Consider the following 115,343-nt stretch of genomic DNA (forward strand, 5'->3'; position numbering starts at 1 on the left):
CATAATTGCTCTGGTTGCCCGAGAACGACAGGTTGTACGCGTACATGTTCGGCGTGTAGTACGTCGTGATCGCGTTGCCCGGCACCATGTTCTGCAGGATCGAGGGCTCGTTGAACAACTGGAACGAGCCGATGATCGAGAAGATCACCGTGATCGCCAGGCTGCCCTTCAACTCCGGCAGCTTGATGCTCTTCACGATCTGCCACTCCGACGCGCCATCGATGCTGGCCGCCTCATACAGGGAATGCGGGATCGTCGACAACGACGAATAGAAGATCAGCATGTTGTAGCCCGTGAACTCCCACGTGTTGATGTTCCCGATCGACGCCAACAGCACGTTCGGGGCGAACATATCCAAATGAGTGCCCAACGCGCCGTTCAACGAGCCCACCAGACCATACTTCGCGCCATACACGAAACCCCAGATCAACGTGGACACCACCGCCGGCACCGCATACGGCAGGAACGTCGAGATACGGAAGAACTTCGTGCCATGCAGCTTCATCGAATCCAACGCCAACGCCATCGCCGCCGCCAGGAACAACATGATCGGCACCTGCACCACCGTGAACAACGCCACACGACCCACCGACGACCAGAACTGCTGATCACCCAACAACCTGGCGTAGTTCTCCACACCAACGAACCGCGTACCACCGATCATCTGCTTCTTGAAAAACGAGATATAGACCGCGTACACGATCGGGATGATGAACACGAACACGAACACCACCGCGAACGGCCACATGAACTTCCAACCACGCCAATCCGCCTTATGCCTATTCTCACGGGCAACGGCGGTGTGCCGGTCCGCTTGTGCGGGCAGGACGCCCATGGGGGCCGTTCCTGCGGTCGCTGTCTGTGCTGACATGATGGTTCTCACTTTCTGGAGGCCGGTCCCGTCATGTCGTTCACGGAGCCGGGGTAGTTGATGATGGCGGCGGGAACCGTCGCCGGGCATGACGAGGCGGGGACACCCCTTTGGGGAGCATCCCCGCCTTCGGGTTGTGGAACGTGCCGGCGTTGTCGGCGGTACGGGAAGGAGGACGACCGGAGGGAGAGGAAGGAAGGTGTGTTGGCCCTCCGGTCGCATACCGTGCCGATTGAAGCGGGCGCCGGCCCGTCACGCGGTTACTTCACGGTGACGGTGTAGCCCTGCTGTTCGCCCTGCTCGGCAAGCTTCTTGCCGTAGTTGGTCAGGGCCTGCTCGAGGGTGATCTCCTTGGTGTAGGCCTTGGAGACCTCATCACCGTAGGCGGACTGCGCGAACGGGTTGTACGGCAGGTACTGGAACTTCTCAGTCGGACGCTGGGCCGCTTCGGAGAGGACCTTGTTGACGTTCTGGCCGCCGAAGTAGTCGTTGGTCTTCTTGTTGCCCTCGGTGGTCGGGTCGGTGAAGGAATCGGACTGGAGGATCTTCTTCAGGGACGGGAAGGTACCGGTGTCGGCCATCTCCTGGGCGCCATCGCCGTGGGTCATGTACTCGACGAACTTGTAGGCGGCGGCCTGGTTCTTGGAGAGCTTGACGACGGAGAGCGCGGAACCGCCATCCTCGGCGGAGACCTCCTGGCCCTCCTCCCACTGCGGCAGCTGCGCCACGCGCCAGTTGCCGGCCTGGTCGGGGGCACCGGTCATGAGGTTGATCGGCATCCAGGCGCCGATGGTCAGGGAGGCGAGCGTGCCGTCGTTGAGCTCACGGTTCCAGTCGTCGGACCAGTTCGGGGTCTTGGTGTCGACGAGGTCCTCGTCGATGAGCTTCTGGACGAACTTGATGTAGCGCTGCATGCCCGCGTCCTTGGTCATGTTGATGGTGATCTTCTCGCCATCGACCTTCCACGGCTTGGCACCGGCCTGCCAGATCTGCGCGGTGAACGGCTGATAGTCGCCGGAGGTGCCGGCGAGGTTGGTGATGTAGGAGCCGGTGGCGCGGATCTTCTTGGCGGCCTCGTAGTAGTCGTCCCAGGTCTTGATGGACTCGCCGTCCACGCCGGCCTTGTCGAACACGGCCTTGTTGTAGAAGAACATCTCCGGGCCGGAATCGATCGGCAGCGCGTACGGCTTGCTGTTGTACTGGAGCTTGTTCCACGGACCGGCGGCGAAATCGTCCGCGAGCTTGTCGGCGCCGAACTCGGAGAGGTCGACGAGTCCGTCGGTGACGGCGAACTGGGTGACGGTCGGGTCCTCGAGCATGACGACGTCCGGGGCGCCGTTGCCGGCGGCGATCGCGTTGGAGAGAGCCGTGGAGGTCTTCTCGGCAGTGCCGGTGTTGTTGAACTTGACGGTGATGCCGGGGTTGGCCTTTTCGAATCCGGAGATGATCTTCTTCATCGAGTTGCCGGAGTCCCATCCCCAGAACACGAGTTCGGCCTTGTCGGCGTCGCCCTTGTTCGCGTCGGCGCCGTTGCTGGAGCCGCAGGCGGCGAGGCCGACGAGGGTGGCTACGGCCGCGGTGGCCGCCACGATCTTCTTGATGTTGCGCATGATGTGTTCTCCTCCGTGAACCTCGGGCCTCCGCCCCGCCGCCGTCCGTCGCGCTTCCGTGCGCTCCGGTGCCGGTGCGGCCGATGTCCTTGGCTGACTTCTTTGTGTTTGTCCGGGTGTCTGCTGTGGTACACCCGTGTACCAACAACTCCTATGATACAACCGTGTACCAATTTGTCAAAACAACGCGACACGCCCGGATTTCCAAGGATTTCGCAGCTTTTCCCACATTCGTCACCACATAGGAATCGACATGCATCATCGAAAAACGACAACCATGAACCTCGTCCCCACCATGCGGAACGCCCATACCCAGGCCCCTCCCCCGATACGACGATGTCCGGCGCACCAGCCTGAGCCGGTTCGCCGGACATCGTTCACCGCATCGCCCCGATCACCGCCGGAGCACGTCATCCAACGGCGCCTGATACACGGGCACCAGGTCGACCCGCTGCAGAGCACCCGTCAACCGCTCGACACGTTCCATGCGCGCGGCCATCGCCGATTCCACATCGACGGTGACGCCCTCCTTCACCGGGGTGATGGTCAGCACCATGCGCCCGCCATGCCGCGCCAGGATCCGCGCATGCTCGCGCAACCCGACCTCCCAGACGTCGCCGTTGGAGAAGTCGTCATCCACCAGCGTTCCGCCGCACCACAGCCATCCGACGTCGCCGGCATAACGGATGCGCAGACGCGCATCGACGACGTCCCCTGCACCTTCCGCATCATCGGAACCCATCAGCGCATCCACCACCCCTTCGGGCAGCGTGACCGCATACCGGGTGTCGGACAGACGCTCCACGGTCGGAGCGGCGTCCGCCGCAAGCCCGCCCCGCGAGAACCGGAGGACGGAGGAACGCGTCACGCCGTCGGCCGAACACACGCACGCCCCCACCTCCGGTTTCACGGATTCGACCACAAGACGTCCGTCGGACGCGAATACCGCCGCGGCATCGTTGGCGATGGTGCCGTCCCGCATGTCGCGGAACGCGTCGGCGTCGACGAACACCAGCCTGCCATCGCCGTCCACGCTCATCGCCTCGGCGTACGCACGCGACAGGCAGACGACGTCGACCGCCCCATCCCCCTCACGGACCGTGAAGCGGTCGATGTCGCGATCCGGCGGCACGACATGCGTCAGCCCGTCCGCGAAACGGAACCAACAGCGGTCCATGCCCTCGGGACGCAGGAACACGGCGGTCCGACGGCCCGCGACGGCCTCGTCGACGACGGTGACCGGCTGCGCGGTGGCGGCGATCAACGTGACGCCACCCAAGTCGAGGTTGAACGGCAGGATGCAGTTCTCCCCCGAAGCGAGGCCGACGCCGTCGAAACGGATCATGCGTCCCGAAGCGAGCGTCACCTCGATGGTCTCGCCGTGCTTGGCCGGCGCATCGGCGTGATCCTGGAAGTTGCAGATGAACACGAAGCCGCGTTCGCCGTCCGAGCGGACGCACCAGCGCAGCGGTTCCACGTCCTTCGGGACGATGCCGCGCTGGTCGTCCGGCACCACCGTCTGCAGCGGGCAGAGTCGCTCGCCGAACGCGGCGGCGAACCGGTGCAGCGGTTTGAGCCGTCGATACGATTCGCGCGTCTGTCCATACGACCCCAGCGCGGCCTGGAAGTCGTAGGAGATCTTCGTCGTCTGGCTTTCGTTGAGGTACACGCCGTCGCCGATCGGGTTCGTACCGCCGTGGAACAGGTAGTAGCCGAGGAAGTTGCAGCCGGAAGCCATCTTGATGTTGGCCATCGCGTCCACGGACCGCATCGGCAGCACGAACCGGTACCGGTAGGAGCTGAACATGCCGCCGCCCATCTCGCAGCAGGCGTAGGGCTTCTCGCCCGGCTCGTAGGCGGGATCGAACTCCTCGTTGCGCGGGCAATCCGCCGCGTTGAAATCACGGTACAGGTATTCGTCGGTCACCGGATGCTCACCGGGGCCGGCGTAGAACAGCCACGGCCGGTACGGGTATCCTCCCCACAACGGCAGCACGTCGTCCGGCACCGCCGCGCCGCCCCACGCGGTGGCGGTGAAGAACGGCACCGCCACGCCCTCGTCGAGGGCGATGCGGCGCAGCGCGTCGATGTAGGCGACGCCGTCATGCCCTCCGGGAACCCACTCGTCGGAGGTACCGGTGGTCATCTCCCACGGCGCGGACGAATGCATGTACTCGTTGTCGAGCTGCGCGGCGATGACCGGGCCGCCGTCCTTGAAATACAGCCCCTCGAGCTGACCTGCGATGTGCCGGTACCAGTCCCGCACCCGTTCCAGGAATCCCGGATCCAGGGAACGCACCTCATACGGCTCGCCGTACAGCCAGTCGGGCAGACCGCCGTTGCGCGCCTCGCCGTGCACGAACGGACCGATGCGGACGATCACCTTCAGCCCGTGGCTCGCGCAGAGTTCGACGAACCGGCGCAGGTCGCGGCGTCCGGTGAAGTCCCATACGCCCTCGTGCTCCTCATGGTGGTTCCAGAACGCGTAGGTGGATACGACGTTGACGCCGCCGGCCGCCATCTTGGCGAGTTCGGCGTCCCATCCGGCGGGGTCCAGACGAGAATACTGGCATTCGCCGCTCACCACATACCACGGCCTGCCGTTGAGGGTCATGTACCGGTTGGTGAATCCGATGACGTCACCGTCGGGAGCGGTGGCATACCTCGGATCCACGATGGGGAATGCGGAGATCCGTGTGCCGGTGGCGCCGCGGAGATCGCAGGTATGGATGGATTCGGACATGATGATCACACTTTCCTTGTCGTCGTGCTCGTTGCTGCCTGTCATCGCACGGACCGCTCGCCGGCCTGTGCATGCCGTGCCATACAACCCAGGGCGGGCGCCCTCGTCGGATGACGAAGACGCCCGCCCTGGGGATTCGGTCGGACACCGGCCGGCGTCCGGCCGACCGGTGCCCGACCGGAGTTCTGTCGCCCGGCGCGGAACCGATCAGCGCGTCGACCGGCGCCTGCGCCAGACCATCAGGACGAAACCTGCCATGGCCGACAGCCCGCATGCGGCGGCCACGAGCGCGACCGTGGCACCGGTGCGCGACAGTTCCTTCGTCCCGTCGGTCTTGTGCTTCGGGCCGGCGGTGACAGCGCCGCCGGAACCCTCACCCGCGGAGCCGTTACCGGAACCATCCTCGGAACCGGGCTTCTGCGTGTCCGTGCCCGGACCGGGCGTCGGGTCCGGCGTCGGCTCGGGATCGGGGTCCGGATCGGGCGTCGGCGTGGTGGAGGCCAGCGCGTCGAGCGCCTCGTTCACCAGCGTGGTGGCCTTGGCGATCGATTCGGAGGTGGCGGCGGATCCGGCCGCGACGACCTTGGCGATCTCGACCGCCTCGTCGAGCTTGGTGAGCGATTCGGCGGTGTATCCGTCACGGTCGATGCCTTCGGCCTTGGTGATGGCGGCGTTCAGGCCGTCCATGCCTTCCGGCTTCGAGGCTTGGGTGAGGGTGAAGTCGTCGATGGTGCCGTACAGGCCGCCGGCGAGCGCGGCGTCGAGGGTGACGGTCACGGTGCCGGATTCGCCCACGACGATGTTCGTCACGGTGGCGGTGGAGTCGAGTTCGGTGTTGATGGCGGTCATCGGATTGCTGTAGTCCTTGCCGTCGGCGCTGGCCTTGAGGGTCATGGCGTCCGTGTCCGACATGTCGGTGCCGCGCACGGTGGCGGTGAGCTGGTAGGTGCCGGGCTTGAGTCCGGTCACGGTCTGCGTGGCGCTGAACTTGGCGCCCGCGCCGCCGTCCTTGCCGGACCAGTAGTACAGGCCGTAGCTGCCGTCGGAGGAGTTGCCGCTCTTCTTGCGGAGGAATTGGGCGTCCGCCTCGGAGGACGGGTCGAGCGTGACGGCCCACTTGGTCATGTCGTCGTCCTCGAAGCTCGGGTTGGCGAGATGGTTGGTGGGGGTCACGGTCACGACGGCCTTCGCGGTATGGCCGGATGCGGTGACACCGGTCACGGTGAACGTTCCGGAGCCTTGCGCCCAGTCCAGCGACTTGCGCCAGGTCACGTTCTCCTGCTCGTCCTTGCCGTCCTTGTAGGTGAGGGTGACCTGCTGGGGCAGGGTGACGGGTTCGCCTTCGGCGACGGTGATGTTCGTGTCCTCGACGCCGAGGAACGTGTGCGGCGCCGCGGCGCCGGTGCGGATGTAGTTGAATGCCTGGAGGGATCCGAGCGCGTTGCCTTTGGCGTCGAACAGGGCCATGTTGTCCCATCCGGAGCCGTCGGTGGTGCCGGCCCAGCCGCCGGACTTGTAGTAGCCCTTGGCGTATTCGCTGATCCAGCCGGAGCCGTACTTGCGCCACTTCTCGCGGTTGGCTTCGATCTGTTCCGGGGTGTCGGCCGGGCCGACGGCGATCCATGCGGGCTCCCAGTAGAAGAAGCCGAGGCCGTCGTCGTGTCCGTCGCCGTCGTTGTCGCCGATGCCGTTGACGGCGGCGGCGACGTCGTGGATGTTGTCGGCCTGGCCTTGGGCGCTCACCGGGTAGGCCTTGAGCTTGTCGGCGTTGTGGGGGCCGTAGTTGTTCTTGTAGCCGTCGGTGTCCGCGATCTGGTAGGGCCAGGCGGTTTCGGCGATCATGACGTCCTTGTGGTGGGTCTTGGCCACGGTCTTGAGCACGTTCGCCACCTGCGCGATGGTGGTGGAGCCCCAGGCGTAGAAGGACATGGCGAAGACGTCGTAGTCGATGCCCTGCTGTTCGAAGTTGTCCGCCCAGGAGGCCTTGGCCTTCTGGTTGAAGTGCAGCGCGACCTTAGTGGTGTGCTCGCCGTTGGCGTCGGTTTCGGGGTAGACCTCGCGGACGGCCTGGCTGCCGGCCTTGTAGATCTTGGCCATGTTGTCCGCGCCGGAGATGCCGGTGATCTTGTTGTTGGATTCGTTGCCGACCTGCACCATGCCGACGTCCACGCCGGCGGCCTTGAACTTCTCCAGGGACTCCTTGGTGAAGTCGTGCACGGCCTGGGCCATCTTGTCCGGTTCGGAGACGTACTGCTTCCACGCCTTCGGCGCGGGCTGGCCGTCGGGCCAGAAGTCGGAGTAGTGGAAGTCCACGAGGACCTTCATGCCGGCGGCGGTGGCGCGCTTGCCGATCTGGATGGCGCGGTTGACGTCCACGTTGCCGGCGCCGTAGCCGTTGCCGTCCGCGTCGAACGGGTCGTTCCACACGCGCACGCGGGCGTAGTTGACGCCGGCATTGCGCAGTATCGTCACCGCATCCTGCGTCTGTCCCTGCGGGTTGCGGTAGGTGACCCCGCTTTCCTCCTCGCTGAGCAGCGAGGAGAAGTCCGCGCCCGCGATGAAGTCGGATCCGAGTCCTTCGACCTTCTCGACGTTCACTTCGCCTTCCGGCACCGCGTCGGCCGCGAAGGCCGGGAGCGCCGTGCCGGTGAACGCCATCGCCGCCGCGACGGCGGCGCCCAGGGCGCGTCCCCATCCCGTGCGCCGTTGCCGGTTCGCTGTCCGTTGTGTCATTGTTCCTCCGTTCCATTCCTTCCGCCTAGATGCACCGGTGTATCTATCGCGGTACAATCAATCACACACGCATCGACGCCACCACACACGCACCATCACACCGCAAAAGAGACAACAATGACCAAGAAAGCGACAAACGCCGCATCGGCGCATACGGCGCCGACGATCATCCATCCAGTGGAGCAGGGCGTCATCCCGGAGGAATCGACGCTGCTCATCACATCGCCCGGCACCGACGCCAGCCGCACGCTGCTCTACCCGCTGCGCATCGGACGGTTCGCCTACCGTCCGGGGTTCCGCCTCGAACGCCAACGCTTCGACAGCTTCCTGCTCGGCGTGGTCACGGAGGGCACGCTGCACGCGACCATCTGGGCGGACGACGTCCCCCACCACTACGACGTCGCCCCGGGCCACGTCTTCCTCTTCGACACCTACCTCCACCACGAGGGACGGGCGGACACGCTCACCCGCACCAGCATGATCCACTTCGACGGGGCGCCGGCCCGCACCTACTACGAACGCATCACCGCATCCTCCGGCAACGTGTTCCCCATCGACAACCCCGCCGCGTTGGAGAACGCCATCGACGGACTGCTCGACGCGTACTCGAGCGGCTCCGGGAGCATCGACCTCATCGGCGCACGCGTCCTCACCGACCTGCTCACCGACCTGGCCATACGCCGGACACCCGGCGAGAGCGACGCCCTGTCCGCCGTGCGCGAGACGCTCACGTTCCTCGCCGAGCATTACGCCGAGGACGTCACCGTCGACGCGCTCGCCCGCCGCGCCATGATGAGCTCGAGACAGTATCTGCGTAAATTCAAGGCGCTGACCGGCACCACCCCGTACGCCAAGCTCACCGGCATCCGCATGGACCATGCGCGGGAGCTCCTCACCCGCACGACGCAGCCCGTACGGCAGATCGCGAAAAGCGTCGGATACCCCAATCCGAACGCCTTCACCACCGCGTTCAAGAAGAGCGTCGGCATGACGCCGGCACGATACCGAAGCACCGAAGGCATCCTGGATGGCAGTGCGCAGCCGCTTCCATGACCCGGCGGCGTCGGACCGCCGCCACCCGGCACCCACCCGGCATCCACCCGGTCGTCGCCCACACCGCACGGGCCGTATCGAATTCGGCAGCCGTGCGTGAAATACGCAATGACGAAACAACCTCTCCCCGCTAGTATGGGCGGTAATCCCCCATCGCTGTGTTTTTGAGAGGAAGAGCATATGGCGGGTCTGTTTCATGCTGTCTCGAAACAGCAGAACCCCCTGGGAACCGCGATCCAGATGAACGGCTCCGGCCGTTACACCTTCGGTCTGGCGCTCAGCGCCGGCCTCGCCGGCCTGCTGTACGGCTACGACACCGTATCCATCTCCGGCGCCATCGACTTCCTCCGCATGCGATACTCGCTGAGCACCACCATGGAGGGCCTCGTCATCTCCTCCATCATCATCGGCGCCGTGGCGGGCGCGGCGAGCGCCGGCTTCCTCTCCGACAGGTACGGCAGGAAGCGCATCCTCATGCTGGGCGGCATGTTCTTCCTCGTGGCCGCGCTGTGGAGCGCGTTCACGTACGGACCGTACGACCTCATCACCGCACGCGTCGTCGGCGGCTACGGCATCGGCCTGACCGCGGCGCTGGCCGTCACCTACATCACCGAATCGGCCCCCACCGGCATCCGCGGCACGCTGGCCTTCTCCTACCAGCTGCTGGCCGTGTGCGGCATCTTCATGACGAACGTCATCAACTACATCATCGCCTCCTACGGATCGTTCTTCTGGGACATCGGCTTCGGCTGGCGCTGGATGCTCGGGCTCGGCGCCGTGCCCGCGGCCATCTTCCTCGCCGCCATGTGGCATGCGCCGGAAAGCCCCCGCTTCCTCATCCAGAACGGCCATCCCGAGCAGGGCTTCGCCATCCTCGAGCAGATCATGGGCACGGAGAAGGCGCGCGTGCGCACCGACGACATCCAGGCGTCCGTGCAGCTCGAGAAGGAGATGTCCAACGAGTTCACCGACCTGTTCCGCCCGGGCCTACGGAAGGCGCTCGTCATCGGCGTCTTCCTCGCCGTGTTCAACCAGGCCATCGGCATGAACGCGATTTCCTACTACGGCCCGGTCATGTTCTCCCGCATGGGGTTCGGCGGCGACACCGAGTTCCTGGCCTCCGCGTGCGTGGGCGGCGTGGAGCTGGTCTTCACCGTGGTGGGCCTCTATCTCATCGACTCCGTGGGCCGCAAGAAGCTCCTGGAGTACGGCTCGATGCTCATGTTCCTGTTCGCCATGGGCATCGCCGGCTCGTACTTCTCCGGTCGTTCACTGCTCACGCTCGTGTTCGTCATGCTGTTCACCTCCGCGTTCGCCATCTCCATGGGCCCGATCCCGTGGATCGTCATCCCGGAGCTGTTCCCCACGTTCCTGCGCGGCCGCGCCACCGGCCTGTGCGTGATGTGCCTGCTGGTCACCAACGGTCTCATCGCCCAGTTCACGCCGCTGATGATCGACCGGCTCGGCGGGGGCGTCACGTTCCTCATCTTCGGCGTCATCGACCTCCTGTGCCTCATCGGCGTGCTCATCCTCGTACCGGAGACGATGGGACGCACGCTCGAGGAGATCGACCACCTGTGGCAGCCGCGCACCCCGCTGGCCGCCGCCAAGTACACGCTGAGCTCCGCGGACGCGAACATCCGCCATGCGGAGGCGACGCTGGCCCGCGTGGAGAACGAACGCCTGCAGGCCATGGGCATCATGGAGGCCGCGGAACGGTCGCGCATCAGCGCGCAGAAGACCATCTTCGCCATCGAGGCGGAGGAACGCGAGCAGGCGGAGCGTCTGTCCGCCGCGCGCCGCGCCGAGGACGCGCGCCGGGCCGCGCACACGGTGGTGGACGACACCACCTCGCAGCCGGCGCCGTACCCGGAGTCCACGGCCCTGCACCGTGCGACGCGCGCCGTGCACGACAGCGCCGGCGTGGACCTGTCCAGGTACGGCGACGACCAGGACACGCTGCTGTCCGGCCCCATCCTGTTCGGCCGGCGGGATGACGCGCAGACCGTCACGCCGGCGTCGGCCACGCCATCCGCCGCACCGGCCGTTCCGGCGCCCGCATCCGTCCAGTCCGCGGCGATGCCGCCCGTCCCCATGCCAGATGCCGGCACCCGCTCCGCGGACGGCGACGCCGCCCCGGTTCCCGCGCCGCCCGCGGAGGATTGGCCCGACGACGGCCGCGTGCCGGACCTGTCGGGTCTGCCCGACATGCCGGTGCCGTCCTCGCGCAGGACGCGCACAATCCCCGATTCGGCGATGCCGACGATTCCGTTGCCCGTATCCGTACGCCGTCCGGCGATGTCGGCCGCGGCGAGCGCCGCGGAGGATGCGCGCGAGGCCAAGGCCATCGACGACGCGTTGGACACGCTCGACGCGCTCATCAAGGACTGACAGGCACCGATTCGCCCATCCCGGCGGCCCTGCGCTTGTACCTGCCGGCCGCCGTACGGCCGCCATATATGTGAAACGCCCCGACGCATCAGCGTCGGGGCGTTTCACGTCCGTGACCGGAAACGTCCGTCACATGTGGACGACGGCATCGGCGATGCGCATCGCGGATTCGCGGTGCGAGACGAGGACGACGGCCTTGGGCGTGGATCCGGCGGCGTCCGCCGTCCCCTCGTCATTCCCTCCCATCGCCAGGTCGCGGATCGACCGGAGGATGACGGCCTCGTTCAACGCGTCGAGACGGCTCGTCGGCTCGTCGAAGAGGACGAGGTCGGCGTCGCGCAGGAACACGCGCGCCAAGCCGATGCGCTGGCGTTCGCCTTCGGACAGGCGGTCGCCGAGCTCGCCGACGGCCGTGTCGAGGCCGTCCGGCAGCGATTCGACGAAGTCGAGGACGGACGCCTTGCGGCAGGCCTCACTCAACGTCGCGTCGAGCGTTTCGGCCGACGTGGACGCGATGCGCTCCTCCGGCAGGGCGATGAGCAGGTTCTCGCGGATGGTGCCGTCGAACAGGTGCGTCTCCTGGCCCATGAGCGCCTGCACGCGGCGGCGGTGATGCGCGTCCACTGCGGGCAGCGGCGTGCCGGACAGGAGCACGGTGCCGGAACGCGGATCCCAGTAACGCATGAGCAGTTTGAGCATGGTGGACTTGCCGCGGCCGGACGGCCCCTGCACGCCGAGGATGCCGGCGCGCGGCACGTCGAGCGTGACGTCCTCGAGCACCGGGCGCGACGCGGGCGGGACGGCGACGGCATCGGACGCGTCGCCGGCCTTTCCATCGGACGCGTCGGCTGCCGTCTCCCCGTCGGACGCTCCCCCGTCGTACGCGAACGTGACGTGGTCCAGTCGCATGCCCTCGTAGGCGGGCGTGGCGGTGCCGGTCTCGGTGACGGCCGGCGTCTCGTCCATGAGCGCGAACAGGCGGCGAGCAGAGGCGAACGTCTGCGTGAGGTTCGCGGGCAGTGCGCTCAGCGCGAGCGTCGGACCGAACGAGCTGGCAAACAGCACGAACCCGGTCACCAGTGCGGGCGAGGACGCCGGGGTGGCCGCGGCGAGCGCGAGCGTCACGCCGGCGGCGGCCGCGGTCAGGGCGAACACGAGCAGGCCGCCGATGCCGGCGAACCGGCCGTTCACGCGGCTCAGCCGCGCGTGTTCGCGCCACAGTCGCTTCGTACGGTCCACGATGGCACCCACGCGGTCCTCACCGCGGCCGAAGCGGATGATCTCGTCGAGGCCGCGCATATCGTCGAGCATCACGTCGTCCAGTTCGGACGCCTGACGGCGGATGGACGGACCCAGATTGTGCACGCCGGTGGCGAAGAAGCGCGGCACGACCACGCCGATCACGAGGTGCGCCACGACGAGCGCCAGCGCCATCCACGGGCTGACGGCGAGCAGGACGAGCGCGTACGCCACGGAGGTGACGAGGGCGATGACCACCGGGCTGATGGTGTGCGCGAAGAAGATCTCGAGCAGTTCCACGTCGGTGGTGAGCATGGCGATGAGGTCGCCCTTGCCGTGTCCGGCGAGCTTCGCGGGGGCGAGCCGGCGCAGCGCGGCGAACGCCTTCGAACGGAACAGGGCCAGCAGGTGGAACGCCACGTTGTGGTTGAGGTACTGCTCCACGTAGCGCATGAGACCGCGCAGCACGGCGCAGACGACCATCGCGGCGACAGCCGCGGGCGCGCCGATGCCCCACACCGGGTTGCCGGCGAGCGCGAACGCGGCGGCCATGCCAAACACCGGCAGGAACGTGGCGGACAGGTGGCCGAGGGTGCCGGCCACGCAGGCGGCGGTCATGAGGTGCGCGAGTGGTTTCGCCTCGCCGAGGAGACGCGCGATGAGCTGCGGCGTGGACATGCGGTGTGCGGCGATTGTTTCAGCAGTTCCAGCGGATGCGGCGGTCTCCCCCGCCGTGTCCGATGCCGCGGTACCGGCCGATTCTGCCGTTGCGACGGTTCCGGTGACTGCGACGGGTTCCGTCGCGGCGGTTCCGTCGAGCGCCTCGATGCCGGCCTGGGTGCGGAAGAGTTCGGCGTAGCGTCCGTCCGCCTGCATGAGCGTGTCGTGCGTGCCGGTCTCGACGGTCTCGCCGTGGTCGAACACGACGATACGGTCCGCTCCCCGCGCGTTGGCCATGCGGTGGGTGATCATGACGACGGTCTTGCCGCCCACGGCCGCGAGGTCGCGGATGGCGGCGAGGATGAGCTCCTCGCTTTCGACGTCGACGCTGCTCGTCGCCTCGTCGAACACGATGACGGGCGCGTCGTGCAGCAGCGCGCGGGCGATGGCGATGCGCTGGCGCTGGCCGCCGGACAGGTTGGCGGCGTCCTGTTCGATGGGCATGTCGAGGCCGGCGGGTTGCGTGCGCACGAAGTCGGCGATGCGCGCCTGTTCGAGGGCGTGCCAGAGGCGGGGGTCGACGACGTCGGGCGTGGAATCGGACGCGACGTCGGACGAATCGTGGACAGGCAGCGCCATCATGAGATTGTCGCGCAGGGTGCCGGCGAACAGGTGACTGCGGGCGCCGATCACGGTGACCGCGCGGGCGAGGGCCTCGCCGGAAAGCGCGGAGACGTCCACGCCGTCGATGGTGACGGAGCCGGCGTATCCGGCGATTGAGCCGGAGAGCAGCGCGGCGGCCGTGGACTTGCCGGAGCCGGAGACGCCCACGACCGCGGTGACCTGACCCGGCAGGGCCTCGAACGTGACGTCGCGCAGCGCGGGGGCGTGCGTCGCGGCGTCGGACACCCTGGACGAATCGGACACATCGGACGAGGATGCATCGGACGCATCGTCGTACGCGAACCGGACGTGCTCGAACCGGACGGGCGGCGCGGCGTCGCCGGCCGGCAGCGTCGCTGTGCCGCGCGCCGGCACGGGCGTGTCGAGCAGCGCGAAGATGCGCTTCGTGGAGGTCATGCCGTTCATCGCCACGTGGAAGAACGAGCCGAGCTGGCGCAGCGGGATGAAGAAATCGGCCGACAGCAGCACGATGAGCATGAGGCCGCTCAACGTGAGCGGATACCCGAACCCGTACGGGAACACGTACTGGAGCAGGTAGGCGACGTAGGCGAGCGGACCGTGCGCGCCGGCCGCGAGGTCGGCGAACGACCATGCCGAGCCGGAGGCGAACGCGCCGTCGGAGCCGGCGTAGCGCCACAGGGCCACGCCGATACCGGCCGCGGTGCCGCCGTACGCCACCAGGTCCATGGCGGACAGGGACCGCAGCTGGATCTGCAGCACGCGCATCGTCATCACGCGGAAGTTCTCGGCCTTCTCGTCCATGTCGCGCGCGGCGCGGCCGTCCGCGTCGAACGCCTTGAGCGTCTCCAGACCCTGCATGTCGTCGAGGAACGCGGCGCCCATGTCCGTGTAGCGGCCCCAATAGCGTTTGAACACGCGGGCGGCGCTCATCGCCACCATGCCCACCACGAGCACGATGAGCGGCGCGCAGACGAGCATCGTGACGGCCGTGGGCAGGTCGAGCGGCGCGAGCACGGCGAACAGGGTGAGCGGCGCGAGCACCGCATAGAACAGCTGCGGCAGGAACAGTTCGAAGAAGCTCTGGATCTGCTCGATGCCCTCACCGGCGGACTGCACCACGTCGGCGGTGCGCACATGCTGCGCGTAGGAGGGGCCGAAGTCCAGCATCTTGCGGTAGAGGCGTTCGCGCAGGGCGAGCTTGACGCGTTCGGAGGCCTCGGTGCCGAGGCGCGCGGCGAGCGTGGTCATGCCGTAGCGCAGCAGCGCGCAGCAGAGCATCATGAGCGCGTAGAACATGAGGTCGCCGGGCATGGGCGTGAGCTGCACGTCGAAATCGAACAGGTTCGTGGGACAGTCGGCCGGGGAGGCGGCGTCGCAGGCGAACATGTGGGGGTCGGCGGCCGTGAGCAGGTTGGCGAACAGGGCCACCAGCGCGATCATGAAGCCGATGTTCGCAAGCAACCCCACCCACAGGCAGGCCACCTTGCCCGCCACGAGCCGGCCGATGCCGGGCGCCATCCGGAACAGTCGTTTGTCGAACATGTCTCCCCTTCCCTAGCGTGCGGAACCCGTCCAACCGTAGCGGAAAGACGGGGTACGCGCCAGAGGTCTTCGCCGCGGGAAGAGGCGGGGACGTGCGGCCGGTCAGAGGGCGACGGCGCGGGCGGCGTCGAGGAGCTCACCCGAATAGCCGGCGAGCGGCGCGTGGAAGAACAGGTCGGCCGGCCCGTTGGCGACGATCTCGCCGTGACGCATCACGGCCACCTCGTCGCACAGCGCATTGACGACGCCGAGGTCGTGGGTGATGAGCATGAGGCTGAGCCGCCGCCTGCGGCGCAGGCCGTCGAGCAGGTCGAGGATGTCGCGTTGGACGGACACGTCGAGCGCGCTGGTCGGTTCGTCCGCGACGAGCACGTCCGGTTCGACGGCGAGCGCCCGGGCGATGGCGATGCGCTGGCGTTGCCCGCCGGAGAACGCGTGGGGGCGGCGGGCGAGGATCCCGTCGAGGTCGGCGCGCTCCCCCATTCCCACCATGCGCAGCAGCTCACGGCATCGTGCGTCGACGGCCTCGCGCGTGGGATGGGTGCCGAGCGTGCCGTGCAGGAGCATGCCTTCGGCGAGGATGCGCCGGATGGTGTGGCTCGGGTTGAGCGAGGAATCCGGGTTCTGGAACACCATCTGGATGCGTCGGCGTTGTGCGCGGGTGCGGCGGATGGGCGCGAGCGGCACGCCGTCGAGCAGGGTCTCGCCGGCGTGCGGCGTGATGAGTCCGGCGGCGACGCGAGCGAGCGTGGATTTGCCGGCGCCCGATTCGCCGACGACGCCGAGCGCGCCGCCTTTCGGCAGCGTCAGCGACACGTCGTCGACAGCGGTGAAGCCGCCGTATGTCACGGTCACGTGACGCAGGTCGAGGATCGGGGTGGGGTCGTCGGTCATCGCGTCTCCTCCTTCCCGTCGTCATCGGCGTTTTCGCCGTCCGTCCGGCCGGCGTCCGCCGCACCGGGGATGGGGAGGATCGCGTCGATGAGGCGCTTCGTGTAGTCGTCGTGCGGTTCGGCGAGGATGCGGGCGGTCGGCCCGGTTTCGACGACGCGTCCGCGGCGCATGACGACGAGCCGGTCGCACAGGTGCGCGGCGACGCCGAGGTTGTGGGTGACGAACAGCATGGTGAGGCCGAGCCGTTCACGCAGTGAGGCGAGCAGGTCGAGGATCTGGCGTTGCACGGTCACGTCGAGCGCGGTGGTGGGTTCGTCGCACAGGAGGACGTCCGGCCGGCAGGCGAGCGCGATGGCGATGCCGACGCGTTGGCATTGGCCGCCGGACAGCTGCCCCGGGTATCGGTCGCGGTCGCGCAGCGATGCGGGCAGGCCGAGGGCGACGAGCAGGTCGGCGGCGGCACGGTAGGCCTCGCGGCGCGCGCGGAGGCCGGCGAACGGGAACGGTCGTCGGCCGGACGTCGGATCGGAGACGGATGCGGCGGCATCGGACGTTCCGTCTCCGAGGAGGGCGGACATGTCCGTCGTACCGTGGGCGCGCATGACCTCGGCGACCTGCCGCACGACGCCGCACAGCGGGTCGAGCGAGGCGACCGGATCCTGGAAGATCATCGCGAGGCGGGGTGCGGACGCGTCGGACGTCGCGGGAAACGCGACGGCCGCGGGGTCCGCGACGCGCACGCCTTCGGGCGGCAGCCCCATGACCGCGCGCAGCGTCAGGCTTTTGCCGGAACCGGATTCGCCGACGATGCCGACGGTCCCGCCGCGGGCGACGTCGAACGAGACGCCGTCGACAAGCGGAACGCCGGTCGCATCGGACAGGACGCGCAGATTCCGCACACGCACGAACGGCACGGGCGTCGGGCCGGACGGAACGGACGCGGCGGGTGACGAGAACACGGACGGCATGGTCGGATCGGACATCACGTCTCCCTTCTCACGTCGTTCAACCCGTCGCCGATGAGGGCGAGCGCGACGCCGACGAGAACGACGGCGCAGCCGGGCAGCGTCGACACCCACCAGCGGGTGGCGAGGAACGACTGGCCGTCGGCGATCATCGTGCCCCAGTCGGGCGTGGGCGGGGCGATGCCGAGACCCAGGTAGCCGAGCGTGACGATGGCGACGAGCAGCGCCACCATGTCGCTCATGAGCACGGTCACCGCCTGCGAGAGCACGTTCGGCAGCATCTGACGGGTGAGGATGGACAGGTCGGAGAAGCCCATGACGCGCGCGGACTCCACCCATTCGGCCCGGGCGAGCGAAGCGGTCGCGCCCTTGACGGTGCGCGCGAAGATGATCCAGCCCATGATGAGGAACGTGAGGAAGATGCCCTTCATGCCGGTGCCGGTCACGAACGCGACGACCGCGACGAGCAGGTAGAACGGGAACGCGATGAGCGCGTCGGACAGCAGCGTGATCGCGCGGTCCGGCCATCCGCCGTAGAAGCCGGCGACGAGGCCGGCGGCGGTGCCGATGACGAACGGCAGCGCCTCGACGCCCATCATGAGCATGAGGTCGATGCGCCCGGCGGCGGCGACGCGCGTGAGGATGTCGCGGCCGAGCTGGTCGGTGCCGAACGGATGGGCCAGGGAAGGTGCCTGAAGCATCGAGGCGATGTCCTCTGCGACGGGATCGTAGGGAGAAAGCACCAGGATGACGGCGACGGCGAGCACGATGAGCGCGAGCAGGACGAGGCCCGCGGCGAGCGTACGGGAGCGGCGCGGACGGGACGGACGGACGCCGGTGGCGGGACGGACGCCGGCGGAATCGGGGCTGGTGGGTTGGCCGTCGGAGGCGGGTTGGACGGGACGGATGCCGGCGGAATCGGGGTTCCTCATCGCGCGCCTCCTTCCCGCACGCGGTAGTCGATGAGCCCGCCGGCGAGCCGCACCAACGTGGAGACGAGGACGACGCCGAGCGCGCAGTACATCGCCACCGCCTGGATGAGCGGGAAATCGCGTGCGGTGATCGCGGCGAACAGCAATGAACCCACGCCTCTGAGGCCGAAGACCTGCTCCACGACGAGCGTGCCGCCAATGAGGAACGAAACCTTCATGCCATACAGCTGCAACGCGGGCAGAAGGGCGTTGCGCAGCACGTGACGGCGGATCGCACGGCGGGACAGGCCGGCCGCGCGCAGCGTCGTGACGAAGTCGGCGCCGAGCACCTCGAGGATGCGCGTGCGCAGCGACCGCACGATGAACGGGGTCTGGGCGAGCGCGATCGTAAGGCTCGGCAGGGCCATCGAATACAGCATGCCGTCGATGCCGGGCTGCGTGCCGCCGACCGGGAAGATCCGCAAGGTCACGGCGAAGACGAGCACGAACACGAGTCCCACCCAGAATTCCGGCATGCCGAGCGTGACGGTCGGCACGACGCGCACCAGCTGGTCGATCCAGGAACCCTTGTGCAGGGCGGCCGTCATGGCGAGCGGCAGGGAAATCGCGACGACGAGCACGGCCGAACAGCCGACGAGCCACAGCGAGACGGGAAGCCTGTCGAGGACGAGCGCACGCGACGAGACATGGTAGGCGATCGACTCGCCGGTGTCGCCGGTGGTGACGAGGGTCGTGACGAACGAGACGAACTGGCGTCCGATGGACTGGTCGAGGCCGAGACGATGACGCAGGTCCGCAATCTGCGCGGGGCTCGCCTTGAGACCGAGCACCATCTGCGCCGGGTCGCCGGGCACGAGACGGACGATGAGGAACACGCCGACGGTGACGAGCGCGAGCACGAGCACCGCGTGTACGACGACGCCGCCCAGCCATGTGGCGAGGGCGGCGCGGCGGTTGTGGGTCATGAGGGCCATTGTAGCGGCGGACCTGTCTGGCCGGTCCGGACTGTCCGGGCCGGCGGGGTGGGCCGGGCCGGCGGGCTGTCCGGGCTAGTGATCGGCCGGACCGGCGGGACTACTCGAACTTGACGTCCTGGAAGCGGACGGAATCGTTCGGCAGGACCTCGAGGCCGGTCACGTTCTTGCGCACGGCCTTGACGATGTCGGGCGAGTACAGCGGGATGTACGGGACCTCATCGGCGAGGGTCTGCTGGATGCTCTTGTAGAGCTCGGCACGCTTGTCGCCGTCGGGCGTGACCTGCGCCTGCTTGAGCTCCTTGGTGACCTCGTCGTTCGAATAGCTGGTCCAGTAGGACTTGCTGAAGCCGTCCGGATCGGCCTGGAAGTCGATGATCGAATCGGCGTCCGGATAGTCGGCCTGTGCGGAGTTGATCATGATCTGGTAGTCGAACGCCTTGAAGCGGGAACGGAACGTGGCCATGTCCACCGAATCGATGTCGAGCGTGACGTCGATCTTCGCGGCGGCGGACTGGAGCAGCTGCGCGGCCTGCTGGTAGGCGTTGTTGCCGGACGGCACGAGGATCTTCGCCTCGAAGCCCTTCGGGAACTTGGACTGCGCGAGCTCGTCCTTGGCCTTGGCCTGGTCGTTGTCCACCGGGGTGATGGAATCCTGCGTGCTGTACTTGATGGCCTTCGGCAGGACGGTCTTCGCGGTGGTCGCGTGGTCGAAGGCGACGGCCTTGGTCACGTCGTCGCGGTTGAGCGCGTAGGCGAGAGCACGGCGCACGTGGACGTCGGAGAAGTGCTCGTCGGCGGTGTTGAAGAAGAACGTGTGAGTCACCCAGCTGCCGGCGGTCTCCACCTTGGTGTCGGAGCCGTTCTCCAGCTCGTCGATGTTCTCCAGCGCGGGGCTTTCGATGCCGTCCACCTCACCGGTCTTCAGCTGGTTGACGGCCTGCGTGCCGTCCTCGACGACCTTGTAGACGAGCTTGGAGATGCCCGGCTTGCCCTTCTGCCAGTAGTTGTCGTTCTTCTTGAACGTGAGGTCGCCGGACTTGTCCCACTTGTCCACGACGAACGGGCCGGTGCCCACCGGGTTCTCGAAGAACGCCTTCTCGCTCTTGCCGCCGAAGTCCTTCGGCACGATGCCGTTGGAGAAGTTGGCGAGTTCGGCGAGCAGCGGCGTGTAGGCGCTGTTGAGCTTGATCTCGACGGTCTTCTTGTCCGGCGCCTCGACGGAGGCGATGTCGGCGGTGAGCGGCAGGGCCGCGTCCTTCTCCGCCTGATGCTGCTTGATGGAGAAGACGGCGTCGTCGGCGGTCACGTCGGTGCCGTCGGAGAACTTGAGGCCGTCGCGCAGCGTGAACGTGTAGGTCAGGCCGTCCTCGGAGACCTTGTGCGACTTGGCGAGCCAGTCGATGATCTTGCCGTCCTTGTCGAAGCTGACGAGCGGTTCGAAGACTTTGTCGATGGCGAACGCGTTGTTCGAGGTGATCTCGGTCCACAGGTTGAGCGAGGTCACGGCCGCGGAGCGCGCGTACGTGAACGTGGTCTGGCCGGAGACACCGTTCGCGGTGGACGTGGTGGAGCCGCCGGTCTGCGAGCATGCGGCGAGCGAGAACGCGAGCACGCCGGCCAATGCGGCCGAAAGCGCGCCCTTGAGTCCCTTCCTCAGGTTCTTCGTCTTCATTTCTGCTGTTCTTCCTCTTGCTTTTCGTGCGATGCGGCGCGCGCCGCGACGGGCGGCGGACGCCATGAATAAGCGCATCAATAGTAAACGCCCATGATGTTACGGTGCAATCGCGGCATCATAGGCGTTGGTTCTAGCGGGTTATCGGTCCCGGCGCCGAAGCGGGCGGACCGGGCGAACCGGGCGAACCGGTCAACGAACCAGGCGAGTCCCCGTCGTCCCGTCCGATTCTTACGTATCGGACGGAAACGGGGCGCGGATCACGGACGGAACGTCCGTTCCTGCAGAATCGGACGGAACAGGACGCACAAGCACTCTCAAACACCCGTTCCTACAGAATCGGACGCAACCGCACCCACCAACACGGTCCAAACGTCCGTTTCTATAGAATCGAGCGCAACAGGGCACACACGGCACTCCCAAACATCCGAACCTACAGAATCGGACGAAACCAGGCCTCTCGGAAGCCCACCAAACATCCGTTTCTACAGAATCGGACGAAACGGGGCACACGTACAGGCCCACTCCCGTCCGATTCTTAAGAATCGGACGAAACCGCACCCACCAACATAGTCCAAACGTCCGTTTCTATAGGAACGAGCGAAACCAGCCTCTCGGAAGCCCACCAAACATCCGAACCTATAGGAACGGACGAAACCGGACGCTCAGGAGCCCACCAAACGTCCGTTTCTATAGAAACGAGCGCAAGGAGGGGCGGAGGACGGGAAGGGCGGACCGGGACAGTCCCGGCGGACCGGTCAGCGGGACTTCTGCGCGGCGACGAGCGCCTCGGCGGCGGCCTTGGTGGCGATGGCGCGCTCCTTGGCGCGGCGGGCGCGGGCCAGCTCGGCCTCGGCGGCCTTGATGTCGGCCTCGGCCTGCTTGAGGTCGGCGGTGGCGCGCACGACCTCCATCTGCGCGTTGGACCGATCCTGCTTCGGCTTCCACAGCTCGGCGATCTCCTCGAGGGTCTTGTCCTTGGTCTCGGGCACGAAGGTGATGACGCCGAGGAAGCACAGGAGGTTGGTGCCGGCGAACACGAGGAACGTGCCCATGCCGCCGATGGAGCTGATGAGCATCGGGGTGAACTGGCCGATCGCCCAGTTGGTGCCCCACAGGAACACGGTGCAGATGCCGGTGGCGCGGCCGCGCAGGTAGGTCGGGAACAGCTCCGGGATCATGATCCACGGAATCGGACCCATCGAGAACGCGAACGCGGAGGTGAAGCACATCACGAAGATGAGCATGAGCAGCTGGTAGTTGTTCGCATACGCGAAGCTGATGCCGAGCGCGAACAGGACCATGAGGCCGGAGCCGACGGCCATGAGCTTCTTGCGGCCGGCGGTGTCGATGAGGTACATGCCCACCACGGTGAACACGAGCTCGATGCCGCCGACGAGCGAGGAGGCGAGGAACTCGGTGTTGCCGCCGAAGCCCATGTGGCTGAACATGACCGGTCCGTAGTAGGAGATGGCGTTCATGCCGATCGCCTGGTTGAAGATGGCCAGGAAGATGCCGATGAGCAGGGCCTTCCTCAGGCCGGGCTTGAACAGGTCGGAGAAGCTGGCGTTGGCCTTACGCTCCTCGGCGATCTGCAGCTGGATCTCCTCGACGTCGCGACGGGCCTTGTCGGAGCCGTTGATGCGCTCGAGGACCTTGTATCCCTCCTCGACGCGACCGGCCTGCACGAGGAATCGCGGCGACTCCGGGGACAGCCACAGCGCGGCCACGAAGATGGCGGCCGGGATGGCGCCGATGCCGAGCATCCAGCGCCAGCCGTTGGCGACGCCCCACGCGTGGGAGCCGGAGGAGGCGATGAAGTAGTTGATGACGTTCGTCAGGAAGATGCCCGAGATGGTGAGCAGCTGGTAGGCGGAGGTGAGCGCGCCGCGGATGTTGGTCGGCGCGGATTCGGTGATGTAGGTGACGGCGAGCGCCGCGGCCAGGCCGATGCCGACGCCTCCGATGACGCGGGCAAGGATCAGCGTGAACGGGCTGAACGTGAACGCGCTCCACAGGGCGGCGACGAAGAAGAACGCGCCGCCGAACATGAGGATCCTGCGGCGACCGTACTTGTCGGACAGGAAGCCGGAGAAGCCGGCGCCGATGACGCCGCCGATCATGATGGAGCTGATGACGAGGCCCTGCAGGGCGGGGCTCAGCGCGTACTTCTCCTGCAGGAAGTCGATGGCGCCGGAGATGGAGACGGTGTCGTAGCCGTAGAGCAGGCCGGCAAGGCCCGCGCTCAGCGCGAGGCCGACGATGTAGCGGCCGGAGCCGCGGCGCTGGTGCTCATCGGCCTCCACGACCGGCTCCACCGGCTCGGCCGGTTCGGCCGACTTGACGCCGGCCGCGCCGGCGGATGTCCTCAATGTTTCTACTGCTTGGTTCATGGCAGCGTCCTTACGTGTGCTCTTCCTCTGCTGTTCTTGGCGAAAGCGCTTTTTTCAGTGTTTGTTAACGCTAACGTTCATCCGCCGGAGCAGTATCGTAGCCATCGGGCGGGACCTGTCGGCGACACGCGCCGGATTCCGCCGCCGCACGCCTCCGACGCGTACGCCGCCGACACATCGCCGGCACGCCACAGGCGTGCCGCGGGCGTGTTGTGGGCATATACAAAAGTCGTCGTCGCGCTTATGGCATTGCGCACAAAACAAAAGAACCTACGGACACGTAACCTCGTCGACAGACTGGCCGAAATCGTCACCTCCCCATCGCGGGCGATCGTCACGGCCACCGAAACACGTAAGGAACACGGCATCATGCTCGACCACTACACCACACCAGGATCGTCCGTCGAACTCAAGGACGACCAGACCATCTACTCCCTCCTCACCGACCGTCTCGCACGCACCGGAGAGGACACTGTCATCGCCGAGAAGAAGCTCGGCCCCGGCCGCTGGCAGAACGTCACCACCGGCGAATTCCACCGCATGGTCGTCTCCGCCGCGCGCGGCCTCATCGCGCTCGGCGTCGCCAAAGGCGACGCGATCACCATCTTCTCCTCCACCCGACTCGAATGGGGCGTGCTCGACTTCGCCATCGCCGCCATCGGCGCCGTCAGCGTGCCGATCTACGACACCGACTCCGCCGCCCAGGCGCAGCGCATCCTCAACGACGCCGACGTCAAGCTTGCGTTCGCCGACGACCGCACGCGCTTCGACCGTCTCGACTCCGTCAAGGACCACTGCCCGTCCCTCAAGCAGATCCTCATGATCGAAGGCAACGCGCTCGGCGCGCTCGAAGGCCTCGGCGTCACCGTCTCCGACGAGGAACTCGACGAGCGCATCGCATCGGTCCACATCGACGACCTCGCCACCATCGTGTACACGTCCGGCTCCACCGGCGCACCCAAGGGCGCCGAACTCACGCACCGCAACTTCGTGTCGATCACCATCGCCGCAAGCGAGGCGCTGCACGAGATGATCCTCGACGACCATCCGCGCCTGCTCCTGTTCCTGCCGCTCGCCCACTGCTTCGCACGTTTCATCCAGTACGCGTCCATCGCCTCCGACGACGGCGTCGTCGGATACCTGCCGGACACGAAGTCCCTCCTGCCCGACCTGCGCTCCTTCCAGCCCACCTACCTGCTGGGCGTGCCGCGCGTGTTCGAGAAGGTGTACAACGCCGCCTCCCGCAAGGCCGGCGCCGGTTGGAAGGGCCGCCTGTTCCTCAAGGCCGCCGAGGCGGCGATCACATGGAGCAAGGCCGAACAGGCCGGCGAGAAGCACACGCTCGCCGAAATCGCCGAGCACGCCAAGTACGAGACACTCGTCTACCGCACCGTGCGCGGCGCGCTCGGCCCGAAGATCAAGTACGTGGCATGTGGCGGCGCGCCCCTGTCCCTCGACCTCGCGCACTTCTACAACGGCATCGGCCTGCCGATGATCCAGGGCTACGGCATGACCGAAACGGCCGCGCCGTTCGCCGCGACCCGCGTCGACGACAACGTGATCGGCACGGTCGGCCAGCCCGCGCCCGGCTCGTCGGTGCGCATCGCCTCCGACGGCGAGCTGCAGGTCAAGGGCCCGAACGTGTTCCGCGGCTACCACAACCTGCCGGAGAAGACCGCCGAGGCGTTCACCTCGGACGGGTGGCTCAAGACCGGCGACCTCGCGTCCATCGACGACGAGGGCCGCATCACGATCACCGGCCGCAAGAAGGACATCATCATCACCGCCGGCGGCAAGAACGTCTCCCCCATTCCGCTGGAGGAGGAGATCGCCAAGTGCCCGATCGTGGAGCATGCCGTGGTGGTGGGCGATCAGCGTCCGTTCATCGGCGCGCTGGTGACCCTTGACCCCGAGGCGCTGGAGACATGGCTGCCGCAGCACGGTCTGTCCCTCGAGACGCCCATCGACCGCCTCATCACCAACGCGGCCGTCCACGAGGAGATCCAGCAGTACGTCGACCGCGCGAACGCGACCGTTTCGCGCGCCGAATCCGTGCGCAAGTTCGTGGTACTCGACACGCAGCTCACGCAGGCGAACAAGTGCCTGACCCCGTCGCTCAAGGTCGTGCGCCCGGCCGTCAACCGCGTGTTCGCCGACGTCATCGAGCACGAGCTGTACGCCGGCAAGCGCTGAGGGTGCGGGAGGTTGGTTGCCGGGTCGCCGGGTCGCCGAACCCATGGCACGCAACCGACGGTCGGACCTGCCGGCCCGCTGACAGAGCTTCCTACTGTCGTATCCGTGCCAAACCTGGCATGGATACGACGCTCACATAGCCGTTAGCGGTGTTTCCGCACCAACCTTGGCATGGATTCGACGCTGACAGGGCCTTGGCATCGTCTGCACGCCACATTTGGCGCGAAGCCGACGCTCACACAGGTCTCAGCGTCGGTTCGATGCCAACCTTGGCGCAGAGACGACGCTGACGGGGCCACTGACGTCGGATTCGTGCCATCGATGGCGAGGAAGCGACGCCCGAACCATGGACGACAAGAGGCCGGCATCTCCGGAACGGAGATGCCGGCCTCAATGCGTTCCGACCAGCCAAATCAGCGGGCCGGAATCGGGTCAGCGGCCGAACCGACGCGACGAGCGCGCGGCCCGACCGGAGAACCTGCCGTCAGTCGCGGTTGCGACGGACGGCCAGCGCCATGCCGGCGGCCGCCAGCAGCAGCATGACGGCGATGCCCATCACGGCGACGGACGAACCCGTCTTCGACAGACGCGCGGTCTTGGCGGTCTTGGCGGAGGACTGCTTCGCGTTGTCCTTCTTGGCAGCGTTCTTCTTGGCGTCGTTGGAGGGCTTCGACTGGTTCGGCTTGGACGGCGTGGTCGGCGTGGAGCCGCCGTTCTCACCCGGCTTCTCGCCAGGCTGCTCGGCGTTCTTCGTCCACTGGGCGTAGAGGGTGAGGTCACCGGACACGGGCGTGGCGAAATCGTACGCGGTCTTGCCGTCCTTGTCCGTGGTCCAACCCGCGAACGTATAGCCTTCACGCGTCGGATCCGCAGGCTTCGTCACGGTCTTGCCGTACTCCACGGTCTGCGCGTCCACGGACGAACCGCCGTTCGCATCGAACGACACCGTGTACTCGTTCACCGTCCACTGCGCGTACAGCGTCAGGTCGCCGGAGACCGGCGTGGCGAAATCGTACGCGGTCTTGCCGGCCTCATCCGTCGTCCAACCCGCGAACGTATAGCCCTCACGGGTCGGATCCGCAGGCTTCGTCACGGTCTTGCCGTACTCCACGGTCTGCGCGTCCACGGCCGAACCGCCGTTCGCATCGAACGACACCGTGTACTCGTTCACCTTCCACTGGGCATAGAGAGTGAACGCCTTGTTCACTTTCCTCGTCGCGACGAACTCCTGGTCGCCGGCGGCGTCATACGTCCAGCCAGTGAACGTGTAGCCCTCGCGCGTGGGCGTGGGCAGGTTCGTAAGTGCATGGCTCGTGGCGGCTTGGACCGGGGCGACCGCGTCGCCGCCCTGTGCATCGAACGTGACGGTGCACAGGTACTGCGGGTAGATGGAGAAGTCGCTCTCCTCGTCGAGCGGCTGCGACGGGTCGAACGTGCCGTAGTCGTATTCGCCGAGCGACCAGTGGCCGAACGTGCAGCCGTCCTTCGCGGGCGCCACGAGCTTCGGATCGTTGGCGGGAACATCACCATAGTTCACCGTGACGTACTTGCCGCTGGTCTTGCTGCCGATGTAGATGCGGACCGCGATGGCCTCCCACTGCGCGTACACGGTCATGTCCGAGGTGATGCCGTCGGGCTGCTTCCAGACGGTGCGGAGGTTGTGCGTGCATTCCACGTCGTCCTTCTGCGTGGACCAGCACTGGAACCGGTAGCCGGTCCGATCCGGAATGTTGACGTGGTTCACCCATTCGGTGTCGTTGTGCGTCGTCGTGTCATTGGCCCACCATTCCGCGGTATGACCGATGTCGGAGCCGCCCTGCGAATCGAAGGTGATGGTGTACTTGGCATTCTCTTTCCACTGGGCGTAGAGCGTGAACGCGTTGCGGACCTGACGGGTGTCGAAGAACCGCTGGTCACCGGCGGCGTCGTACGTCCATTGGACGAACGTGTAGCCGCTACGCGTGGGGGTCGGCAGGTTCGTCAACGGCTGGCCCGTAGGCGCCTGAATCGAGGCGATCGGATCGCCGCCCTGCGTGTCGAACGTGATGGTGCACAGGTACTGCGGGTAGGCGGACATGCTGGCCTTCGCCGAGGCGAGCGGCTTCGTCGGATCGAACACGACCGTGCCGTCCTCATCGGTGGACCAGTGGTCGAACGTGCAGCCGTCCTTCGCCGGGGCGACGAACTTCGGGTTATCGGCCGGAATGTCACCGTTGGTCATGTCGACGAAGTTGCCGCTGGTCTCGCTGCCGATGTACACGCGGACGGCGATGCCCGCCCACTGCGCGTACACGGTCATGTCCGAGGTGATTCCGTCGTTCGAGAACCAGAGGTTCCAGAGGTCATGGTCGCAGGCCTTGTCCGACTTCTGGGTGGACCAGCACACGAAGCGGAAGCCTTCGCGGGTGGGCTTGGTGACCTTGTCGGACCACTCCTCGCTGTTGCTGCCGGTCGCGTCGTTCTTCATCCACGTGGCGGTGTGGTCGACCGGGGTGCCGCCCTGCGAATCGAAGGTGATGGTGTAGCCGTAGACCGGTTCGTCCGCGGCCTTGGGTTGCGCCTGCTGGGTGGTCGACTGGGTCGGCTGAGACTGGGTCGCCGTAGCCGCCTTCGAGGTCTGGGCCGATTGGACAGTCTGGGGCGACTGGACAGCCGAAGACGTGGCCTTGGACTGGGACTCGCCGCCTTGCGGCTGCGCCGACGCGGCGGTCTTGCCGGATGCCGCGGCCTTGGACGCGGCCGCACCCGATGCGGCGGCTGACGACGTTCCGGCCGCGGCGGTCTTGCCTGCGGACGCGGTTACCGATGCCGACTGCGTCTGGTTCTTGGATTGTGCCGCATCTGCGGCCGATGCGGCCGACTGCGTCTGCTGCGACGTAGTCGTCGACTCGGATTGCGCCGATGCTCCTTCGGCGGCGTTGGCCGCAGGGACGCCCACTATGAGCGTCGCCACGGCGGCCGGTATCGCGAGGAGTTTCATCCACCTGCCGGATGGACGCGGATCATGGTTCATTGTCATCGCTAGCTTCCTTCCCCCCTAGGACTCCTGAACCTCTATGTCACGTGGCCCGCGCAAGCACCGTCTTCGCTGCATGTTTACGTTGCCAACGCTTCCAGTGTATTGCCGCGGAACATCATGCGCAAGGGAGATGCAGCCCCCGATGAATGCCCGGGCATCGCATCTCCCAGTCATCATTCATCCAGCGAAACAAGCCGGCAGCATCGCACCGATCCGCATCACCGAGAGCCCACCCAGCGACATAACTCGGATGACCACCGACCAATCGCTTCACGGATACCCTCCTCGGCGAAACACCCAGTCACCACAACACCAGCATGCTTCACGGACAGACCTTCCAGCGAAACAATCCGACACCGTCGCGCCACGCCCAATACGGCGAATACCGGGGATACGGCGAGCATGCTACGGATTCCCTTGACCTGACGACCATCGGCTCGGGTTCACATCGGTCCGATAGAGTGACGGCACCGTGCGAATCACATAATCGCCCGTTCGCGGGATGACGGAAATAAGGGGTGCGTGATGACCGATCGGCCGATGATCGCAGTGACGCCACTGATGGATTACGGGCGGGACAGCCTGTGGATGCTGCCCGGATACATGGATGCCGTGCTGCGCGCGGGTGGCACGCCGGTGATGCCGCCGCTGACCGACGATGCGGACGTGGTGGAGCAGTGCGCCGAACGGTTCGACGCGTTCCTGTTCACGGGCGGACCGGATGTAGGGTCGTCAGTCGGTCTCTTGGCCAATCCCGGGAACAGGACCGGCATCGGCGCTGCAGGCACCGACGAACCGATGGACGGCAAGAGAGATGGTGCAGCCGGGCGGCGAGACGATTCCACGGCCGCTGACGCGGATGACGCGACCGGCCGCAGCGAAGCGCTCTCCCCCGAGCGCGACCGCATGGAATCACTGCTGCTGCCGGCTGTGATACGACTGGACAAGCCGATTCTCAGCATCTGCCGCGGCATCCAGTTCATCAACCGGTTCCTGGGCGGCACGCTATGGCAGGATCTGCCCACCGAGCATCCCAGCGGAGTCGAACATCATATGAATCCGCCGTACGACGCGTTCGGGCACACCGTGACGTTGACGCCCGGCACGCCGCTGGCCGAACTGTTCGTAGGCCAACGGGAAATCGCCGTGAACAGCTATCACCATCAGGCCGTGCGCGAACCGGCACCGGGGCTGCGCGTCATGGGCGTGGCTCCGGACGGGGTGATTGAGGCGTTGTGGCGGCCGGCGAGCCGGTTCCTGTGGGCCATGCAATGGCATCCCGAGTTCCTGTACAAGGTGGACCCGCGTTCACAGGCCATCTTCGACACGTTCGTGCGCGCGGCGCGGAGCGAGTAGCCGCACGCTCCACTCCCACCATGCCGCGATGACCCACCCCAACCGGCGGCACCCCAATCGGCGACGCATCTCGACAAACCCGGCTGAAACCCCCGTTCTCTGGTATTTACAGCACCACATGGATGAAACCACCCTTCTCAAACGGGCATTTGACGCTGTAGACCGGGAATAATGGGGATTTCGGCCGTAACATGGAATGGAATCGGCATATCGAACGGGTTGGGCGGAAAAGGAGGGCATCCGTCATGGGGATTTTGTCCAGGCTGATACGAACCTTCGCTGCGTTCCGGACGATGCGCACCTCCGAAACAGCACGGCAGGTACGGGCTCCGAAGACGTCACGTTCGATGAGGGCACACGGTCCGGCGCGAACGACGCGGCCAAACGATTATGATGACGGCAACCCCGCCGGCCAGAATGACATCCCGCCCGGTCTCATTGATGCCGGTACGGCCGGACGAAATCATGAATCCCCCGTACTGACCGTATTGCGCGCCCACAGCGGCGAAAACACGGAAGACGGGACGTACGAGGACTTTCTCAATCGCCCATCGGTCCGCAAGGCGATACGCGACGATGCGAGGCTTCGCGGTTATCCTCCCATGGACCGAGACGCCACACTTGAATTGGCGAACCGGCTCCGAACCATATACGGCAAGCGATTGCGGGAAATATGCGGAGGCCGCGACGACATGGATCCGTTTGCCGCCAACCAGATGATGTTCGAAACGCCTTGGTCGCGCTATGACGGCACCTATCTGTGGGTGGGCACCGATGGGGACATCCATCGCACGTATCAGGAGCGCGGCCGAATCAATCCCGTGGAATCCATCGACGATGAGGATGACTTGGCCTACGACCTGGTCACGACCATCGTGCAAACCCGCGCATACCGCATCATGACGGCCGGACCGCACGAGCCGTGGACGGACAGGGAATGGCCCATGCGGCTCAGTGCGCTGCAGGAGGCCCTGATGTCATGCTTCGGCGACAAGTGGCGCAATCGTCTCGCCGAGGAGAACGAACGGCTGTTGCGCCATCGCTGACACCGACGACGGATCCCGCTACGGAACGCGGCGAACACCCAGGCTTTCCAGATCGCGGAGGATTCGTGCCGGGCTGTCCAGTTCGTTGGCATACATGCGTATGACGGAGACCCTCTGCCGTTCCAGACACTGCTGTCTACGGCGTTCACCATCGACCACCTCACGAATCGACCTGCCTGACGTCATATTCGGATCCACGTATTTGCGCACACCGTCGAATTCCATCACCACGCAGGTTCCATCCTGCTTCTTCCAGAGAAAATCCACGCGATGTCTCCTGCCCGGATGATCCAGACACGGGAATTCCGTCTGGATGTCGTCGGGAGGATACCCCATCTCATGCAGCATGCCACGTGCCGACGATTCACCGCCGTTCTCGCTGCGCGCGTCGGACAGGGTGAACGCCCGCATGACGGTACGACGGCGACGGGAATATTTCACCGATGATGGGTATGCCAGCAGAACATCTTTGTCGACGGAATTGGCCCGCAATGACGAATCGATGGGAGCCAGCGAATATCGCAGGCTCAAGGCGGCGGCACAGTCGAACAAGGTGCGCAGCAGCCCCGTCACCTTCACGCCTTCCACCTCAGCGATCTCGGGATTGGAGATGACGTGTCTCGTCAGCTGCCCGGAGTTGCGATAATGCGTGCCTGGTGCGACGGCGATCCAAAGCGGACACGACAACCGATAGGAACAATCCAGCCGATGCATGATGGCTGCCGTCGGCCCGCAGAACACCCAGTCGGGATGGCATCGGGACAACGCCCGAACGACATGACGGACCTGCTCATAACGGTCAAGGGCATTCCAATAATCGGTCTGCGCATAGAGCCCACGAAACGGCTTCACGATGCCGCCGGAGCATACACGCCGCTGAATCGCCTTGAATTCGGTGTCCGTGGGAGCCACGACGCAACGCTTCTCCCGACGCGCTTCGGCGAACAGCGCATCAACCGCATGATGCCTTACCATGTCCCCATTGTAGAGGGGCCATCCGTAACGAATCCCGGGGGTCGAAATCCCCGATATCCAGAATCTACAGCACCAAACACCCGTTTACATGGGGACGTTTCGGGGGTTTGACGCTGTAAACCGGAAATAACGGGGGTTTGAGCAGGAGGAACCGGAACACGCGGAAACGAACAGGGCCCGTCACGAACCGACCAGCCCGCTTCGCGAAGAGGCCCACCAGCGAAGCAACCAAGCACCGTCGCACCAACCCGCTTCGCAAACGGCCTCCCCAGCGAAACGATCCGGCAGCATCGCACCAACCCGCTTCGCAAACAGCCTCCCCAGCCTCTCTCCAAGCCCAGCACAAACGAAGGACCCGACTCCCCATTGGGGAATCGGGCCCTCTCATGGCCATTGACGCTCACCGTCCGCTAAGCCCGGCGATGCGTCAAGGCACGCCAGCCGTCAATCAGTGACGGTTGTCGAGACGGTGAACCATCTCGGACAGTTCCAGCTCCTTCTCGAACTGACGGGCGGTGGTGTTCTCGTCGATGACGGCGAGCTCGACGCCGGCGATGCGGGCGAAGTCCTCCCAGGCCTCACGACCGACGGAGGTGGTCATGCAGGTGTGGTGCGAGCCGCCGGCGGTGATCCAGCACTGGACGGCGGTCTTGAGGGACGGCTGCGGCTTCCAGACGGCGCGGGCGCACGGCAGCTCCTTGAGGGAGCCCTGCGGCTCGACGACGTCGACGACGTCCATGAGCAGGCGGAAGCGCTCGCGCACGTCGGACATGGAGACGACGACCGCGTCCTTCTTCGGCTTGCCGGAGAAGACCAGGCGGACCGGGTCGGCCTTGCCGCCGATGCCGAGCGGGTGGATCTCCAGCTTCGGCTTGGCGATGGTGCCGATGGACGGGGAGACCTCCAGCATGTGGGAGCCCATGTCGAGTTCGTCGCCTTCGGTGAAGTTGTAGGAGTAGTCCTCCATGAGGGAGGCGCCGCCGGGCAGACCGTAGCCCATCACCGCGCCGATGCGCACGAGGACGGCGGTCTTCCAGTCGCCTTCGGCGGAGAAGCCCCAGCCGTACTCGGACGGGAAGCGCTGCGGGCCGACGCCCGGCAGCTGCGGCAGGGCGCCGAGGTCCTCGAAGTTGTCGACGCCGGCGGTGCAGCCGTTCTCGCGCATCATGTTGACCATCGCGGCCTCTTCCTTGGCGGCGATGAACAGGGAGTCGTACTTGGCGTCGAGCAGGGCCGGGTCGACGTCGTACTTGGCCTTGTAGTCCTCGATGATCTCCTTGACCTGATCGTCCTTGACCTTGTCGTACGCGGCGACGAGCTCGTTGACGGCCCAGGTGTTGATGGAGGCGCCGAACACGCGCTCGGCCTCGGTCTTGTCGCCCTCGGTGACGGCGACGTTGCGCATGTTGTCGCCCCAGCGCATGACCTTCATGTTGTTGGAGGCGTCCCAGCCGGCGCAGGCGCGGGCCCAGGTGCCGACCTTCTCGGCGACCTCCGGGTCGGTGTAGTGGCCGACGACGATCTTGCGCTTGATGCCGAGGCGGGAGACGATGTAGCCGAACTCACGGTCGCCGTGGGCGGCCTGGTTCAGGTTCATGAAGTCCATGTCGATGGTCTCCCACGGGATCTCCTTGTGGTGCTGGGTGGCCAACTGCAGCAGCGGCTTGGTCAGCACTTCGAGGCCGCGGATCCACATCTTGGCCGGGGAGAAGGTGTGGCACCAGGTGATGACGCCGATGACGTTCGGGTTGGCGGAGGCTTCGACCATGAACTCCTTGACGCCGTCGGAGGACTTCAGGGTGGGCTTGAGGACGATCTTCGCCGGGATCTTGCCGGTCTTGTTGAGGTAGTCGACCATTTCGGCGGAGTGGATGGCGACCTGGCGCAGGGCCTCCTCGCCGTACAGGTCCTGCGAGCCGACGCCGAACCAGATTTCCTTGCCCTCGAACGGGTTCTCCATTGCCATGATTGTTTCCTTTACTTCGTTGTGTTGGTTGTTATTGGTTGGTTAAGTTACGTTCCAGCGTCACAGTGTCGGCGACCCCGGTCTGATGCGTGTGGCTCCAAGGCGCGGGAGACGAAGGCGTACGAAGGTACGTCGAGTCTCCCGCAACGTAGGAGACACACCATCAGATCAGTGCTGGCCGTAGACGTTCTGGTAGCGGTCGTTAAGCTTGTCGATGTCGGCCTGCGGGATCTCGATGATGTCGCCGAGCTGGCGGGCGGCCCACATGGTGTGCGCGACCTCTTCGGTCATGGCGGCGGCCTTGACGGCGGCTTCCGCGTCCTTGCCGATGGTGAACGGGCCGTGGTTCTGCATAAGGACGGCCGGGGACTTCGGGTACTTGGCGAGGGTTTCGACGACGCCCTTGCCGATGGCTTCGGAGCCGATGAGGCGGAACGGGCCGACCGGCACGGGGCCGCCGAATTCGTCGCCCATCATGGTCAGGCCGCACGGGATGTTCTGGCCGGTGGCCGCCCACGCGGTGGCGTAGGTGGAGTGGGTGTGCACGACGCCGTAGACGCCCGGCATGTTGCGATAGATGTAGGCATGGGAGGCGGTGTCGGAGGACGGGGCTTCGGAGCCGTCGACCACGTTGCCTTCGAGGTCGGTGACGACCATGGAGTTCGGGGTGAGGTTCTCGTAGCGCACGCCGGACGGCTTGATGACCATGAGGTCGGCGGTGTGGAGGCGCTGGGAGACGTTGCCGGCGGTCCAGACGACGAGGTTCCACTTGATGAGCTGCTGGTGGAGGTTGGAGACGACCTCGCGCACCTGCTTGACTTCGGCGCGGACTTCGGGGCCGTAATCTGCCAGAGTTGCCATTGTTGTGTTCCTTTCGGTTTGGGGGACGTGTTGGGTTGTGTGGTGTACGTTTCGTTTGGGGTCCGATTCGGTTCCGGTCCGGCCGGTTCCGTCCGGACCGTGTGGATCCGGTTCGGTGTGGTCCGGCTGGCGATGCCGTGCGTACGGCGTCGCCCGCCGTCCGGTCACTTGTCTTCGAGGTCGATGCTTTCGATGGCGGTGTGCTCGATGGGCAGGCCCTTCGAGAAGCGGGCGAAGAAGTCTTCGAAGCCGACGACGTCGCCGGCTTCCGGCTCTTCGGTGGTGGACTGCGCGTCCTTGAACACGCGGCCGTCGAGGTAGTCGGCGAGGTTGGTGTGGTCCTCGTTGGTGTTCCACAGGTAGTCGGCGAGCACGGCCATGCCCCAGGCGCCGCCTTCGGCCGCGGTGGACATCACCTTGATGGGGGTGTTGAACGCGGCGGCGAGGATCTTCTGGGCGACCTTCGGCGTGGTGAAGATGCCGCCGTGGCCCACGAGGGAGTCGATCTGCACGTGCTCCTGCTTGGTCATGACGTCCATGCCGATCTTGACCGGGGAGAACGCGGAGAAGAGCTGGGCGCGCATGAAGTTGCCGAGGGTCATGTTGGCTTCGGGGCTGCGGGCGAACAGCGGGCGGCCTTCGGGCAGGCCGGCGAGGAATTCGCCGGAGCGGAACGGGTAGTTGAGGAGGCCGCCGCAGTTGGCGTCGACGTCGTCGGCGATGGCGGCGCGGAACAGCGTGCCGTAGAGCGTGCCGGCGTCGACGGGGTGGCCGAGGGCTTTGGCGAACTGGCCGAACAGGCCGACCCACGCGTTGAGGTCGGAAGTGAAGTTGTTGGCGTGGCTCATGCCGGCGAGGTCGCCGGCCGGGGTGGTGACGAGGTCGACTTCCGGGTGCAGGGCCTTGAGCTTGTGCTCGAGCACGACCATCGCGAAGATGGAGGTGCCGGCGGAGACGTTGCCGGTGCGCACGCGCACGGAGTTGGTGGCGACCATGCCGGTGCCGGCGTCGCCTTCCGGCGGGGCGAGCACGATGCCGGGCTTGAGGGTGCCGGTCGGGTCGAGGAGCTTGGCGCCTTCCTCGGTGAGTTCGCCGGCCGGGGTGCCGGCGACGAGCGGACGAGGCAAGAGGTCTTCGAGCTTCCACGGCTGGGCGGCCACTTCGGGCAGCGCGTCGAACTGTTCGATGAACGCGGTCTCGTAGGTGTGGGTGGTCGGGTCGATGGGGAACATGCCGGAGGCGTCGCCGACGCCGAGGACCTTCTCGCCGGTGAGCTTCCAGTGGACGTAGCCGGCGAGGGTGGTGAAGTACGCGACCTTGGAGACGTGCTCCTCCTTGTTGAGGACCGCCTGGTAGAGGTGGGCGATGGACCAGCGCTCGGGGATGTTGTACTGGAACAGCTCGGAGAGCTTCTGGTGGGCTTCGGAGGTGTTGGTGTTCTGCCAGGTGCGGAACGGCACGAGCAGTTCGCCGTCCTTGTCGAAGGCGAGGTAGCCGTGCATCATGGCGGAGAAGCCGATGTGCCCGATGTGGGTGAGCTTCTCGCCGTAGGCGGTTTCGACGTCGTTGGCCATGGCCGCGTACGCGGACTGCAGGCCCTTCCAGATCTCCTCCTGGGAGTAGCTCCACAGGCCGTCCTCCAGGTGGGAGGCCCAGCCGTAGTCGCCGGAGGCGATGGTCTTGTAGGTGTCGTCGATGAGGACGGCCTTGATACGGGTGGAACCGAACTCGATGCCCAGCGAGGTCTTGCCCGCGCGGATCTTCTCGGCGATCGCGGCGACCTGCTCGGAGGCGTTCGTTGCTGCCATGTTGGACTCCTCACTGACCGGCCGGAGGCACCGTCCGATCAACCATTTTAGGTAAGCGTTTTCGCGCCCGTCTTTGGGGAACTGTTAACGCTCACAATTTCCGAGACTATTGTACAAAGCACCCCGACGGAACACAACCCCGACGTGTCTCGCTCTCAAACGTTGTCATAACCGGCCATAAACCGCCCTTTTGACGGCCCGCATGTGCGACACGCCCATCACGTCATCAGGCCCGACACGCAAAAAGGGCGTGCGCCCATCGGACGCACGCCCTCCACACGTCGGCCGAACCTCGGTCGGACCACCTCGGTCGGACCACCTCAGTCGGACCACGTCGCACGAGGCGCCGCAGCGCACCCGGCGTCACGCACCCCGTGCCGACGCGGCGCCTACACGCGCGGCACGGGCCCGAGCGATGTGCGCGCGCACACCGTCGCCGGCACCAATCCCACGCCATGCTGGACGTTCGGCAGCTGCGGCGAGGCGCCCTCGCCGAGCAGACGCAGCACCTCGCGCATCGCCGCCGCGCCGAGCCCTTCGAAATCGGGGCGCACGGTGGCCATCGGCGGATACATGTTGTCCATGGCGGGCATGTCGTCGAAGCCGACGATGCTCACGTCCTGCGGCACGCGCAGGCTGTGCTCGTGCAGCGCGCGCGCCACGCCCACGGCCTGGCTGTCGTTCGCGGTCACCACCACGGTGGGCAGCGGCGCGCCGGTCACGCCGGCCGTATCGATGAGCCGGTTCATCTTGGCGTACGCCTCGCCGGACTCCCACGTGGAGCAGCGCATGACCTGCGTGCGCACGGATTCGTTCGCGGACAGCGTCTCCCACGCGGTGAGTCTTGTGGCGGCGTCGCGCCATTCCGGCGGGCCGGCGAGATACAGCACGTGACGGTGTCCGGCGGCCGTGACCAGGCGCATGACGTCCGCCATCGCGCCCCACTGGTCGAGCCCCACGAACGAGGTGCGCGAAAGGCCGTCCTCCGGGACCAGCGAACGCGCCTCGCGCATGCTCATGCCGCCGTGCGTGGAGGTGACGATGACGCGCGGCTGGTCGAGCTTCGCGCGGCATGCCAGGTCGAGCATCACGTCGGTGGGGGTCAGAAGGATGAACGCGTCCACGTTCTGCTCGTTGAACGTGTCGATGAGCTCGTCGAACTCCTTCTGCGTGCACAGCGCCTCGTGCACCATCATCACGCTCATGAACAGGCCGTGCTCGCGCGCCAGCGATTCGATGGACGTGATGGCGGAGATCGGTCCGTAGAAGCGCAGACCGCCGGCGATGAGGCCGATGGTGCGTGATCTGCTGGAGGCGAGCGCGCGCGCCGAGTTGGAGGGCCGGTAGCCGAGTTCGCGGATGGCGGCCTTCACCTTCTTGCGCGTGGCGTCGGAGACGTCGGGCGAGTTGTTGATGACGCGCGAGACGGTCTGATGGCTCACCCCCGCGAGTTTGGCCACTGCGAACATCGAGGGTCGTTTGCTGGCGTTGCGTCCGGAACCCATACTGCTTCTCCCTTCCGCAGGTCGCGTCGGCGCGGTGTGCGCCATCATGCGTTTCATGTCGCGTTCTGTCGTGTTCTGCGATTCGGCACGTCGTCGTGCGCGATGCGCCCGTGACGTCGCGCGCGGCGTCGCTTCTGTCAGCTTATCGCGATTGCCGACGCGACACGTGAGCGCTCACAGTCACATATTCCGTGTCGTTTTCGTCTCGCGTCCGCTTCCGATGACGTTTGCGGCGTGGAGACGTCGCCGTCCGACGTCCCTCAGACGAGCTTCCAGCTGAGGCGATGCAGGTCGCTCGGGCCGTGTTCCTCGATGGCGGCGCGGTGCGCCTCGGTGCCGTACCCCTTGTTGTGCTCCCACTCGTACGGCGCGTACTTGGGGTCGGAGACGGCGATGCGGGTCATCAGCCGGTCGCGGGTCACCTTGGCGATGACGGCCGCCGTGGCCACGGCGGCGCAGGAGCGGTCGCCCTTGACCTTGGTGGTCACGTGCGCCGGAACCGGTACGTCGGGCGCGTCGAACGTGTTCATCGCCTTGGTGATGTAGTCGTTCGGCCCGTCGAGGATCGCGCCGACGCGCACGGCGCTTGCGTCGACGCCGTCTCGCACCCCGTCCAGCCCAAGTCTGCGTTCGGTTTCGGCGAGCGCGCGCAGCGCCGCCACGCCGAGCGCGTAGGAGATGCCCCATTCGTCGATCTCCACGTTGCTCGCCTCCCCCACGGCCCATGCGGCCGCCCAGTCGGTGAGCTCGTCGTAGATGGCCTCGCGGCGATGTTCGGTGAGCAGCTTCGAATCGGCCACGCCGGCGGGCACGTCGAGCGGGACGGACGCACCGGACGGCACGACGCCATCGGACGCATCCGCATCGGACGCCAGCAGGTCACGCGACCACACGGCGGCGCACCCCACCATCACCGGGCCGGCGAGCGCGCCGCGCCCCACCTCGTCGAACCCGCAGACGAGGTCGTACCCCTCGCGGGCGAGCGAACGCTCCAGGTCGAGCGTGGGCGTGATCATCGCAGGCTCCTTTCGGGAATGCGCATGGAACGCGCGTGAACGAAGACGACATGCGCCGCCGAAAACGGACCCGACGGCGGCGGGACGTCACTTGGTGACGGACGAGACGCCGGGCACGTCGGCGAACACCTCGTTGTGCGCATCCAACGCACCGAGACGGTTCAACGGCCAGTAGCGGGCGAGGCCCACGCCCACCACGTCGCTGACGGGCACGAGCCCATGGTCGCCGTCGTCCTGATGGTAGCGGGAGTCGGCGGAGTTGCCGCGGTTGTCGCCCATGACGAACACGTGTCCCTCGGTGACGGTCACGCTGAACGGGAAGGCGCTCGGCTGCACGCCGGCCTTGAGGTAGGCGCTTTCGTCGATGGCCACGCCGTTGACGGTGATGGGCTGGCCCGCGCCCTTGCACGCCACCACGTCGCCCGGCAGACCGATGAGGCGCTTGATGAGATAGTCGCCGCCCAGCGGATTGCTGGTCTGCTCGCCGGCGAGCCAGTTGGCGGGATCATGGAAGACCACCACGTCGCCGCGCTGCAGGCCCACCACGCGCGGCGCGATCTTGAGCGTGACGACGCGGTCGCCGGGTTCGATGGTGCTTTCCATGGACCGGGTGGGAATCTCGTAGAAGCCGATGAGGAACACGCGGATGAGCACCACGACGAGGATGGGGATGCCGCACCAGATGAGCGTGTCCTTCCAGGAGAAGGAGCCTCCACCGTTGCGGTCCGTCGTGTTCGCGGCGTCCGTCACGCCCGCGATGCCGGTGCCGTCGCCGCGCGAGGGCGCACGGTGGGCGCCCCGGCCGCGCGTGTGGGAGGAGCCGGAACCGGGCGCCCCGGACGCGTCCGCACCGCCGATGATCTCGTCGAAGCCGGCGACGGACGGCATGTCGTCGGGGGCGATGCCATGACCGGCCACCCGGAGCGTATGTCGGTCGCGTTCGTCGCTGTCAAACTGTGCCATCGGCCCTCCTCACGAAAACTCCGCCCATTGTAGCCATGCGCATGAACGTGCGGGAGTGTGCGGATAGTGACGAGCGGGACGCGACCTGCGGAACACGACGGGCGGAAGCGGCAGACGGAAGTCCCGCATCCGCCCCGAAGACGGCGATGGCCCGGAGACCGTGAAGGTCTCCGGGCCATCGGTTGACGCGCTGTGGCGCATCCGCCGTCACGAAGCGATCGGAATGATCACTTGGTCTTCTTGGCGGAGTTGTCGCGACGCTCGACGATGCGAGCGGCCTTGCCGCGCAGGGCGCGCAGGTAGTAGAGCTTGGCGCGGCGCACACGACCACGACGGACCAGCTTGATGGAGTCGATGGACGGGGAGTGCACCGGGAAGCGGCGCTCCACACCGGTGCCGAAGCTGATCTTGCGGACCACGAAGGTCTCACGCAGACCGGCGCCCTGACGGGCGATCACCACGCCGGTGAAGGTCTGGATACGGGAGTTGTTGCCTTCCTTGATCTTCACGTTCACGTCGACGGTGTCGCCGGGACGGAAGGCCGGGATCTCCTCGGCCGGCTTCATGTGCTTGGCGTCGAAAGCCTCGATGGCGTTGACCATGATTGTTCCTTCAGTGCTGCCGCATATCAGCCCCAGGTCGGGACCGCGCGTCCGTGTTGTTGCGTTGCCGGAGCGCGATCGAATGTGTTCCCCCTCGGGTCTGCCCTTGGGAGGCCTGCCGATCCGCCGGAAGTCACGCCTCGCGGCGGCCCGGCTGGACCCATGGAGAGACCGGCTTATGCGGCGGCCCGCCTCTCGACACAGCAATCGTCAAGTCTACGGTCGCTTGTGGACACACGGCTTCTCTACTCGCCAATGGCGGTTCGACAACGCCAATAGCATCTCATCTGCATGCGAACATCATTTGACCTCATTGAGGTCGATCTTAAGGAAATCACCTATGTAATACCACTTTGCGTGGTAATGCCCCCAGATGATTTCACCATCGCTTCCGACCTTCAGCATTTCCGATTGCACATCGGACGGCATGCCGCTATTCCTGGCTACGCAATCGAATAGTTGACGGGTCTTTGTAACTTCGGCTTGCATGGTCAGCTCTCCCTTGGCTTTCCATGTCTTATTCTCAACTACTTCTCCAATGAAATTATCCGCATCCGACAAACTTTTCCCCTCGGTAATCATTTCCGAGTACTTCGAGCAAGTGGCATTGATATATCTGATCGGGTTGGTCACTTTGAGATACACCCTTGCACCCACCTGCCACGACAGAAGCCCAACGACCGCTACCAATACGAAGACAATGACAACGCGCGCATACAGAGGCAATCGAAGGAAACGACGCTTGAAATCATCAACAGCAACCGACACTGGGCTCTCCAAACGCGAAGCCCCTCTCTTTGCCGTATGTTGCGGAACCGTTGCGGCGACAACAGGCTCCGGCGACGTCAGCACCGCTGATGCTTTGGAAACCTCATCAACCACATTGTTCATAAAGACGGTCAAATCATCGAAATATCGGGAAATAATTTCGGCATCATCTCCCGTCACATAAACAGAAACCTCGTTGTTCTTCACTTCAATTTGAAGGACACCATCAGCAGCAGTAGCAATATCGAATTCGGTATTCTCAATTGGAGAGTATCCGAATTGCATGCATGACATCCGGAATCCTCTGACGATGTCCACAAGCTGCGAGTTTGGCACATCGAATCGTTTTGTCTGTTGCACCATCGTCTTCTCTTCTCTCTCGGTAATGCGACAACAATGCAGAAGATTACCTCGCTTAGACATTTCACCACGACTGAAGTATGGCGGAATCCGCTATGCGAAATTGCATGCACTCGAGACGGCAACTGGTACGCAGGACCTGATGTCAGAGATTCGCACTTGCGTACCGCCCTTGGTATGCAACCACAGAACGCCAAGTACCCTGTCTGTGTACCCGAAATCCGCGGTACACAACACGGATAACGGCCATCTTCACGTTTCATACCATTAGCCTTTCGGCTTCCACCTATTACCCATCCTTGGATATCGTTGCAATTCCAATGATTTTCCCATGCCGGACACTGGTACGCAAACTCTGATGACAGGACTCTGCGGTTGCGTACCACGACGGCATGGTACACAACCACGGAATGTCCTGCATACAGTTTGCATACCACGAATCCGTGGTACGCAAACGATTCACCGCCCGCTCGGACGTCAAGTCCCAAAACGGAAACCGCCTACCGGCCCATGAGCCGGGCGACGGCGGCGCGGATGGCGATCTCGGCCTCGTTCAGGTCGCCGACGCCGATGCGCTCGACCGACCGTTCGATCGGACACATGCCGGTCCGCTCCCGGTCGAGAATGACCGGCACGAGCGTGCCGTAGGACGCGTCGATGCCATGAGCGCGCAGCGCGGCGAGACCGGCATCGCTCATCGTCGCCGCCCAGACGGACCGGACGCCGAGCTTCGCGTACAGCAGGGCCGCGCCCTTGCCGACCACGCGGTCGGCGGCGGAGAAGCCGTCGAGACGCACGCCGGACGCAAGCCACTGGAGCAGCGGTCGCACTCCCCTGCCGGTACCGGTCAGCGTCTCGACGTGGCCATCCGACGCAGGCCCGTCCGTACGGTAGGCGACGACGCCAAGCGCGTCGTCGCCCAACAGCGCGGCCTTCGCACGTGCCGAATCGGACGCGGCCGTCGCCTTCACCGAATCGGACGCGTCCGCAACCGTCGCATCAGTCACGATGCCGCTCCACGGCGAACATGACCACCGGAATGAGCACCCACTGCAGGACGAGTCCCGGCAGACCGGTGCCGACGGCGGTCCACACACTCGCGACGGACATCTGCGCGTTGCCGAGCGCGTACACGGCCACGGCGATGGCGAGCGCGTCGACGAGACGTCCGCCGACCTGCGCGGCGACGAGCTTGGCCAGCCAACCAAGCGGCGACGGCACGGCGTCGGGCATACGGACCCCACGCAGCAGCCCGGCGAACAGGCCGTAGGAGGCGAGTTCGATGACCATGAACGGGACCATCGGCGCCATCGGCATGCCGGTGAGCGCGAAGCTCGCGATGGGCGCGAGCGCGCCGGTGGCGAGGCCCGCGTACGGGCCGGCAAGCAGGCCCACCAGCAGTACGGGCAGGTGCATGGGCAGCAGGGTCTGGCCGATCATCGTGCCGAGGCCCATCGCCGCGCCGGCCACATGGAACACCTGCGGCAGGGCCACGGCGGCGACCACGGCGAGCAGCGCCGCGGCGGTCTGGAACTTCACGGACGGCAGCGCGTAGGCGCGTGCGCGCGCGGTGGATGTGGATTGCGATTGCATGGATACTCCCTTTCTTCAGCTGCTTCAGCGTTCAGCGCTTGTCGAGGTCGACGAGCTGGTATTCGCGGCTGCCGAGGCCCATCTCGACGGCATGTTCGATGGTGTGGATGCCGTGACGGGACTCGATGCGTTCGATGAGCGGCTCCTTGTTGTCCTTCGAGACGTACACCATGTCGACGCACGCCTGGTCGACGGCCACCGGGTCAAGCGAGGCGCAGATGCCGATGTCGTCCATGACGGGCGCATGCGGATGTCCGTCGCAGTCGCAGTCGACGGACAGGTTGTTCATCACGTTGATGAAGAGCATGTTGCCCTTGAGCGTGTTGAACACGGCGGTGGCGGCCTCGGCCATAGCCTCGAGGAACGCGTCCTGGTCGCCGCTGAACGGGTTCGGCAGAATCTCGTCCTGGCCGGAGTGCAGACGCCGCTTGCCGTTCGAGGAGGCCATGCCGATGGAGATGTTCTTCAGCGCGCCGCCGAAGCCGCCCATCATATGGCCTTTGAAGTGGGAGAGCACGGCGTAGTAGTCGTAGTTCGGGAAGTGCGAGCCGACGATGTCGCCGGTGATGCGTTTGCCGCCTTCCACCGGGATCTCGATCTCGCCCTCCTCGTCCTGGATGTCGCAGGGGGCGATGTCCGTGAAGCCATGCTCCCGGATGGTCTTCCAGTGGTGTTCGGACGTGTCGCGCGTGCCGGCGTACGCCGTGTTGCATTCGACGATGGTGCCGTTCAGATGCTGCACGAGGTCCTTGATGAGCGCCGGCTGCAGGTAGTGCGTGTTGCCGCCTTCGCCGGAGCTCAGCTTGACCGCGACCTTGCCTTGCGGATGCGCGCCGAGCGCCTCGTAGACGCGCATGAGCCCGGCCGGGCTGATGTCGCGTGTGAAGTAGACCTTGGCCGCCATCGGATAGTCGGTTTCGTGGGCGCCCGGGGTGCGCGCCTGTGGGGTCGTCTCCGTCATCGTTGCCTCCTTGCCTGTGATGCGATTCATGTTGACTTCCCGCCTTCTAGGATAGTCCGGTTCACGGCTCCCCGACGGCCCCCATATGCCTCAGCCCCCGTATGAGTAGGCCGCTGAGAGTGAGTCAGAGACCGATTGCCGCGGCGATAGGCACCGCACCGCGAATATCGGACGCTGAGAGTGAGCCAGAGGCCGAAAATCGCGGACATGGACGCCTTAACGCGAATATCGGCCGCTAGACACCAGCAAGCGGCCGAATATCGCGGCAACAACCTCATCGCCGCGAATATCCGCCGCTGGGAGTGAGCCAGAGGCCGTTTGCCGCGGGAACTGACGCCCTATCGCGACTATCGGCCGCTGACCACGGGCAAGAGGCCGATTGCCGCGGGAACTGACGCCCTATCGCGACTATCGGCCGCTACGACGGGGCCGGCCGATGGGCAGCGGAGCCGGGCGACCCGTTCCTTGCGCCTCCTTTATCGTTTTATCGATAAATTTATCGATACACACATGATATTATCGATAAAGCAGCTTGTCAAAACACGCCGCCGAACACCACGAAAACCGTTGCAAAACAACGCGACACGCCGTATCGCACATGCGGGGCGCCACGATGGCGCCACGCACGCCATGGCGGCCCGCGTCGTGGACGACACGCAGACCGCATACGCATCGCACACGGAATATGGACGGCCACGCGGAACGAGACAGGGACGACATCCAAGGAAAGGACGGAACCATGACGGATCCGACGGACACCACGACGCAAGGTGCCTCCACCGGCGAAGGCAAGACCCACATGCGCCCCGTCTCCGTGCGCGTGCGCAACGGGGAGCAGGGCAAGGCCATCAGCCGCAACCTGTGGGGCATCTTCCTCGAGGACATCAACTACGCGGTGGACGGCGGCCTCAACGCCGAACTCGTCCAGAACGGCGCCTTCGAGTACGACCGGGCCGACGACCCGCACTGGTCGTCCCTGAGCTGCTGGACCATCGGACACGAGGGACCGGGAAGCCGCGACGTCTCCATCCGCACCGACACGCCGGTGGCCGAGGAGAACCCCCACCATCTCGCCGTGCGTCTGGAATCCGGCGTCACCACGCTCGCCAACCGCGGCTTCGACGGCATGGTCCTCCACGCCGGGCGGCGCTACCGCCTCTCCCTCTGGGCGCGCGCGGACGGATGCGCCGCCACGCTCGAGGCGGATCTCGTCGACTGCGACGTGCCGACGGTCCGTCAGGACGCGCGGGACGCCGACGCGCACGACACGAACGCCGACGAACACGACGGACACGACGCCACGACCGACGTCGTCGCCCACGCCGCCACCGTCGTCGGAGACCGTGACGGCCGCACGGCCGCGACCGACGGGACCGCGACGGGTGACGCGGACGGCGCACGCGCCGCACACGGCGCGTGGACGCGCGTCGAACTGGACCTCGTCGCCGCGAGGGACGTCACGAACGGCGCGCTGCGCCTGACGGTCCGCAACGCCGCAACCACGCAGGACGCAGGCGGCGCGGAACGGCCGTCGGCGGACACCGTGCCGATCGTCCCCGCGCCCACGGAACCCGCCGATCGCGCCACGACCAACGCGCCCACCGCACCCGCCACGCTGCGTCTCGACTGGGTGTCGCTGAGACCGTGCGGCGAGGACGGCGAACCGCTCCTCTTCCGCCCTGACCTCCTCGAAGCGCTCAAGGACCTTTCCCCGCGCTTCATGCGCTTCCCCGGCGGCTGCATCACCCACGGGCTCGGCACCGGCAACATGTACCGGTGGAAGCGCACCATCGGGCAGGTGGAGCATCGTCCGCACCAGTTCAACCTGTGGGGCTACCACCAGTCGTTCACCATCGGATTCCACGAATACTTCCTCCTGTGCGAGGCCATCGGCGCCGAACCCGTGCCGATCCTGCCCGTCGGCGTGTCCTGCCAGAACACGCCCGGCGGCGTCACCACCGTGCCGATGGAGGAGATGCAGGACATCGTGGACGACGCGCTCGACCTCATCGAATACGCGAACGGCCCCGCGGACAGCCCCTGGGGCGCCCGCCGCGCCGCGGCCGGACACCCGGAGCCGTTCGGACTCACCCATCTGGGCCTCGGCAACGAGGACTCCATCACCGCGGCGTTCAAGGAACGGTTCGCGCTCGTCGCCGACGCGGTGAAACGCCGGTATCCGGACGTCACCGTCATCGGCACCGTGGGCCCCGTGCCCGCCGGCCCCGACTACGACGCCGGCTGGGCGTTCGCCCGCGAGCGCCACGTGGACATGGTGGACGAGCACGCCTACAAGTCGCCGCAATGGTGGTTCTCCCACCTCGACCACTACGACGGGCGCGACGGCGCGGACGCCGACGGCTCCCCCACGCCGCGCATCTACCTGGGCGAATACGGGTCGTGGTCGAACATGCAGTTGAGCGCCCTGTCCGAGGCGGCCGTCATGACCTCCCTCGAACGCAACGGCGACGTGGTGCGCATGGCCTCCTACGCGCCGCTGTTCGGCCGCGTCGGGCACACGCAATGGCATCCGGACCTCATCTACTTCGACGGCGGGCGCGTCATGCGCACCGCCAGCTATTGGGTGCAGCGCATGTTCGCCCGCACCGCCTGCACGCGCACGCTCGACGTCGCGCTCGCCGACGCGCCGCGCCTCACCCCGGCGCCACGCGACCGCACCGGCCTGCGGTTCGCCGTCACCGGCTCCGACGCCGTGTCCGTCGGCGACATCCGCATCGCCGCGGTCGGACCGGACGGCCGCGGGCGCAACGTCGCCGCACCGGACGTCGTCGTCGGCGAAGGCACGCCGACGGTCGACACCGGACTCGACGTCACGGCGGACGACTACCGCATCGCGTTCACCGTGCGCCGTCTCACCGGACAGGACGGCATGACCGTCGACTTCGGCGCGTTGGACGGCCGCGACCACTTCCGGTGGGCGTTCGGCGACTGGGGCAACAAGTACATGATCCTCAAACGCGTGGGCGACGGCATCGCCGACGAGGCCGTCCCCGCCGTGGAAGGCGGCGTCCAGGCGGGCGAGACCTACCGCGTGGAATTCGCGGTGGAACGGCAGGGCGCGCACGTCACCGTACGCGTGAACGGCCGACTCGTCCACGAGTACCGCGATTCCAGCGAGGAGACGCGGTTCGTGGCGGCCGCCGGACGCGATGAGACGCACGGCGAGACCGTCGTGCGTCTCGTCAACGCCACGCCGGACGCGCACGACGTCGCGTTGGCGTTCGACGCGCCCCTCGACGGGAAGGCGACGGCCACGGTCACGACGCTCGCCGCACCATGGGACGCGGGACGCCCGTTCGAGGAGTCGCCCGCGCAGCCGACGACGCGACGCGTCGACGCGGCGACGTTGGGACGGACCACGGTGCCGCCGTTCTCCCTGACCGTCATCGCCGTGCCGGACGCGACGACGGCGCGGCGCGCCTGACCGCCATCCCCGTATCGTCTCCATATGCTGGAACCAGTCGAAAGCGAGAACACCCAATGGTCACCATGAAGGATGTGGGACGCGAGGCCGGAGTATCGGCCATGACCGTGTCCAACGTGCTGCGGGGCAACGACAACGTCTCCCCCGCCACCGCGCAACGCGTGCGCGAGGCCGCGGACAAGCTCCACTACAAGCTCAACACCACGAGCCTGTCCGCGCGCAGCCTGCGCGTGAACACGAGCCGCAAGGCGGACCGGTACGGCACCATCGGCCTCGCGATCTACGAGCTCGACCGCCCCTACCCCTCGCAGCTCGCCTCGCTCATCTCGCAGGCGGCGGAGGCGCGCGGCTACCAGACCGTCGTGCAGGAGACGCGCATCAACGAACGCAACGAGCGTTCCATCATCCAACGCATGTCCAACCAGTTCTGCGACGGACTCATCTTCAGCTCCAGCCGGCTGACCGTCCAAGAGATCGAACAGCTCTCCAACCACCGGCCCACCGTGCTGCTCGACGACGACCGCCCGCAGCAGGACATCGACACCATCCTCACCCCCTGCGAGGTCGGCGCGTACGACGCCATCCGGTACCTGTACGGCAGGGGGTACCGGCGCATCGGCATCATCGGCGGCGACAGCGCCGAATGGGAGTCCGAAACGGCTCTGCTCGCCAACCACGACGTGCGCCACCGCCGTCTGCTCGGATGCCGGCGCGCGTTCGACGAGCTGGGCGTACCGCGCGAGACTGTCCGGCTCGTCGACTGCGAATGGAACGAGACCGCCGCGCGCGAGGCCATGCACCGCAACGAGATGGCCGTGCGCGAATGCGACGCTCTGTTCTGTATGACGGACACCATCGCGTTCGGCACCATCAGGGGCCTGAAGGACCTGGGGATCGGCGTGCCCGAGGATGTGGCGGTGATGGGGTTCGACGGCATCGCGATGGGCGAAATCACCGTGCCCTCGCTCACCACCGTAGCGGTGGACATCGGCGAGGTGGCACGGCGGGCCATAGACCTGCTCATCCGGCGCATCGTCAACGAGCCCGGGCTGGCACGCCAACGCGTGATCGTGGGGCATCGCATCGAACGGCGCGAATCGGCGTGAATCGGACGGGACGGCGTGAAACGGACAGGAACGACCTGAAACGGACGGACGCGCCGACCGCACGCGATCGTCCGCCGGTTGTCCGATCGCGACACGTCCGATCGCGACGTGACCTGCCCGGAAACGACAGGAGCCCGGCACCATGAACGGTGCCGGGCTCCTTGCCTACCCGAGGCTCACGGCCCTACGGCCGGACGGCCGCAGGAACCATGATGGTCTCTCAGAACTCGCGACGTGAATGGTCGCCAGACCATTCACCAGACAACACAGCTGCGGTCGCAAGAACCGTGAGTTCGGACCGCAGCCTGCGGAGGTCAGAACTCGCGGTTCTTGCGGTAGAACTCGATGAGGCTCTGAGTGGAGGCGTCCTGCTTGGCGAGCGCCTCGTCATCCTGGGAGATGGCCGGGGTGATCTGCTTCGCCAGCTGCTTGCCGAGCTCGACGCCCCACTGATCGTAGGAGTCGAGGCCCCACACGGTGCCCTCGACGAAGGTGATGTGCTCGTACAGGGCGATGAGCTCGCCGAGCGCGAACGGGGTCAGCGCGACGCCGAAGATGGAGGTGGTCGGACGGTTGCCGGTGAACACGCGGGCCGGGACGATCTCCTCCGGGGTGCCCTCGGCGCGGACCTCGTCGGCGGTCTTGCCGAACGCGAGCGCCTTGGTCTGCGCGAAGTAGTTGCCGAGGAACAGCTCGTGCACGTCCTGGTCGCCATCCTTGGTCGGGTTCGGGGTGTTCACGAACGCGATGAAGTCGGCCGGGATGAGCTGGGTGCCCTGGTGGATCAGCTGGTAGAAGGCGTGCTGGCCGTTGGTGCCCGGCTCGCCCCAGAAGATCTCGCCGGTCTCGGTGGTGACCGGGGTGCCGTCCCAACGCACGGACTTGCCGTTGGACTCCATGGTCAGCTGCTGCAGGTAGGCCGGGAAACGGTGCAGGTACTGGTCGTACGGCAGCACGGCGTGGGAGGCGGCCTTGAAGAAGTTGCGGTACCAGACGTTCAGCATGCCGAGCAGCACCACGACGTTCTTCTCGAACGGGGTGTTGGCGAAGTACTCGTCGATCTCGTGGAAGCCGTGCAGGAACTCCTCGAAGCGGGCCGGGCCGAAGACGACGGCCAGAGAGGTGCCGACGGCGGAGTCGACGGAGTAACGGCCGCCGACCCAGTTCCAGAAGCCGAACGCGTTGGCCGGATCGATGCCGAACTCGGCGACCTTCTCCAGGTTGGTGGAGACGGCCACGAAGTGCTTCTTGATGGCCTCGGCCTTCTGCTCCTCGTCGCCGGCGGTGATGGCGCCGTTGGCCTCGAGCTCCTCGAGCAGCCAGGTGCGGGCCTCACGGGCGTTGGTCAGGGTCTCCAGGGTGGTGAAGGTCTTGGAGACGATGATGAACAGGGTGGTCTCCGGATCGAGGCCCTTGGTCTTCTCGGCCAGGTCGTTCGGGTCGATGTTGGAGATGTAGCGGGCGGAGATGCCGGCGTCGGCGTACGGCTTGAGCGCCTCGTACGCCATGACGGGACCCAGGTCGGAGCCGCCGATGCCGATGTTGACGACGGTCTCGATCTTGCGGCCGGTGATGCCGGTCCACTTGCCGGAGCGGACCTCGTCGGCGAACTTGTAGATGCGGTCGAGGACCTCACGCACGTCCTTGACGGTGTCCTGGCCGTCGACGATGTACTTGCCCTCGTCCTCCACCGGGCGACGCAGCGCGGTGTGCAGCACGGCGCGGTCCTCGGTGTTGTTGATGTGCACGCCGTGGTACATGGCCTTGATGCGCTCGTCGAGCTTGACTTCCTTGGCGAGGTGCACGAACAGCTGGAGGGTCTCCGGCTTGATGAGGTTCTTGGACAGGTCGAAGTGCAGGTCGCCGGCGTCGAAGCTCAGCTCCTTGACACGGTCGCTGTCCTCGGCGAACCACTGCTTGAGGCTGATGCCCTCGGACTGCAGCTCGTCGTAGTGCTTCTGCAGCGCGACCCACGCGGGGGTCTTGGTGGCGTCAATGGGAGGATTGATGGCCATGGATTCCATTCCTTTCATCATCGATGGAAACGGCGCATGTTCCCGGCCGGGGCCCGTCGCGTGCGCCACTCCGTATCACCCAACAAGATACTCACAAAAGGGGACACAACAAAACAAAAAGAACACGCGGCTACGGGACGGCAACGTAACGGCGTCGCGCCGGCGACGGCACGGTGAACACGGCCGTCGGGCATCGGAAGACACGGGCGTGGCGCATGCGACACGCACCGCATCCGCACACGCGACACGCATGCCGCACGCCGCACATCGCATGCGACACACACCGCACATCGCATGCGACACACACACCGCACATCGCACGCGCGACACGGCGACGACACCGCGGGTTGCGTTTGACGACACCTGCCCCTATACTCTTTCTCTTGTGCATGGGTAGCGTATGCTTCCCAAGCGCAAAGCCACTTTAGCTCAGTCGGTAGAGCGGCTCACTCGTAATGAGCAGGTCGTCAGTTCGATTCTGACAAGTGGCTCCACCACCCCGGACGGCAACGTCCGGGGTTTTGTTTTCCGGGACGATGCGGCCGGTTCTCGCAGCCGGCTGGTAGATTGTCCCCTGTTCGCGCGAGTGGCGTAATGGTAGCCGCGCAGGATTTAGGTTCCTGTGTCTTCGGACGTGTGGGTTCGAGTCCCATCTCGCGCACTTCCGCTCCGGAACGGCAGCTCCGGGGAACACCCTCCGTCCCGTCCGGATCAGCGCCGGACGGGACGGGCAGGGCGGTGAGGCCCCGCGGAAACCCCACGGCATCAGAGACACCAAAGAAGAGAAGAAGAGCCCACAAGCGGAAGAGGGATCCCATGACCGCGCTGCTCAAACCGATCGCGTTCCTGCTCATCATCGCCGCCGCATACCTGGTCAAACGCGCCGGACTATTCCGCCCACGCGACTATCGCGTCATGCAGGTCGTCGTCTTCGACTTCACGCTGCCGGCCTCGATCATCGTCTCGTTCGCCACGAACCCGCATCACCTGAGCATGCTGCTCATCTCGCTGGTCGCGATCGTGTTCGGCCTGCTGCCGCTGTTGCTCGTCTACGCGGCCACACGCCACAGGCCCGTGGCGGACCGCGCGTTCCTCATGCTCAACTGCTCCGGGTTCAACATCGGCAACTTCTGCTTCCCGGTGATCCAGGCGTTCATGGGCCCCTCCGCGCTCGTCACCGCCGCGATGTTCGACATCGGCAATTCGGTGGTCGTCACAGCCGGGTCGAACGTGATGACCACGTCGCTGCTCCACATCGACATGAACAGGACGCTTGCCGAACAGCACGCCGGCTCCGCGCCGACGATGCCGTACACGAGGCCGACCGACCGGGACGCCCGCCGGCTCGCCCGCCGCGCGAAGGTCAGGCAGGTGCTCAAGGGCTTCCTCACGTCCGTCCCGTTCGACATCTACCTGCTGATGATCGTCGTGATGGTGTTCTCCATCCGAATTCCCTCGTTCATCCCCACGCTGCTGCAGCCGCTGGCCGACGCGAACTCGTTCTGCTCGGTGTTCATGGTGGGCATGCTCATGGACCTGCCCAAGACCCGCAAAGACGTCACGGACGTGCTTGAGGTGCTTGGCTGGAGGCTGCCGCTCGGCTTCCTGTTCGCGGCGTTCTGCTGGTTCGTGCTGCCGTTCGACGTGGGCGTCAGGAAGGCGGCGGTCATGCTGTCGCTCGCGCCGTCCGCCGTGTTCTCCACGCTGTTCACCGACCGCGTGCTCGGCAACGCGAAGCTCGCCGGGTTCACGCTGTCGGTCACGGCGATCATCGCGATTGCGCTGATGACCGCCGTCAACATGCTGATTCCGGCGTGATTCCGGCGTAGGACCTCGTAGGACGGGGCGGTTCCGGCCGGCTCAGCGCAGCAGCGCCTCGATGGCCGGCACCAGCGCCTTCAGCGCCTTGCCGCGATGGGAGATCGCGTTCTTCTCCGCAGGGGTCATTTCGGCGCTCGTCAGCGGCTCGCCCTCATGGTCCGGGTCGTCACTGGTGCGGCCGGGCTGGTCGTCCGGCACGAAGATCGGATCGTAGCCGAAGCCGTGTTCGCCGCGTTCCTTCCGGATGATGCGGCCGGGCATCTCCCCCACCTCGACCGTTTCGGAGACGATGACGTGGTGCGCGGCGACCGCCGAACCTTCGCCCGCGGCCAGCGCCGCTCCCGTGGTGGCGTCCACGTCGTCGCCGGGCACGACGAGCGCGGCGGCGCAGCGGAAGCGCGCGGTGCGCTTGTCGTCCGGGATGTCCTCGATCTGGGCGAGCAGCAGCGCGTTGTTGGCTTTGTCATGCCCGTGCGCGCCGGCCCAGCGGGCGGATAGGATGCCGGGGGCGGCGCCCATCACGTCCACGATGAGGCCGGAGTCGTCGGCGATGGCCGGCAGCCCGGTGCGCCGGGCCACGTCGCGCGCCTTCAGGAGCGCGTTCTCCTGGAAGGTGACGCCGGTCTCGACCGGGTCGGGCAGGTGCAGCGAACCGGCGGAGACAAGCTCCACCCGCGCGGCGTCGGCGCCGAGGTCCTGTTCGAGGATGCGGCGGATCTCGACGAGCTTGCCTTCGTTATGCGTGGCGACCACGAGTTTCATGGGGGTTCCTTTCATCAGGCGCTTGCGTAGGTCATATCAGGCTTCCGTTGGAAACCAGCGTGCATCTCGCCAGTGTCCTTCCCTTGGAAACAAGCCGTTTTCAAGGGAAGGACACAACGGATAAGACGACATGATTCCCAACGAAAGTCGATAACCGCCTACGGAATGACGGAAACTGTCTCAGTCGAGGGCGAGCGCGGCGCGCTGGGCGGCCTGCAGCTCCTTGTTGCCCTTTTCGGCGAGGTCGAGCAGCGTGCCCAGTTCGGCGCGGTTGAACGGACGGTGTTCGGCGGTGCCCTGGATCTCGATGAACGTGCCGGAGCCGGTCATCGCGACGTTCATGTCGGTCATGGCCTGGCTGTCCTCCACGTACGGCAGGTCGAGCATCGGCGTGCCGCTGATGACGCCGACGGACACGGCGGACACGTAGTCCTTGATGACCTTGTCGGCGGACTTGATGTGGTGGTTGCGTTCGGCCCAGCGGACCGCGTCGACGAGCGCGACGAACGCGCCGGTCACGGACGCGGTGCGCGTGCCGCCGTCGGCCTGGAGTACGTCGCAGTCGAGCTGGATCTGGTTCTCGCCGAGGGCCTTCATGTCGATGACGCCCCTGAGGCACCGTCCGATGAGTCGGCTGATCTCGTGCGTGCGGCCGCCGATCTTGCCCTTGACGGATTCGCGGTCGGTGCGCTCCTTGGTGGCGCGCGGCAGCATCGCGTATTCGGCGGTGACCCAGCCCAGTCCGGAGTCCTTGCGCCAGCGGGGCACGGTGGGCGTGAACGTGGCGGTGCACATCACGCGCGTGTTGCCGCATTCGATGAGCACGGAGCCTTCCGGGGCGTCCGTGAAGTGACGGGTGATGCGGACCGGGCGCAGCTCGTCCACCTTGCGTCCGTCCTGACGCGTGATGGAACGATCGCCGAGCATATCTGTGATTTCAACCATACGGCCCAGCTTACGCCCTGTCGTCGGCCGCGTCGGACGAACGGCGAAGGACCATCCAGCCCGGAACCAGCCGGAACCGACCGGAACCGGCTGAGCATAATACCGGCCGAAACCCCCGTTCTCGGCTATCTACAGCACCGAATACCCGTTTCGGCACCCCTTTTCCGTCCATTCGACGCTGTAAATCCACGAATCCGGGTGTTTGAGCCGATGTAGTGCAGCTCAGCCGACGAGCGGTTTGGCCGGCAGGATTCTGTCGATGAGGAACGTCACGAGCCCGATGCCGAGGAACGCGAGCGCCAGCTGGAAGCAGTTGATGCCGAACTGGATCAGGCCGAGCGCCTTGAGGTCGATGAACGCGTACGGGTACGGGTTGCCGCCGGCCGCCGGCCCCGCCGTGGGCCACAGGGCCGCGCGGATGACCACGAACGCCAGGTAGACCGGGAAGTACGCGAGCCACGAGAACATGTAGTGCCAGGGGAACCTGCGGTGCGGATCGAACAGGAGGAAGTCGGCGACGGCGAGGATCGGCGCCACCCGGTGCAGCCACGTGTTCGTCATGAGGCCCAGCACGGCGGGCACGTAGGCGGGATCGTCGGGCGGCATCATGACGAACGCCACGGCGGCGGTGATGACGGCGTACACCGTCACGCATCCTTTGAGCCAGGCCGGCGGCTGGATGCCCTTGAGGATGGTGGCCGCGCCGGACCACAGCATGACGAAGCCGAGCGCGAATCCCGCCTGGAACGTGAAGTAGGTCCAGTATTCGGGCTTGGACCACGCCTCGTACGTACCCATGAAGCACATGGCGGCGATGGCAAGCCGGAACAATCCCACGATGAATCTCATGGCTCCCCAGTGTACGCAGTTCCCGGTTTCCGCGCCCGGAATATCGGGAACCGGAACCGCACGGAACCACACATCCGCGTCAATCGGAATCGGCGTCGTTCCGGGCTTCGCGTTGTTCATATGCACGGGCTTCCGGTTCCCGGTTTTCGCATCCTGGAAATCGTGAACCGGAGTAGGCTGGTACCCAGCGAAAATCACGGGCGGCAAACCCTGCTAAGGAGCGAACATGGACTATTCACCGGCATTGATGACCGACATGTACGAATACACGATGCTCGACGCGTGCCTCAAGGACGGCACCGCGGACCGCAAGTGCGTCTTCGAGGTGTTCACCCGGCATCTGCCGCTGGGACGCCGCTACGGCGTGGTGGCCGGCACCGGCCGCATCCTCGACGCGCTCGAGCGCTTCCACCTCGACGACGAGGACCTCAGGTTCCTCGCGGACCGGCACGTGGTGAGCCCGGAGACCATCAAGTGGCTGGAGAACTTCCACTTCTCCGGCACCGTCAAGGGCTACCGCGAGGGCGAGATGTTCTTCCCGAACTCCCCCATCCTCGAAATCGAAGGCACGTTCGGCGAGTGCACGCTGCTCGAGACGCTGGTGCTGTCCGTGCTCAACTATGATTCCGCCGTCGCCTCCGCCGCCTCCCGCATGGTCTCCGCCGCGAAGGACCGCCCGTGCATGGACATGGGCGGACGCCGCACGAACGAATGGGCCGCGGTGGCCGCCGCGCGCGCCGCCGTGGTGGGCGGCTTCCAGGGCACCGCGAACCTGCTCGCCGCGCAGATGTACGGGCTCAAGGCCATCGGCACGGCCGCGCACTGCTTCACGCTCGTGCATGACAGCGAGCGTCAGGCGTTCGAATCGCAGATCGCCGCGCTGGGGAGGAACACCACGCTGCTGGTGGACACGTACAACATCGAGGAGGCCGTGAAGACCGCGGTCGAGGTGGCCGGACCGGACCTCGGCGGCGTACGCATCGACTCGGGCGACCTTGCGCTCATGGCGCAGCGCGTGCGCAACCAGCTCGACGCGCTGGGCGCCACGAACACACGCATCACCGTGACGAACGACCTCGACGAGTACGCGCTGGCCGCGCTGCAGACCGCGCCGGTCGATTCGTACGGCGTGGGCACGATGCTCGTCACCGGTTCCGGCGCCCCCACCTGCGCGATGGTGTACAAGCTCACCGAGCGCGAGGGCGCGGACGGCGTGATGACGCCGGTCATGAAGAAGTCGAAGGACAAGGCCACCGTGCCGGGCCGCAAGGTCGCCTACCGCTCGTACGAGTACAACTTGGCCGACGTGGAGCACGTCATCTCCGGTTCGGAGGACAAGCTGGCCGCCTTCCAGCCCGAGGAGGGATGGAAGGACCTCATGGTCACGTACGTGGACCACGGCGACATCGATGCCCAATGGCAGGGTCACGAGGCCATCCAGCGCGCCCACGACTACCGTGCGAAGGCGCTCGCCGAGCTGCCCATCGCCGCGCAGAGCCTCATGCGCGGCGACCCTGTGATTCCGACCGAGGTCACCGTCCTGTGACACCGCGTTTGCGGCGGACGGCGCCCGCCGCAAACGACGGAAGCGGGGTGCATCCCTGGGATGCACCCCGCTTCGCGTATGTCGGCATGTCGGTCGGACCGGATATGTCGGTCGGACCGGATGGGAGAATCGGGAGGCTCAGCGTCCGGTGATCTCGGAGCCGAGCACCTTCTCGCTCAGCGCCTTCGGCCCGCGGGTGACGGCCACGGAGCCGGAGCGCACGAGCTCGATGACGCCGTAGTGCTCGAGGAGCCCCAGCAGCGCGTCGATCTTGCCTTCGGCGCCGGTGGCCTCGATGGTGAGCGACTCCGGGTTCACGTCGACGACGCGCACGCGGAACAGGCGCACGATCTCGAGCACGTCGGAGCGGGTGGACTGGTCGGCGGCCACCTTGATGAGCACGAGCTCGCGCTCCACAGTGGTGTTCGGGTCGAGTTCGACGATCTTGAGCACGTGCAGCAGCTTGTTGAGCTGCTTGATGATCTGCTCGAGCGGCACGGCCTCCACGTCGGCGGTGACCGTCACGCGGGAGATGTCCGGACGCTCGGTGGGCGAGACGCTCAGCGAGTTGATGTTGAACGCGCGACGGGCGAACAGGCCGGCGATGCGGGCCAGCACGCCCGGACGGTTCTCGACCAGCACGGACAGCGTGTGGCGTTCGGAGCCGGGCTTGGATGCGGGGTAGTTCGCGGGCATGTCAGTTCTCCTTCCCGTCCGTGGCGGCGTCCGCGGCGGCCGCGGCGTTCACCGCCGCGTCGCCTTCGGTGTCGTCCAACAAGGGCTTCACGCCGGGCTTGTAGGTCACCTCGTCGTTGGAGGCGCCGGCGGCGACCATCGGCCACACCATGGCGTCCTTCCAGACGCGGAAGTCGATGAGCACCGGACGGTCGTCGATGGCGTTGGCCTGCTTGATGGCCTCGATGGCCTCCTCCTCAGTGAACGCACGCAACGCCACGCAACCGTAGGCTTCGGCGAGCTTGACGAAGTCGGGCACCTCGAGCGGCAGTTCGCCGGCCGCGGCCTGCGCGTCGCCCTCGGCGCCGTGCGCCTCGCCGTCGAGCAGGTTGGTCTGCGAATAGTGGTGGTCGTAGAACAGGGTCTGCCACTGGCGGACCATGCCGTACACGGAGTTGTTGAGCAGCGCGATCTTGACGGGCGTGTGCGCGAAGAACGCGGCGGCCAGCTCTTCGCTGGTCATCTGGAACGAACCGTCGCCGTCGATGAGCCACACGGGCTTCTTCCCGTCGAATTCGCGGGCGGAGCCCACGGACGCGCCGATGGCGGCCGGCAGGCCGTAGCCCATGGTGCCGAGGCCGCCAGAGGAGATCCAGGACTTCGGGCGTTCGAAGTCGATGAACTGGCTGGCCCACATCTGGTGCTGGCCCACGCCGGTCACCCAGATCGTGGAGGGGTCGGCGTGTTCGGAAAGCTGGCGGATCACCCACTGCGGGGCGAGGGAACCGTCGGTCGGCTCGTCCCAGGTCATCGGGTACTGGCGGCGCCAGTAGTTGAGGCGGTCCCACCACGGCTTGCGGTTCGGCCTGGGGGTGATGGCCTGCGTGCGCTCGATCTCGGGGATGAGGTCGTCGAGCACGGTGGCCACGTCGCCCACGATCGGGACGTCCGGCGTACGGTTCTTGCCGATCTCGGCCGGGTCGATGTCGATGTGGATGACGCGCGCGCCGGGGGCGAACGCGTCGAGCTTGCCGGTGACGCGGTCGTCGAAGCGGGCGCCGATGGCGACGAGCAGGTCGCAGCGCTGCACGGCGCCGGTGGCGGCCACCGTGCCGTGCATGCCGAGCATGCCGAGGTTGTGCGGGTCGGAGTCGGGCACGATGCCGCGCGCGGGCAGCGTGGTGACGACGGGCGCGTCGGTGAGTTCGGCCAGTCGCTTGACCTGCTCGCCGGCGTTGGAGCGCATGGCGCCGCCGCCCACGTACAGCACGGGGCGGTACGACTGGTTGAACAGCTTCGCCGCGTCGGACAGCACGCGTCCGTGGGCCTTCGTGGTGGGGTTGTAGCCGGGCAGGATCATGCGCTGCGGCCACGAGTAGTACATGGTGCCGGTCTGGGCGGTCTTGGTGAGGTCCACCACCACGGGGCCGGGACGGCCGGTGGCGGCCACGTGGAACGCCTCGGCGAGCACGCGCGGGATGTCCTGCGCGCGGGTGACGAGGTAGGAGTGCTTGGACACCGGGTAGGTGATGCCCACGATGTCCGCCTCCTGGAAGGCGTCGGTGCCGATGGCGTTGACGCCGACCTGTCCGGTGATGACGACCATCGGCACGGAGTCCATGTTGGCGTCCGCGATGGCGGTGACGACGTTGGTGGCGCCCGGTCCGGACGTCACGATGCACACGCCCACCTTGCCGGTGGCGATGGCGTAGCCTTCGGCCGCGTGGCCGGCGGCCTGCTCGTGACGCATGAGCACGAACCGGAACTTCAGATCATCGGTGATCTGGTGGTAGACGGGCAGGATGGCGCCGCCGGGGATGCCGAAGACGTCGGTGACGCCCAGGTCCTCCAGGGAACGGACCAGCGCCTGCGCGCCGGTCATCTTCTCGCCGTCGACGATGGTCTGCTTGTCGTTCACGGGTGCCTTGGGCACACCGCTGAAAGCCTGCAAGGGCGTGGGTAAAGCCATATTCCTCTCACACTTCACTTCTGCTGTTCTCTGCCGGTCGGCGGCCGATCCGACGGAATGCGGTTGGTTCCGCCGACGCCTTCCGGCTGCGGTTGCGTGTCCGGGGCGGTTTGTGGCCGCCTTCACGCGTGTCCTACCAGTCTATGCGCGTGGACGACGAAGCGTCCCCACGCGCCCGAAGCGTGGGAAACGCCACGTTTCCGCGCCATGGTCGATGCGGCCCGCCGCGTGCGACGTCCCCACGCCGCCGGCGTTCAGTCCTTGCCGCCGGCGGGCTTGCCGCCGTCCGCTTCGTCGAGCTTGTGCCATGCGGCTTCGGCGGCGGCGAGCTGCGCCTTGCGCTTGCTCGAGCCACGGCCGAGTCCCAGCACGGCATCGTCGTCGCCGAGGGTGACGCGCGCGGTGAACACCTGCGCGTATTCCGGCCCGGAGACGGCCATGTGGTAGACGGGGTCGCCCTTGCCCATGTGGTGCGATTTGACCTCGAGCGAGGTCTTCCAATCGAGCGCGGGGCCTTCGGTGGCCACTTCGGCGAGCGTGTCGTCGACGAGGCGATGGACCACGGTGCGTGCGCCGTCGATGCCATGTTCGACGAACGTGGCGCCGATGAGGGATTCGACGATGTCGCACAGGATGGAGCTCTTGTTGGCGCCGCCCTGCGCGGCCTCGCCGCGGCCGAGCAGGATGTACGGTTCGACGTGCAGCTTGGTGCGGGCGATGGCGCTCAGCGCCTCCTCGCTCACGGCCTTGGCGCGCATCTTGGCGAGCTGGCCTTCGGTCATGTCCGGGTGGATGCGGAACAGGGTCTCGGTGGCGACGAGTTCGAGCACCGCATCGCCGAGGAATTCGAGCCGTTCGTAGTGCTTGACGCCCGGATGCTCATGCGCGAAGGAGCGGTGGGTGAGCGCCTGGACGAGCAGTTCGGGGCTGATGGTGGTGCCGAGCCGTTCGAGCAGTTCGTTCGTGGCTTCGTTGGAGGGGCCGGCGGTGCGGGTGATGGGGGTGGTGTGTTCGGTGCTCATGCTTCCTGTTTCTATGCGAAAGCCCCGCCACCCGTCGATGGCAGGGCTTTCTTCATGCCGTTGTTACAGCTTCCGGTCGGCTCACTTGGTGTGGGCGGAGCGGATGGCTTCGCGGTAGACGCGGCCGCGGTAGGAACCGCAGCTCGGGCAGGCCACGTGCGCCAGGGTCGGAGCGCCGCAGTTCGGGCAGCTCACGGTGGCGACGGGGGTCGCCTTCCAGTTCGCGCGACGCGAGTGCGTGTTGGCGCGCGAGGTCTTGTACTTAGGCAGTGCCATTTCAGTATCCTCTGTTTCGTTCGAACGTTTGAGCTTAAGCGTTCAGTACTCTAGCGCAATGTCCGTACATTGTCACGCGGGTGTCGCCGGCGGCGTTCCGTCGGCGTCGGCGTCGCGTCCGTGGCGGAGCACCGTCCCCGTCGCCGCGTGGGGTGTCCGCTCAGGCCTGTTCCTCGGAATCCGCCGACCCGGCGTCCCCCGCCTGGGATTCGAGTTCGGCCTTGAGACCGGCGAGCATGGCGAACCGGTCGTCCACCACCTCGTGATGGTGGTCGGGATGCTCGTTGAGGTCCACGCCGCACTGCGGGCACAGGCCCTTGCAGTCCTCGCGGCACAGGGGCTGCAGCGGCAGCGCCTCGACGAGCGTGTCGCGCAGCAGGGCCTCGAGGTCGGCGAACGCGCCGCCGGAGAGCAGCGGGTACGTGTCCTCGGACTCCTCTTCGCCGGCCACGATGTCGACCTCGCCCTTGCCGTCGTCATGGCCACGTGCGTCGTCGGACTCGTAGGGGAAGAACGCGGTGACGTTCACGGTCCAGTCGCGTTTGATGGGGTTGAGGCACCGGGTGCATTCGGCGTGCACGGGCGCGCTGACGCGTGCGGTGAGGATCAGGCCGTCGACGATGGAGTCGAACGATCCGCTCACGTGGACGGGCGCGCCCTCCTCGACGCCGATCACGGCGTCGCCGATGCCGCTGGGCGCGGGATAGTCGGCGTCAATGAGCTTCGACTGGCCGGCGCGCGAGGCGACCTGCGCCACGGGCACGGCCCACTGGGAGTCTTCGGGACGGGGCATGTCACTGCCTTTCTTCTGGAATGTCGTTCCGGGCGCCTTCGGGGCGCCCGCATGGTTCACTGCGCTTCAGGATAGTCGTCGTCGTTGAGGTGCGGCAGGTCGCGTGCGGCGGCCTTGCGACGCTCGTACAGCACGTTGAGGCCGGCGTCCACGTCGCCGCCCATCTTGGTGAGCTGGGCGCGCAGCGTCTCCATCACCTTGGTGGAGTAGTCGTCGGCGCCTTGGGTGAGGTGGTCGGCCTTGGCCTGCGCATCCTCGAGGATGCGTCGCGCCTTCTGGCGGGCCAGGGCGGTGACGTTCTCCTGTCCGGCGAGGAACTGCGCCTGCTCCTCGGCCTCCTTGATGCGGTCGGCGGCGCGGCTCTGCGCGGAGGCGACGATGGCGTTCGACTGCGTCTGCGCGCTTTCCAGCCGGCGTTCGGCCTCGCGCATGAGCGCGGAGGCGCGTTCGAGCTGGACGGGCAGCATGTGCTTGAGCTCGTCGAGGTCGCCGGCGAATTCGTCGCGGTACACACGCACCGTGCCGGGGAAGAAGATGGAGCCCTTCGCCTCCTCGAGGCGGGCTTCGAGCCGGTCGATGATGTCGTACACGGTGGTGAACTCGTCGCGGCTGGCGTCCGCGTCCGATTCGGCGTCGGCGTCGGCGCGCAGGTCCGGCAGCGGGAACGGCGACTTGAGGACGTTCGGCGTGCCGTCGTCGTCGCCTTCGGCGTGCGGGTCCTGCGACGTCGCGGCGTCCGGGAACAGCGGTTCCGGCGCCGCCTCGTGCGCGATGGGCGACAGCGGCATCGCGTACGCCTCCGTCTCCGGCTGGGACGGCGGCTCCCCGACGGCGTCCGACGGGACGGCCGGCGGCGCGGGCGGTTCGGCCACGGCCTCCGGGGCCGCGGCCTGGCCCTGCGGTGCCGCGGCACCGCCCTCCGTCACGTCCACCGGTTCATTGTCCTCGTTCATGATGCGCTCCTTCCGCTGCGCGTTTCACGACGTTCCTTCTCCTGACGCAGCGCCTCGCCCAGCATCGGCACCACGCAGTCGGGCACCATGCCGGTCACGTCGCCGCCGTGGCGGGCCACGTCCTTGACGATGGAGCTGGAGATGTGCTCCAGCACCGGGTCCGCAGGCAGGAACATGGTCTCCACCTCGCCGATCTTGCGGTTGACGAGCGCCATGCCGAGCTCGGCCTCGTAGTCGCCGTTCTGACGCAGGCCCTTGACGATGACGGTGGCGCCCACCTTGCGGCAGTAGTCGGTGATGAGCCCGTCTGTGGAGGAGACGACGACGTTCTCATAGCCGTCCTTGGCGAGGGCGCGGCGGATCACGTCCACGCGGGTTTCGGTGGGGAACATCGGCGTCTTCGCGGCGTTCACCGCCACCACCACGTGCACCTCGTCGAAGAGGCGCGCGCTGCGTTCTATTACATCGAGATGTCCGGCGGTCACGGGGTCGTACGAGCCGGGGCACACTGCTTTGGTCATATCTCCATAGACTACCGCGTCATCGGCCTTCCGCGCCGGCCATACCCGCCCGTTGACGCGACGACACTATGATGGTGGGCAGCATACGCTTCAAGGAGGTTGCCATGAGCATGAGGGAATACCGTTGGTCCGATGATGCGGACACGTCGTCGCCGCTGTCCGATCCGGACGCGGCCACCGGCACCGCGGTGCTGGAACGCCCGGAGACGAAGGAGGAGACCAAGCGCTCCGACGACGGCGACGCGGACCGGTTCGCGCACTACGTGTCCCGCGACCGCATCGCCGAATCACAGATGACCGGGCGCCCGGTGGTGGCGTTGTGCGGCAAGGTGTGGGTGCCGAAGCACGATCCGTCCAAGTACCCGGTGTGCCCGGACTGCAAGCGCATCTACGACGAGATGCGCGGCTGGTGACGCGCGGCGGTGCCCGGCCGCCCATATCGACCATATGACATGACGCCGTGACGTCCGGTCCCCGCGGGCCGGACGTCACGGCGTCATGCGTCTCCGCGCCCCTCCCTTGAAGGCCGAGGAACCGCGCTCAGCGCTGGGAGATCTCGTCGATCCTGGCGAGCTCCTCGGCGCTGAACGTGGTGTTCTTCAGGGCGCCGATGTTGTCGAGGATCTGCTGCGGCTTGGAGGCGCCGGCGAGCACGGAGGTGACGACGCCGTCGTGCAGCAGCCAGGCGAGGCTCATCTCGGCGAGCGTCTGGCCACGGGCGATGGCGATGTCGTTGAGCTCGCGGATCTGCTGGAGACGTTCCGGCGTGAGCGCGGAATCCTTGAGGAAGCGCGGATCGAGGGCGATGCGGCTGTCGGCCGGCACGCCGTGGAGGTAGCGGTTGGTGAGCAGTCCCTGCGCGAGCGGCGAGAAGGTGATGATGCCCTTGCCGAGGCGCTTGGCGGTGTCCTTGAGCCCGTTGCGTTCGATGGTGCGGTCGAAGATGTTGTACTTGTTCTGGTTGATGATGAACGGCACGTGCAGTTCGTCGAGGATCGCGGCCGCCCGCTCCATGGTGGGGCCGTCGTAGTTGGACAGGCCCACGTACAGCGCCTTGCCGGAGTTCACGATCTGCGCGAGCGCGCCCATGGTCTCCTCGAGCGGGGTCTCCGGGTCCGGGCGGTGGTGGTAGAAGATGTCCACGTAGTCGAGGCCGAGGCGTTCGAGGGACTGGTCGAGCGAGGCGATGAGGTACTTGCGCGAGCCGTGGTCGCCGTACGGGCCGGGCCACATGTCGTAGCCGGCCTTGGTGGAGATGACGAGCTCGTCGCGGTGGCCCTTGAAGTACTTGCCGAGCAGCAGGCCGCAGTTGGCTTCGGCCTTGCCGTATTCGGGGCCGTAGTTGTTGGCGAGGTCGAAGTGGGTGATGCCGTTGTCGAACGCGGTGAACACCAGCTGCTTCATGTGCTCGAACGGCGTGAGGTCGCCGAAGTTATGCCAGAAGCCGAGCGAGACGGCCGGCAGCTTGAGGCCGGAGGCCCCGCAGCGGTTGTAGATCATCGAATCATAGCGGGTGGCGGCGGGTGTGTATGCGGCGATGAAGTCGGGCATCGTTGGTCTCCTTCGTGACGTGACGGTCCATGTCTGTTTCCGACAACATCATCGCGGTCCAAGTAGACCTCGCGGCCGTGGCATGCCCTCCGGCGTGTCGGGAGGGGCGGGCGGAGCGGGCCCGGGCGCCCCTATCCGAGCAGGCCGAGCCCGCCGGCGACCGACATCGCGATGGCCAGATACAGCGCGATGAGACCAACCATCGCCATCCGGTTCCAGAGCAGGGGCCCCGGGGTGACGGCGCGGATCCACACCCGGTTCACCCGGTCGTAGACGCGGCGCGTCCTGAAGACCCCGTCCCGTCCCATCCGTCCGGTCGCCCGCACCGCATGTCCGAGCGTGAACGAGCCTCCGCGGATGGCGCCGCGCAGCAGCATGACGCATTCGCCGCCGTCCGCGAGGCGCACGCGCACCAGGGTCTCCGGCACCGCCGAACCGCCCACCGACGAGGTGAACAGGCCGAGGCCCATCCCGTTCGCGGAACCGAACCGGAAGGCCGCCGGCGCGAGCACGCGCAGGGACCGCGGTATCAGCAGCAGAATGAACAGCGCGAGGCGCACCGGCAGCATCAGCAGCAGATGGCACACGTGCAGGGCGACGTCGACGGCGCCGAACGCGGCGGCGCCCTCGCGTCGTTCGGGAGGGGCGCACACCACGCCCTCGACCGTGCCGTCGTCCGTCCTTCCCTCCGCATCGGCGGGGACGGCCTGGGGACTGCGGACGGCGGACGGACGGGCCTCGGTCGGCCCCGGCTCGGGCGTCCCGGACGACGGGACCACCGTCTGAGGGGCGCCGCACCGGCGGCACGTCCCGTCGACGACCGTGCCGACGCCGCCGCAGCCGAACGGATAGGGGGCGCAATCGGCCTGCGCCGGGGCCGCGCCCGCCGGATCCCCGGCCGGGCGGAGACGTTCGGTGACATCGAATCCACTCATGGCGTCCCCTTCCTACGCGGCCTTCGCCACATGCCGTTCGTCCGACGGCGTCCGCACCGGCCGCGTCGGCCGCAACGGAGTGCGGACCAACGCGCTCTGGGCCGGGTCGGCGAGCGCCTGCGCGAGCTGGAGGCGGATCAGCCGTTTGATGGCGTCCTCGCGTTCGTGCAGTACCTCGAACTGCCGGTCGCGTTCCCTGGTGAACCGCCCGCGCATGTCGTCCAGCGCCGTCATATCCCTGACGAGACGCTCGGTTTCGGCCAGGCGCGCCGCCCGCCGTCGCTCCGCGTGGACGGCGGCCCGCTGGATGCCGCGCATGCGGTGGTATGTGCCGCTGAAGTAGGCGTGCGAGGTGGCGAACAGGTCGAGTCCCGCGAGCACGTACACGACGAGCATGAACAGGCCGAACGGCACGCTGGAGGCGTAGTTCGCCCTGACCCCTTCTATCTGCGCTTCGAAGATGCGCAGGAGGGCCATGGACGCGCCGAGCAGCCCCCAGAAGACCGCGAGGCCGAGATGGATCGGGGACGGCGCGTCCCGGTTCCCGGGCCGACGGCGCGCCGCATGCCAGCCGACCGCCAGGGGGATGCCGATCGTGCCGGCGACGACGCTGCCCACGATGACGCAGGAGACCGGGCTCACCCCGAACGGCGTGGTGCCGGGCATGTTGAGCAGCGCGTCGAAGAGTGAGGCGCTCATGATGGGGTCCGCCAGTTCCGCGAGCAGGCCGCATGCCAGGAAGAGCAGCAGGGGCCAGGGGCGTGCGCAGGGCTCCGTGGGGTTCCGCCTGTTGCACGCCCCGGCGTCGTCCCCGTCGCCGGCCGGGGGTTCCGCGACGTCCGCGGCGGCGACGGCGGTGTCGTGACGGTCGTCACCCGCCTTCTCCCATCCGCGCGCACGCCACCAGCCGAGGCGTGTGCGCCAGTCGACGCCGCCGTGCACGCGTCGCAGGGCGAGACATTCCTCGTAGACGGCCGCGTATTGGGCCGACAGATCGGCGGAGGCGTCCGCGGCGGCGTCGGCGGCGGACCGTGAGCGGGACAGCCGTCCGACGAGATCGCCTTCGCTCCGGTCGAGGATGCGCAGACCGTCGTGGTAGGCGCGTTCGGCGCGTTGGTAGACCGGCGCGGCGAGGTTCGCGACGTAGTCGTCCATGATGTCGCCGTGCGCCGAATCCAGCGCGTGCGCGTCGATGAGGCCCTGCAGTCGCTCCATGGCCTTCGTCTCGACGTCGTCGAGCGCGGCGTCCTCGACGAATGCGGGGAGCGTGGGGAGCGTGTCGCGGTGCGGCATGGTCATGATGGTTCCTTCCTTGCGATGTCCGGATATGGGATATGGGCGTCAGCCGATCGTGCAGGAGACGTTCCCGGCGCCGCTGATCGAGAGTTCGACGCGGCGGTCCGCTTCGGGATTGGACGGGGCGGACGGGTCGTCCGCGTTCGCCGGCTGGCTCGCCCCGACGCCGCGCACGATGGTGCGGGAGGCGTCGACGCCGTAGTCCCGGACCAGCAGGTCCGCGATGGCCTGGGCGCGCGCCTGGGACATGCTCTGGTATTGCTCCTCCGTATCGCCGGGACTGGCGTAGACGTGTCCGACGATGGTGGCCGTGGCGTCCGGCGCGTCCGTCAGGATGCGGGCGGGTTCGGCGAGCTCGTCCTTGGCCGCGGCCGTCGGCGTGGCCGAGTCCGGTTCGAACAGGAGTGCCGACGGCAGGGTGTAGTCCACCCGCTGCTCTTCGCAGGTCACCGTGGCGGAGGGCAGCGCGACCGGCGTGACCTGTTTCGTGGCGCCTTTGGCGTGGCCGCCGGAGAGCGGCGTCCGGTCCATGGCGACGTCCGAGGGTTTGAACGCCTGCAGGGTCCGTGTCCACACCTGTTCGAGGAGGGTGCGGACCGCGGCCGTCGGCCGGTGCTGCCCGGACGGCGCGTCGTCGGCGACGTAGCCGATGCCGGTCATGCGCACGGCCACGCCGTCGAGGGAGAGCCCCGGATTGGCCTTGCCGACCGCCGTGGCGACCTCGTCGGGGTCGCCGGTCGCGAGCCATTTCGTCATGTCCATCTGCCCCACCGAGTCCATGCCGTTGGAGTGGATCAGCAGCAGGCCGGGCCGGGTGCCGTCGGCACGCGCGCGGAGGAAATCGGCCGCCATCGCGACGGCTTCGAAGGTGTTCTGCTCGGCGGTCTTCGCGTGCATGGACGCCATGGCGTCGCCGAGTTCGAGCATGTTGGACTTCGCACGCACGTTGTTGCCGGTCGGGTTGCCTTCGGACGGGTCGAATTCGACGAAGTCCGGGTGGACCACCGCGGGCTCGCCGCCGGCGGACACGAGCATCACGGCGTCGGTTCCGGCGGAGAGCATGACGTCCTTCACCGTGCGCTCCTCCCCGTCCGTGAGCCGCGGCGCCGGATTCGTGATGGTGTCCGCGGCCACGATGGCCACCGCCGAATACCGTGATCCCTCATCGGCGTCGGCCGTGGTCGTGCCGCATCCCGCGAGCGGGACGAGCAGCGCGGCCGCGCACAGCATGGCGAGCGCGGTCCCGGCCGCATGCGGTCCGTACTGGTTGCTGGTGAACATGATGGTGCTCCTTTCCTTGGCCGGGACCCGCACATCCCGGCGTGCGTGTCCCGGCTGCGGGCCGTTGCCGCGGCCCGTTGCCCCATGAAGGCGCATCCGCCCGGCGTAGGCGGGAAAACCGGGGAGGCGGGTTCCCGCCCACTCCCGGGCGTGTCGCGCGCGGCGCCGGCGGACGGGACGCCGTGGGCGTCACAGGGCCGCGGCGGCGGCCTCGGCCCCGCGGCGCATGGCCTCCTCCCGGGAGGATGCCTGTCCGTCCGGCCCGCCGGCGTCGTCGGCCCCGTCGGCCGCATCCGTCCCGGGGACGCCTTCGTCCGCACCGGGCCGTTCGCCCGACACCATGTCGGGCAGGACCGGGAACGGCTCCGGCTCCTCGAATCCGCAGGGGAAGTCGGGCAGGACCGGCGGCTCCCCCTCACGCAGGCACCGGCGCAGCGTGCGGCGGACGAAATCGTCCATACGGATCATGTAATACGAGCGCACCACCACGGCACGGGTCAGGAACGCGCCCTGGTGGAACCAGAACGTGTCCCTGAGCGTGACGTACTCACCTCTCAGGGCGGCGAGGCGCCGACGCGCGGCGGCCACCATCGACTCGCCGTCGCGCAACGCGCGTTCGCGTTCCCGCCGACGACGGCGTGCGACGGCGTCCGGCGATTCGTAGCGTTCCGCCGCCGTCGCGGGCTCCCCGTCGCCGTCCGTCCGCGCGACGGCCTCGCGGGCCTGCTCCCGGGAGCGCAGCAACGCGGGCAATCCCTCCTGCAGTCCGCGGTATTCCTCGATGAGCTCCAGGGCGCGGCAACGCAGCACCTCCTGCAGGAGGAGCGTGTCCTGCCGTTCCATGGCGATCGCGCCCAGATACCCTTCGATGAGCACGTGGAGGTATCCCTCGTCCGGCAGATGCGGGTCCGCACGGTAGCGTGCGGCCATCGTGCCGCGGTCGAACAGCGCGGCCCACCAGTCGCGCGACGGTCTGGGGCGTCCTCCCGCCCTGATGACGATGGCCCGCTGCACGGTGCGTGCCGCCTCCGGCATGAACGCGTGCTCCGCGGAGAGCTTCATCAACTGCATCTTGCGTACCGTTCCCATGATGTCCGCCCCTTTCGGCGTCGGAAGTCGAAATCGTGTTCCCTGCGACGGCCCGTCCGGAACCGTCATCCTCCATAGGCCCATCCGTCGCGGAATCAGGGGAAAACCGGGAAGGCCCGCAATCGTCGATGGCGGGCGTCCATGACGGGACCACGCGACACGCCGGGAAAAAATCCTTTGCGAAACCGTCGGGATGCGCCTTCCATAACGCGTACGGGGCGACACGGCCCCATGACAACCGACAGGAGGACATCATGACCGACATCGAACACGACGAGCGCATCGACCGGACCGCAGCCGAGTACGCCGCGACGGAACACGACATCCGACGCGACCTGTGCGCGAAACGCATGTCGCTGAAACTCGCACGGGTGGCTGGGCTTTTCGCCGACCTGTTCGAGGACGCCGCCTCGCCGCTTCCCACCAACCGCGCGGAGGCCGAGGCCCTGGCGTCGTCCGCGCACGCCGCCGACTACGTCTGGTACGGCGACGTCACAGCGACGCCGGACGACCAAGAGGCCATCGACACCTTGGGCGAGCGCGCTCTGGCGGACGCCGTCGCGGGAGAGCTGCCGTCCACCGCCTGCGAGGCGTACTTCCGCGTCGATATGCCGCTGTCGATGGACTTCAGGCAGGTCGGCGCGCTGTCCGCGGGCCCGAAGCTGCCGCCCGAGCCCCACGTGGCGGTCACCTGGTCCATGGTCTCCCGCGAGGACCTCGACCATGTGCGCGTCCGGGTGCTCCTGTTCGGCCGCGAGAACCACTGAGCATCACGAGGAGACGACGATGGGAGCATGGCGGCACGGCGGCATCGAACACGCGGGCTTCGGGCATGCCGAAGGCGAGACGCGCGGCGGCACGGGCGAGACCGGATGGGGACGAACCACCGGCGAGACCGGATGGGGACGAGCCACCGGCGAGACCGGATGGGGACGAGCCACCGGCGAGACGGCGTGGGATCATGGCACGGCGGAGACCCACCGCAACCAGATCATCTCCGTCGACCCGAAGGAGACGCGGCTGCACGGCGCCGAGGAGCCCCGCATCTTCACCGAAGGCAGGGAGGGCTACCGCGAACCCGCCGAGACGCCGACCGGTCCGATGGAACGGTTCCGCGACCCGCACGCGCTGGTGGACGGCATCAACCCGCGGTTCGGGCTGGAATCCGCCTACGAGACGAACTGCGCCGACTGCGCCCGCGCGTTCGAGGCCGCATGGCGCGGCTACGGCGTGGAGGCGGCGGGACGTCTGCTCGTTCCCGAAGCCACGTCCGATCCGGAGCATCCCGTCACGCTCGCATCGGGCGAACGGCTCGACGTCACCGAACAGTGGGCGCATGAGTCGTACGCGCCCACCGACGCACGCACCCTGTACCGCCGGCTCGACGAGGCCGGCCCCGGCGCGAGCGCCATCGTCTCCTCCCACTGGGCCGACGCCGAAGGGCATATCAACGGCCACGCCTACAACGTGGTCAACCACGAGGGGCGCATCCTCGTGGCGGACGCCCAGACCCACGAGGTGTTCGCCTACTCCCCGGACGCGATCGCGCCCTGGCTGGAGGGCGAGGACGTCGTCGCCCAATACGCGATGGCCTGGGACGCGGCCGGCGGACGCATCGACACGACACGGACCATCATCGGCTGAAAGGAGCCATCATGACCGACGGCACCGCACCCAACGGACACACCGGTCCCACCGGTTCCACCGGCGTCCGGGTCGAGGACCCGCTGTTCCCCGCCGCCATGGCCGCGCTCGGCCGAGCCGCGCGGGACGCGACGGCCATGTGGGACGCGGCCGACGAATCCGACGCGAGGCACGGCCTGGAGACCCTCGACGCGCTGCGCTACGGCGGGTTCGCGCCCTCCGGCACACGCCCCGTCCCGATCGGCGGCGTCCTGTGGACGGCCGTCGACGAGATCGAACGCGCGACGCCGGGACGTCCGAACATGATCGAACGGCTGCTGCGCGCGTGGAACGGCGCGGACGGCGAACTCGACATCGTCATCCGCAGGCGCGACGACGGCCTGCGTCTCATGCTCGGCGGATACGCCGCCGAGGACCGCATCGGCGGCGTATCCGCCGAGGACCGCATCGGCAAGGCCCGCATGACGCTCGCGCCGACGGCCGCGCTCCGCCGCGTCGGACGGGACGAGGCGCTGCCGCGGCGCCCCCGTCATGCCAGGAGCCTCATGTTCCGCATGCAGGAGCCCGGCGGCGCCGTCCGAGAGGCCGCGGAGGGGATGCCGGGCGTCCGGGGCGACGCCGCACCGGGATTCCCGCTGCTCGAACGGCTGCAGACGTCGTCAGGCGATTGGACGCTGGCGTTGTGCTGCACGCCGGCGTGGGACGGCATGCGTTCGCGCCTGTCCTGGGAGCTCGGCGCGATCGGCGACGCCGCAGCCCGTCGGATGACCCGCACCGTCCAGACCGGCGGCACCGTCACCGCCACGGTGACGTCCGACCCGTGGCGGCGGGTCCACGACTGGACCCTCGCCTACCGACGCTGGATGAACGAGGCGGGCGCGTGCGGCATGTGGTCGGTACGCGCCGTCGTGATGGCCGACGACGAAGATGTGGTCATGCACGTGGTCTCCGCCCTCGAGGGCGCGGTCACGGCCACGGACGGCACCGCGTACGAGACGTTCTCGGCGCCCGTGGTCCCGGACGCCGCGGAACCGGATGCCACCGGCCCGGCCGCCACGGCCGCCGCGGGCCTGAACGCCGCGGCCGCCACGGTCGCATCCCCGCCTCCGGCCTTCGCAAGCCTGCTGACCTCCCGTGAGATCGGCGCCCTGCTGGCCCCGCCCGCCTACGGCATGCCCGGATTGGCGGTGCGCATGCCGCAGCCGGCGTCCCGACGCCGCCCCGCCGGCCGCGACGTCATCGACCTCGGCGTCTTCCGGGGCACGTCGCTGTGCGCGGGCCTGCCGGTCCACGATCTGGCCGGGCATGGTCTGATCTGCGGCAGCGCCGGCTCCGGCAAATCCACCACGATCCGCCGTCTGCTCGCCGAGGCATGGAACCGGCACGGCATCCCCTTCCTGCTCGTCGACCCGCTGAAGGACGACTACACGCCCATCGCCGACCGGTTCGACGGCGGCCTGCGCGTGGTACACGGCCGGCAGCTGCGCATGAACCTGATGGAGCCGTGGCCGGGGACGCGTATGACCGACCACCTCATGCGGGTGGCGGAGGCGCTCCGCGGCGCGTTCGCCCTTCCCTCCCCCACACCACTCGTGCTCACGCGGCTGTTCCGCGCCGTCGCCGAACGGTACGGGAACGGCACCGGCGGGACGCCGTCGCTGTTCGACGTGCGTGCCATGGCCGACGGTTTCGTACACGACCTGGGCTACTGCCCCGAGGTCGAGTCGAACATCCGCGCGGCCCTCTGTCTGCGGCTCGACACGCTGCTCGACCGCGACATGGCGCCGTTCTTCTGCTGGCGTGATTCGTCGATGGTCGTCGGGCTCTTCGACCGTCCCACCGTGGTCTGTCTGGACGACGTCCCGGACGAGGAGACCCGGTCGTTCCTGATGCTGCTGCTCGCGCAGGCCGTGTGGTGGCATGCGCGACGGTCCGGCCCATCCGACGACGTACGGCATCTGTTCGTGCTGGAGGAGGCGCATCGCGTGATGCCCCCGGTGGACGACGCCCTGGACGACGACCCGGAGAAGGGGTCGTCGCGGCGCAGCGCGTCGCGCATGCTGTCCACGATGATGGCGGAGATCCGCGGGTTCGGCGAGTCGATGATCGTGGTCGACCAGAGCCCGTCGCGCATCGCCCGCGACGCCGCGCGCAACACCGGGTTCAAGATCGCGCACCGCCTCACGGAGACGGCCGACCGCACGCTCATGGCGGACATGATCGGCCTGCCGGAACCGTCGTCGCAGGCGCTGTCGGAGCTCGCGCCGGGCACCTGCATGATGTCCTCGCGGTTCGAGCCGTCGCCGCAGGTCGTGTCGGTCGTCGCGGCAACCGCGCCGGGCGGCCGGCCGCGCGATGACGGGGAGGCGCGGCCATGACGCCCGTGCCCGAGCCGCCGCTCCGGGTGGCCACCCGCATCGGTCTGCTGCTCATGAGCGCGCCGGTGCGGGCGTGGGCGACCCTGCGCCGGATCGCCGCATGGGCGTTCGTATGCTTCGCCGTGGAGGCGGTCGTCTACCGGTGCCTCACGCTCGCGGACGACGTGCGGGCGTACGGTCCGGACCCCGACCGGCTGACGCGCGCCGACGCCTACGGTATGCTCGCCGGCGCCGACCTGTTGCGGCCGTGGCTGGCGCCCGCCCGTTGCGGCATGCCCGACGCCGTCCCGTTCACCGGTGCGCTGCCGGGCATGCTGCTGCTGGCGATGTTCGTCGCGCAGGCCACGTGGCCGCCCCGCGGGTTCCGGCGCGGCGGCGGACGTCCGGACAGGGACGCCCCGATGCGCCGATACGCCGTCCGGGCGGCGCGATGCCTGTGGCATGCGGCCGTCACGCTGGTGTTCTCGGTGGGGTTGCAGGCGCTCGGCGCGCTGGCGGCATTGGAATCCCACGATGCTTCGGTGGCGGCCGCGGCGTGGTGCGCGTTGGCGGCGTGCGTGCTGTACGCCGGCCTCGAGCTGCTGCGGCATCTCGCCTACGCGGTCGTGGAGCGGTCCTTCGCCTTCGCGGCCCATCTCGGCCTGTCCGCCGTCGTCGTCTGCGCCGTCACCTCGTGCGGCGCCGTCATGCTGTGGCGCACGGACGGCGTGGCCGGCGCATGGTGCGCGGCGACGGCGGCGATCCTCTACGTCGCGGCATCCGTCGATGGGACGCTGGAACTGCCCGAACCGGTGTCCCCATCACCGGCGGACCGGCTGGCGGCATGGCTTGGGTTCGGCCGGCGGCGGTGACGCAGGCTCAGTGCCGCACGCCTTCCGGCCAGATCACGACGACGCGCTTGCGTCGCGCCTTGGCGTAGGCCACGGCGTCACCGGTCCCGCCCTTGCCGGCGGCCGGCAGCCCGTCCCAGAACGCCACGAGGATGTCGGATTCGTCCACCACGCGTTTGCCGGCGGCGAGGTACGCGTCCTCGCCCGGCTCGGGGAAGTCCAGGGTCACCGCGGTGCGCACCTGTTCCATGAGCCGGTCGTAGGCGGCGAGCCCCTCCCCCGTGAACGTGGCGCGGTAGCCGCGGCAGGGGATGATGGCCGTGACCGGGTGCCCCGCGCGGAGCATGGCGTCGGCGAACAGCTGGTCGGCCCCGTAGGCCATCGAGCTCAATCCGGTGACGTCCGCGCCGTCGTATCCGCGCAGGAACTCGTCGAGTCCGCGTTCCACGTAGGCCCGCGCCTCGTCGGGGATGCGCTGGTGGCCGGTCACGCCTATGTTCATGGTGCTCTCGTTTCCCCGCGGCGTGCGCCGCGGTCTCGTCGTTTCGTTTGGTTCTGATGGTCTGGGACGGTCCGATGGTCTGGTTGTCGGCCGGACGGCCCGGTGAGGGACCGTCCGTCATGATGCGCGTCAGCGCGCCGCCACGCTGATGCGTACCGGCAGCGCGCCGCCCGGGGACGCCACCCTGCCGAATCGGATGGGGTGTGTGTCGGCCCCCGCCGTGACGGGTTCCAGCGTGCTCGCCGTGCCGTCGGGCCAGTGGAGGGTGATCCGGTAGGTCCGCAGGTCGGCGTCCGATTCCAGCCGGACGACGATCGCATGCGGGTTCGTGTCGTGGCGGCGGGCGAGCACCGTCAGATGGTCGGCGTGGAACTGCACCTCCCAGGGTTCCGTCCGCTCCGCCCGTCCCGTCGCCGTTCCGGCGGACGCGGGTCCGTCGTCGCCGCGCACGCCGACCGCGGCGAGCGTCGTCCCGTCGAACGCGCACGCCTCCAGTTCGAGGCTGAACAGGTCCGCGTCCCAGTCGGCGTCGGTCCAGCAGCGTCCGGCGGCGTGCGCGATGTCCAGGTTGAGCTTCGGCAGGCCGTCGCGTTCCTCCTGCCGGATGGCGCGCCGGAATCCGACGGGCAGCGCGTCGAGCCCGGTCCGGTTCGCCGCGCCGGTGGCCGTCTGCAGCGACTCCCAGATGCCGTTCACCTGGCTGACGAGCGCCCCGTCGGCCAGCACGACGCGTGCCAGGTCCTCGCCGAACCCGCCGGTCGCCCCCTGGCTGATGGTCCATGCGGAGACCTCCGGTCCCACCCGTCCGTGCCAGATCTCCCGAGCCGCCTCGCGGAACGACGGGTCGGACAGCAGGTCTTCCGGCCGCTCGTCCATGGGGGTCGCGCCATCGGCCTTGCCGGTCATGTCGTCATCCATGTCGGACGCTCCTTTCGCCGTCGCCTTCCGGCGCCCCGCCGCGGGGGACGCCACCCGGTCGTCCCGCGGAACGTCCCTGTCCATGCCCCGCGGTTCCGGACCGCCATATCGGGGAGACGTCCATGCCGGGACAGTCCGGCTCGTCCACGCACAGCGGCGGCATGCGGTCGCCTTGGATGCCGGCGATGACGTGTTCCGCCGTGTGCAGCGCGGACAGGTCGTCCCCCGTCACGTCCGCGGCCGCCAAATCGGCGCGGACCGTGTCGAGGTTCTCGATCAGATAGTTCTTCTTCCTGCGTCCGACGACGCCGTTGCGCGCCGAGACGACCGTGTCCCGCCACCTGCCGACGTCGATCCGGTAGTTCAGACCGCCCGAATCCTTGTCCCGTCGGGACGCGGCCTGGATGGAGTACCTCGCCAACTGGATGCTGTCCTTGGCGATGCGGGCCTCGCCGTAGGCCTCGTCCAGTCGGCGGACGGCGGCCTCGATGGCGTCCGCGGAGGCGAAGCTGTTGCGTCCGAGCGCGCCGATCATGTACATGACGCGCCGCAGCAGCTCCTCGCCCTGGACCATGGCCCCGCGGTCGGCGGCGGCCCCGCCCGTGTCATACGCGGCCTGCACGGCGTCGGCCCAGCCGCTCCGGACGCGGAACGGCACGCAATGGTCGTGGGTCGCGCGGCTTTCGTTCCGCTCCCGTTCCAGCCAGGACAGCAGCGAAAACGCCATGGATCCGACGTGTCCGGCGTCGACAGGGTCGACGGACGTGGAGGCGTCCGGCATCGACTCGAACAGGTCCGTGCCGCTGTCCCCGCCGTCGTCCGACGGCGCAGTGCTGCTCTGGGGAGCCTCGTACCACACCCGGATCTCGCGGGTGACGTCGTCCTGCCCCTCGCGCACGACGTGGCCGTGCCGGTCCCGGAGGACGACCTGCCTGCGCTGCCGGTATCCGGCGCGGTGCAGCCATTGGCGCGCCAGATTGACGTAGCACGACGAAGGTTCGGCCCTGACGATGGGGTCTCTGACGGCCAGCACGTATCCGACGGCCTGGCTGCGGATCGTGTCGGACAGCGTGGGCGCGTTCCCGGCGGCGGGCGGCCGCACGGCCGCCGTCGCGCCGGTCTTCGGGTCCTTCGCGGATGATGGCGTGACGGCCATGGCGATGACGGCCATGACGTCGACGTCGGAGCCGTCGGCCGGACGCCGCGTGGCGTCGTGCACGACGGCGCAGGCGCGGTTGGCGCAGACGCGGACCCACTGGAGCGCGACCGACCGGATCAGCGACGCGGCCTCGGCGTCGACGGCTTCCCGGTCGGCGCCTCTCCCGTCGTCCATGCCGCCGCCGCGCCGCCAGGCGTCCATGCCGCGGCATACGCCTCTGGCCGGCCCCAGGGCGTCGGCCGCCCAGGTCGTCGCCCCGTCCCGTCCGTCGTGCAGCAGGACGGCCAGCAGGACGGCGTAGACCGTCATCCACACCTCCACGTCCGCGCGGGCCCTGGGGGTGTCCCTGACGGCGAAGTCCGCGGTCCCCTTCCGCCATGGCATGAACGTCGCCCTGAAGCGTTTCACGCCGATCGCGTCGATCCATGTCCTCCGGGCGATGCCCAGGTTCGCCGCGGCCCGTTCGACGTACCGGTCCCTGTCCTGCGCCGGCAGATCGTCCCACGCCCGTTCCGGGCGGCCGCCGGCCGCGGGCCTGCCCGCGCGGTTCCTGGACCGCCGCACACGGAATCCCACGTCATGGAGCAGCCTGCCGACGGCCTCCGGATCCGGGGACGCCTCGTCCGCCACGGATTCGGCGATGCCGCCATACCACTGTTCGGCGAGACGGCATGCGACTTCGAGATGGTCGCCATACGTCCCGTCCCGGTTCGTCGCGCCTCCGTTCCGGAATGCGAGGCACCATCGCCGCGCCCATGCGTTGTGCAGGGAGGCCAATTCGGCCTTCGCGCCGTTGATGAGCGTCTGTTCGGCCGCGTACCTGTCGGGTGCGTCCCGCTGATCGGACCGCAGGTACCGTTCGATGGAGAATCCCGACTCCTTGACCGGCATGGGGCGTTCGACCGTGCCGTCCTGGTCCCTCAGCAGGCATGCGTAGGCGAAGATCGTGCCGTGCCGTGACATCACGTTGTCCACCAGCTCGACCTTCACGTCGTCGATGAACTTCCGGGCGGCTTTGGGCAGCGTGCCGAATTCGGGCAGGTCACGGTAGTCGGCCCCGGGGGCCGGCGCCTTCCCCGACGTCGTCCCCGGAACGTCGTCATCGACCGCGGCAGAGGGAATCATGGCGTCCTCCGTTTCGAACCGGACCCGTACAATGGCCATTGTAGTCCGGCCGCCCGCGGCGGCCGGGACGCCGGTGCGAGAAGGAGGGCCGTGATGACGCGTCAGGCGTTGTTCGTGGGCATCGAACAGTATGACCGGCATGCGCCGCTGCGATGCTGCCGCGAGGATGCCCGGGCGATGGCGGAGACGCTGGAGTTCGAGGACGGAGGCCGCCCGAACTGGTCCGGCAGGGTGCTCGTCGACGGCGCCAGCCGTGACGTCATGCAGGACGATCTGGTCGCGGGCGTCTCCCATCTGCTCGACAGCACCGATCAGGACGACGTGCTGTTCTACTATTCCGGGCACGCGTTCCTGCTCGGCGACGGCGATCTGCTGCTGGCCAGCTGCGAGGACGACCCCGCATCCCCGGACGGGGAACGCAGCGGCCTGCGTCTCTCGGAGCTCATCGCCCATGTGAAGCGGCGCGCGGCGCGCCTGCGTTCCGTCGTCGTCATCCTGGACTGCTGCCATGCGGGAGCCGCCGTGGTGGACGCCGCCTTCCCCGGCGACGTGCGCAACATGGCGGTGCTCGCGGCGTCCCGCGACGACCAGCAGGCCCGTGAGGTCGGCGAACACGGCAGGTTCACCGCGTCCCTGCTGGCCGGGCTCGAAGGCGACAGCGCCGACATCTTCGGCAACATCTCCGTCGTCTCGCTGTTCGCGGACGCCAGCGAATCGCTGGAGCGGAGGGACGTCGCGCAGAAGCCCGTGCTGAAGGCGTGCCTGGAGCACGACATCATCATCAAGCGTGTCAGCGCCACCATCACCGAACGGTCCCTGCAGTCCCTCGTGCGGACCAGGGACCCGCGCAACGGCGGCCACGTCTTCGAGACCAGCCGCACCGTGTTCCACCCCTACCCGGACATGGAGGCCCCGGAGCCCGCCGACGGCGGCCGACGCAGCCGGCAGGGCGACGAACATGCGAAGGACCTCAACGAGCATCAGCGGCTCATGGAGACCATCAAGAAATGGCGGGACGCGCGCCTGATCGCGATCACCGACGACTCCGGCGCCACACGCGACCTGTACTGGGCGTGCCTCAACGGCGGCAGCGTCCGCCTGACCCCACGCGGCAGATACTATTTCGACCTGATGAAACGCCGTATGGAGGATTTCTGACCGGTTTTCCCGCGCGAGCGCCTCGGATGCATGGGGGTGGTGCAAACACGACACGCCGACTAAGGTTTTCCCGCGCGAGCGCCTCGGATGCCCCTAGATAAGGCGTCACGACGGCCATAGAGGCCGTCCACGTCGAAAGGAACCGAGATGGTCCACGTCACCAATCCCCTTGCACAGCAGGTGCGACGCTATCTGGACGACGGAGGCGTCCATTACGTCCACGACGACGACCCCTGCCGATTCCAGTTCGTCCTGTCCATTCCATGCGCCCTGGAGCGAATCTGGGTGATCATCATCGCCGAGGACGGATTCCTCACGGTCATCGCCTCCCCGCTCCTCACCCCCGACCCCCACGACACGGAGGCCATCCGGAACGTGGAGACGATGTTCACCCGCATCAACTGCCATCTGCGCGCCGGCTCGTTCAGCATCGACGTCCGCAACGGGAAGACGAACTACCGCATCGGCGCGCCGTACATGGACGTTCCCTCGTTCAGGACGCTGGACGTGCTGATGGCGTTGGTATGCCTCAGCTGGGAACGTCATGGGGACGAATACCTGCGTCTCGCGTTCCCCGGAGGTCTCCCGTTCGACGACGAGGACGACGGTGACGACGACGAGGACGACGGTGACGACGACGAGGACGGCGGCCGTGACCTCGTCGCCGAATTCGACGCCCTGTTCGGGGAAGGCGGCGGGGACGGCGACGCGGACGATGACGACGATATGGACGCGTGCGACGACACGGACACATCGGGCGCATCGGACGGAGACCTGACGGACCGTGAGCGGAGCCTGCTGGAATCCGCGGACGACGCCAACCGCCGCGGCATCGACTGCGAGCGACGCGGCGAACTGCGCCAGGCGCTGGACCACTATCAGGACGCCCTGCGCGCCTACCTGCCCCTCGAAGGACGCATCCCCGAATACCATCTCGCCGACGTCCACTTCGAGATCGCCGACATGCAGCTGCGCCTGAGCAACATCGACGAGGCGAAACGCGGGTTCCTCCGCTTCCTGGACGCCCGCAGGCGGATCAGGACCGCATACCACCCGAACCAGCCCTTCGCCGACTACAAGACCGTGGCCGCTCACGCGGCGCTCGCCGACATCTACCGTGCGGCGGGCGACGAGGAGCGGGCGAACCGCGAGACCGCGGAACGCGAGCGGGCGCGGGCGAACATGTCCCTCGAATCCACCTTGGCGTCCCGCGTGAACGGGTACTGCTACTGAACATGCGGGCGGGGCGTCCCACCCCCGCCGCGCCCTGGGCGGAAGCCGCGCCGTCATCAACCGGAACGGCGCGGTTTCCGCCGCCAAACTTCAATTACCATATATGTCGTATCGAATATATATCGCCGTCAGAGGCATATATATGCCAAGGGAGTCTCATCATGTCCGAACAGAGCACCATCGCATCACCCCGAAGGGCCTCCGTCATCCGAGTCGCGATCATCGGCCCGACCGATGCCAACCCCACCAAGAAACTCATCAAGAGAATCCTCGAGCAGTGGAACGATATCTGGGGCGCGGAACGCGGCTACTACCTCGACCCGCGCATGTGGGCCCCGGAACAGTCCACCACCATCTTCGGCGCGGACACCGCACAGGACCAGACGAACCGCCGCATCCTCGACAACGCGGAGATCGTCATCGCCGTCTTCCATTCCCGGCTCGGCACGCCCACCACACGGAACATCCATTCCGGCACGGCCGAGGAGATCCAGCGCGCCATCGACGCGCACAAGCCCTGCCACGTGTTCTTCCGCAACATCGCCGACACGGAGGATCTCGTGGAATACAACCGCCTGCTCACCTACCAGAATGAGCTCAGGCGGAAGAACTATCCGACATCGGCGTGGCCCAAATCCGAGCTGGACTGGAGCAGCACCATCTATCAGGCGATCATGGAGGACCTCCAGCAGCGCATCGACGGTTCCGGTCCCTCCGTGCACGCGCCCGCATCCGCACCCGGGGGTGCGCGCAGGCCCTCCTCCCCCGCCGCGGTGAGTGCCGAAACGGCCGAAGCGGTACGCAAGGCGCTGTTCGGCGACGGCACCACAACCATCGGATCCATCGACGCCGGACAGAAACTCAAGGGCGCCGGCGTGACCTACACCGGCTACAGGCTCATGGAATTCCTGCGCATGGTGGAACGACACGGCGTCATCCGCATCGCACAGGACCCCAACGCCCCCACCACCACACCGCAATACCTCATCAGCCCGGCCGCACCGGCCGCGGTGACCCCGACTCCGACCCCGACCGGCACGGTCCCGACCATCCCGACCCCGGACGTTCCGACCCCGGCCGCCACGGCTCCGACCGCGGCCGTCCCGACCCCGCGACCCGCGCCCACGCCGAAGACCACGGCGACGCCGCAACCCACACCGACGCCGTCGCCCGCGAACGGCCTCCCCTCGCTGAAGCGATACGTGGACGACGCCACGACGTTCACCACGTGGACGTACGTGCCGCCCACGTCCGCCGCCCATCTGATCGCCCGCATCGGACCGGGGGTCAAGCCGCTCGACTTCCTGAACGAGGCCTGGGGCAAGGCATGCGCCGACCACACCGTGACCGTGGCCGACGACGGCGAAAGCGCCGTCTTCACCGCGGACGCCCCCGAACAGGGCTCCGACGGCCCGACCCCGCTGCGTCTGACGGTGCAACGGTCCCGTCCGGATTCACGCCTGCCGTTCTACCTCAGCCGCGTGGACGAGGCGCACAAGACCGACGCCGTCGCCGCCAAGGACACGTTGCGCACGTTCGCGTTCCTCGGCAACGCCAACCCCGAATCACCGGACTCCTACCAGTCGAAGCTCGACCAGCTCGCCGCCATGGCGCTGCCCGAGAACTGGGAGATGCCGGGACAGCAGCATGCGCACGCCCTGCTGGGGAACTACATCACCTACACGTTCCACCACCTGAAGAAGGAGGGGAAGATCGTCTTCAACGAGGCCATCCCCTCCGGTTTCGCGGCCATCAACACCGGATTGGTGGACCGCGGCTCCTACGAGCCGATCTACATGGTCTTCGACCACAACGTGTGGGTGTACAACAACCCGCAGCTGCCCCAATGGCACCTTCAGGGATTCTGCGTGCTGGGCAACGGACAGCTCGGCAAGCAGATGTACCGGAACCTGCCCTCCCGCGACGGACGCACCGAGCTGCCCCGCCGGGCCTCGTACTTCAGGCATCTGAGCGACGTGCTGCTGGATATCCCAGACCCGGACATGCTGAAGGTGGATTACGACCACATCCTCGGCGACAACATCGGACGTCTGCCGAAGGCGTTCCTCGAGCGTGTGATTCGTCCGGACACGCAGGTGCGCCAACGCTTCGGCGGGCTCCCCGACGACCTGAACGACCCCGCGTGGAAGGCCATCGGGCAGGCCGTGCTCGAGGATTCGGATGCCTTCTCGTCCCTGCGCCAGGAGCTGGAACGCGCCATCAGGCAGACGCTGGTGCGCGTGGGCCTCGACTACAAGGTGGCGCTCCCCTCCTACTATCCGACCACGGACAGCATGCAGTTCCTGCTGCCCATCTGCCTGACCGACCACCTGCACGCGGACGTGGCGCTGGTGGTCCAGTCGCAGGCCAACGGCACGGCGCAGGCGCACACCATCCTGACTCTGCCGATGGCGTTCTCCAACGCCCGCATCATCTGCAAGCCGGACAGCAGCTGGCTGAGCATCTGAGCGCGCGCCGGGCACGCGGCGACGGGCCGGCCGCTCCATCGTCCGATACCGGACAGGGGGTTGGGGATGTCGTACGACATCCCCACCCCCTTTCCCTTCGTCTCCGGCTGCTGTCATTATGACAGCGGATATGACTGCACAATGACAGCACGACGATGTTGCCATGACGAAACGGCGAGGAGGCGACGATGGGTACGAGCGAGACGACCGGTACCATCACCGTCCGCAGGGTGCCTGCGGACTGTCTGGAGACACTGAAGAGGATGGCGAAGGACAACAACCGATCCATGGAGGCGGAGGTGCGTTCACTGCTGGAGGACTGCACCACCGAATACCTGGCGCACCGCATCACCACGAACGCCGACCTCGTCGAGGAGATGTGGCGGATACTCGACGGCGACGGTCTCGGGCCGGATGAGGAACTGTGCCCCCCGCGCAATACCTACGATTTCGGCCCGCGTCCCGTTGACCTCGGTCTCGGGGACGAGGATGCGACGACCTTTGACAAGGACGATGACGACCGGAAGGACGGCCATGATCGTCTTTGACACCAATGTCATCAGCGAAATCCTCAAAGAAGATTCAAGCGACCCGCATGTCATCGATTGGTTCATCGGATTGCCACATCGGGAATGTCGCACTACGGCGATCACGGTGGCGGAACTGATGTACGGCGTCGCCATCGCCCCGAAGGGGAAAAAACGAGCACGTCTCTCCGGCGCCATCCAGGCGTTCACCAGAACCTATGCGGACCGGACGCTGCCGTTCGACCAGCAGTCCGCCGCACATTACGCCTCCATAGCCGCGGCACGACGACGCATGGGACGACCGATAGGTACGCAGGATGCGATGATCGCGGCAATCGCGCGGGCGCACGGCGCGGCCGTGGCGACGCGCAACATCAAGGATTTCGAAGGCACCGGAGTCGCACTCGTGAATCCTTGGGAGCACGACCGCCGGTAGCGCGCGGATACAGCATCGACTACTGTCCGAGCTGCTCGGACAGGTCCATCCATTCCATGGTGAGCTCGTCGGACTCGTCGGCGACGGCCTTGAGCTGGCCGTTGAGCTTGTTGAGCCCCTCGTAGTCGCTCGGGTCGTGCGCGGCCATCCGCTCCTCGAGGTCCTTCTTCTGCTCCTCGAGTTTGGCGAGCTTGCGTTCGATGGCGTTCACCCGCTTGGAGGCGTCGTGGAACGCCTTGCCGGTGAGCTTCGGCTCCGCGGGGGCCTCCTGCGCGCCGGACGTGGCGGACGAAGACGTGGACGAACCGCCGTCGCCGGCGTCCGCCGTGGCGGTCACGGCCGTCGCCGCGGAGGAACCGCCCTTGCCCGCGCGTCCGGACCTGCCGCCGGTGCCGGCGAAGCCGGGTTCGTCGGCGGGCAGTCCCTTGCCGTTCTTGAGGTCCTCGACCATGTCGAGGTAGTCCTGCACGCCGCCGGGCAGGTGGCGCACCTTGCCGCCGATGAGCGCGAACTGCTGGTCGGTGACGCGTTCGAGCAGGTAGCGGTCGTGGGAGACCACGATGAGCGTGCCCGGCCAGGTGTCGAGCAGGTCCTCCATCACGGCGAGCATGTCGGTGTCGAGGTCGTTGCCGGGCTCGTCCATGATGAGCACGTTCGGTTCGTCGAGCAGGATGAGCAGCAGCTGCATGCGGCGCTTCTGGCCGCCGGACAGGTCGCGGATCGGGGTCATGAGCTGCGCCGACTCGAAGCCGAGCCGTTCCATGAGCTGGCCCGGCGTGACCTCCTTGCCGTCCACGATGTAGCTGGGCTTGTAGCGGGAGAGCACTTCCTTGATCTTGTACTTGCCGAGCTTCTCGAGTTCGTCGAGCCGCTGGGAGAGCACCGCGAACTTCACGGTCTTGCCGATGTTCACACGCCCCACGGTGGGGGTGAGCGTGCCGTCGATGAGCTTGAGCAGCGTGGACTTGCCGGCGCCGTTCGCGCCGACGATGCCGAAACGGTCGCCGGGGCCGATGAGCCAGGTCACGTCGTCGAGGATCTCGCGGCCGGACACGGTCACCTTGCGCGCGGCGGATGTGGCTTCGGCGGACGCAGCGGCGTCCACGCCGATGGTCTCGCCGCCGGTGTTCATGCGGCGCACCGCACGGTCGTCGTCAGACGACGACGCGCCGCCTTCCGCCTCGGCCTTGGCGCGCGCCTCCTCGGCGGCGGCGACGGCCTCCGGCACGCCGGCGTCGACGAGCCTGGGATCGGTCATGTCGGTGACGGCGACCTCCACGGAGCCATGAAGCTGCGGTTCGGCGTACATGGAGTCCACCACGTCCACGCGGGAGGCGGAGTCGGCGAGCGCGGCCGCATCCGGATCGATGTCGATGGCGGTCTTCTCGAAGATCTGCGTCACGTCGACGAGGTCGACGACCTGCTTGCCGAGGCGCGAGGTGGCCATCTGCTTCAGTTCGAGCGTGTTGCGCATCGGCGGCACGTCGGCGATGAGTTCACGCGCGGCCTTGACGTGGAACTTCTGCTTGGTGGAGCGGGCGCGGGCGCCGCGGGAGAGCCAGGCGAGCTCCTTGCGGGCGAGGTTGCGGCGTTTGGTCTCGCGCACGTCGGCCTGACGGTCGCGTTCGACGCGCTGCAGCATGTACGCGGAATATCCACCTTCGAACGGTTCGATGACGCCGTCGTGCACCTCCCACATGGATTCGCACACCTCGTCGAGGAACCAGCGGTCGTGGGTGACGAGCAGCAGCGCGCCCTGGCCCTTGGACCAGCGGTTCTTGAGGTGTTCGGCGAGCCAGTGGATGGTGACCACGTCGAGATGGTTGGTGGGCTCGTCGAGCGCGAGGATGTCCCAGTCCTTGAGGAGCAGGCGGGCCAGGTCGGCGCGGCGGCGCTGGCCGCCGGACAGCGAGCCGACCTTCGCGTCGAGGCTCATGCCACCGAGCAGCGCCTCGACGATCTCACGGGAGGCGTTGTCGGACGCCCACTCATAGTCGGCGCGGCCTTCGAGCGCGGCCTCGCGGATCGTGGCGTCGTCGTCGAGCGGATCGCGCTGGTCAAGCATGCCGAAGGTGAGCCCGCCGCGCTTCGTCACACGGCCGGAATCAGGCTCCTGCGTACCGCGGAACAGGTGCAGCAGCGTGGACTTGCCGTCGCCGTTGCGGCCGACGATGCCGATGCGGTCGCCTTCGAACACACCCTGCGTCACATCGGTGAAGATGGTCTTGGTGGCGAAGGCGAGCGAAACGTGTTCCAGTCCAATATCGTAAGTCGGCATGGCTCACTAACTTAGCGGCACCACCGGGCATCCCCCGTCTCCCCGCACCTCACGGGACCCTTCTCCCGCATCCCATGGTGCGCTCTTTCTCCCATGGCACGGCAACACACTTTCTCCACAACGGCGGAATGACGCCATTCCCCGTCTACCGCACCATGAGGGTTCCACCGCACCATGGGAGAGAGGAGACGTAGGCGGGAGGGTATGGACCGGAGAATCAGCAGATGACCGGGTCCTTGGGACCGTTCTCCGCATCACGACGGATCAGGCCCTGCGCGTAGCTGTTGCAGCGGGCCGCGAAACCGGTGAACACCTGGTCGGCGAGCGGGTGCAGCAGCGGATTGTACTGGGCGAAATCCTCGCGCAACTGCGATTTGGAGCCGCCCGCGGCCTTGAGGTCTTTGACCATGCTCGGCTCGTCGAGCCATTCCTCGAGCAGGGCGGCGCTCACCTCGAGATGGAACTGGAGGCCCAGCGCGGAGCCAGCGCGGAACGCCTGCACCTTGGTGAGCGGCGAACGGGCGAGCAACTGGGCGCCTTCCGGCAGGCCCACCACGTCGTTGTGCCAGTGGAGCACGTTGATCTGCTTGTCCCACATGGAGAAGTAGTCATGCTTGTCGACGCGCTTGATGGGAGCGAAGCCGATCTCCGGCTTCTCGCCGCGATGCAGCTTCGCACCGAGCGCGGTGGCGATAATCTGATGGCCGAGGCACACGCCGAGCACCGGCTTGTTCACGGCGATGGCGGCGCGCGCCAGCTTCGCCTCCGCCTTGAGGCCCGGATGCTTGTCGTAGTCGGTGGCACCCATGGGACCACCCATGATGACCACGCCGGCGACCTCGTCGAACGAGGGGAGGTCGGGCTTCTTGGTATCCACCACGTTGAGGATCTGGTAGCCGAGACCGATCTCGTCGAATGCGGTGGCGATGCGCCCGGGCTTCTCCCAGGGGACATGTTGCAGAACAAGCACTTGTGGCGTCATGCCTCCTATTGTGACACGACCCGCGTAAACCCGGGACACACGCTCCCATCCGCACTCCTCGAGCTCCCCGCACTTCCCCGCGTCCCCCGCATTTCCCGCATTTTCCCCGCCCGTTCCTATAGAATCGGACGTTCCACGGGCTCCACGCCCCACGATTCCGCCACATCCTATAGAAACGGACGCACACACCCATCACCACACCATCCAAACCGCCCATTCCTATAGAAATGGACGCAACACACGCCCCACCAACCCGCCAGACGCCCATTCCTACAGAATCGGACGCAACGCACACACCGACGGGCGGAAACCACGCACCGGCGGACGGAAACCGCACCCGTCACCCCCGCGGACCATGGGTATACTCTTGACGTATGGGAAACAGCCAAGAACCGCATGATTTCAATACTTCCGTGATGCCTTCGGCCCTCACGCCGGCGAAGGTCGCCAAGGCAGCCGCAGGCCTCAGGCTCTACGACACCGCCTCGCACACCACGAGCGTGTTCACGCCGATCAAGCCGGGCGAGGTCGGCATCTACGTGTGCGGCGCCACCGTGCAGTCGTCGCCGCACATCGGCCACATCCGCGCGGCCGTGGCGTTCGACATCATCCGCCGCTGGTTCCTCAAGCTCGGCTACAAGGTGACGTTCGTGCGCAACGTCACCGACATCGACGACAAGATCCTCGACAAGGCCGCCGCCGCGGGCCAGCAGTGGTGGGCGCGCGCCTACTACTACGAGCGCGAGTTCACGCACGCGTACGAGACGCTGGGCGTGCTGCCGCCTACGGTGGAGCCGCGCGCGACCGGCCACATGTCGGACATGATCGACCTCATCGAACGCATCATCGCGAACGGCCACGGCTACGTGGTGACGGACGCGGACGGCAAGCCCACCGGCAACGTGTATTTCGACGTCGCCTCCTGGCCGCACTACGGCGAGCTGACACACCAGAAGCAGACCGCGGAGGTGGACGAGGCGGCGGCCGTGGCGGACCGCATGGGCCCGTCCGTCGACGCCGCCGGCGACGACAAGTACAATCCGGTCGATCCGGCGGACGCCTCCCCGGACAAGCACGACCCGCGCGACTTCGCCCTGTGGAAGGCCCCGAAGGACACCGACCCGCTCGACGCCCGCTGGAACACGCCGTTCGGCGTGGGACGCCCGGGCTGGCACATCGAATGCTCGGCGATGAGCCACCGCTACCTGAAGGACGGCTTCGACATCCACGGCGGCGGTCTGGACCTGCGGTTCCCGCACCATGAGAACGAGATGGCGCAGACGCGCGCCGCCGGCTACGAGTCGGCCGCGCGTTGGATGCATTCCGCGTGGGTGACCGCCAAGGGCGAGAAGATGTCGAAGTCCCTGGGCACCGGTCTGTCCGTGCCGAGCGTGCTCGCCGAGCATTCCGCGTGGGTGGTGCGCTACGCCTTGGGTTCCGTCCAGTACCGTTCGATGCTCGAGTGGTCCGATCAGGCGCTCGTGGAGGCGCAGGCCGCGTACGAGCGCATCGCGAACTTCATCGAACGCGCGGGCGTGGCGTTGGGCGGCCAGCCGTCGCGCGACGAGGTGGCGGCCGTGTCCGCCGACGACCTGCCGGCCGATTTCGTCGCCGCGATGAACGACGACGTGAACGTGTCCGGCGCGACCGCGGCCGTCTTCACCGGCGTGCGCAACGGCAACACGCTGCTGTCCCGTCTCACCGACCACGCCGATTCCGACGAGGCCCGCGCCGAGGTGCGCGCCTCTCTGCTCGCGGTGCGCGCGATGCTCGACACGCTGGGTCTCGACCCGCTGGCCGAGCCGTGGGTGTCCGCCGGTGCGGCGGGCGCCGCCGGCGACGGCGCGGACGAGTCCCCGGAGCACAAGGCGCTCGAGGCGCTAATCGGCGAGCAGCTGACCGCCCGCGCCGAGGCCCGCAAGGCCCGTGATTTCGCCAAGGCGGATGCGATCCGCGACGCGTTGGCCACGGCGGGCGTCGCCATCGAGGACGGTCCGCAGGGCTCCACCTGGTCGCTCAAGTGACGTCGCGACGTATGGCGCCGCGTCCGCGACCGGTCCGTCCGCGACCGGACGATGCATGACCGGACGACGAAGGGGGCGGAACTTCACGTGAGGTTCCGCCCCCTTCGTCGTGACGTGCGCCGCGTACGTCGCGACGACGCCGTCAGTCGAACACGAAGTCGACGTCGACGATGTGCAGCCGCTTCCTCAGTTCCGTCTCCAGCGAACGCTTGCATTCGATGAGGTCCGCGACGTCGATGACGTCGCTCACGCCGGCGAGGTACACGTCGACCGTGTAGTTCATGCCGGTTTTGAAGATCAGCGTCTTCTCGTATTCGGTGCCTTGCGGCAGATGCCGCAGGGCGACGGCCTCCACGTGCGCGTTCGTCTCGTCGTCGTCGTGGATGCCGCCGACGAGTTCGACGAACGCCTCCTTTAGGACCCCGAAGGGCTCCCTGATGGTGCACAGCACCAGCGCCACGGTGATGACGAAGTCGCCGGTGTAGTGGAGGAAGTCGAACGGGCCGTCGGTGGGCAGGATCATCAGCGCCACGGCCACCGCGCCGATGCCGGCGGACATGGCGCCGTCGACGAGCGTGCTGTTGCATTCGGCCGTGAGCATGGTGCTCGCGTTGCGGATGGACCGGTTGCGTCTCCGGTAGAACACCCACAGGGAGAAGCAAGCGACGACGGTCGCGATTTCGTAGACGACGACCGGTCCGGTTTCGATGCGCTCGCCCTCGCCGAGCACGAACCAGTCGTAGGCGACCTGGGAGACGTCGAGCAGGGAGTAGACGAGCAGGGAGAGGGTGAGGATCGCCTTGGCGATCGCGTAGATCGGTTCGAGGGCGAACAGTCCGTTGGGGAACCGTTCGGTGGTGCGCACGGTGCGCGAGGACAGGTAGACGGCGATCAGTCCGGACAAGACGGAGATCGCGGTGAAGGAGAAGTCGAGGAACATCGCCTGGAGGCCGGTCATGAAGAAGACGGCCATGCCGGCGGCGACCTGCGCCGTGTTGACGACGATGCCGACGGTCAGCGCCCGGCGTTCGACCTGTTTGTGGTCGAGGCGGCCGCGCGCGCGTCCGCCTCCGTTCCCGGTTCCGGTTTCGACTCCGATTCCGCCGGCGTTGCGGATGGTCGCGATGATGTTGTTGGTCATATGGTGGGCCTTCCGTTGCTTGGCTTGTCCGCGTTGGCCCCGACCCGGCGAAGGGCGCGGCTCACAGCAGTCAAACTCAGGGGTGTCCACGGAGATCGACAAAGGAAGGCCGCACGACTCGGGATCCGATGCGGCCGACGTGGGTCAATATCCACGGAATTTCTTGCCGTTCCATGGTACCGGACGCCCCCGATGGGGCGACGTCCGGTTTCGCCCGGGGCCCACCGCGTGGGCCGCCGCGGGTTTTCCCGCGTGGCGGCTAGACTTGGCCGATTATGGCAGCATTTAGTTCTTTGACAGACAAGCTCTCGAATGCGTTCAAGCATCTGAAGAGCAAGGGCAAGCTTTCCGAGACGGACATCGACGGCACGATCCGCGAGATCCGCCGCGCGCTGCTCGACGCCGACGTGGCGCTCGAGGTGGTGCGCCCGTTCACCGCGCGCATCCGCGAGCGCGCTCTTGGCACCGAGGTATCCGAGGCGCTGAATCCGGCGCAGCAGGTCGTGAAGATCGTCAACGAGGAGCTGACGGCGGTGCTCGGCGCCGGCGTGGACCGCCCGCTGAACTTCGCGAAGAACCCGCCGACGATCATCATGCTCGCCGGTCTGCAGGGCGCCGGCAAGACCACGCTGGCCGGCAAGCTCGGCTACTGGCTGAAGGACGCCGGCCACACGCCGCTGCTCGTGGCGGCCGATCTGCAGCGTCCGAACGCGGTCACCCAGCTGCAGGTGGTGGGCGAGCGCGCCGGCGTGCCGGTGTACGCGCCGGAGAAGGGCGTGCAGTCCGACGGCGGCGACGCCGTGTCCGCGCCCGGCCTGACCACCGGCGATCCGGTGAAGGTGGCGCGCGATTCCATCGAGTTCGCGAAGCAGAAGCTGTATGACACGGTCATCATCGATACCGCCGGCCGTCTGGGCGTGGACGAGGAGCTCATGCGTCAGGCGCGCGACATCCGCGACGCCGTGAACCCGAACGAGATCCTGTTCGTCATCGACGCGATGATCGGCCAGGATGCGGTGCGCACCGCGAAGGCGTTCGACGAGGGCGTGGACTTCACCGGCGTGGTCCTGTCCAAGCTGGATGGCGACGCCCGCGGCGGCGCGGCCCTGTCCGTGGCGTCCGTCACCGGCAAGCCGATCCTGTTCGCCTCGAACGGCGAGGGCCTGAAGGACTTCGAGGTGTTCCACCCGGACCGCATGGCCTCCCGCATCCTCGACATGGGCGACATCCTCACGCTCATCGAGCAGGCGCAGAAGCAGTTCGACGAGGCGCAGGCGCGCGAGGCCGCGCAGAAGATGGCGGAGGGCGAATTCGGTCTGGACGACTTCCTCGCGCAGCTGCAGCAGGTCCGTAAGCTCGGTTCGATGAAGTCGCTGCTCGGCATGATCCCGGGCATGGCGGCCCACCGCAAGGAGCTGGAGCAGTTCGACGAGCGCGAGATCGACCGCACGGAGGCCATCATCCGTTCGATGACGCCCGCGGAGCGGCGCAATCCGAAGATCATCGACGGCTCCCGCCGCGCGCGCATCGCCTATGGCTCCGGCAACACGGTGTCCGCGGTGAACGCGCTGCTGCAGCGGTTCGAGCAGGCCGCGAAGATGATGAAGCGCATGTCCAACAAGGCCGGCCTGGGCGGCATGCCCGGTCTCGGCGGCCCGGCCATGGGCGGCGGCAAGAAGAACAAGGGCAAGAACAAGAAGCGCAAGGGCAAGTCCGGCAACCCGATGAAGCGCGAGGCCGAGGAGAGGGCGTTGCGCGACAAGCTGGCCGGCAAGTCCGGCGCCTCGGGCGGCTCCGCGTTCGCCAAGAAGCCGCAGAATCCGGCGCTGCCGGCCGGTCTGCAGCAGGCGTTGGATGCGAACGGCGGCGAACTGCCGCCGAACTTCGGCGGCGGCCTGTCCGGTCTGCTTCACTGACCGGTCTTGTCGTGAATGGGCGTCCTCCCTTGTCGGGAGGGCGCCCATTCCCCGTATTGGACGACGGCGTACCATGGTCGCTACGACGTGCGTCATACGACGAAAGGAGCTTCCCATGCTGATGATCGCCTTGGCCATCTGGGCCATCGTGTGCGCGGTGTGGATCGCGCTGGGCGCCTTGCCGGCCGGATTGGACGGGTACATGCCGTTGCCGTATCTCATCGCGTTGTCCCCGTTCCTGTGGATCCCCTCGCTGGCGCTGGCCGCCCTGGCCGCATGGCAGGGAGAGTGGGGCATGACATGGACGTTGGGCGCCCTGGCGCTGGCGGCGCCGTCGCGTCGCGTCGAATACTGGCGCAAGGGCTTCCGCAGGCGTCCATCACTGGCGGACAGGATCGTCGAGCGGACGCGTCACGACGACCACAACCGTGAAACATCACGTGAAACGGAATCCAAGGGCCGTGGAACAGCGCGTGAAACATCCCTGGAGGCGCCGTCGCAGCTGCGGCTCATGACGCTGAACTGCCGGTTCGGACGTGCGGACGCGGCGGACATCGTACGGCAGGCGCGTGAACGGGACGTCGACGTGCTCGCGTTGGAAGAGGTCTCCGAAAGCCTCGTCGCGCGGCTCGACGAGGCCGGCATCGCACGGCTCCTCCCCTATCGGCAATCAGGCGAGCCGAAGACCGGCGACAACGGCGGATTCAACATCCTGTTCCTCCGTCATGAGCCGGCGGCGGGCGTGCCGGACGTCGTCGACATCCCGGCCGCGGACGTCCCGGCCGTCGTCCTGCGCATGGCGGACGGCCGCACCGTCACCATCGCCGCCGCGCACACGAAGTCGCCGATGCGCGGATGCGCCCAATGGTCGGCCGGCATCATCGGATTGGGCGAACTCGCCAAGGCCGAACACATCGGCGACCGGGACATCGCCGTGGTGATGGGCGACCTCAACGCATCCCTCGAACACCCGAGCTTCCGCGCACTGCTCCGATCGGGATTCCGCGACGCGAGCCTCACGCAGGGACGGGGACCGAGCCTCACGTTCCCCAGCTGGACGCCGTGGCCGCGCATCGAACTCGACCATATCCTCGCCACGCCGGGCGTCACGTTCCATGACGTCGAGCCGGTACGCGTCGCGGGCACCGACCATCTCGCCCTCACCGCCACGCTGCGGCTGCGCGAGGCGCGGATACAGGGGCGTTGAACGTCCGCTGGCCACGTCGCAAGGTTGTTCACCGCAGGTTCACCGCGTCCGCCTTCCCAGCCACCCCATACGGGGGTAGCATGGAGTCACAGGGACCGATTGTCGGCCCCTCCCAAGGAAGGGAGATTCCCATGAGCAACCCGAACGCCAACTATGGAGGCCCCGCCGTCCCGCCGCCGCCCGCCGCGCCGGTGCCGCAGCAGCCGTACCAGCCGCAGCCTCCGCAGAACGAGAAGACGAACATCTTCGCCATCCTCAGCCTGGTCTTCGGCATCCTCGGAGGCTGGCTGGGCCTGCTGTTCGGCATCATCGCCATCGTCCAGATCAACAAGAAGGGCGGCAAGGGCAAGGGCCTAGCCATCGCCGGCATCGTCATCTTCCTGGTGTGGATTGTGATCCTCATCGTCATGAACGCCGCCGGAGCGTGATTCATGCGCCGACCCTGACGTACGTCCGGGCGCACACCGCATACGGACCGTACGTCTTGTGCCGGGACGATATCCGACTTCTTGGATTCCGTGCCCCGGACCGTTTCCGCGCACGCCTCGCGGCGTGTCGGACGGTCCGGGGCGCGGCGCTATAATGGGCCAGTTATTCGCGCGCGCGCGGCGCCCTCTACACCCCGTGCCGCGAGGAACACGTGGGCTCGGCGAGCTGCGCCCCACAATGCGAACCGAACACACACCCCTCATACATAAGGAGAGCCATTTTGGCAACCAAGATTCGTCTGAAGCGCATGGGTAAGAAGTTCTACGCGTACTACCGCGTGGTGATCATGGATTCCCGTACCAAGCGCGATGGCCGCGCCATCGAGGAGATCGGTACGTACGATCCGAACACCCAGCCCTCCACGATCAAGATCGACTCCGAGCGCGCCCAGTACTGGCTGGGTGTCGGCGCCCAGCCGACCGAGCAGGTCTTCAAGCTCCTCAACATCACCGGCGACTGGCAGAAGTTCAAGGGCCTCGACGGTGCCGAAGGCACGCTGAAGACCGCTGAGGCCGGCCCGGATGCCGCCGCTCGCGTCGAGGCCGTCGAGGCCGAGGCCCAGAAGCTCAAGGCCGCCAAGTCCGAGGCCGAGGCGAAGGCCAAGGCTGAGGCCGAAGCCGCCGCCGAGGAGGCCCCGGCCGAGGAGCAGGCCGCCGACGCCGAGTGAGCCCCGTACAGGCTTCGAAGCAACAGGCACGACAGCAGAAAGGCTGATTGGACATGCTCGCACAGGCTGTGGAACACCTCATCAAGAACATCGTCGACTTCCCGGATGACGTCACGGTCAAGTCCCACGAGAACGCGCGCGGCGAACTGCTTCGCGTGCGCGTGAACCCGGAGGACATCGGCCGCGTCATCGGTCGCTCCGGCCGCACGGCCAACGCGATCCGCACCGTGGTGCAGGCTCTGGCCGACCACAAGGTGCGCGTCGACATCATGGATGTCCGTCGGTAAGACGTTCCACGCCTCCAAGGCGACGGTGCCGGCCTTACGGTACACTGCCTAGCATGGCAGATCAGCGCAATATGCAGGATGACCCTCAGCAGCCCGAGCTGCTGAGGGTTTGTCGTATCGGACGGGCCCAGGGCATGAAGGGCGAGGTCACCGTCCAGGTGTTCACCGACGAGCCGGAATGGCGGTTCGAACCGGGGTCCGTATTGTATTCGAAGGACGGCGGAACCGAATACGTGGTGGAATCCTCGCGCACGTTCAAGAAGCGATGGATCATCAAACTCGAGGGATGCGACGACCGCAACGCCTCGGAGGCGTTGAACGGCACCGAACTGTATGGCGAGGCCGACGACCCGGATGACATGCTCGAGGCGGACGAATGGTATCCGAAGGACCTCATCGGGCTTGAGGCACGCATGGACGCGGAGAACGGGCTCGGCGTCGAGGCCGGACGCGTGGTGGGCACGGTGGTCGACGTCATCGACTCCCCCGCCCAGTCGCTGCTCAAGATCAGACTCGCCGATCCGGTGCAGGTCGGCACCGCGAAGGACGGCACGCCCGTGATGGAGAAGACCACCCTGGTGCCGTTCGTCGACGAGCTCGTCCCTGAAATCGACCTCGAAGAGGGCTACCTCACGCTGGATCCGCCGGGCGGTCTGATTCCCGGCCTGTGAGCGTCCTCTCCGTACAGCCATCGACTATCGGATCATAAGCAGCCACCCTATCGCACGGATTCCGCACCGCACGATAGGGTGGTTGCTTATGAAGATCGACATCGTTTCCGTGTTCCCCGAGTATTTCGACGTGCTCAACCTGAGCCTGTTCGGCAAGGCGCAGGAGAAGGGACTCATCGAGGTCAGGGCGCACAACCTGCGTGACTGGACCCATGACGTCCATCATTCGGTGGACGATACGCCGGTGGGCGGCGGCGCCGGCATGGTGATGAAGCCGGCCGTCTGGGCCGAATGCCTCGACGATCTGCTGGGGTTCGCCGGCATGTCCGGAGATTCCATGTCAGCGACGGCATCCACCATTGCCGTCACCGTCGAATCGGGATCCTCAGTCACCGGCAATGGCAAGCTGGTGTCCAATGAGACACCGCAAGGTGCCAGCAACCACAACGGCATCCCCGCCACCTCAAACACCCCGACTACCTCCACCCCGGCATCGTCGGATGTTGCCATCGGCGAATCAGTCCCCTCTATCACCGCCAATGGCACCCCAGTGTCCGATGAGACACCGTACGATGCCGGCAACCGCCATGGTCTCCCCAGCACCTCGACCACTCCGGACGCCTCGGTCACTTCGGATGCTTCGGCCATGCCGACCCAGACATCATCGTCCCCGGACACCTTCGCAGCAGTGTCCGATGAGACACCAGCCTGCCATGCATCCCAAGCACAAACCACGGTCACGCCGGCCTCGGCATCAAACGGTTCTGGCTCCGGCTCCGATATCCAGGCGCCGGTCCTCATCTTCCCGAACCCGTCGGCCCCGTTGTTCACGCAGCGTGACGCCACCGAGCTCTCCCATGCGGAGCATCTCCTGTTCGGTTGCGGCCGCTACGAGGGCTATGACGCACGCATCCCCGAGTACTACCGTTCGCGCGGCGTGGACGTGCGCGAGTATTCGATCGGCGACTACGTGCTCAACGGCGGCGAGGTGGCGACCTCGGTGATGCTGGAGGCGATCACCCGCCTCATCCCCGGGTTCATGGGCAATGCCGACTCCATCGTCGAGGAATCCTATACGGGCGCCAACGCGCTGCTGGAGCACAAGCAGTACACGAAACCGGCGGAATGGCGCGGACTCAAGGTGCCGGACGTACTGCTCTCCGGCGACCACGGCAAGGTGGGCCGGTTCCGCCGCGACGAGGCATTGACGCGTACGAACGACATCAGGCCGGACCTCATCGAACGGCTCGACTGCAAGACGCTGGACAAGGCGGACCGCAAGACGCTCATGGCGTTGGGATGGGAAGTGTCCGCCGCGCATCCGCGTAAACTGCGGTAGATGTGACTTGGCCCCCTCACCAGAGGGGGCCAAGTCACACAGTCCTACAGGCCGAAGACCTTGATTTACAGGCCAAAGACCTTGATTTACAGGCCAAAGACCTTGACGCGCTCGTCGGCCGGCTTCTTCTCGACCGGACCGGCGGGCTGGGCGACGACGCCGAACGGCATCTGGGCCTGGAGCTTCCAGCTCTTCGGCAGACCGAATTCGGCGGCCACGGCCTCATCGATGAGCGGGTTGTAGTGCTGCAGGGAGGCGCCCAGACCCTTCTCGGCGAGGGCGGTCCACACGGCGAGCTGCAGCATGCCGGCGGCGTCGCGGGCGAAGCCCGGGAAGTTGGCGGCGTAGGCCGGGATGTTCTCCTGCAGCTGCTTGGTGACGTCCTCATCGTCGTAGAAGAGCACGGTGCCGTGGCCGGCGGCGAAGGAGTCGATCTTCGCCTCGGTGGACTTGAAGGCTTCCTCGTCGTTCACGACCTTGCGCAGGGTCTCCTTGACGATGTCCCACAGCTTCTGGTTGGCGTCGCCGAAGAGGACGACGGCGCGCTGCGGCTGGGAGTTGAAGGCGCTCGGCACGTCCACGGTGACCTTCTTGACGAGGTCGGCGATCTCCTGATCGCTGATCGGGGAGGCGTCGGTGAGCGCGTACTGGGAGCGGCGGGTTTCCAGGGCGGTGACGAAGGACATGGGATTTCCTTTCCGTATTCGTCCGTCCGCGGGCCGGCACACCGTTCCATGACGTTCCCTTCGGAACCGGCGTCGTCCACACGGACACTGACATATCTCGTTTCGAGATATCAATATACATGCATATATCGATTCGAGAGGTCAAACGGCGTTTTCCAACGGCTCCGACGGCGTGTCGCACCGCGTCGTCCACGGGCCGCATGTATCGCCCGCAGGCCACATCGGCGGAAGACAGGGACGTCAGTCCCGTCCATGTTCGAGATAGAACACCGCGGTCTCGCCATAGTCGCGCCTGTCGGACGTCTCCCAACCTTCCGGCGGCGTGGGATCGTCCGACCGCACGGAACGCTCCAGCACGATGACGGTACCGTCTGCGGCCAGTCCGGATGCGGCCAGGTCGGCGAGCAGCGCGTCGCACGCCGTGGTCTCCATCGCGTACGGCGGATCGATGAAGATGACGTCGAAGGCGCGTGACGACGTCGCAACCGTCCCCTCCGCCGGCGTCTCCGCCGACGACGCGGCCGGCACGTCCCTCGTCGCGACGGCATGCGCCGGCGCCGCGAACCGTTCCGCCGTGCCGCGCACCACCCGCGCGCGCATCCCCTGCTCCCACCCGCGGGAACGCTTCAGCGAGACGAGCGTCTTCGCGATGAGCGCGGCGGCCGGACCGTTCGATTCCACGGCGACAAGCTCACGCGCGCCGCGCGACAGCGCTTCGACGCCCAACGCGCCGGTGCCGGCGAACAGGTCGAGCACGCGCGCGTCGTCGAGCACGCCCCATGCGTCGAGGCGAGAGAAGATCGCCTCCTTCGTGCGGTCGGTGGTGGGGCGGGTCACGCTTTTCGGCGTGGTCAGCGCCATGCCTTTGAATCGTCCGGAAATCACTCGCATGCACACCACTGTACCGGCAGCGGCCGCACGCCGGACCGCACGCCGGACCGTGAGCCGGACCGCACGACAAGCCGCACGCCGGACCACCCGTCAGTTGGAGGTGAGGAACGTCTCGTTGCCGCGAGTGAAGTCGAGCACGGCGCCGGCGAGCTGCGGATGGCCCGCAAGGTCCGGTTCGGCGGCGAGCAGACGTTCGGCGCGCGTGCGCGCGTCGGTGATGAGCTCGGCGTCCTTGACGACGCGCAGCAGCTTGAGGCTGGATTTCGCACCGGATTGGGCGTCGCCGAGCACGTCGCCCGCACCGCGGAATTCGAGGTCGGCCTGCGCGATCTCGGCACCGTCGAGCGAATCGTGGATGACTTCGAGACGGGCCTCGCCCGGCGTGCCGGCTTCGGCGCGCGAGACGAGGAACGCCCAGCTGTTGGTGCCGCCGCGTCCCACGCGTCCGCGCAGCTGGTGCAGCTGGGACAGACCGTATCGGTCCGCGTCGAAGATGACGATGCAGCTGGCCTGCTTGACGTCCACGCCCACCTCGATGACGGTGGTGGCCACGAGGATCGGCGTCTCGCCGGAGGCGAACGACGCCATGACGGCGGTCTTCGTCTCGTCCTTGTCGCGTCCGGTGAGTGTGGCGAAGCGGATGCCGCGGAACTGCGGCAGGGATTCGAGCCGTGCGGCGATCTCCCCCACCGCGTGCAGCGGCGGGCGGGCCACGGTCTCGCCGTTCTCGTCCAACGGCTCGTACGCGTCGTCGATGCCGTCCGTACCGGCCGATTCGCCGCGTCCCGCGCCCTTCGCCCGCGTGCGGGAGGTGGAGGAGCCGTCCTCGTCGTCGCTTTCGTCGGCGTCGATGCGCGCGCACACGATGTACGCCCGCTCCCCCGCGTCGATGCGGTTGCGGATGTGCGTGAACATGCGCGCCATCGTGGGGCCGTCGTTCTCGTTGACCACGATGGTGCGGATGGGTTTGCGTCCGCCGGGCAGCTCAGTGAGCCAGGAGATGTCGAGGTCGCCAAACCAGGTCATGGCGGCGGTGCGCGGGATGGGCGTAGCGGTCATGACGAGCAGGTGCGGCGTGGTGCCGTCCTCCGATTTCGCGTTCAGGGATTCGCGCTGCTCGACGCCGAACCGGTGCTGTTCGTCGATGACGACGAGCGCCAGGTTGGGCGCCTGGAACGTCTTGGAGAACGCGGCGTGCGTGGCCACGATGATGCCGGGCGTGCCGCTCGAGGCCGCGGCGAGCGCCTTGCGTCTGGCGGCGAGGCGCATGCCTCCGGTGAGCAGCGTGACCGGCACGTCGAGGTCTTCGACCATGCGTGCGATGGTGTCATGGTGCTGTTCGGCGAGCACCTGCGTGGGGGCGACGAGCACGGCCTGATATCCTGCGCCGACGGCCTGGAGCATGGCGGCGAGCGCCACGACGGTCTTGCCGGAGCCGACCTCGCCCTGCAGGAGGCGCTGCATGGGCGTGGGTTCGGCCATGTCGGCGGCGATGTCGTCGACCACCTGCCGCTGTCCGTTGGTGAGCGTGAACGGCAGGGAGGCGATGAAGCGGTCGCGCAGACCCGTGCCGGGGTCGTCCGGGCAGGAGTGGGCGGGCGACGTGTGCGCGTTGCGTCGCGCTTGGAGGAGCGCGGTCTGGCAGACGAACGCCTCCTCGTATCTGAGGGTGGCGATGCCGCGTCGGAACGCTTCGGTGGACTGCGGTTCGTGGATGGCGCGGAACGCCTCCGCCCGATGCATGAGGCCGCGTTCGGCCCGCACCTCCTCGGGCAGGATGTCCGGGATGGCTTCGGCGAGCGTGCCGGAGAAGCGTTCCTCGTCGTCGTGGCGCTGCAGGGCGATGTCGTCGGTGCCGGGCGCCGTCATGTCGCGTCCGCCGAGCGCCCACATGAGGCTCAGAATCGTCTCGTGGATGCGTTCGCTGGACAATCTGGCGGACGCATGGTAGACGGGACGCGGCCGGCAGACGCGCGCCATCGCCTCGTCGGCCGAAGGGGCGTCGTACGCGGACTGGCCGGATGCCGGAGCCGGGGCGGGCGTCCCCTGCGCGAACGTCGAGGGCGTGGCGAACGCGCGCCACGGATCGGACGCGCCGGAAGCGGAGGCGGGGAACGCAGGCGCCACGGACGTCGGCGCCACGGTGAGGGTCTGCGGATGCTGGAACTGCAACTGGCCGCTGTATTCGCTCGGTGTGCCGGCGATGACGACGGTGGCGCCGGGCGCAAGCCGGCGGGACAACCAGTCGATGTACCCCTTCTTGCCGGAGAAGAACACGAGCTGCGCCTGCCCCTGCGGCATGCCGCGGGAGGCGGCGGTCGCAGCGTCGTCCACCGTCGCCACCAATCGCATGGAACGACCCTGGAACACGCGGGAGGAACGCACCTGGGCGACGAACGCCATCGGCTCGCCGACGCGCGCCTCGCGCAGGGCGCGGGCGGGCACCGGATCGGCCACGCGGAACGGGAAATACGTCAACGCGTCGCCCACGGTGACGATGCCGAACGATTTGAGCGTGGACGCACGGCGCCTGTTCGTCAGGAGCGACGCTACGGGGGTATCCATCGAAATGCTCATAGCCATCCATTCTTGCCGTGCGCACGGACGCCGGCCCGGGCAAAAACGAAGGCCCCATCGGCGAACCGATGGGGCCTTCGAACGTTTACGCTATCGCGCACTCACGCAACAACCGCGCGCTGAACCTTGCCGGCCTTGAGGCACTTGACGCACACGCGGAGGCGGACATTCTCGCCCTCGACGGTGGTACGCACGGACTGAAGGTTCGGACGGAAGGTGCGCTTGTTGCGGATATGCGAGTGAGACACGGTGTATCCGACCTGCGGACCCTTGCCGCACACTGCACAACGAGCTGCCATGATGGACTTCCTTTACCCTTGACTGTCAAGTCTTTCGCGATTCGGCCGGGCGCACGGGAGCTCCCGCGCATCTAGCCGAACACACAACTTCACGAATATATCCCGAAACGCGGACAACCGCAACACGCGCCACGAACCGCCGCCGCGACGGGGCGGCCAGGCACGTGCGGAATGACGGCATGAGGACTATATGAGAACTATATGAGGACGGCATCCCCGGTTTTCCGGGCGAAATCATCCCCGATGACCATTGCGTACTTTCAGCAAACGTCCATAGACTTGCCGTACAACGGCACTATCTCGTCGTCAAGGAGGATGCCATGATCAGCCATATCGGGGAACGTCTCGCACAGCTCAAGGAACAACGCGAATGGGATGAGGCATCGCAGGGCGGCGACCCCGCGGACCACGCGACCGGCACCGGCGACGACGGATCGGGGCTCGCGCACATCCCCTCCGTCATCTCGCTCGGCCAGGTGTGGGTCGATATCATGATGAACGTGGACGAACTGCCCTCCAGCGGCGGGTTCGCCGTGGCCGAAGCCGCGCACCCCTCCGTCGGCGGCAGCTACCGCGTGCTCGACGCGGCCAGCCGCATGGGCGCGCCCGCCGAGCACGCCGGCATCATCGGCAACGGTGTGTGGGCCTCGATGATCCGCGACGCTTACGAGCATGCCGGCATCGCGCATGTGGGGCCGAGCCGCCTCGACGCCGACTCCGGCTTCCGCCTCGTCTTCCACGACGGTGACGGCCGCAAGACGTTCGTCGCCCACTACGGCGCGGAGGCGGGAGGCGACGAGCACACGTTCGAGGCGCTCGAGCCGGACGCCGGCGACGTCGTCCACATCTCCGGCAACACGCTGCTCGACCACACGGCCGCCGGCATCGACGAGTTCATGGACTTCGCCGGCACCGATCCGAAGGCCCGCGACTACCGGCTCGTCATCAACCCCACCAACACGCTCAAACTCGTCAACGACCATCTGCTCGAGGACCTCGTGCTGGCACGCCCCATCTGGTCCTGCAACCGTCAGGAGGCGGGCACGTTGGCCGAACGGCTCGGCGTGGTCCTCGACGACGACGCGGCGCTCACCGTGGGCGGCGGGTTCGACGAGGCGATGAACGCGCTGTGCGAGGCGCTCGGCTCCACGCTGCGCGCGCCGCTCGTGGTGCGAGCCGGCTCGCGCGGCGCCTGGGTGCGCGAGCCCGGCGGCGGCACGGTGCATGTGGAGGGGTATCCCACCAAGGGCGTGCACACCCGCTCCGCCGGCTCCTGCCATACCGGAGCCATGTGCGCGATGCTCGCGCGCGGGTGGTCGCTGCCGGACGCCGTGAACATCGCGAACGCGGCAGCCTCGCTCGCCATCCAACGCAGCGTGTCCGGCGTGCCCGTCTGCCCCACCGCCGAGGAGGCCATCGCCCTCGCCGGAGTCTCGACGGACGGGCGATCCGATGGGACGGCGGACGGGTCATCGGACAATCGTTCGGAGGCCTGAACCACACGGCATAATTCACCCTGCGTTCATCTGAAACCGGCTTTCGCGGGCTCTCGCCTTCCGTACGATTGCAGATAGTTCCGAACGTCAGGAGTCATCATGTCCGCAAGCACCACCGCGGCCCGGCCCACGCCGCCCACGCCGAACGCGCCGAACGCGTCCGCGAAGCTCACCCCGCGTGAGAAGAAGTGGATCGTCTACGACGTGGGCAACTCCGCGTTCGTGTTGCTGTCCACCGCGGTCGTGCCGATTTATGCGAAGTCGCTGATGCCCGCGGACGGCAACATCGTGTCCGCGTGGGGCTATGCGCAGACGATCGCCTCGCTGGTGATCGCGCTGCTCATGCCGCTGCTCGGCTCGATCGCCGACGTGCAGGGCATGAAGGTCAAGTTCTTCCTCGGTTTCTTCGGCACAGGCGTGGTGACGTGCGCCGCGCTGGCCCTGCCGCTGACGTGGCTGCCGTTCCTCGTCGTGTACGTGCTCGCGACGATCGGGCTGAACGGCTCGCTCACGTTCTACGATTCGATGCTCATCGACACGACGTCGAACGGGCGCATGGACAGGGTGTCGTCGCACGGCTACGGCTGGGGCTACGTCGGTTCGACCGTGCCGTTCATCGCCTGCATCGCGCTGATCTTCGGCGGGCCCGCGCTGCTCGGCTGGTCGACGGCCGCCTGCACACGCGCCACATTCGTCATCACGGCCCTGTGGTGGGCGGCGTTCACGATTCCGCTGCTCACGAGCTACCGTCAGGTCCATTACCGTGCGACCCGCGACCATACGCGCGAGGCGGTGCGCGGCACGTTCACCGAGCTTGCGGGGACACTGCGCAAGCTGGTCAAGAACAAGCCGCTGTGGATGTTCATGATCGCGTTCTTCTTCTACATCGACGCGGTGAACACGGTCATCTCGATGAGCACATCGTACGGCACGCAGCTCGGCATCGATTCGACGCAGCTGGTCGTCGCGCTGCTGGTCACGCAGTTCGTCGCGTTCCCGTGCGCGATTCTCTACGGCCGTCTGGCCGGCCGGTTCGGTTGCAAGCCGATGATCGTCGCAGCCGTGATTGCGTACATGTGCATTGTGTTCTTCGCCGCGTTCTTCCTGCGCTCGGCCGTGGAGTTCTGGATCCTCGCGATTCTGGTCGGCATGTTCCAGGGCGGCATCCAGGCGCTGAGCCGTTCGTACTACGGCAAGATCATCCCCAAGGAGCACGCCAACGAGTACTACGGCCTGTACGACATCTTCGGTAAGACGGCGAGCATTCTGGGCACGTTCCTCGTCGCCACGACCACGTCCCTGACCGGCAACGCCTCGCTCGGCGTCCTGTCGATCGCGATCCTGCTCGTCGTCGCCCTCGTCTTCCTCACCCTCCAGAAGGACCCCACCAAGACGGCGTGAGGTTCGGCCCACGCTCCATTGCATTGCCCGTATCATGGAGCATAAAGGAGGTTGCAATGACGGAACGGGAATCTCGCGCGATCGGCGTGGCCGAAGTCATCCATTCCGCGCATCTGGAAGGCGGTGACGTCACGCCCGGTTTTCTCGCCGACGCCCGTGACTATATCGAGGAGAAAATCGACGTACGGGAACTGCTCGATCGCACCCGCCGCCGCTACGGGTTGAATATCGCATGATCGATTAGGATGCGCAAAACCGCAAGTACACAGGTGTCCACCTACGCCCCTGCATCCGATTACGCGCCGATACGCTAGGAACCGTTTGGGGAAAAATCATCAATCCGACCGGAATGAGGGGATGCCGATGCACGACGACACGAAGGACCGGCCGCGCTACGGCCATATGCTCGGCGGACATCTGACGCTGGACGCGATCGTCTCGTTCCCGATCAGTCTGCTGGCCGCGTGGCTGGGATTGCGGTTCATCGCGCACGCTGCGTTCGACGCCGGCGAGCTGGCCGCATCGCTGGCAATCACCTGGCTGGGCGTCTCGCTGATTGACTCGCGTCTCGACTACGAACTGCGACGGGCGACGAACCGCGCCGCACCGCCGATGCCGTGGCCGATGGTCGCCGTCAAGATGGCGCTGCCCTTCGCCCTGCCGTGGCTCGCGCTTCTCGCGACCGTATGGCATGCGGACATGGCGACCGTCGCGGCAGCGAGCGTCGCCGCCGGAGCGATCCGCCTGGCGGAGATCATCGGCCTCGAACGACCGTGGCGGGGCGAGGATCAGGAGACGGTCGACCGGCGGCGCCGGGAGCTGCAACGCATCACCCGCGAGACGGCTGAGGAGATCCGCGAGGAACGGCAATCCCGCACCGACGCCTACGACCCCTATAACCTGCGCGGCAAACGGTGAATCGCCGTTCCTGCCCCCTCATACTTGGGATTCGTGAGAAAACGGCGAATCGACGCCCATGCAACCAACGGTTGCGCCGTGGTCGCGGCATTGTCCGGTTGCGTTTCACCATGGCAACCGCAAGATGGTGGCGAAAGCGGCGCCACCGTGCCACAGTGGGATCATCGTTCGGACACGACGATCCGACACCACCGACCAGAGGGGATGATGACGATGACTTTCCGCACCAATCTGCAGACTCTGCGTGCAAGGCGCAACATGACGCAGGAGCAGCTGGCCATGCTGCTCGGCGTTTCGCGGCAGGCGATCTCGAAATGGGAATCCGAGAAGGCGTACCCGGAAATGGACAAGCTGCTGGCGATCTGCGACCTGTTCGGCTGTACGCTTGACGATCTGGTGCTTGGCGACGTGGATCGGCCGGCGGCCCCCATGGGAACGACCGAGACCACCCCGACCATCGCCGATGAGTCTCGCACGGTCGTACAACGGGAGGATGCTCCGACCGCCCCTCTGCCGAAGGACATCACCGGATACGACGCCCACCGCCTCCGATTCTCGATGCTGATCGCATCCGGCGTGACGGCGATCATCGCATCGGTCGGCGTCGCCAACCTGTTCGACCCGGAATATTCGATCATCGGCGTCAATCCGCTCAATGACTTCCTGATGTTCGTCTGCATCTGCGTGGGCGTGATCATCGGACTGGTTCTGTTGGTCCCGGGTGCCATGATGCATGCCGCGTTCAGACGGAATCACCCGTATGTCAAGGACTTCTACACCGAGGATAACCGCCGCAGGGAATCCCGGCTTCTGGCATGCGGCGTGGTCGCGGGCGTGGCGGCAATCCTAATCGGCATCGCGGTCGTCGTATACATGGACGAGGTGCGGGAGGTCACCGCGGGATGGCCGAACGCGGTCATGCTGCTGCTGTCCGCGGCCGCGGTGTTCGGATTCGTCTACTGCGGCATGCGGTACACCATGGTGAACATCGACGGCTACAACAAGGAAATCGAGCGGAGCCGGCGTCAACGTTCCGGTGACGCGCCGCAATCCGTGAAACTGTCCGGGGCGTTGAGCGGCATCATCATGCTCGTCGCCACGATCGTCGGTCTGACGCTGCTGTTCCTCGTCCCTGGGTCGCTGTTCTGGATGTCATGGGTGATCGGCGGTCTGCTGTGCGCCGTCACCGGAATCATCGTCGGCCTGTTCAAGGATCATGTCGACAAGTGAACGAACGGAAGCCACGGGCGGGACACTACGCATGGTGATGCTGTTCCTCCCCTCCCTTCATGAGGATCCGACGCAGGCCGGACCTCAAGGCGCCAACGGTACGCATTGCATACGTCATCGCGTTCCGGATTATACCGTCTGATGCCAATGATCTGTGTCCTGCGATACGGGATGCGAATACGGGGATACGGGGATACGGGGATACGGGGATGCTAACGATTAGTGGGTAGGTCGCAAAACAAAGTCACAGTACTGGCAACCTAGTGTCCGATAAGACACAACCCGATAAGACACAACCCGATAAGACACAACCCGATAAGACACAACCCGATAAGACACAACACCGTTCATCTCCCGAAACGCGACGACAACCACTCAGCAGCCATCAATCGCGCCCTTGTTCATCGATGGCATCGATGAACAAGGGTCTTCGCCAGTCTGTGCGGCGAGAAGTCAGGCTTCGGCGTTGTTGCAGAGCCTTCCCATATGCGGGATATGAGAGAGAGTTCGCCTTGAGCGGGTTGGTTTCCATCACATGCCGGGTTCGAGCCCACCAACATACGCCTTCCCCCACCGCCATCAGTGTCTTATCAGACACCGGCCTGTCATTGGCCCCAAGAAGCATCATCACCATTCTCCGTAGCGGTTGGGAACACAAGCTTCTCGCAGCATTCATATCCATGAGCAATACGTAGGCAACGTCTTGCCGTTCCGGCACTACACTGGGAGGGACGGAACCGGGCGGGATACGCCGGCGCGATACGCGCGCACGATACCCTGTGGGGTTCCGTGAGTCGAACGTCAGTCATCAGTCATAAGGAGGCTGCCATGATCGATCATGTCGGATTGTTCGTCAAGGATGCGAACGAGCGCGCGGACTTCTACGAGAAGCTGCTGGCGCCGTTGGGATACGCGAAGAAGCACGAGTTCCCGGGCGCGGTGTGTTTCGAGAACACCGAGGACGGCGACAGCGTGTGGCTGGAGTCCCCGAAGGACGGCAACCCGGTCGTGCCGACGCATCTGGCGTTCCGCGCCGCGGACCAGAATGCAGTCAAGGCGTTCCACGCGGCCGGCCTCGAGGCGGGCGGCACGGACAACGGCCAGCCCGGTCCACGTCCGAACTACGGCCCGACCTACTACGCGGCGTTCATCCACGACCCCGACGGCAACAACATCGAAGCCTGCCTGCAGTAGGCACGGCAGGCATCCCACGGAAGCGGCGTATGGGACGGACGGATGCGCCCGTCCCATACGCCGACGATGCCGCCATCGGCACGTGGGCACCCCTCGCCCGGAAACCGGATGAAAACCGGGCGAAAACCGGGCGAAGAGCACTCACTCCCACACGTCGAGGCGACGGTCCTTGTAGAAGTATTCGCGGTCCTTCTCGCCGATCTCGCGCACGGCCTTGCACGGCACGCCGTACGCGACGGTGTTCGCCGGGATGTCGTGGCTGACCACCGATCCGGCGCCGATCACGCTGTTGTCGCCGATGGTGACGCCGGGCAGGATCGTCACGTTCGCCCCGACCCACACGTTACGTCCGATCGTGACCGGGATGCAGTACACGTAGTGGTGTTCGCGCAGGACCGGCAGCAGCGGATGCCCGGCGGTCGCAATGACGACGTTCGGCCCGAACATGCAGTAGTCGCCGATGGTGATGTCCGCGTCGTCGACGCACGTGAAGTTCACGTTGCAGTAGACGCCCTTGCCCATATGGACGTGCGCGAACCCCCAGTTGGCATGTGCCGGCGTCTCGACGTGACATCCCTCACCGATTTCGGCGAACATCGCCTTGAGCAGCCGCTCCTTGCCGTCCACGTCGGTGGGATGGGTGCGGTTGAACTCCCACAGCTTCTCCTGGCATTCGAGCTGTCCGTCCATGATGTTCGGATCATCGTAGCGGTACGGCAGTTGCGCGGTGCGGCGCTCGGCGTTGGTGAGTTCGGTCATGACACTCCATTTTCCTTTATCGACACAGCGCAATAATCACCATGATGTTTGCGTTATCATTCTATGCCGCGCCGGAACGTCGCGCAATCCGGGAGGGGGCAACGGATGCGGTCAGCCCCGGCATCGGGCACCGGCCCGACCGCGCGCCGCACACTCACGCACGGACGCCCGGACCATCGGACGCTCAGTCACTCAGTCCAACGGCAGCACGGTGGTGGGCGATCCGGCATGCAGCGTCAGACACCGGACCGGTTCGCCGTCGGGGGCGATGCGGAACACCGTCAGATCGTCCGACACCTCGTTCGCCGCGATGACGACCCGTCCAACCGCACGCAGATGACGGGGCCGACTGCCCCCGCTGGACACGCCGCGGCCGCGCCATCCGACTCCATCCGGCCCGGCGAGACGATGCAGTCGAGACCCGTCCCAGCGCAGCGCGATGATGCGTTCGGACCCGCGCAGCCCCACGTAGACCATGCCGGATTCCGCGCCACGGTCCACGCCGGAGGCTCCATCACGGCCTGCACCGGCGATTCCATCACGGTCCGCACCGCCCCGGCCGTCACCGTCATCCGGCACGAAGGCCAGCGACGCGGCCTGATCGCCGTCGTCGCCGCCCAGGTCGACGGTGTCGAGCACCCCGATGCCGCCCGCATCCAGCTCGCCGCTGCACGGTCCCAGCACCGTGACCGTGTCGCCCCATTCGTCGACGACGGCCACACGCCACGCGCCGTCACGTGCGGGCAGCAGGTGCATGTCCCTCGGACCGGTGCCCGGCGCGAGCACCACCGAGCCCACACGCACAAGCACGCCATCCCGCCAACGATGCACATGGATACGATCGGCACCCAAATCGGTGCTCAGCACGCGGCCGTCGGGCAACGCGAGCGCCCAATGCGCATGCGGCCCCTCCTGCGCCGGCAGTGGTCCACGCCCCTCACCGTGCAGCACCTGCGCCACCTCGCCCAATCCGCCGCCGTCACCGATCGGGAACACGCAGACGGCCCCGCCGACATAGCATGCGACGATCGCGTGCCTCGCGCCGCGGTCGTCCACGGCGACCGTCACGTGCGCGGGCCCGGCACTGGGCACGGGCACGCGCGACACCAATTCGAGCCTCGGCTCGCCGCCGACGCGGGTCAGACGCAGCGCGGCGAGTTCATCGCTGTTCTCCAGCACCGCGTACACCATGTCGCCGTCCCGCTCCAGCCATGAGGGCGACGGCAGGTCGGACAGCAGTCCGGCACGTTCCAGCGAGATCCCGGGCACATCGGCGGCCGCATGAATCGCAGGGCCCGCATATCCCGCCGAGTCGGCCGAATCCGCAGAATCCGTACGCCCCATATGTCCCGCACGCCCTACGTAATCCGCATGTCCCGTATGGTCCACATGCAGCACATACCATTCGATCCCCGGGCTGTGGGATCCCTGCAGGGCGCCGAATCCGCCCACCAGCACGTCGATGTCTTCGCTCATGCCCTCCAGTGTAGGGACCGCCGGCGGCAGGATGCTCCTAGCCGACGCGTGCGAGATGCGTCGATCACGGCAGCAGCAGCGGGCGCAGCGTCTCCTCGCCGGCGAACCGGATGCCGGTCAGGCCGCGTACGGCGGCGGCCGCGGCGTCCGCGTTGCGCTGTTTGTCGTCGACGAACGCCGCATGCGCCGGGTCGACGCCGAACCGTGCGATGGCGCGACGGTAGATCTCCGGGTCCGGCTTGTGGATGCGTTCGGCGCTGGAGACGACGACGCCCTTGAGGACGCCGAGCGCCGGGAACAGTTCGCGCGCCGCGTCGACGTATTTGACGGTGAAGTTGGTCAGTCCCCAGCAACGCACGCCGGCCGCGTCGAGGTCGTGCAGCAGCGCCGCCATGCCGGGCAGCATGCCCGTCAGCGCGCGCCGCTGCCGCGCGAAGTACGTCGCGAACGCGCGCAACCGCACCGCCGCGTCCGATTCATCCGATACGTCCGATTCGTCAGATACGCCGTTCCCGCCGACGATGGCGCGTCGCGCCTCATCCCCGCCGACGCCATGATGTTCCGCGTAGTCGGCGAGGATGCGCCCCTCACTCCAGCCCAGGTCGGACAGCTCGTCGTAGTGCCAGAAGCCGTACGGATCGTCGCGGTCGAACAGCCGGTCGAGCACGTCGTCGGGGAACAGCCCCGCGACGGCCCGGCGCGGCCGCCAGTCGACCAGCACGTCGCAGAAATCGAAGATCACGTCGTCATAGGCGAACACGGCACTCATACGCGCCACTGTACGCCACGGCGTGTGCGCGAACGGACGGTCTCTCGGGAACCGGCACGGGAGGCCCTTCACGCGCCTGCGATTCCGCCGTTTTCGGCGCCTCCGTCCACACACCCGACCATATGGAGAGATACGTCTCGAAAAGACGGGACGCGATGCTATGGTGTGATGCCGTCAAATACGGTGCCCGTCCCAAGTGATTCACGAAATCGACGGAGGGTCGCCACCTGAAATACCGCGTCTGCGGTCGACGTCGACCGGTCGAACCGTTTCGAACGCCGCAGCAACGTGGTGATAGTCCGAAACCACATCCGAAAACCGCATCATCCAAGGAACGAAACCATGAAATACACCGTCATCGGCGCGGGAGCCATGGGCCTGCGCTACGGCATCCTGCTGCAGGAGCACACCGACGCGCACGTCGACTTCATCGACACCTGGCAGCCGCACATCGACAAGATCCGCGAGCAGGGCGGCGTGTACGTCAGCCGCGACCATGAGAACCGCCGTCTCATCCCCATCAACCTGTACACCCCGGAGGAATACGAGGGCGATCCGGACGTGTGGATCATCTTCATGAAGCAGATGCAGCTCGAGGAGATGATGGGGCGCTGCGCCCACCTGTTCAAGGACCATCAGGTCGCGTTCAGCGCGATGAACGGCTGGGGCCATTTCGAGAAGATCGCCCAATACTTCCCCGAGGACCGCATCTACGGCGGCACCGCGCTCGTCGCCACCGTGCTCAACGGCCCGGGCGACGTGGACTTCATCGGCAAGTCCGGCGCCGGCACGATGCACATGTGCGCGATGACCAACGAGGTGACCGACATCGAGCAGGCCATCTTCGCCGACTTCCAGCAGGCGAACCTCAACCCGGAGATCGCCGACGACTTCAAGGGCATGTGCATGGCCAAGATCGTGTTCAACTCGGTGGTGAACACCCTGTGCACGATGTACCAGATCACTATGGGCCAGTTCATCAGCTATCCGGGCGCCCGCGACATGGCCATGCAGCTCATCAACGAGGCGTACGACGCGTGCGACCGCGCCGGCATCAAGCTCATCAACACGCGCGCCGAGGAGCTCGAGTCCGTCGACTACGTGAGCCGTACCGGCAACCCCCTGCACTACCCGTCGATGTACCAGGACATGAGCCGCGGCCGCAAGACCGAGGTCGACTACATCAACGGCTACATCGCCAAGCTGGGTCGTGAGAACGACTACGTGTGCCGCACGCACGAATTCCTCACCCACGGCGTGCATCTGGCCGAGCTCGCGTTCCAGTACCACCATCAGGGCGAGTGACGGCCTGACGTTCCATCCTTCCGATGGCGGACGAACCGGCCGCGCGACGGTCCGGTAATACGATGCGCGTACCATGCCGGACAATGGTCCGGCATGACCGTCGGACGTCGGGGAACGGAGGGACGACATGACGTATGCGCAGGCGCTGCTGGGGTTCGCGCTGGTGGCCGGTTCGATGGCGCTGCTGCCCGGACTGGACATGATGATGGTGGTCAACGAGACCATCAATTCGACGCGCCGACGCGGCATCGCCGCCGCCTGCGGTATTTCGTTCGGCGTGCTCGCATGGGCGGTGGCAGCCGCCGTCGGCCTCGCCGCGCTCATCAACGCGTTCCCGCTCGCCTACGATGCGATCCGCCTGTTCGGCGGCGTGTACCTGTTGTATCTGGCGTTCAGTCTCGTCCGCCGCCCGCGGAGAAAGACGTCCGACGCCGCGGTCGCCGATGCCACGGTCGCCGATGCCACGGCTGCCGACGCCACGGCTGCGTCCGCGACGCGGACCGTCCCTCCCGCACGTTCCGTCGATGCGTCCGACGCGCCCGATGCGTCCGATGCGTCCCGCGGCCGCCGCGCGGGTTCCGGCGCCCCCATCGTATCGTCGTTCGTGCGTGGGTTCCTCACCGACCTGTTCAACCCGAAGATCGGCGTGTTCTACATCGCCGTCATCCCCCAGTTCCTCGTGCCCGGGGTGGACCATCTGCGGATGGGCGTCTCGTTGGGGCTCATCCATTTCACCGAGAGCATGCTGGTGCTCATCACTCTCGCCTGCATGGCGGCGTTCTTCGCCGGCAAGCTCAGGTCGGAGCGGTCACGCCGCGTACTGAGCCTGGTGTCCGCCGGCATCATGGCCGTGCTTGGTGGCGTGACCATCGCCGACGCGGTGCGCAGTCGTCTCGCCGCGTGACCGTCTCGCCGCGGTCGCTTCGATTCCGCGGGTCCGGTCGTCGCCGTGCGGATACGCGAAGACCCGCTTCCGATTCATGTCCCGGTCAACGAGGCATTGTCGGATGCGGGTCTTCACACCGCCGGACGGTGATGCCGGAATCAGGCGTCCTTCTGGCTGATGAGCAGCAACACGCCGCCGATGATGTTCAGGAAGATGAGGTCGCACACGCCGAAGGCCACGGTGTTGGGCTTCGTGCCCTTGTAGATGCCCCAGCTGCGCAGGGTCATCGGAATGCCCCATGCCAGCGGGATGAGCAGCCAGCACGTGGCGAGGACGCTCAGCAGGTTGAAGATGAAGGCGACCATGCGCAGCGTCTTGTCCGAGCTGGACATGGCGTACGTGGCGCCCGGGGCGATGGTCGTCGCCGGAGCGGCCTGCGCGTAGCCGGCCTGCGCGGGGGCGGCGCCCTGAGCGGGAGCGGTGTTGGCCGTCCACTGGTTGCCATCCCAATAACGAAGCTGCGAAGCGTTGCCGGACGGATCCGGATACCAACCGGGCTGTACTGCGGACATAAGAACCCTCCTTGAAGTACGACGCCCTCTTCTTCGGCGCCTGTTGTCACGTACGGCATTACGTATCTGTCGACGTAATGCATACTGTAGTCGCCGGAATGTCGCATTACCGTCTTTTTCCCATCCCGCAACGCCGAATTCATCCCACAACCGCGCTCAGACAGCGCGCCGCCCGCATGCCGATGCCGCGGACGCGTCCCACGCGTATACTGTTCGGGGCCGCGCAAGGCCGCCGGCCGCAACGAACGTGCGCAAGCAGGAGAAGACCAGAGGGAAGCATGAGCCAACCCGACCATGACACCGCATCCGTCGACGCGACGGACGAACCGAACCAGACCGCCGCCGCATCGCCGGCATCGACGACGGCATCGTCGAACACCCCGGACGCGACGTCCGCGGACCATCCGGAACGCAGACACGCCCTGCACACGAACCTCAAACGCGGCATGGAATCGCGCCACCTGCAGATGATCTCCCTGGGCGGCGTGATCGGCACCGGCCTGTTCCTGAGCTCCGGATACACCATCCAGCAGGCGGGCCCCATCGGCACGATCCTCGCGTACGGCATCGGCGCGCTCATCGTATACCTGGTGATGCTCACGCTCGGCGAACTGTCCGTGGCGATGCCGGTCACCGGCTCGTTCCACGTGTACGCGGAGAAGTTCATCGGCCCGGCCACCGGATTCGTCATCGCCATCCAGTACTGGCTCACGTGGACGGTGGCGCTCGGCAGCGAGTTCACGGCCGCGGGCCTGCTCATGCAGCGGTGGTTCCCGCACACGCCCACATGGATATGGAGCGCGGCGTGCATCATCCTCATCTTCACGGCGAACGCGCTGTCCGTGCGGTTCTTCGCGGAGGCGGAGTTCGTGTTCGCCTCCATCAAGGTGTTCGCGATCTGCGCGTTCATCGCGATCGGCCTGCTCGCCATCTTCGGCATCATCCCCATCGCCGGATACACGCATGCGCCCATGTTCGGCAACCTCGTCAAGGACGGCGTCTTCCCGAACGGCTTCATGCCGGTGTTCGCCACGATCCTCACGGTGAACTTCGCGTTCTCCGGCACCGAGCTCATCGGCGTGACGGCCGGCGAGACCCGCAACCCGGAGGTGGCGGTGCCGAAGGCCATCCACACCACACTGTGGCGTCTCGTACTGTTCTTCATCGGCTCGATCACGGTGATGTGCGCGCTGATCCCGTGGCGCCAGGCGGGCGTGGGCGAAAGCCCGTTCGTGCTCGTGTTCAACTCCATAGGCATCCCGTACGCGGCTGACATCATGAACTTCGTGGTGCTCACGGCCGTGCTGTCCGCCTCGAACTCCGGCCTGTACGCGTCCACGCGCATGGTGTGGTCGATGGGCAACGAAGGCATGATCCCCCGCTGGTTCGCGAAGACGAACCGTCACGGCGTGCCGATGCTGGCCCTGTGCGCAGCCATGGCCGGCGGCCTGCTCGCCCTGCTGAGCTCGGTGGTCGCGGCCTCCACCGTGTATCTGGTGCTGGTGGCGCTGTCCGGTCTCTCGGCCGTGGTGGTGTGGATCGCGATCGCGTACTGCCAGATCGCATTCCGCCGCAAATGGGTGGCGTCCGGCCACTCGGCGGACGAGCTCGTCTACCGCACGCCCGGATACCCGTACACCTCGTGGGGCGCGTTCATCCTGTGCACGGCCTCGTTCCTGCTGGTGTTCTTCGACAAGGAGCAGCGGTTCGCGCTGGGCGCGGAGCTCGTGTTCATCGCGGTCTGCTACGCGGCGTACTTCCTGCAGCAGTGGTGGCGTCGCCGTCACCCGGCGGCCAAGGTCCAGCTGCCGTAAGCGGCGGCGCATACGCGTTGTCCGTCACGATGTGCATCGCGCCGGACAACGTGCCGGACACCATTGCGGGCAGCCGCATATGTAGCGCAGGATGAACAGCACGCGACGCCGCGATGAAATCCGTCACCCACGCGGAGAGCGGCCCGCGGACGCTCCGTACACTGGGGAACCGTGAACATCATCGCGCCACCGTCGTCCGCCGGAACCGACGGCTTCCCCTCCGACGAGGCCGTCGGCCGCACGGAGGCCGACGCGACGTTCGGACGACGTCCCCTGCGCGTCCTCGTCGTCAGCGAATCGTCGCTGGAACAGACGAACGGCGTATCCGGCAGCATCCGACACATCCTCGACCGGTTCGCCGAACGCGGGTTCGACGCGCGCGTCATCGCACCGGGACCGGCACCAGAAGGCGGCGCATACGCGGGATATCCCGTCGAAGAGACGCCGTCGTTCCCGATCCAACGGTTCAACGTGGCGGTCACGACGAAATCCTCGGTGATCCGCGACATCCTCGACGGACCGAAACCGG

Annotated in this window: 91 protein-coding genes, 2 tRNA genes and 2 pseudogenes (1 of these 95 running past the window's edge); 39 read left to right on the forward strand and 56 right to left on the reverse strand. The window is 66.9% G+C overall.

Annotation, left to right across the window (positions count from 1 at the left end; translation table 11 throughout):
- The 4 genes from KIH78_RS01875 to KIH78_RS01890 form a co-directional block, all read right to left on the reverse strand.
- A partial coding sequence (locus KIH78_RS01875; RefSeq protein WP_219131007.1) for a carbohydrate ABC transporter permease occupies window positions 1-835 on the reverse strand: 835 nt, incomplete at its 3' end.
- A 296-nt stretch (window positions 836-1,131) separates the two neighbouring features.
- Window positions 1,132-2,481 (reverse strand): ABC transporter substrate-binding protein, encoded by a 1,350-nt coding sequence (locus KIH78_RS01880; RefSeq protein ID WP_214312050.1) that lies wholly within the window; start codon window positions 2,479-2,481, stop codon window positions 1,132-1,134.
- 394 nt (window positions 2,482-2,875) lie between these two features.
- Window positions 2,876-5,224 (reverse strand): beta-galactosidase, encoded by a 2,349-nt coding sequence (locus KIH78_RS01885; protein WP_219131008.1) that lies wholly within the window; start codon window positions 5,222-5,224, stop codon window positions 2,876-2,878.
- Between the two features lie 207 nt (window positions 5,225-5,431).
- Entirely contained in the window at window positions 5,432-7,957 is a 2,526-nt protein-coding gene (locus KIH78_RS01890) for a glycosyl hydrolase 53 family protein (RefSeq protein ID WP_219131009.1), read from the reverse strand.
- A 117-nt stretch (window positions 7,958-8,074) separates the two neighbouring features.
- Between KIH78_RS01890 and KIH78_RS01895 the strand changes: the two genes are divergently transcribed.
- On the forward strand, window positions 8,075-9,010 hold the full coding sequence (locus KIH78_RS01895) for an AraC family transcriptional regulator (protein WP_219131010.1): 936 nt from the start codon (window positions 8,075-8,077) through the stop codon (window positions 9,008-9,010).
- Between the two features lie 180 nt (window positions 9,011-9,190).
- Window positions 9,191-11,401 carry a sugar porter family MFS transporter gene (locus tag KIH78_RS01900; protein ID WP_219131011.1) on the forward strand — a complete coding sequence of 737 codons (2,211 nt, stop codon included), beginning with the start codon at window positions 9,191-9,193 and terminating at the stop codon, window positions 11,399-11,401.
- Window positions 11,402-11,530: 129 nt separating this feature from the next.
- Here KIH78_RS01900 and KIH78_RS01905 read toward each other — a convergent pair whose 3' ends face one another.
- From KIH78_RS01905 to KIH78_RS01935, 7 genes are all read right to left on the reverse strand, one after another.
- Complete coding sequence (locus KIH78_RS01905) at window positions 11,531-15,487, reverse strand: thiol reductant ABC exporter subunit CydD/CydC (RefSeq protein ID WP_219131012.1); 3,957 nt, start codon at window positions 15,485-15,487, stop codon at window positions 11,531-11,533.
- A 102-nt stretch (window positions 15,488-15,589) separates the two neighbouring features.
- Window positions 15,590-16,381, reverse strand: coding sequence for an ABC transporter ATP-binding protein (locus KIH78_RS01910; RefSeq protein WP_219131013.1), 792 nt, complete (start codon window positions 16,379-16,381; stop codon window positions 15,590-15,592).
- Window positions 16,378-17,364 (reverse strand): ABC transporter ATP-binding protein, encoded by a 987-nt coding sequence (locus tag KIH78_RS01915; RefSeq protein ID WP_219131014.1) that lies wholly within the window; start codon window positions 17,362-17,364, stop codon window positions 16,378-16,380. Before KIH78_RS01915 ends, KIH78_RS01910 begins: the two co-directional genes overlap by 4 nt.
- Entirely contained in the window at window positions 17,364-18,278 is a 915-nt protein-coding gene (locus KIH78_RS01920; RefSeq protein WP_219131015.1) for an ABC transporter permease, read from the reverse strand. The genes KIH78_RS01915 and KIH78_RS01920 overlap by 1 nt, the downstream gene beginning before the upstream one ends.
- Complete coding sequence (locus tag KIH78_RS01925) at window positions 18,275-19,243, reverse strand: ABC transporter permease (protein WP_219131016.1); 969 nt, start codon at window positions 19,241-19,243, stop codon at window positions 18,275-18,277. Before KIH78_RS01925 ends, KIH78_RS01920 begins: the two co-directional genes overlap by 4 nt.
- A gap of 109 nt (window positions 19,244-19,352) precedes the next feature.
- Window positions 19,353-20,927, reverse strand: a complete 1,575-nt coding sequence (locus KIH78_RS01930) for an ABC transporter substrate-binding protein (protein ID WP_219131017.1) — start codon at window positions 20,925-20,927, stop codon at window positions 19,353-19,355.
- A 758-nt stretch (window positions 20,928-21,685) separates the two neighbouring features.
- Window positions 21,686-23,320, reverse strand: a complete 1,635-nt coding sequence (locus tag KIH78_RS01935; protein WP_214312017.1) for a sugar porter family MFS transporter — start codon at window positions 23,318-23,320, stop codon at window positions 21,686-21,688.
- A gap of 369 nt (window positions 23,321-23,689) precedes the next feature.
- Here KIH78_RS01935 and KIH78_RS01940 point away from each other — a divergent pair, with 369 nt between their 5' ends.
- Window positions 23,690-25,513: an AMP-dependent synthetase/ligase gene (locus KIH78_RS01940; RefSeq protein WP_219131018.1), complete on the forward strand. Its 1,824-nt coding sequence runs from the start codon at window positions 23,690-23,692 to the stop codon at window positions 25,511-25,513.
- A gap of 484 nt (window positions 25,514-25,997) precedes the next feature.
- Here the strand turns inward: KIH78_RS01940 and KIH78_RS01945 are convergent, their stop codons facing one another.
- Window positions 25,998-28,532, reverse strand: a complete 2,535-nt coding sequence (locus KIH78_RS01945; protein WP_219131019.1) for an InlB B-repeat-containing protein — start codon at window positions 28,530-28,532, stop codon at window positions 25,998-26,000.
- 522 nt (window positions 28,533-29,054) lie between these two features.
- On the opposite strand from KIH78_RS01945, the gene KIH78_RS01950 reads away from it, so the two are divergent.
- Both KIH78_RS01950 and KIH78_RS01955 read left to right on the forward strand, forming a co-directional pair.
- The gene (locus KIH78_RS01950; protein ID WP_338024098.1) at window positions 29,055-29,888 is read left to right on the forward strand and encodes a gamma-glutamyl-gamma-aminobutyrate hydrolase family protein; all 834 of its coding nucleotides are present in this window, start codon (window positions 29,055-29,057) and stop codon (window positions 29,886-29,888) included.
- Between the two features lie 245 nt (window positions 29,889-30,133).
- Window positions 30,134-30,934, forward strand: a complete 801-nt coding sequence (locus KIH78_RS01955) for a hypothetical protein (protein WP_219131021.1) — start codon at window positions 30,134-30,136, stop codon at window positions 30,932-30,934.
- An 18-nt stretch (window positions 30,935-30,952) separates the two neighbouring features.
- Here the strand turns inward: KIH78_RS01955 and KIH78_RS01960 are convergent, their stop codons facing one another.
- The 12 genes from KIH78_RS01960 to KIH78_RS02015 all read right to left on the reverse strand — a co-directional run bounded on the left by KIH78_RS01960 (window position 30,953) and on the right by KIH78_RS02015 (window position 44,312).
- On the reverse strand, window positions 30,953-31,909 hold the full coding sequence (locus KIH78_RS01960) for a CTP synthase (RefSeq protein WP_236034356.1): 957 nt from the start codon (window positions 31,907-31,909) through the stop codon (window positions 30,953-30,955).
- A gap of 448 nt (window positions 31,910-32,357) precedes the next feature.
- A complete protein-coding gene (gene araA, locus KIH78_RS01965; protein ID WP_219131022.1) occupies window positions 32,358-33,875 on the reverse strand; it encodes an L-arabinose isomerase in 1,518 nt (505 codons plus the stop codon).
- Between the two features lie 168 nt (window positions 33,876-34,043).
- Window positions 34,044-34,736 carry an L-ribulose-5-phosphate 4-epimerase gene (locus tag KIH78_RS01970; RefSeq protein WP_214312005.1) on the reverse strand — a complete coding sequence of 231 codons (693 nt, stop codon included), beginning with the start codon at window positions 34,734-34,736 and terminating at the stop codon, window positions 34,044-34,046.
- A 164-nt stretch (window positions 34,737-34,900) separates the two neighbouring features.
- Window positions 34,901-36,544 (reverse strand): xylulokinase, encoded by a 1,644-nt coding sequence (locus KIH78_RS01975; RefSeq protein WP_219131023.1) that lies wholly within the window; start codon window positions 36,542-36,544, stop codon window positions 34,901-34,903.
- 389 nt (window positions 36,545-36,933) lie between these two features.
- Window positions 36,934-38,049: a LacI family DNA-binding transcriptional regulator gene (locus KIH78_RS01980; protein ID WP_236034357.1), complete on the reverse strand. Its 1,116-nt coding sequence runs from the start codon at window positions 38,047-38,049 to the stop codon at window positions 36,934-36,936.
- A gap of 260 nt (window positions 38,050-38,309) precedes the next feature.
- Window positions 38,310-39,065: a ribonuclease HII gene (locus KIH78_RS01985; protein WP_219131024.1), complete on the reverse strand. Its 756-nt coding sequence runs from the start codon at window positions 39,063-39,065 to the stop codon at window positions 38,310-38,312.
- Between the two features lie 87 nt (window positions 39,066-39,152).
- On the reverse strand, window positions 39,153-40,028 hold the full coding sequence (lepB, locus tag KIH78_RS01990; protein WP_219131025.1) for a signal peptidase I: 876 nt from the start codon (window positions 40,026-40,028) through the stop codon (window positions 39,153-39,155).
- 227 nt (window positions 40,029-40,255) lie between these two features.
- The gene (gene rplS / locus KIH78_RS01995) at window positions 40,256-40,630 is read right to left on the reverse strand and encodes a 50S ribosomal protein L19 (protein ID WP_214312000.1); all 375 of its coding nucleotides are present in this window, start codon (window positions 40,628-40,630) and stop codon (window positions 40,256-40,258) included.
- Between the two features lie 300 nt (window positions 40,631-40,930).
- Window positions 40,931-41,761: a hypothetical protein gene (locus tag KIH78_RS02000; protein ID WP_214311998.1), complete on the reverse strand. Its 831-nt coding sequence runs from the start codon at window positions 41,759-41,761 to the stop codon at window positions 40,931-40,933.
- A gap of 497 nt (window positions 41,762-42,258) precedes the next feature.
- Window positions 42,259-42,765, reverse strand: a complete 507-nt coding sequence (locus tag KIH78_RS02005; protein WP_219131026.1) for a DUF1893 domain-containing protein — start codon at window positions 42,763-42,765, stop codon at window positions 42,259-42,261.
- On the reverse strand, window positions 42,758-43,351 hold the full coding sequence (locus tag KIH78_RS02010) for an ECF transporter S component (protein WP_219131027.1): 594 nt from the start codon (window positions 43,349-43,351) through the stop codon (window positions 42,758-42,760). Before KIH78_RS02010 ends, KIH78_RS02005 begins: the two co-directional genes overlap by 8 nt.
- Before the next feature lie 31 nt (window positions 43,352-43,382).
- Window positions 43,383-44,312, reverse strand: coding sequence for a DUF362 domain-containing protein (locus tag KIH78_RS02015; RefSeq protein WP_219131028.1), 930 nt, complete (start codon window positions 44,310-44,312; stop codon window positions 43,383-43,385).
- A gap of 739 nt (window positions 44,313-45,051) precedes the next feature.
- On the opposite strand from KIH78_RS02015, the gene KIH78_RS02020 reads away from it, so the two are divergent.
- Both KIH78_RS02020 and KIH78_RS02025 read left to right on the forward strand, forming a co-directional pair.
- Window positions 45,052-47,757, forward strand: a complete 2,706-nt coding sequence (locus KIH78_RS02020; protein ID WP_219131029.1) for an alpha-L-arabinofuranosidase C-terminal domain-containing protein — start codon at window positions 45,052-45,054, stop codon at window positions 47,755-47,757.
- A gap of 56 nt (window positions 47,758-47,813) precedes the next feature.
- Window positions 47,814-48,863 carry a LacI family DNA-binding transcriptional regulator gene (locus KIH78_RS02025; protein WP_219131030.1) on the forward strand — a complete coding sequence of 350 codons (1,050 nt, stop codon included), beginning with the start codon at window positions 47,814-47,816 and terminating at the stop codon, window positions 48,861-48,863.
- 314 nt (window positions 48,864-49,177) lie between these two features.
- Here KIH78_RS02025 and pgi read toward each other — a convergent pair whose 3' ends face one another.
- On the reverse strand, window positions 49,178-50,878 hold the full coding sequence (pgi, locus tag KIH78_RS02030; protein ID WP_219131031.1) for a glucose-6-phosphate isomerase: 1,701 nt from the start codon (window positions 50,876-50,878) through the stop codon (window positions 49,178-49,180).
- 418 nt (window positions 50,879-51,296) lie between these two features.
- Here pgi and KIH78_RS02035 point away from each other — a divergent pair.
- From KIH78_RS02035 to KIH78_RS02045, 3 genes are all read left to right on the forward strand, one after another.
- Window positions 51,297-51,372 (forward strand) — tRNA-Thr (locus KIH78_RS02035).
- Window positions 51,373-51,458: 86 nt separating this feature from the next.
- Window positions 51,459-51,539 (forward strand) — tRNA-Leu (locus KIH78_RS02040).
- Window positions 51,540-51,694: 155 nt separating this feature from the next.
- Window positions 51,695-52,696: an AEC family transporter gene (locus KIH78_RS02045; RefSeq protein WP_219131032.1), complete on the forward strand. Its 1,002-nt coding sequence runs from the start codon at window positions 51,695-51,697 to the stop codon at window positions 52,694-52,696.
- A 42-nt stretch (window positions 52,697-52,738) separates the two neighbouring features.
- On the opposite strand, the gene KIH78_RS02050 is transcribed toward KIH78_RS02045, so the two are convergent.
- The 3 genes from KIH78_RS02050 to KIH78_RS02060 all read right to left on the reverse strand — a co-directional run bounded on the left by KIH78_RS02050 (window position 52,739) and on the right by KIH78_RS02060 (window position 55,255).
- Entirely contained in the window at window positions 52,739-53,461 is a 723-nt protein-coding gene (locus KIH78_RS02050) for a non-canonical purine NTP pyrophosphatase (RefSeq protein ID WP_219131033.1), read from the reverse strand.
- Window positions 53,462-53,641: 180 nt separating this feature from the next.
- Window positions 53,642-54,406 carry a ribonuclease PH gene (rph, locus tag KIH78_RS02055; RefSeq protein ID WP_214311976.1) on the reverse strand — a complete coding sequence of 255 codons (765 nt, stop codon included), beginning with the start codon at window positions 54,404-54,406 and terminating at the stop codon, window positions 53,642-53,644.
- Between the two features lie 222 nt (window positions 54,407-54,628).
- Window positions 54,629-55,255: a Pr6Pr family membrane protein gene (locus tag KIH78_RS02060; RefSeq protein WP_219131034.1), complete on the reverse strand. Its 627-nt coding sequence runs from the start codon at window positions 55,253-55,255 to the stop codon at window positions 54,629-54,631.
- 226 nt (window positions 55,256-55,481) lie between these two features.
- On the opposite strand from KIH78_RS02060, the gene KIH78_RS02065 reads away from it, so the two are divergent.
- Window positions 55,482-56,801 (forward strand): nicotinate phosphoribosyltransferase, encoded by a 1,320-nt coding sequence (locus KIH78_RS02065; RefSeq protein ID WP_214311972.1) that lies wholly within the window; start codon window positions 55,482-55,484, stop codon window positions 56,799-56,801.
- A gap of 138 nt (window positions 56,802-56,939) precedes the next feature.
- Here the strand turns inward: KIH78_RS02065 and ilvN are convergent, their stop codons facing one another.
- The 7 genes from ilvN to coaD all read right to left on the reverse strand — a co-directional run bounded on the left by ilvN (window position 56,940) and on the right by coaD (window position 63,010).
- Window positions 56,940-57,497: an acetolactate synthase small subunit gene (ilvN, locus tag KIH78_RS02070; protein ID WP_214311965.1), complete on the reverse strand. Its 558-nt coding sequence runs from the start codon at window positions 57,495-57,497 to the stop codon at window positions 56,940-56,942.
- 1 nt (window position 57,498) lies between these two features.
- Window positions 57,499-59,445: an acetolactate synthase large subunit gene (locus KIH78_RS02075; RefSeq protein ID WP_214311963.1), complete on the reverse strand. Its 1,947-nt coding sequence runs from the start codon at window positions 59,443-59,445 to the stop codon at window positions 57,499-57,501.
- A 254-nt stretch (window positions 59,446-59,699) separates the two neighbouring features.
- Entirely contained in the window at window positions 59,700-60,467 is a 768-nt protein-coding gene (rnc, locus tag KIH78_RS02080) for a ribonuclease III (protein WP_214311961.1), read from the reverse strand.
- An 81-nt stretch (window positions 60,468-60,548) separates the two neighbouring features.
- The gene (rpmF, locus tag KIH78_RS02085; protein ID WP_214311960.1) at window positions 60,549-60,743 is read right to left on the reverse strand and encodes a 50S ribosomal protein L32; all 195 of its coding nucleotides are present in this window, start codon (window positions 60,741-60,743) and stop codon (window positions 60,549-60,551) included.
- Window positions 60,744-60,903: 160 nt separating this feature from the next.
- Entirely contained in the window at window positions 60,904-61,536 is a 633-nt protein-coding gene (locus KIH78_RS02090; RefSeq protein ID WP_214311958.1) for a YceD family protein, read from the reverse strand.
- Window positions 61,537-61,592: 56 nt separating this feature from the next.
- A complete protein-coding gene (locus KIH78_RS02095; RefSeq protein ID WP_420830094.1) occupies window positions 61,593-62,492 on the reverse strand; it encodes a cell division protein in 900 nt (299 codons plus the stop codon).
- The gene (gene coaD / locus KIH78_RS02100) at window positions 62,486-63,010 is read right to left on the reverse strand and encodes a pantetheine-phosphate adenylyltransferase (RefSeq protein ID WP_214311954.1); all 525 of its coding nucleotides are present in this window, start codon (window positions 63,008-63,010) and stop codon (window positions 62,486-62,488) included. Before coaD ends, KIH78_RS02095 begins: the two co-directional genes overlap by 7 nt.
- A 110-nt stretch (window positions 63,011-63,120) precedes the next feature.
- Between coaD and KIH78_RS02105 the strand changes: the two genes are divergently transcribed.
- Window positions 63,121-63,423: a DUF3039 domain-containing protein gene (locus KIH78_RS02105; protein WP_420830095.1), complete on the forward strand. Its 303-nt coding sequence runs from the start codon at window positions 63,121-63,123 to the stop codon at window positions 63,421-63,423.
- Between the two features lie 127 nt (window positions 63,424-63,550).
- Here KIH78_RS02105 and KIH78_RS02110 read toward each other — a convergent pair whose 3' ends face one another.
- The 5 genes from KIH78_RS02110 to KIH78_RS02130 all read right to left on the reverse strand — a co-directional run bounded on the left by KIH78_RS02110 (window position 63,551) and on the right by KIH78_RS02130 (window position 69,162).
- Window positions 63,551-64,561, reverse strand: coding sequence for an aldo/keto reductase (locus tag KIH78_RS02110; RefSeq protein ID WP_219131036.1), 1,011 nt, complete (start codon window positions 64,559-64,561; stop codon window positions 63,551-63,553).
- A 131-nt stretch (window positions 64,562-64,692) separates the two neighbouring features.
- Window positions 64,693-65,496, reverse strand: coding sequence for a hypothetical protein (locus tag KIH78_RS02115; RefSeq protein ID WP_219131037.1), 804 nt, complete (start codon window positions 65,494-65,496; stop codon window positions 64,693-64,695).
- A 12-nt stretch (window positions 65,497-65,508) separates the two neighbouring features.
- Window positions 65,509-66,795, reverse strand: coding sequence for a hypothetical protein (locus KIH78_RS02120; RefSeq protein ID WP_219131038.1), 1,287 nt, complete (start codon window positions 66,793-66,795; stop codon window positions 65,509-65,511).
- Between the two features lie 42 nt (window positions 66,796-66,837).
- The gene (locus tag KIH78_RS02125; protein ID WP_219131039.1) at window positions 66,838-68,073 is read right to left on the reverse strand and encodes an OmpA family protein; all 1,236 of its coding nucleotides are present in this window, start codon (window positions 68,071-68,073) and stop codon (window positions 66,838-66,840) included.
- Between the two features lie 189 nt (window positions 68,074-68,262).
- Window positions 68,263-69,162: a hypothetical protein gene (locus KIH78_RS02130; RefSeq protein ID WP_219131040.1), complete on the reverse strand. Its 900-nt coding sequence runs from the start codon at window positions 69,160-69,162 to the stop codon at window positions 68,263-68,265.
- Window positions 69,163-69,416: 254 nt separating this feature from the next.
- On the opposite strand from KIH78_RS02130, the gene KIH78_RS02135 reads away from it, so the two are divergent.
- The 4 genes from KIH78_RS02135 to KIH78_RS02150 are packed head-to-tail and all read left to right on the forward strand — an operon-like array spanning window position 69,417 to window position 74,035.
- Window positions 69,417-69,929: a hypothetical protein gene (locus KIH78_RS02135; RefSeq protein WP_219131041.1), complete on the forward strand. Its 513-nt coding sequence runs from the start codon at window positions 69,417-69,419 to the stop codon at window positions 69,927-69,929.
- A 19-nt stretch (window positions 69,930-69,948) separates the two neighbouring features.
- Window positions 69,949-70,806: a toxin glutamine deamidase domain-containing protein gene (locus KIH78_RS02140; protein ID WP_219131042.1), complete on the forward strand. Its 858-nt coding sequence runs from the start codon at window positions 69,949-69,951 to the stop codon at window positions 70,804-70,806.
- An 11-nt stretch (window positions 70,807-70,817) separates the two neighbouring features.
- Complete coding sequence (locus tag KIH78_RS02145) at window positions 70,818-73,184, forward strand: ATP-binding protein (RefSeq protein ID WP_219131043.1); 2,367 nt, start codon at window positions 70,818-70,820, stop codon at window positions 73,182-73,184.
- A complete protein-coding gene (locus tag KIH78_RS02150) occupies window positions 73,181-74,035 on the forward strand; it encodes a hypothetical protein (protein ID WP_219131044.1) in 855 nt (284 codons plus the stop codon). The genes KIH78_RS02145 and KIH78_RS02150 overlap by 4 nt, the downstream gene beginning before the upstream one ends.
- A gap of 7 nt (window positions 74,036-74,042) precedes the next feature.
- On the opposite strand, the gene KIH78_RS02155 is transcribed toward KIH78_RS02150, so the two are convergent.
- The 3 genes from KIH78_RS02155 to KIH78_RS02165 form a co-directional block, all read right to left on the reverse strand.
- Window positions 74,043-74,516: a hypothetical protein gene (locus KIH78_RS02155; protein WP_214311925.1), complete on the reverse strand. Its 474-nt coding sequence runs from the start codon at window positions 74,514-74,516 to the stop codon at window positions 74,043-74,045.
- A gap of 129 nt (window positions 74,517-74,645) precedes the next feature.
- Entirely contained in the window at window positions 74,646-75,434 is a 789-nt protein-coding gene (locus KIH78_RS02160; protein WP_219131045.1) for a hypothetical protein, read from the reverse strand.
- Window positions 75,427-77,718 carry a hypothetical protein gene (locus KIH78_RS02165; protein ID WP_219131046.1) on the reverse strand — a complete coding sequence of 764 codons (2,292 nt, stop codon included), beginning with the start codon at window positions 77,716-77,718 and terminating at the stop codon, window positions 75,427-75,429. Before KIH78_RS02165 ends, KIH78_RS02160 begins: the two co-directional genes overlap by 8 nt.
- A 93-nt stretch (window positions 77,719-77,811) precedes the next feature.
- On the opposite strand from KIH78_RS02165, the gene KIH78_RS02170 reads away from it, so the two are divergent.
- From KIH78_RS02170 to KIH78_RS02190, 5 genes are all read left to right on the forward strand, one after another.
- Window positions 77,812-78,876, forward strand: coding sequence for a caspase family protein (locus KIH78_RS02170; RefSeq protein ID WP_219131047.1), 1,065 nt, complete (start codon window positions 77,812-77,814; stop codon window positions 78,874-78,876).
- A 147-nt stretch (window positions 78,877-79,023) separates the two neighbouring features.
- Entirely contained in the window at window positions 79,024-80,109 is a 1,086-nt protein-coding gene (locus KIH78_RS02175) for a tetratricopeptide repeat protein (protein WP_219131048.1), read from the forward strand.
- 161 nt (window positions 80,110-80,270) lie between these two features.
- Window positions 80,271-82,577, forward strand: a complete 2,307-nt coding sequence (locus tag KIH78_RS02180) for a DUF3825 domain-containing protein (RefSeq protein WP_219131049.1) — start codon at window positions 80,271-80,273, stop codon at window positions 82,575-82,577.
- A 188-nt stretch (window positions 82,578-82,765) separates the two neighbouring features.
- Window positions 82,766-83,125, forward strand: a complete 360-nt coding sequence (locus KIH78_RS02185) for a FitA-like ribbon-helix-helix domain-containing protein (RefSeq protein WP_214311913.1) — start codon at window positions 82,766-82,768, stop codon at window positions 83,123-83,125.
- Entirely contained in the window at window positions 83,112-83,540 is a 429-nt protein-coding gene (locus KIH78_RS02190; protein ID WP_219131050.1) for a type II toxin-antitoxin system VapC family toxin, read from the forward strand. The genes KIH78_RS02185 and KIH78_RS02190 overlap by 14 nt, the downstream gene beginning before the upstream one ends.
- A 19-nt stretch (window positions 83,541-83,559) precedes the next feature.
- Here the strand turns inward: KIH78_RS02190 and KIH78_RS10850 are convergent.
- The 3 genes and pseudogenes from KIH78_RS10850 to KIH78_RS02200 form a co-directional block, all read right to left on the reverse strand.
- Window positions 83,560-83,793: pseudogene (locus tag KIH78_RS10850) on the reverse strand (ABC transporter C-terminal domain-containing protein); the annotation flags it as partial.
- A gap of 122 nt (window positions 83,794-83,915) precedes the next feature.
- Window positions 83,916-85,818 (reverse strand): annotated as a pseudogene (locus KIH78_RS02195) (ABC-F family ATP-binding cassette domain-containing protein); the annotation flags it as partial.
- A gap of 217 nt (window positions 85,819-86,035) precedes the next feature.
- Entirely contained in the window at window positions 86,036-86,800 is a 765-nt protein-coding gene (locus tag KIH78_RS02200; RefSeq protein WP_214311907.1) for a type 1 glutamine amidotransferase, read from the reverse strand.
- A gap of 374 nt (window positions 86,801-87,174) precedes the next feature.
- Between KIH78_RS02200 and cysS the strand changes: the two genes are divergently transcribed.
- Window positions 87,175-88,824, forward strand: coding sequence for a cysteine--tRNA ligase (cysS, locus tag KIH78_RS02205; RefSeq protein WP_219131052.1), 1,650 nt, complete (start codon window positions 87,175-87,177; stop codon window positions 88,822-88,824).
- A gap of 142 nt (window positions 88,825-88,966) precedes the next feature.
- On the opposite strand, the gene KIH78_RS02210 is transcribed toward cysS, so the two are convergent.
- Entirely contained in the window at window positions 88,967-89,965 is a 999-nt protein-coding gene (locus tag KIH78_RS02210; protein WP_219131053.1) for a cation transporter, read from the reverse strand.
- A gap of 275 nt (window positions 89,966-90,240) precedes the next feature.
- Here KIH78_RS02210 and ffh point away from each other — a divergent pair, with 275 nt between their 5' ends.
- The 7 genes from ffh (at window position 90,241) to KIH78_RS10540 (ending at window position 96,541) form a co-directional block, all read left to right on the forward strand.
- Window positions 90,241-91,881 carry a signal recognition particle protein gene (gene ffh / locus KIH78_RS02215; RefSeq protein ID WP_219131054.1) on the forward strand — a complete coding sequence of 547 codons (1,641 nt, stop codon included), beginning with the start codon at window positions 90,241-90,243 and terminating at the stop codon, window positions 91,879-91,881.
- 118 nt (window positions 91,882-91,999) lie between these two features.
- Window positions 92,000-93,088: an endonuclease/exonuclease/phosphatase family protein gene (locus KIH78_RS02220; RefSeq protein WP_219131134.1), complete on the forward strand. Its 1,089-nt coding sequence runs from the start codon at window positions 92,000-92,002 to the stop codon at window positions 93,086-93,088.
- A gap of 131 nt (window positions 93,089-93,219) precedes the next feature.
- Window positions 93,220-93,516, forward strand: coding sequence for a DUF4190 domain-containing protein (locus KIH78_RS02225; protein ID WP_236034358.1), 297 nt, complete (start codon window positions 93,220-93,222; stop codon window positions 93,514-93,516).
- A 281-nt stretch (window positions 93,517-93,797) separates the two neighbouring features.
- On the forward strand, window positions 93,798-94,244 hold the full coding sequence (gene rpsP, locus KIH78_RS02230; protein ID WP_214311898.1) for a 30S ribosomal protein S16: 447 nt from the start codon (window positions 93,798-93,800) through the stop codon (window positions 94,242-94,244).
- Between the two features lie 53 nt (window positions 94,245-94,297).
- Window positions 94,298-94,531 (forward strand): RNA-binding protein, encoded by a 234-nt coding sequence (locus KIH78_RS02235; RefSeq protein WP_214311896.1) that lies wholly within the window; start codon window positions 94,298-94,300, stop codon window positions 94,529-94,531.
- A 53-nt stretch (window positions 94,532-94,584) separates the two neighbouring features.
- A complete protein-coding gene (rimM, locus tag KIH78_RS02240; RefSeq protein WP_219131056.1) occupies window positions 94,585-95,202 on the forward strand; it encodes a ribosome maturation factor RimM in 618 nt (205 codons plus the stop codon).
- 88 nt (window positions 95,203-95,290) lie between these two features.
- Entirely contained in the window at window positions 95,291-96,541 is a 1,251-nt protein-coding gene (locus KIH78_RS10540) for a tRNA (guanine(37)-N(1))-methyltransferase (protein WP_236034359.1), read from the forward strand.
- A gap of 86 nt (window positions 96,542-96,627) precedes the next feature.
- On the opposite strand, the gene KIH78_RS02255 is transcribed toward KIH78_RS10540, so the two are convergent.
- From KIH78_RS02255 to rpmB, 4 genes are all read right to left on the reverse strand, one after another.
- Entirely contained in the window at window positions 96,628-97,227 is a 600-nt protein-coding gene (locus KIH78_RS02255) for a nitroreductase family protein (RefSeq protein WP_219131057.1), read from the reverse strand.
- Between the two features lie 240 nt (window positions 97,228-97,467).
- On the reverse strand, window positions 97,468-98,118 hold the full coding sequence (locus KIH78_RS02260; RefSeq protein WP_219131058.1) for an RsmD family RNA methyltransferase: 651 nt from the start codon (window positions 98,116-98,118) through the stop codon (window positions 97,468-97,470).
- A 90-nt stretch (window positions 98,119-98,208) separates the two neighbouring features.
- A complete protein-coding gene (locus KIH78_RS02265; protein ID WP_236034360.1) occupies window positions 98,209-100,695 on the reverse strand; it encodes an ATP-dependent DNA helicase RecG in 2,487 nt (828 codons plus the stop codon).
- Window positions 100,696-100,796: 101 nt separating this feature from the next.
- Entirely contained in the window at window positions 100,797-100,994 is a 198-nt protein-coding gene (rpmB, locus tag KIH78_RS02270) for a 50S ribosomal protein L28 (protein WP_214311887.1), read from the reverse strand.
- 320 nt (window positions 100,995-101,314) lie between these two features.
- Between rpmB and KIH78_RS02275 the strand changes: the two genes are divergently transcribed.
- The 5 genes from KIH78_RS02275 to KIH78_RS02295 all read left to right on the forward strand — a co-directional run bounded on the left by KIH78_RS02275 (window position 101,315) and on the right by KIH78_RS02295 (window position 106,039).
- Window positions 101,315-102,490: a PfkB family carbohydrate kinase gene (locus KIH78_RS02275; protein WP_219131059.1), complete on the forward strand. Its 1,176-nt coding sequence runs from the start codon at window positions 101,315-101,317 to the stop codon at window positions 102,488-102,490.
- Between the two features lie 99 nt (window positions 102,491-102,589).
- On the forward strand, window positions 102,590-103,891 hold the full coding sequence (locus KIH78_RS02280) for an MFS transporter (protein WP_219131060.1): 1,302 nt from the start codon (window positions 102,590-102,592) through the stop codon (window positions 103,889-103,891).
- Between the two features lie 56 nt (window positions 103,892-103,947).
- Window positions 103,948-104,127, forward strand: a complete 180-nt coding sequence (locus KIH78_RS02285) for an antitoxin VbhA family protein (protein WP_219131061.1) — start codon at window positions 103,948-103,950, stop codon at window positions 104,125-104,127.
- A 127-nt stretch (window positions 104,128-104,254) separates the two neighbouring features.
- On the forward strand, window positions 104,255-104,809 hold the full coding sequence (locus tag KIH78_RS02290) for a hypothetical protein (protein WP_219131062.1): 555 nt from the start codon (window positions 104,255-104,257) through the stop codon (window positions 104,807-104,809).
- A gap of 213 nt (window positions 104,810-105,022) precedes the next feature.
- A complete protein-coding gene (locus KIH78_RS02295; RefSeq protein WP_219131136.1) occupies window positions 105,023-106,039 on the forward strand; it encodes a helix-turn-helix transcriptional regulator in 1,017 nt (338 codons plus the stop codon).
- 244 nt (window positions 106,040-106,283) lie between these two features.
- On the opposite strand, the gene KIH78_RS10855 is transcribed toward KIH78_RS02295, so the two are convergent.
- Window positions 106,284-106,421 (reverse strand): pentapeptide repeat-containing protein, encoded by a 138-nt coding sequence (locus KIH78_RS10855; RefSeq protein WP_219131138.1) that lies wholly within the window; start codon window positions 106,419-106,421, stop codon window positions 106,284-106,286.
- 446 nt (window positions 106,422-106,867) lie between these two features.
- Here KIH78_RS10855 and KIH78_RS02305 point away from each other — a divergent pair, with 446 nt between their 5' ends.
- Entirely contained in the window at window positions 106,868-107,233 is a 366-nt protein-coding gene (locus KIH78_RS02305) for a VOC family protein (RefSeq protein ID WP_219131063.1), read from the forward strand.
- Window positions 107,234-107,374: 141 nt separating this feature from the next.
- Here the strand turns inward: KIH78_RS02305 and KIH78_RS02310 are convergent, their stop codons facing one another.
- From KIH78_RS02310 to KIH78_RS02320, 3 genes are all read right to left on the reverse strand, one after another.
- Window positions 107,375-107,992, reverse strand: a complete 618-nt coding sequence (locus KIH78_RS02310; protein WP_214311861.1) for a sugar O-acetyltransferase — start codon at window positions 107,990-107,992, stop codon at window positions 107,375-107,377.
- Window positions 107,993-108,184: 192 nt separating this feature from the next.
- On the reverse strand, window positions 108,185-109,468 hold the full coding sequence (locus tag KIH78_RS02315; protein ID WP_236034361.1) for a lactonase family protein: 1,284 nt from the start codon (window positions 109,466-109,468) through the stop codon (window positions 108,185-108,187).
- 64 nt (window positions 109,469-109,532) lie between these two features.
- Window positions 109,533-110,237 (reverse strand): HAD-IA family hydrolase, encoded by a 705-nt coding sequence (locus tag KIH78_RS02320; protein ID WP_219131064.1) that lies wholly within the window; start codon window positions 110,235-110,237, stop codon window positions 109,533-109,535.
- Between the two features lie 342 nt (window positions 110,238-110,579).
- Here KIH78_RS02320 and KIH78_RS02325 point away from each other — a divergent pair, with 342 nt between their 5' ends.
- Both KIH78_RS02325 and KIH78_RS02330 read left to right on the forward strand, forming a co-directional pair.
- Complete coding sequence (locus KIH78_RS02325) at window positions 110,580-111,542, forward strand: ketopantoate reductase family protein (RefSeq protein WP_219131065.1); 963 nt, start codon at window positions 110,580-110,582, stop codon at window positions 111,540-111,542.
- Window positions 111,543-111,669: 127 nt separating this feature from the next.
- On the forward strand, window positions 111,670-112,446 hold the full coding sequence (locus tag KIH78_RS02330) for a LysE family translocator (RefSeq protein ID WP_219131066.1): 777 nt from the start codon (window positions 111,670-111,672) through the stop codon (window positions 112,444-112,446).
- Window positions 112,447-112,586: 140 nt separating this feature from the next.
- On the opposite strand, the gene KIH78_RS10545 is transcribed toward KIH78_RS02330, so the two are convergent.
- The gene (locus KIH78_RS10545; RefSeq protein ID WP_236034362.1) at window positions 112,587-113,000 is read right to left on the reverse strand and encodes a DUF2510 domain-containing protein; all 414 of its coding nucleotides are present in this window, start codon (window positions 112,998-113,000) and stop codon (window positions 112,587-112,589) included.
- Window positions 113,001-113,278: 278 nt separating this feature from the next.
- Between KIH78_RS10545 and KIH78_RS02345 the strand changes: the two genes are divergently transcribed.
- Together KIH78_RS02345 and KIH78_RS02350 are read left to right on the forward strand one after the other, a co-directional pair.
- Window positions 113,279-114,814 (forward strand): amino acid permease, encoded by a 1,536-nt coding sequence (locus tag KIH78_RS02345; protein ID WP_338024101.1) that lies wholly within the window; start codon window positions 113,279-113,281, stop codon window positions 114,812-114,814.
- 171 nt (window positions 114,815-114,985) lie between these two features.
- On the forward strand, window positions 114,986-115,343 hold the start of the coding sequence (locus KIH78_RS02350) for a glycosyltransferase family 4 protein (RefSeq protein ID WP_219131067.1). The gene runs 1,040 nt beyond the window's last position; only the first 358 of its 1,398 coding nucleotides appear in the window; it begins with the start codon at window positions 114,986-114,988; the stop codon falls past the right edge of the window.

This window comes from Bifidobacterium saguinibicoloris (assembly GCF_019331725.1).
In the GTDB taxonomy this organism is placed as follows: Bacteria; Actinomycetota; Actinomycetes; order Actinomycetales; family Bifidobacteriaceae; genus Bifidobacterium; species Bifidobacterium saguinibicoloris.

Excerpts from the sequence above, each read along its gene's own strand:
- KIH78_RS01900 (WP_219131011.1), top strand. The coding sequence starts at position 9,191 with ATGGCGGGTCTGTTTCATGCTGTCTCGAAACAGCAGAACCCCCTGGGA.
- KIH78_RS01960 (WP_236034356.1), bottom strand. The coding sequence starts at position 31,909 with ATGGTAAGGCATCATGCGGTTGATGCGCTGTTCGCCGAAGCGCGTCGG.
- KIH78_RS02180 (WP_219131049.1), top strand. The coding sequence starts at position 80,271 with ATGTCCGAACAGAGCACCATCGCATCACCCCGAAGGGCCTCCGTCATC.
- KIH78_RS01925 (WP_219131016.1), bottom strand. The coding sequence starts at position 19,243 with ATGACCCACAACCGCCGCGCCGCCCTCGCCACATGGCTGGGCGGCGTC.
- KIH78_RS01980 (WP_236034357.1), bottom strand. The coding sequence starts at position 38,049 with ATGGGTTCCGGACGCAACGCCAGCAAACGACCCTCGATGTTCGCAGTG.
- rpmF (WP_214311960.1), bottom strand. The coding sequence starts at position 60,743 with ATGGCACTGCCTAAGTACAAGACCTCGCGCGCCAACACGCACTCGCGT.
- KIH78_RS02060 (WP_219131034.1), bottom strand. The coding sequence starts at position 55,255 with ATGAGATTCATCGTGGGATTGTTCCGGCTTGCCATCGCCGCCATGTGC.
- lepB (WP_219131025.1), bottom strand. The coding sequence starts at position 40,028 with ATGGCACAGTTTGACAGCGACGAACGCGACCGACATACGCTCCGGGTG.
- KIH78_RS10545 (WP_236034362.1), bottom strand. The coding sequence starts at position 113,000 with ATGTCCGCAGTACAGCCCGGTTGGTATCCGGATCCGTCCGGCAACGCT.
- KIH78_RS02325 (WP_219131065.1), top strand. The coding sequence starts at position 110,580 with ATGAAATACACCGTCATCGGCGCGGGAGCCATGGGCCTGCGCTACGGC.
- rpmB (WP_214311887.1), bottom strand. The coding sequence starts at position 100,994 with ATGGCAGCTCGTTGTGCAGTGTGCGGCAAGGGTCCGCAGGTCGGATAC.
- coaD (WP_214311954.1), bottom strand. The coding sequence starts at position 63,010 with ATGACCAAAGCAGTGTGCCCCGGCTCGTACGACCCCGTGACCGCCGGA.
- KIH78_RS01940 (WP_219131018.1), top strand. The coding sequence starts at position 23,690 with ATGCTCGACCACTACACCACACCAGGATCGTCCGTCGAACTCAAGGAC.
- KIH78_RS01970 (WP_214312005.1), bottom strand. The coding sequence starts at position 34,736 with ATGGCAACTCTGGCAGATTACGGCCCCGAAGTCCGCGCCGAAGTCAAG.
- KIH78_RS02310 (WP_214311861.1), bottom strand. The coding sequence starts at position 107,992 with ATGACCGAACTCACCAACGCCGAGCGCCGCACCGCGCAACTGCCGTAC.
- KIH78_RS01920 (WP_219131015.1), bottom strand. The coding sequence starts at position 18,278 with ATGAGGAACCCCGATTCCGCCGGCATCCGTCCCGTCCAACCCGCCTCC.
- KIH78_RS01935 (WP_214312017.1), bottom strand. The coding sequence starts at position 23,320 with ATGAACCAAGCAGTAGAAACATTGAGGACATCCGCCGGCGCGGCCGGC.
- KIH78_RS02210 (WP_219131053.1), bottom strand. The coding sequence starts at position 89,965 with ATGACCAACAACATCATCGCGACCATCCGCAACGCCGGCGGAATCGGA.
- KIH78_RS02135 (WP_219131041.1), top strand. The coding sequence starts at position 69,417 with ATGACCGACATCGAACACGACGAGCGCATCGACCGGACCGCAGCCGAG.
- KIH78_RS02125 (WP_219131039.1), bottom strand. The coding sequence starts at position 68,073 with ATGTTCACCAGCAACCAGTACGGACCGCATGCGGCCGGGACCGCGCTC.
- KIH78_RS02065 (WP_214311972.1), top strand. The coding sequence starts at position 55,482 with ATGGACTATTCACCGGCATTGATGACCGACATGTACGAATACACGATG.
- rnc (WP_214311961.1), bottom strand. The coding sequence starts at position 60,467 with ATGAGCACCGAACACACCACCCCCATCACCCGCACCGCCGGCCCCTCC.
- rph (WP_214311976.1), bottom strand. The coding sequence starts at position 54,406 with ATGGTTGAAATCACAGATATGCTCGGCGATCGTTCCATCACGCGTCAG.
- KIH78_RS02265 (WP_236034360.1), bottom strand. The coding sequence starts at position 100,695 with ATGAGCATTTCGATGGATACCCCCGTAGCGTCGCTCCTGACGAACAGG.
- KIH78_RS01930 (WP_219131017.1), bottom strand. The coding sequence starts at position 20,927 with ATGAAGACGAAGAACCTGAGGAAGGGACTCAAGGGCGCGCTTTCGGCC.
- KIH78_RS02115 (WP_219131037.1), bottom strand. The coding sequence starts at position 65,496 with ATGAGTGGATTCGATGTCACCGAACGTCTCCGCCCGGCCGGGGATCCG.
- rplS (WP_214312000.1), bottom strand. The coding sequence starts at position 40,630 with ATGGTCAACGCCATCGAGGCTTTCGACGCCAAGCACATGAAGCCGGCC.
- KIH78_RS02090 (WP_214311958.1), bottom strand. The coding sequence starts at position 61,536 with ATGCCCCGTCCCGAAGACTCCCAGTGGGCCGTGCCCGTGGCGCAGGTC.
- KIH78_RS02025 (WP_219131030.1), top strand. The coding sequence starts at position 47,814 with ATGGTCACCATGAAGGATGTGGGACGCGAGGCCGGAGTATCGGCCATG.
- KIH78_RS02225 (WP_236034358.1), top strand. The coding sequence starts at position 93,220 with ATGAGCAACCCGAACGCCAACTATGGAGGCCCCGCCGTCCCGCCGCCG.
- KIH78_RS01945 (WP_219131019.1), bottom strand. The coding sequence starts at position 28,532 with ATGACAATGAACCATGATCCGCGTCCATCCGGCAGGTGGATGAAACTC.
- KIH78_RS02295 (WP_219131136.1), top strand. The coding sequence starts at position 105,023 with ATGACTTTCCGCACCAATCTGCAGACTCTGCGTGCAAGGCGCAACATG.
- rimM (WP_219131056.1), top strand. The coding sequence starts at position 94,585 with ATGGCAGATCAGCGCAATATGCAGGATGACCCTCAGCAGCCCGAGCTG.
- ilvN (WP_214311965.1), bottom strand. The coding sequence starts at position 57,497 with ATGCCCGCGAACTACCCCGCATCCAAGCCCGGCTCCGAACGCCACACG.
- KIH78_RS01885 (WP_219131008.1), bottom strand. The coding sequence starts at position 5,224 with ATGTCCGAATCCATCCATACCTGCGATCTCCGCGGCGCCACCGGCACA.
- KIH78_RS01915 (WP_219131014.1), bottom strand. The coding sequence starts at position 17,364 with ATGTCCGATCCGACCATGCCGTCCGTGTTCTCGTCACCCGCCGCGTCC.
- KIH78_RS02290 (WP_219131062.1), top strand. The coding sequence starts at position 104,255 with ATGCACGACGACACGAAGGACCGGCCGCGCTACGGCCATATGCTCGGC.
- pgi (WP_219131031.1), bottom strand. The coding sequence starts at position 50,878 with ATGGCCATCAATCCTCCCATTGACGCCACCAAGACCCCCGCGTGGGTC.
- KIH78_RS02110 (WP_219131036.1), bottom strand. The coding sequence starts at position 64,561 with ATGCCCGACTTCATCGCCGCATACACACCCGCCGCCACCCGCTATGAT.
- KIH78_RS02160 (WP_219131045.1), bottom strand. The coding sequence starts at position 75,434 with ATGGATGACGACATGACCGGCAAGGCCGATGGCGCGACCCCCATGGAC.
- KIH78_RS02280 (WP_219131060.1), top strand. The coding sequence starts at position 102,590 with ATGTCCGCAAGCACCACCGCGGCCCGGCCCACGCCGCCCACGCCGAAC.
- KIH78_RS01895 (WP_219131010.1), top strand. The coding sequence starts at position 8,075 with ATGACCAAGAAAGCGACAAACGCCGCATCGGCGCATACGGCGCCGACG.
- araA (WP_219131022.1), bottom strand. The coding sequence starts at position 33,875 with ATGGCAATGGAGAACCCGTTCGAGGGCAAGGAAATCTGGTTCGGCGTC.
- KIH78_RS02275 (WP_219131059.1), top strand. The coding sequence starts at position 101,315 with ATGATCAGCCATATCGGGGAACGTCTCGCACAGCTCAAGGAACAACGC.
- KIH78_RS01880 (WP_214312050.1), bottom strand. The coding sequence starts at position 2,481 with ATGCGCAACATCAAGAAGATCGTGGCGGCCACCGCGGCCGTAGCCACC.
- KIH78_RS01905 (WP_219131012.1), bottom strand. The coding sequence starts at position 15,487 with ATGTTCGACAAACGACTGTTCCGGATGGCGCCCGGCATCGGCCGGCTC.
- KIH78_RS02235 (WP_214311896.1), top strand. The coding sequence starts at position 94,298 with ATGCTCGCACAGGCTGTGGAACACCTCATCAAGAACATCGTCGACTTC.
- KIH78_RS02305 (WP_219131063.1), top strand. The coding sequence starts at position 106,868 with ATGATCGATCATGTCGGATTGTTCGTCAAGGATGCGAACGAGCGCGCG.
- KIH78_RS02145 (WP_219131043.1), top strand. The coding sequence starts at position 70,818 with ATGACCGACGGCACCGCACCCAACGGACACACCGGTCCCACCGGTTCC.
- KIH78_RS02050 (WP_219131033.1), bottom strand. The coding sequence starts at position 53,461 with ATGAAACTCGTGGTCGCCACGCATAACGAAGGCAAGCTCGTCGAGATC.
- KIH78_RS02190 (WP_219131050.1), top strand. The coding sequence starts at position 83,112 with ATGATCGTCTTTGACACCAATGTCATCAGCGAAATCCTCAAAGAAGAT.
- KIH78_RS02015 (WP_219131028.1), bottom strand. The coding sequence starts at position 44,312 with ATGACGGAGACGACCCCACAGGCGCGCACCCCGGGCGCCCACGAAACC.
- KIH78_RS02345 (WP_338024101.1), top strand. The coding sequence starts at position 113,279 with ATGAGCCAACCCGACCATGACACCGCATCCGTCGACGCGACGGACGAA.
- KIH78_RS02255 (WP_219131057.1), bottom strand. The coding sequence starts at position 97,227 with ATGTCCTTCGTCACCGCCCTGGAAACCCGCCGCTCCCAGTACGCGCTC.
- KIH78_RS01975 (WP_219131023.1), bottom strand. The coding sequence starts at position 36,544 with ATGGCAGCAACGAACGCCTCCGAGCAGGTCGCCGCGATCGCCGAGAAG.
- KIH78_RS02285 (WP_219131061.1), top strand. The coding sequence starts at position 103,948 with ATGACGGAACGGGAATCTCGCGCGATCGGCGTGGCCGAAGTCATCCAT.
- KIH78_RS01955 (WP_219131021.1), top strand. The coding sequence starts at position 30,134 with ATGGGGATTTTGTCCAGGCTGATACGAACCTTCGCTGCGTTCCGGACG.
- KIH78_RS02200 (WP_214311907.1), bottom strand. The coding sequence starts at position 86,800 with ATGACGCCACAAGTGCTTGTTCTGCAACATGTCCCCTGGGAGAAGCCC.
- KIH78_RS10540 (WP_236034359.1), top strand. The coding sequence starts at position 95,291 with ATGAAGATCGACATCGTTTCCGTGTTCCCCGAGTATTTCGACGTGCTC.
- KIH78_RS02315 (WP_236034361.1), bottom strand. The coding sequence starts at position 109,468 with ATGAGCGAAGACATCGACGTGCTGGTGGGCGGATTCGGCGCCCTGCAG.
- KIH78_RS02260 (WP_219131058.1), bottom strand. The coding sequence starts at position 98,118 with ATGCGAGTGATTTCCGGACGATTCAAAGGCATGGCGCTGACCACGCCG.
- KIH78_RS02075 (WP_214311963.1), bottom strand. The coding sequence starts at position 59,445 with ATGGCTTTACCCACGCCCTTGCAGGCTTTCAGCGGTGTGCCCAAGGCA.
- KIH78_RS02330 (WP_219131066.1), top strand. The coding sequence starts at position 111,670 with ATGACGTATGCGCAGGCGCTGCTGGGGTTCGCGCTGGTGGCCGGTTCG.
- KIH78_RS02170 (WP_219131047.1), top strand. The coding sequence starts at position 77,812 with ATGACGCGTCAGGCGTTGTTCGTGGGCATCGAACAGTATGACCGGCAT.
- KIH78_RS02150 (WP_219131044.1), top strand. The coding sequence starts at position 73,181 with ATGACGCCCGTGCCCGAGCCGCCGCTCCGGGTGGCCACCCGCATCGGT.
- KIH78_RS02320 (WP_219131064.1), bottom strand. The coding sequence starts at position 110,237 with ATGAGTGCCGTGTTCGCCTATGACGACGTGATCTTCGATTTCTGCGAC.
- KIH78_RS01910 (WP_219131013.1), bottom strand. The coding sequence starts at position 16,381 with ATGACCGACGACCCCACCCCGATCCTCGACCTGCGTCACGTGACCGTG.
- KIH78_RS01890 (WP_219131009.1), bottom strand. The coding sequence starts at position 7,957 with ATGACACAACGGACAGCGAACCGGCAACGGCGCACGGGATGGGGACGC.
- KIH78_RS02185 (WP_214311913.1), top strand. The coding sequence starts at position 82,766 with ATGGGTACGAGCGAGACGACCGGTACCATCACCGTCCGCAGGGTGCCT.
- cysS (WP_219131052.1), top strand. The coding sequence starts at position 87,175 with ATGGGAAACAGCCAAGAACCGCATGATTTCAATACTTCCGTGATGCCT.
- KIH78_RS02120 (WP_219131038.1), bottom strand. The coding sequence starts at position 66,795 with ATGACCATGCCGCACCGCGACACGCTCCCCACGCTCCCCGCATTCGTC.
- KIH78_RS02140 (WP_219131042.1), top strand. The coding sequence starts at position 69,949 with ATGGGAGCATGGCGGCACGGCGGCATCGAACACGCGGGCTTCGGGCAT.
- KIH78_RS02130 (WP_219131040.1), bottom strand. The coding sequence starts at position 69,162 with ATGGGAACGGTACGCAAGATGCAGTTGATGAAGCTCTCCGCGGAGCAC.
- KIH78_RS02000 (WP_214311998.1), bottom strand. The coding sequence starts at position 41,761 with ATGGTGCAACAGACAAAACGATTCGATGTGCCAAACTCGCAGCTTGTG.
- KIH78_RS02165 (WP_219131046.1), bottom strand. The coding sequence starts at position 77,718 with ATGATTCCCTCTGCCGCGGTCGATGACGACGTTCCGGGGACGACGTCG.
- KIH78_RS02175 (WP_219131048.1), top strand. The coding sequence starts at position 79,024 with ATGGTCCACGTCACCAATCCCCTTGCACAGCAGGTGCGACGCTATCTG.
- KIH78_RS02105 (WP_420830095.1), top strand. The coding sequence starts at position 63,121 with ATGAGGGAATACCGTTGGTCCGATGATGCGGACACGTCGTCGCCGCTG.
- KIH78_RS02010 (WP_219131027.1), bottom strand. The coding sequence starts at position 43,351 with ATGCAATCGCAATCCACATCCACCGCGCGCGCACGCGCCTACGCGCTG.
- KIH78_RS01985 (WP_219131024.1), bottom strand. The coding sequence starts at position 39,065 with ATGATCACGCCCACGCTCGACCTGGAGCGTTCGCTCGCCCGCGAGGGG.
- KIH78_RS02155 (WP_214311925.1), bottom strand. The coding sequence starts at position 74,516 with ATGAACATAGGCGTGACCGGCCACCAGCGCATCCCCGACGAGGCGCGG.
- KIH78_RS02020 (WP_219131029.1), top strand. The coding sequence starts at position 45,052 with ATGACGGATCCGACGGACACCACGACGCAAGGTGCCTCCACCGGCGAA.
- ffh (WP_219131054.1), top strand. The coding sequence starts at position 90,241 with ATGGCAGCATTTAGTTCTTTGACAGACAAGCTCTCGAATGCGTTCAAG.
- KIH78_RS02045 (WP_219131032.1), top strand. The coding sequence starts at position 51,695 with ATGACCGCGCTGCTCAAACCGATCGCGTTCCTGCTCATCATCGCCGCC.